Annotated in this window: 102 protein-coding genes, 2 pseudogenes and 1 riboswitch (1 of these 105 only partly in view); of the genes and pseudogenes, 49 read left to right on the plus strand and 55 right to left on the minus strand. The window is 58.8% G+C overall.

What is annotated here, in order from left to right; all coding sequences use genetic code 11:
* From DW823_RS06795 to DW823_RS06820, 6 genes are all read right to left on the minus strand, one after another.
* Window positions 1–1,226, minus strand: partial view of a DUF2130 domain-containing protein gene (locus tag DW823_RS06795; protein ID WP_118081301.1) — the 5' portion only. 532 nt of this gene lie to the left of the window's left edge; the window shows 1,226 of its 1,758 coding nt (coding positions 1–1,226); its start codon is at window positions 1,224–1,226; its stop codon lies beyond the left edge, outside the window.
* 150 nt (window positions 1,227–1,376) lie between these two features.
* Window positions 1,377–1,922, minus strand: a complete 546-nt coding sequence (locus DW823_RS06800; RefSeq protein WP_233543034.1) for a metallophosphoesterase — start codon at window positions 1,920–1,922, stop codon at window positions 1,377–1,379.
* A 66-nt stretch (window positions 1,923–1,988) separates the two neighbouring features.
* Entirely contained in the window at window positions 1,989–2,168 is a 180-nt protein-coding gene (locus tag DW823_RS06805) for a hypothetical protein (protein ID WP_117716490.1), read from the minus strand.
* Between the two features lie 18 nt (window positions 2,169–2,186).
* A complete protein-coding gene (locus DW823_RS06810) occupies window positions 2,187–2,513 on the minus strand; it encodes an HIRAN domain-containing protein (RefSeq protein WP_117716491.1) in 327 nt (108 codons plus the stop codon).
* 422 nt (window positions 2,514–2,935) lie between these two features.
* Window positions 2,936–4,315: an aldehyde dehydrogenase gene (locus DW823_RS06815; RefSeq protein WP_118081306.1), complete on the minus strand. Its 1,380-nt coding sequence runs from the start codon at window positions 4,313–4,315 to the stop codon at window positions 2,936–2,938.
* A gap of 8 nt (window positions 4,316–4,323) precedes the next feature.
* The gene (locus tag DW823_RS06820) at window positions 4,324–5,544 is read right to left on the minus strand and encodes an iron-containing alcohol dehydrogenase (protein ID WP_118081308.1); all 1,221 of its coding nucleotides are present in this window, start codon (window positions 5,542–5,544) and stop codon (window positions 4,324–4,326) included.
* A 253-nt stretch (window positions 5,545–5,797) separates the two neighbouring features.
* Here DW823_RS06820 and DW823_RS06825 point away from each other — a divergent pair, with 253 nt between their 5' ends.
* Window positions 5,798–6,361: a ferritin family protein gene (locus DW823_RS06825; RefSeq protein ID WP_199574398.1), complete on the plus strand. Its 564-nt coding sequence runs from the start codon at window positions 5,798–5,800 to the stop codon at window positions 6,359–6,361.
* Between the two features lie 241 nt (window positions 6,362–6,602).
* Here DW823_RS06825 and DW823_RS06830 read toward each other — a convergent pair whose 3' ends face one another.
* Together DW823_RS06830 and DW823_RS06835 are read right to left on the minus strand one after the other, a co-directional pair.
* Window positions 6,603–7,484 (minus strand): hypothetical protein, encoded by an 882-nt coding sequence (locus DW823_RS06830; RefSeq protein ID WP_118081312.1) that lies wholly within the window; start codon window positions 7,482–7,484, stop codon window positions 6,603–6,605.
* Window positions 7,485–8,025: 541 nt separating this feature from the next.
* On the minus strand, window positions 8,026–9,462 hold the full coding sequence (locus tag DW823_RS06835; RefSeq protein WP_118081314.1) for a PLP-dependent aminotransferase family protein: 1,437 nt from the start codon (window positions 9,460–9,462) through the stop codon (window positions 8,026–8,028).
* 145 nt (window positions 9,463–9,607) lie between these two features.
* On the opposite strand from DW823_RS06835, the gene pdxS reads away from it, so the two are divergent.
* The gene (pdxS, locus tag DW823_RS06840; RefSeq protein ID WP_118081316.1) at window positions 9,608–10,498 is read left to right on the plus strand and encodes a pyridoxal 5'-phosphate synthase lyase subunit PdxS; all 891 of its coding nucleotides are present in this window, start codon (window positions 9,608–9,610) and stop codon (window positions 10,496–10,498) included.
* Window positions 10,499–10,518: 20 nt separating this feature from the next.
* Window positions 10,519–11,106, plus strand: coding sequence for a pyridoxal 5'-phosphate synthase glutaminase subunit PdxT (gene pdxT, locus DW823_RS06845; protein ID WP_118081318.1), 588 nt, complete (start codon window positions 10,519–10,521; stop codon window positions 11,104–11,106).
* 329 nt (window positions 11,107–11,435) lie between these two features.
* Here the strand turns inward: pdxT and DW823_RS06850 are convergent, their stop codons facing one another.
* Window positions 11,436–12,347, minus strand: a complete 912-nt coding sequence (locus DW823_RS06850) for a hypothetical protein (RefSeq protein ID WP_118081320.1) — start codon at window positions 12,345–12,347, stop codon at window positions 11,436–11,438.
* Window positions 12,348–12,561: 214 nt separating this feature from the next.
* Between DW823_RS06850 and DW823_RS06855 the strand changes: the two genes are divergently transcribed.
* Complete coding sequence (locus DW823_RS06855) at window positions 12,562–12,972, plus strand: peptide deformylase (protein WP_118081322.1); 411 nt, start codon at window positions 12,562–12,564, stop codon at window positions 12,970–12,972.
* A gap of 74 nt (window positions 12,973–13,046) precedes the next feature.
* Here DW823_RS06855 and DW823_RS06860 read toward each other — a convergent pair whose 3' ends face one another.
* Both DW823_RS06860 and DW823_RS06865 read right to left on the minus strand, forming a co-directional pair.
* A complete protein-coding gene (locus DW823_RS06860; RefSeq protein WP_118081443.1) occupies window positions 13,047–14,528 on the minus strand; it encodes an aminotransferase class I/II-fold pyridoxal phosphate-dependent enzyme in 1,482 nt (493 codons plus the stop codon).
* A 201-nt stretch (window positions 14,529–14,729) separates the two neighbouring features.
* Window positions 14,730–15,587: a LysR family transcriptional regulator gene (locus DW823_RS06865; protein WP_233543035.1), complete on the minus strand. Its 858-nt coding sequence runs from the start codon at window positions 15,585–15,587 to the stop codon at window positions 14,730–14,732.
* 118 nt (window positions 15,588–15,705) lie between these two features.
* On the opposite strand from DW823_RS06865, the gene DW823_RS06870 reads away from it, so the two are divergent.
* Window positions 15,706–16,617: a DMT family transporter gene (locus tag DW823_RS06870; protein ID WP_118081326.1), complete on the plus strand. Its 912-nt coding sequence runs from the start codon at window positions 15,706–15,708 to the stop codon at window positions 16,615–16,617.
* Between the two features lie 210 nt (window positions 16,618–16,827).
* Window positions 16,828–19,074 carry a KUP/HAK/KT family potassium transporter gene (locus DW823_RS06875; RefSeq protein ID WP_118081328.1) on the plus strand — a complete coding sequence of 749 codons (2,247 nt, stop codon included), beginning with the start codon at window positions 16,828–16,830 and terminating at the stop codon, window positions 19,072–19,074.
* Window positions 19,075–19,153: 79 nt separating this feature from the next.
* On the opposite strand, the gene bsh is transcribed toward DW823_RS06875, so the two are convergent.
* Both bsh and DW823_RS06885 read right to left on the minus strand, forming a co-directional pair.
* Entirely contained in the window at window positions 19,154–20,119 is a 966-nt protein-coding gene (bsh, locus tag DW823_RS06880) for a choloylglycine hydrolase (RefSeq protein WP_118081330.1), read from the minus strand.
* A gap of 245 nt (window positions 20,120–20,364) precedes the next feature.
* A complete protein-coding gene (locus tag DW823_RS06885; protein WP_118081332.1) occupies window positions 20,365–20,784 on the minus strand; it encodes a peptide deformylase in 420 nt (139 codons plus the stop codon).
* 193 nt (window positions 20,785–20,977) lie between these two features.
* Here DW823_RS06885 and DW823_RS06890 point away from each other — a divergent pair, with 193 nt between their 5' ends.
* From DW823_RS06890 to DW823_RS06905, 4 genes are all read left to right on the plus strand, one after another.
* Window positions 20,978–22,291: an NCS2 family permease gene (locus tag DW823_RS06890; RefSeq protein WP_118081333.1), complete on the plus strand. Its 1,314-nt coding sequence runs from the start codon at window positions 20,978–20,980 to the stop codon at window positions 22,289–22,291.
* A 207-nt stretch (window positions 22,292–22,498) separates the two neighbouring features.
* Window positions 22,499–24,265, plus strand: a complete 1,767-nt coding sequence (locus DW823_RS06895; RefSeq protein WP_158567289.1) for a carbohydrate-binding domain-containing protein — start codon at window positions 22,499–22,501, stop codon at window positions 24,263–24,265.
* A 271-nt stretch (window positions 24,266–24,536) separates the two neighbouring features.
* Window positions 24,537–26,321, plus strand: coding sequence for a carbohydrate-binding domain-containing protein (locus tag DW823_RS06900; protein WP_158567290.1), 1,785 nt, complete (start codon window positions 24,537–24,539; stop codon window positions 26,319–26,321).
* 207 nt (window positions 26,322–26,528) lie between these two features.
* A complete protein-coding gene (locus DW823_RS06905) occupies window positions 26,529–27,194 on the plus strand; it encodes an alpha/beta hydrolase (protein ID WP_118081340.1) in 666 nt (221 codons plus the stop codon).
* Window positions 27,195–27,255: 61 nt separating this feature from the next.
* Here DW823_RS06905 and DW823_RS06910 read toward each other — a convergent pair whose 3' ends face one another.
* The 4 genes from DW823_RS06910 to DW823_RS06925 form a co-directional block, all read right to left on the minus strand.
* Window positions 27,256–28,590, minus strand: coding sequence for a uracil-xanthine permease family protein (locus DW823_RS06910; RefSeq protein ID WP_118081342.1), 1,335 nt, complete (start codon window positions 28,588–28,590; stop codon window positions 27,256–27,258).
* 122 nt (window positions 28,591–28,712) lie between these two features.
* Window positions 28,713–29,846, minus strand: a complete 1,134-nt coding sequence (locus DW823_RS06915) for a 5-methyltetrahydropteroyltriglutamate--homocysteine S-methyltransferase (RefSeq protein ID WP_118081344.1) — start codon at window positions 29,844–29,846, stop codon at window positions 28,713–28,715.
* A gap of 155 nt (window positions 29,847–30,001) precedes the next feature.
* Window positions 30,002–30,898 carry a LysR family transcriptional regulator gene (locus tag DW823_RS06920; RefSeq protein WP_118081346.1) on the minus strand — a complete coding sequence of 299 codons (897 nt, stop codon included), beginning with the start codon at window positions 30,896–30,898 and terminating at the stop codon, window positions 30,002–30,004.
* A 10-nt stretch (window positions 30,899–30,908) separates the two neighbouring features.
* Window positions 30,909–31,817 (minus strand): HAD-IIB family hydrolase, encoded by a 909-nt coding sequence (locus DW823_RS06925; protein ID WP_118081348.1) that lies wholly within the window; start codon window positions 31,815–31,817, stop codon window positions 30,909–30,911.
* Window positions 31,818–31,910: 93 nt separating this feature from the next.
* A riboswitch (TPP riboswitch) is annotated at window positions 31,911–32,021 on the plus strand.
* A 51-nt stretch (window positions 32,022–32,072) separates the two neighbouring features.
* Between DW823_RS06925 and thiM the strand changes: the two genes are divergently transcribed.
* The 3 genes from thiM to DW823_RS06940 are packed head-to-tail and all read left to right on the plus strand — an operon-like array spanning window position 32,073 to window position 33,955.
* On the plus strand, window positions 32,073–32,912 hold the full coding sequence (gene thiM, locus DW823_RS06930; protein ID WP_233543036.1) for a hydroxyethylthiazole kinase: 840 nt from the start codon (window positions 32,073–32,075) through the stop codon (window positions 32,910–32,912).
* A gap of 3 nt (window positions 32,913–32,915) precedes the next feature.
* The gene (locus DW823_RS06935) at window positions 32,916–33,257 is read left to right on the plus strand and encodes a thiamine-binding protein (RefSeq protein ID WP_233543037.1); all 342 of its coding nucleotides are present in this window, start codon (window positions 32,916–32,918) and stop codon (window positions 33,255–33,257) included.
* Window positions 33,254–33,955: a thiamine phosphate synthase gene (locus DW823_RS06940; RefSeq protein ID WP_118081350.1), complete on the plus strand. Its 702-nt coding sequence runs from the start codon at window positions 33,254–33,256 to the stop codon at window positions 33,953–33,955. The genes DW823_RS06935 and DW823_RS06940 overlap by 4 nt, the downstream gene beginning before the upstream one ends.
* Before the next feature lie 106 nt (window positions 33,956–34,061).
* Here DW823_RS06940 and DW823_RS06945 read toward each other — a convergent pair whose 3' ends face one another.
* Window positions 34,062–34,931 (minus strand): patatin family protein, encoded by an 870-nt coding sequence (locus tag DW823_RS06945; RefSeq protein ID WP_118081353.1) that lies wholly within the window; start codon window positions 34,929–34,931, stop codon window positions 34,062–34,064.
* Between the two features lie 337 nt (window positions 34,932–35,268).
* On the opposite strand from DW823_RS06945, the gene DW823_RS06950 reads away from it, so the two are divergent.
* The 6 genes from DW823_RS06950 to DW823_RS06975 all read left to right on the plus strand — a co-directional run bounded on the left by DW823_RS06950 (window position 35,269) and on the right by DW823_RS06975 (window position 42,606).
* Window positions 35,269–37,986 carry an EAL domain-containing protein gene (locus DW823_RS06950; RefSeq protein ID WP_118081355.1) on the plus strand — a complete coding sequence of 906 codons (2,718 nt, stop codon included), beginning with the start codon at window positions 35,269–35,271 and terminating at the stop codon, window positions 37,984–37,986.
* A gap of 127 nt (window positions 37,987–38,113) precedes the next feature.
* Window positions 38,114–39,643: a diguanylate cyclase domain-containing protein gene (locus DW823_RS06955; RefSeq protein WP_118081357.1), complete on the plus strand. Its 1,530-nt coding sequence runs from the start codon at window positions 38,114–38,116 to the stop codon at window positions 39,641–39,643.
* A gap of 74 nt (window positions 39,644–39,717) precedes the next feature.
* On the plus strand, window positions 39,718–40,341 hold the full coding sequence (locus DW823_RS06960) for a flavodoxin family protein (RefSeq protein WP_117820872.1): 624 nt from the start codon (window positions 39,718–39,720) through the stop codon (window positions 40,339–40,341).
* An 11-nt stretch (window positions 40,342–40,352) separates the two neighbouring features.
* On the plus strand, window positions 40,353–40,694 hold the full coding sequence (locus DW823_RS06965) for an arsenate reductase family protein (protein WP_117769844.1): 342 nt from the start codon (window positions 40,353–40,355) through the stop codon (window positions 40,692–40,694).
* An 86-nt stretch (window positions 40,695–40,780) separates the two neighbouring features.
* On the plus strand, window positions 40,781–41,911 hold the full coding sequence (locus tag DW823_RS06970) for a GTP-binding protein (RefSeq protein ID WP_118081359.1): 1,131 nt from the start codon (window positions 40,781–40,783) through the stop codon (window positions 41,909–41,911).
* Between the two features lie 95 nt (window positions 41,912–42,006).
* Window positions 42,007–42,606, plus strand: a complete 600-nt coding sequence (locus tag DW823_RS06975) for a tRNA (cytidine(34)-2'-O)-methyltransferase (protein ID WP_117820871.1) — start codon at window positions 42,007–42,009, stop codon at window positions 42,604–42,606.
* A gap of 103 nt (window positions 42,607–42,709) precedes the next feature.
* Here DW823_RS06975 and DW823_RS06980 read toward each other — a convergent pair whose 3' ends face one another.
* The 4 genes from DW823_RS06980 to DW823_RS06995 all read right to left on the minus strand — a co-directional run bounded on the left by DW823_RS06980 (window position 42,710) and on the right by DW823_RS06995 (window position 46,509).
* Window positions 42,710–44,098 carry an EcsC family protein gene (locus DW823_RS06980; protein WP_117848237.1) on the minus strand — a complete coding sequence of 463 codons (1,389 nt, stop codon included), beginning with the start codon at window positions 44,096–44,098 and terminating at the stop codon, window positions 42,710–42,712.
* Window positions 44,099–44,109: 11 nt separating this feature from the next.
* A complete protein-coding gene (locus DW823_RS06985) occupies window positions 44,110–44,826 on the minus strand; it encodes a DUF4230 domain-containing protein (RefSeq protein WP_117848235.1) in 717 nt (238 codons plus the stop codon).
* A 72-nt stretch (window positions 44,827–44,898) separates the two neighbouring features.
* Window positions 44,899–45,711, minus strand: coding sequence for an FxLYD domain-containing protein (locus tag DW823_RS06990; protein WP_117848233.1), 813 nt, complete (start codon window positions 45,709–45,711; stop codon window positions 44,899–44,901).
* 195 nt (window positions 45,712–45,906) lie between these two features.
* Window positions 45,907–46,509, minus strand: a complete 603-nt coding sequence (locus DW823_RS06995) for a recombinase family protein (protein ID WP_117848231.1) — start codon at window positions 46,507–46,509, stop codon at window positions 45,907–45,909.
* A 237-nt stretch (window positions 46,510–46,746) separates the two neighbouring features.
* On the opposite strand from DW823_RS06995, the gene DW823_RS07000 reads away from it, so the two are divergent.
* On the plus strand, window positions 46,747–47,847 hold the full coding sequence (locus DW823_RS07000) for an AAA family ATPase (protein ID WP_117848229.1): 1,101 nt from the start codon (window positions 46,747–46,749) through the stop codon (window positions 47,845–47,847).
* Window positions 47,848–47,887: 40 nt separating this feature from the next.
* On the opposite strand, the gene DW823_RS07005 is transcribed toward DW823_RS07000, so the two are convergent.
* The 5 genes from DW823_RS07005 to DW823_RS07025 form a co-directional block, all read right to left on the minus strand.
* Complete coding sequence (locus tag DW823_RS07005; RefSeq protein WP_117848227.1) at window positions 47,888–50,380, minus strand: excinuclease ABC subunit UvrA; 2,493 nt, start codon at window positions 50,378–50,380, stop codon at window positions 47,888–47,890.
* A 52-nt stretch (window positions 50,381–50,432) separates the two neighbouring features.
* On the minus strand, window positions 50,433–50,987 hold the full coding sequence (locus tag DW823_RS07010) for a GNAT family N-acetyltransferase (protein ID WP_117848225.1): 555 nt from the start codon (window positions 50,985–50,987) through the stop codon (window positions 50,433–50,435).
* A gap of 51 nt (window positions 50,988–51,038) precedes the next feature.
* Entirely contained in the window at window positions 51,039–52,157 is a 1,119-nt protein-coding gene (locus DW823_RS07015) for an AAA family ATPase (protein ID WP_117877078.1), read from the minus strand.
* A gap of 94 nt (window positions 52,158–52,251) precedes the next feature.
* The gene (locus tag DW823_RS07020; RefSeq protein ID WP_118081361.1) at window positions 52,252–54,255 is read right to left on the minus strand and encodes a translation factor GTPase family protein; all 2,004 of its coding nucleotides are present in this window, start codon (window positions 54,253–54,255) and stop codon (window positions 52,252–52,254) included.
* Between the two features lie 254 nt (window positions 54,256–54,509).
* Window positions 54,510–54,998, minus strand: coding sequence for an N-acetyltransferase (locus tag DW823_RS07025; RefSeq protein ID WP_118081363.1), 489 nt, complete (start codon window positions 54,996–54,998; stop codon window positions 54,510–54,512).
* Window positions 54,999–55,075: 77 nt separating this feature from the next.
* Here DW823_RS07025 and DW823_RS07030 point away from each other — a divergent pair, with 77 nt between their 5' ends.
* Entirely contained in the window at window positions 55,076–55,372 is a 297-nt protein-coding gene (locus tag DW823_RS07030; protein WP_118081365.1) for a hypothetical protein, read from the plus strand.
* Window positions 55,373–55,420: 48 nt separating this feature from the next.
* Here DW823_RS07030 and DW823_RS07035 read toward each other — a convergent pair whose 3' ends face one another.
* Window positions 55,421–56,125 carry a class I SAM-dependent methyltransferase gene (locus DW823_RS07035; protein ID WP_118081367.1) on the minus strand — a complete coding sequence of 235 codons (705 nt, stop codon included), beginning with the start codon at window positions 56,123–56,125 and terminating at the stop codon, window positions 55,421–55,423.
* Window positions 56,126–56,188: 63 nt separating this feature from the next.
* Window positions 56,189–56,332 carry a hypothetical protein gene (locus DW823_RS09810; protein ID WP_158567291.1) on the minus strand — a complete coding sequence of 48 codons (144 nt, stop codon included), beginning with the start codon at window positions 56,330–56,332 and terminating at the stop codon, window positions 56,189–56,191.
* Between the two features lie 233 nt (window positions 56,333–56,565).
* Here DW823_RS09810 and DW823_RS07040 point away from each other — a divergent pair, with 233 nt between their 5' ends.
* On the plus strand, window positions 56,566–56,967 hold the full coding sequence (locus tag DW823_RS07040) for a hypothetical protein (RefSeq protein WP_118081369.1): 402 nt from the start codon (window positions 56,566–56,568) through the stop codon (window positions 56,965–56,967).
* A gap of 128 nt (window positions 56,968–57,095) precedes the next feature.
* On the opposite strand, the gene DW823_RS07045 is transcribed toward DW823_RS07040, so the two are convergent.
* The gene (locus DW823_RS07045) at window positions 57,096–57,911 is read right to left on the minus strand and encodes a putative RNA methyltransferase (RefSeq protein WP_118081371.1); all 816 of its coding nucleotides are present in this window, start codon (window positions 57,909–57,911) and stop codon (window positions 57,096–57,098) included.
* Window positions 57,912–58,089: 178 nt separating this feature from the next.
* Here DW823_RS07045 and DW823_RS07050 point away from each other — a divergent pair, with 178 nt between their 5' ends.
* Window positions 58,090–59,472, plus strand: coding sequence for an MATE family efflux transporter (locus DW823_RS07050; RefSeq protein WP_118081373.1), 1,383 nt, complete (start codon window positions 58,090–58,092; stop codon window positions 59,470–59,472).
* Between the two features lie 27 nt (window positions 59,473–59,499).
* Here DW823_RS07050 and DW823_RS07055 read toward each other — a convergent pair whose 3' ends face one another.
* Entirely contained in the window at window positions 59,500–60,366 is an 867-nt protein-coding gene (locus tag DW823_RS07055; RefSeq protein ID WP_118081375.1) for a LysR family transcriptional regulator, read from the minus strand.
* 158 nt (window positions 60,367–60,524) lie between these two features.
* Between DW823_RS07055 and DW823_RS07060 the strand changes: the two genes are divergently transcribed.
* Together DW823_RS07060 and DW823_RS07065 are read left to right on the plus strand one after the other, a co-directional pair.
* Complete coding sequence (locus DW823_RS07060; RefSeq protein ID WP_118081377.1) at window positions 60,525–61,427, plus strand: DMT family transporter; 903 nt, start codon at window positions 60,525–60,527, stop codon at window positions 61,425–61,427.
* Between the two features lie 88 nt (window positions 61,428–61,515).
* Window positions 61,516–62,241 carry a uracil-DNA glycosylase gene (locus DW823_RS07065; protein ID WP_118081379.1) on the plus strand — a complete coding sequence of 242 codons (726 nt, stop codon included), beginning with the start codon at window positions 61,516–61,518 and terminating at the stop codon, window positions 62,239–62,241.
* Window positions 62,242–62,291: 50 nt separating this feature from the next.
* On the opposite strand, the gene DW823_RS07070 is transcribed toward DW823_RS07065, so the two are convergent.
* The 3 genes from DW823_RS07070 to DW823_RS07080 form a co-directional block, all read right to left on the minus strand.
* Complete coding sequence (locus DW823_RS07070; RefSeq protein ID WP_118081381.1) at window positions 62,292–62,972, minus strand: SDR family NAD(P)-dependent oxidoreductase; 681 nt, start codon at window positions 62,970–62,972, stop codon at window positions 62,292–62,294.
* Window positions 62,973–62,981: 9 nt separating this feature from the next.
* Complete coding sequence (locus DW823_RS07075; protein WP_022093974.1) at window positions 62,982–63,704, minus strand: VUT family protein; 723 nt, start codon at window positions 63,702–63,704, stop codon at window positions 62,982–62,984.
* Window positions 63,705–63,860: 156 nt separating this feature from the next.
* A complete protein-coding gene (locus DW823_RS07080; protein ID WP_118081383.1) occupies window positions 63,861–65,474 on the minus strand; it encodes a peptide chain release factor 3 in 1,614 nt (537 codons plus the stop codon).
* Window positions 65,475–66,040: 566 nt separating this feature from the next.
* Here DW823_RS07080 and DW823_RS07085 point away from each other — a divergent pair.
* From DW823_RS07085 to DW823_RS10065, 5 genes and pseudogenes are all read left to right on the plus strand, one after another.
* Window positions 66,041–66,421 (plus strand): GntR family transcriptional regulator, encoded by a 381-nt coding sequence (locus tag DW823_RS07085; RefSeq protein WP_118081385.1) that lies wholly within the window; start codon window positions 66,041–66,043, stop codon window positions 66,419–66,421.
* Window positions 66,422–66,444: 23 nt separating this feature from the next.
* Window positions 66,445–67,326 (plus strand): ABC transporter ATP-binding protein, encoded by an 882-nt coding sequence (locus tag DW823_RS07090; RefSeq protein WP_118081387.1) that lies wholly within the window; start codon window positions 66,445–66,447, stop codon window positions 67,324–67,326.
* Entirely contained in the window at window positions 67,323–68,021 is a 699-nt protein-coding gene (locus DW823_RS07095; RefSeq protein ID WP_118081389.1) for an ABC-2 transporter permease, read from the plus strand. The genes DW823_RS07090 and DW823_RS07095 overlap by 4 nt, the downstream gene beginning before the upstream one ends.
* Before the next feature lie 273 nt (window positions 68,022–68,294).
* Window positions 68,295–68,708, plus strand: a pseudogene (locus DW823_RS10060) (EamA family transporter); the annotation flags it as partial.
* Between the two features lie 57 nt (window positions 68,709–68,765).
* Window positions 68,766–69,170, plus strand: a pseudogene (locus tag DW823_RS10065) (EamA family transporter); the annotation flags it as partial.
* A 94-nt stretch (window positions 69,171–69,264) separates the two neighbouring features.
* On the opposite strand, the gene DW823_RS07105 reads toward DW823_RS10065, so the two are convergent.
* The 3 genes from DW823_RS07105 to DW823_RS09815 all read right to left on the minus strand — a co-directional run bounded on the left by DW823_RS07105 (window position 69,265) and on the right by DW823_RS09815 (window position 71,687).
* On the minus strand, window positions 69,265–70,569 hold the full coding sequence (locus DW823_RS07105; protein WP_117769864.1) for a chloride channel protein: 1,305 nt from the start codon (window positions 70,567–70,569) through the stop codon (window positions 69,265–69,267).
* A 125-nt stretch (window positions 70,570–70,694) separates the two neighbouring features.
* Window positions 70,695–71,228: a TIGR00730 family Rossman fold protein gene (locus tag DW823_RS07110; protein ID WP_118081393.1), complete on the minus strand. Its 534-nt coding sequence runs from the start codon at window positions 71,226–71,228 to the stop codon at window positions 70,695–70,697.
* 33 nt (window positions 71,229–71,261) lie between these two features.
* Window positions 71,262–71,687 carry a potassium channel family protein gene (locus DW823_RS09815; protein ID WP_158567292.1) on the minus strand — a complete coding sequence of 142 codons (426 nt, stop codon included), beginning with the start codon at window positions 71,685–71,687 and terminating at the stop codon, window positions 71,262–71,264.
* A 196-nt stretch (window positions 71,688–71,883) separates the two neighbouring features.
* Between DW823_RS09815 and DW823_RS07120 the strand changes: the two genes are divergently transcribed.
* Together DW823_RS07120 and DW823_RS07125 are read left to right on the plus strand one after the other, a co-directional pair.
* The gene (locus tag DW823_RS07120) at window positions 71,884–74,688 is read left to right on the plus strand and encodes a transporter substrate-binding domain-containing protein (protein WP_158567293.1); all 2,805 of its coding nucleotides are present in this window, start codon (window positions 71,884–71,886) and stop codon (window positions 74,686–74,688) included.
* 42 nt (window positions 74,689–74,730) lie between these two features.
* Window positions 74,731–75,210 carry a pyridoxamine 5'-phosphate oxidase family protein gene (locus DW823_RS07125; RefSeq protein WP_118081398.1) on the plus strand — a complete coding sequence of 160 codons (480 nt, stop codon included), beginning with the start codon at window positions 74,731–74,733 and terminating at the stop codon, window positions 75,208–75,210.
* Between the two features lie 94 nt (window positions 75,211–75,304).
* Here the strand turns inward: DW823_RS07125 and DW823_RS07130 are convergent, their stop codons facing one another.
* Together DW823_RS07130 and tsaA are read right to left on the minus strand one after the other, a co-directional pair.
* Window positions 75,305–76,519, minus strand: a complete 1,215-nt coding sequence (locus tag DW823_RS07130) for a MalY/PatB family protein (protein ID WP_118081400.1) — start codon at window positions 76,517–76,519, stop codon at window positions 75,305–75,307.
* A 112-nt stretch (window positions 76,520–76,631) separates the two neighbouring features.
* Window positions 76,632–77,369 carry a tRNA (N6-threonylcarbamoyladenosine(37)-N6)-methyltransferase TrmO gene (gene tsaA, locus DW823_RS07135; protein ID WP_233543038.1) on the minus strand — a complete coding sequence of 246 codons (738 nt, stop codon included), beginning with the start codon at window positions 77,367–77,369 and terminating at the stop codon, window positions 76,632–76,634.
* A gap of 141 nt (window positions 77,370–77,510) precedes the next feature.
* Here tsaA and DW823_RS09820 point away from each other — a divergent pair, with 141 nt between their 5' ends.
* Together DW823_RS09820 and DW823_RS07145 are read left to right on the plus strand one after the other, a co-directional pair.
* Window positions 77,511–78,338, plus strand: a complete 828-nt coding sequence (locus DW823_RS09820) for a TipAS antibiotic-recognition domain-containing protein (RefSeq protein ID WP_158567294.1) — start codon at window positions 77,511–77,513, stop codon at window positions 78,336–78,338.
* 51 nt (window positions 78,339–78,389) lie between these two features.
* Window positions 78,390–78,635: a glutaredoxin gene (locus DW823_RS07145; RefSeq protein ID WP_118081404.1), complete on the plus strand. Its 246-nt coding sequence runs from the start codon at window positions 78,390–78,392 to the stop codon at window positions 78,633–78,635.
* A 64-nt stretch (window positions 78,636–78,699) separates the two neighbouring features.
* Here the strand turns inward: DW823_RS07145 and DW823_RS07150 are convergent, their stop codons facing one another.
* Together DW823_RS07150 and DW823_RS07155 are read right to left on the minus strand one after the other, a co-directional pair.
* Window positions 78,700–79,653 carry a tRNA-dihydrouridine synthase gene (locus tag DW823_RS07150; RefSeq protein WP_118081449.1) on the minus strand — a complete coding sequence of 318 codons (954 nt, stop codon included), beginning with the start codon at window positions 79,651–79,653 and terminating at the stop codon, window positions 78,700–78,702.
* A 45-nt stretch (window positions 79,654–79,698) separates the two neighbouring features.
* On the minus strand, window positions 79,699–80,580 hold the full coding sequence (locus DW823_RS07155; protein ID WP_118081406.1) for a LysR family transcriptional regulator: 882 nt from the start codon (window positions 80,578–80,580) through the stop codon (window positions 79,699–79,701).
* A 150-nt stretch (window positions 80,581–80,730) separates the two neighbouring features.
* On the opposite strand from DW823_RS07155, the gene DW823_RS09860 reads away from it, so the two are divergent.
* From DW823_RS09860 to DW823_RS07180, 5 genes are all read left to right on the plus strand, one after another.
* Entirely contained in the window at window positions 80,731–82,605 is a 1,875-nt protein-coding gene (locus DW823_RS09860; RefSeq protein ID WP_199574388.1) for an aldo/keto reductase, read from the plus strand.
* Between the two features lie 4 nt (window positions 82,606–82,609).
* Complete coding sequence (locus tag DW823_RS09725) at window positions 82,610–82,849, plus strand: hypothetical protein (protein WP_147350670.1); 240 nt, start codon at window positions 82,610–82,612, stop codon at window positions 82,847–82,849.
* A gap of 82 nt (window positions 82,850–82,931) precedes the next feature.
* Window positions 82,932–83,405 carry a flavodoxin gene (locus tag DW823_RS07170; RefSeq protein WP_118081411.1) on the plus strand — a complete coding sequence of 158 codons (474 nt, stop codon included), beginning with the start codon at window positions 82,932–82,934 and terminating at the stop codon, window positions 83,403–83,405.
* Between the two features lie 321 nt (window positions 83,406–83,726).
* Window positions 83,727–84,254, plus strand: coding sequence for a DUF3592 domain-containing protein (locus DW823_RS07175; RefSeq protein ID WP_118081413.1), 528 nt, complete (start codon window positions 83,727–83,729; stop codon window positions 84,252–84,254).
* A 63-nt stretch (window positions 84,255–84,317) separates the two neighbouring features.
* Window positions 84,318–85,451, plus strand: coding sequence for a hypothetical protein (locus DW823_RS07180; protein ID WP_118081415.1), 1,134 nt, complete (start codon window positions 84,318–84,320; stop codon window positions 85,449–85,451).
* A 44-nt stretch (window positions 85,452–85,495) separates the two neighbouring features.
* Here DW823_RS07180 and DW823_RS07185 read toward each other — a convergent pair whose 3' ends face one another.
* From DW823_RS07185 to DW823_RS10070, 4 genes are all read right to left on the minus strand, one after another.
* Entirely contained in the window at window positions 85,496–88,750 is a 3,255-nt protein-coding gene (locus tag DW823_RS07185) for an ABC transporter ATP-binding protein/permease (protein ID WP_118081416.1), read from the minus strand.
* Window positions 88,751–89,003: 253 nt separating this feature from the next.
* Window positions 89,004–89,975 carry a TlpA disulfide reductase family protein gene (locus tag DW823_RS07190; protein ID WP_118081419.1) on the minus strand — a complete coding sequence of 324 codons (972 nt, stop codon included), beginning with the start codon at window positions 89,973–89,975 and terminating at the stop codon, window positions 89,004–89,006.
* A 29-nt stretch (window positions 89,976–90,004) separates the two neighbouring features.
* Window positions 90,005–90,907, minus strand: coding sequence for a 4Fe-4S binding protein (locus DW823_RS07195; protein WP_118081421.1), 903 nt, complete (start codon window positions 90,905–90,907; stop codon window positions 90,005–90,007).
* Window positions 90,900–91,046: a CD1871A family CXXC motif-containing protein gene (locus DW823_RS10070; protein ID WP_040219972.1), complete on the minus strand. Its 147-nt coding sequence runs from the start codon at window positions 91,044–91,046 to the stop codon at window positions 90,900–90,902. The genes DW823_RS07195 and DW823_RS10070 overlap by 8 nt, the downstream gene beginning before the upstream one ends.
* A 90-nt stretch (window positions 91,047–91,136) precedes the next feature.
* Between DW823_RS10070 and DW823_RS07205 the strand changes: the two genes are divergently transcribed.
* Genes DW823_RS07205 through DW823_RS07215 form a run of 3 tightly spaced genes read left to right on the plus strand, consistent with a single transcriptional unit; the run spans window position 91,137 to window position 93,445 of the window.
* The gene (locus DW823_RS07205) at window positions 91,137–91,811 is read left to right on the plus strand and encodes a response regulator transcription factor (protein ID WP_304999854.1); all 675 of its coding nucleotides are present in this window, start codon (window positions 91,137–91,139) and stop codon (window positions 91,809–91,811) included.
* A complete protein-coding gene (locus DW823_RS07210) occupies window positions 91,808–92,947 on the plus strand; it encodes a cell wall metabolism sensor histidine kinase WalK (protein WP_118081425.1) in 1,140 nt (379 codons plus the stop codon). The genes DW823_RS07205 and DW823_RS07210 overlap by 4 nt, the downstream gene beginning before the upstream one ends.
* 30 nt (window positions 92,948–92,977) lie before the next feature.
* Window positions 92,978–93,445 (plus strand): arginase family protein, encoded by a 468-nt coding sequence (locus DW823_RS07215; RefSeq protein WP_199574392.1) that lies wholly within the window; start codon window positions 92,978–92,980, stop codon window positions 93,443–93,445.
* Window positions 93,446–93,974: 529 nt separating this feature from the next.
* On the opposite strand, the gene DW823_RS07225 is transcribed toward DW823_RS07215, so the two are convergent.
* The 4 genes from DW823_RS07225 to DW823_RS07240 form a co-directional block, all read right to left on the minus strand.
* Complete coding sequence (locus DW823_RS07225) at window positions 93,975–94,658, minus strand: hypothetical protein (RefSeq protein WP_117848186.1); 684 nt, start codon at window positions 94,656–94,658, stop codon at window positions 93,975–93,977.
* A 413-nt stretch (window positions 94,659–95,071) separates the two neighbouring features.
* Window positions 95,072–95,326 carry a hypothetical protein gene (locus DW823_RS07230; RefSeq protein ID WP_118081429.1) on the minus strand — a complete coding sequence of 85 codons (255 nt, stop codon included), beginning with the start codon at window positions 95,324–95,326 and terminating at the stop codon, window positions 95,072–95,074.
* Between the two features lie 15 nt (window positions 95,327–95,341).
* Window positions 95,342–95,965: a DUF1700 domain-containing protein gene (locus tag DW823_RS07235; protein WP_118081432.1), complete on the minus strand. Its 624-nt coding sequence runs from the start codon at window positions 95,963–95,965 to the stop codon at window positions 95,342–95,344.
* Complete coding sequence (locus DW823_RS07240; protein ID WP_006234594.1) at window positions 95,952–96,272, minus strand: PadR family transcriptional regulator; 321 nt, start codon at window positions 96,270–96,272, stop codon at window positions 95,952–95,954. The genes DW823_RS07235 and DW823_RS07240 overlap by 14 nt, the downstream gene beginning before the upstream one ends.
* 657 nt (window positions 96,273–96,929) lie before the next feature.
* Between DW823_RS07240 and DW823_RS09865 the strand changes: the two genes are divergently transcribed.
* Complete coding sequence (locus tag DW823_RS09865; RefSeq protein WP_199574394.1) at window positions 96,930–97,934, plus strand: helix-turn-helix transcriptional regulator; 1,005 nt, start codon at window positions 96,930–96,932, stop codon at window positions 97,932–97,934.
* A gap of 157 nt (window positions 97,935–98,091) precedes the next feature.
* Window positions 98,092–102,459, plus strand: coding sequence for a hypothetical protein (locus tag DW823_RS07250; protein WP_118081434.1), 4,368 nt, complete (start codon window positions 98,092–98,094; stop codon window positions 102,457–102,459).
* A gap of 89 nt (window positions 102,460–102,548) precedes the next feature.
* On the opposite strand, the gene DW823_RS07255 is transcribed toward DW823_RS07250, so the two are convergent.
* Window positions 102,549–103,133, minus strand: a complete 585-nt coding sequence (locus tag DW823_RS07255; RefSeq protein WP_117746123.1) for a hypothetical protein — start codon at window positions 103,131–103,133, stop codon at window positions 102,549–102,551.
* 9 nt (window positions 103,134–103,142) lie between these two features.
* Window positions 103,143–103,373: a helix-turn-helix transcriptional regulator gene (locus DW823_RS07260; RefSeq protein WP_117746122.1), complete on the minus strand. Its 231-nt coding sequence runs from the start codon at window positions 103,371–103,373 to the stop codon at window positions 103,143–103,145.
* A gap of 319 nt (window positions 103,374–103,692) precedes the next feature.
* Between DW823_RS07260 and DW823_RS07265 the strand changes: the two genes are divergently transcribed.
* The 3 genes from DW823_RS07265 to DW823_RS07275 all read left to right on the plus strand — a co-directional run bounded on the left by DW823_RS07265 (window position 103,693) and on the right by DW823_RS07275 (window position 109,291).
* A complete protein-coding gene (locus tag DW823_RS07265; protein ID WP_117877032.1) occupies window positions 103,693–105,690 on the plus strand; it encodes a type IIA DNA topoisomerase subunit B in 1,998 nt (665 codons plus the stop codon).
* 45 nt (window positions 105,691–105,735) lie between these two features.
* On the plus strand, window positions 105,736–107,976 hold the full coding sequence (locus tag DW823_RS07270; RefSeq protein ID WP_117848176.1) for a DNA gyrase subunit A: 2,241 nt from the start codon (window positions 105,736–105,738) through the stop codon (window positions 107,974–107,976).
* A gap of 220 nt (window positions 107,977–108,196) precedes the next feature.
* Window positions 108,197–109,291 (plus strand): ATP-binding protein, encoded by a 1,095-nt coding sequence (locus DW823_RS07275; RefSeq protein ID WP_117848174.1) that lies wholly within the window; start codon window positions 108,197–108,199, stop codon window positions 109,289–109,291.
* 108 nt (window positions 109,292–109,399) lie between these two features.
* On the opposite strand, the gene DW823_RS07280 is transcribed toward DW823_RS07275, so the two are convergent.
* From DW823_RS07280 to DW823_RS07290, 3 genes are all read right to left on the minus strand, one after another.
* Window positions 109,400–109,930 carry a flavodoxin family protein gene (locus tag DW823_RS07280; protein ID WP_117848172.1) on the minus strand — a complete coding sequence of 177 codons (531 nt, stop codon included), beginning with the start codon at window positions 109,928–109,930 and terminating at the stop codon, window positions 109,400–109,402.
* 236 nt (window positions 109,931–110,166) lie between these two features.
* Window positions 110,167–110,502 (minus strand): ATP-binding protein, encoded by a 336-nt coding sequence (locus DW823_RS07285; protein ID WP_199412386.1) that lies wholly within the window; start codon window positions 110,500–110,502, stop codon window positions 110,167–110,169.
* Between the two features lie 308 nt (window positions 110,503–110,810).
* Window positions 110,811–111,053: a hypothetical protein gene (locus DW823_RS07290; RefSeq protein WP_117848171.1), complete on the minus strand. Its 243-nt coding sequence runs from the start codon at window positions 111,051–111,053 to the stop codon at window positions 110,811–110,813.
* Window positions 111,054–111,432: 379 nt separating this feature from the next.
* Here DW823_RS07290 and DW823_RS07295 point away from each other — a divergent pair, with 379 nt between their 5' ends.
* On the plus strand, window positions 111,433–111,894 hold the full coding sequence (locus DW823_RS07295) for a PH domain-containing protein (protein WP_117848169.1): 462 nt from the start codon (window positions 111,433–111,435) through the stop codon (window positions 111,892–111,894).
* Window positions 111,830–112,321, plus strand: a complete 492-nt coding sequence (locus DW823_RS07300; RefSeq protein ID WP_199412385.1) for a YjdF family protein — start codon at window positions 111,830–111,832, stop codon at window positions 112,319–112,321. The genes DW823_RS07295 and DW823_RS07300 overlap by 65 nt, the downstream gene beginning before the upstream one ends.
* 208 nt (window positions 112,322–112,529) lie before the next feature.
* On the opposite strand, the gene DW823_RS07305 is transcribed toward DW823_RS07300, so the two are convergent.
* Window positions 112,530–112,979: a hypothetical protein gene (locus DW823_RS07305; RefSeq protein WP_117848167.1), complete on the minus strand. Its 450-nt coding sequence runs from the start codon at window positions 112,977–112,979 to the stop codon at window positions 112,530–112,532.
* Window positions 112,980–113,381: the final 402 nt, after the last annotated feature.

The raw sequence follows: 113,381 nt of genomic DNA on the forward strand, positions 1-113,381 counted from the left end.
TTCTGGCGACGATCGTGATCGAGCTTCTTAAAGAAGTCCTCGTTTTTGTGCTTGGTCGCAGTCTCGTCGTTCTCGTTTTTCATCTCGAACATAATCGAAATGACCTCGTTGCCGCTCGCGTCGCACTCGCGGAAGATAAAGTCGCCCTTGGTACCCTCGGACGCATCGTTGTCTTTCTCGAAGTACGCGTTAGGAAACGCCGTCATGCGCAGACGGTTAAACTCGGTCTCGCAGTGCTGCTCGAGCGACTCGCCCACCATCTTGGTGGACAGGCGGACCTTCATGTCCTTAAGGCGCTCAATCTCTTCATCCTTGTAGCGAATCAGGTCATCGCTCGCGCGCTTGGCCTGCGCAAGCTCGAGCTCGTGTGCCGCCTTGGCCTGTTCCTCGCGAGAATCGCGCACCGCCAGCTCGCTCGTCAGCTTGGCACGTGCCTCATCGCGCTCTCGCTCCACCGCGGCGACCGCCTCCGACAGGTTCATTTTTGCCATCAGTTCCTGCTCGCGCAACTGGGCACGCAGACCCTCGGCCTCTTGCTCAGATTGTGCCTTTGCGGCGGAAAACTTCTCCTGTACCGTCGCGCGGTAGTCAGCAAGCGCGCGCTCAGCTTCACCGCGAGCAGCATCGAGCTCGCGCTGCGACTCTGCCGCGGCAGCGGCAAGCGCCATCTCCTGGGCCTTGTCCGCCGCGGCAAGCCTGGCCTGCAGCTCGGCAATCTGAGCATCACGTGCAGCCAAATCGTTTTGAGCAGCATTGCGCGCCACCGACTCGACGAGCTTGGCTTCGTCATCTTTGCGCTCCAGCTGCGCACGCAAATTGTCGATTTCTCGCTGAAGCTCGGTGTTTTCCTTTTGAGCATCGGCACGGGCCTCAACCGCCGCGCGCTGACTTGCGCTCTCGCGCTCTGTGGCAGCGCCCTCGAGCTTGGCGCGCAGCTCGGCAAGCTCAGCGTCGCGCTTGGCAACCTCTTGTGCCAGCTTCTGCTCCGCGGCGTTCTTCTGCTCGACAAGTTGAGCGTTGCGCTGAGAATCTGCCTTTTGCAAGGCAGCCGTCGAACGCGAGCGCTCAAGCTCCAGCGCCTGCTCGCCCTCGCGCTGGACTGCCTTCACACGCTCATCCAGGTCGCGCGAAAACTCGGCATTGCGCACTTGCTTGACGATGTCCGCATAGCCAGACGCATCGACCTTAAAAACTTCGCCACAATGCGGGCACTTGATCTCGTTCATAGCAGCTCCTCGATGGACGCAAATTTCAACCGCTTACACTCTACCGCGCCGCACGGACAAAAAAGACGCCGCCGCCATAATAGCAACAGCGCCAGAACCACCACAAAGGTGCCTGTCCCCTTTGTGGCGGTTTGTGTGACGGTTCGAGAATTACAGTCCAAAGAAGCTCAAGATCTGGTCTCGGCTTACGGGCTTGTACTCGTTGGCGTCGAGGCCCACATCGTAGCGATAAATGGGGCGCTCGCGATCGCAGTTGCGCGCGTTGGTGCGGTCTCCCCTGCTGTGGATATGCCCGTGCAGCATGATGGCGCCACGCGCCTTGCCATTCCAGCTGAGCATGGGGTAATGGCTCAACACCAGGCGATGGCCCTTGGCATAGCCGGGAGCAATCTCCAGGTAATCACGCACGTCTTCCCAGATTTGGGGCGCAGCTGGATCTTCCCAGTCACCGTCATGGTTGCCACGGATGAGCGTTACGTTCTGACATTCGATGCGCTCGCGCAGGCGCACAGCATCCGCCAGGGGCAAACGATAGGTAAAGTCTCCCAAGATATAGAGACGGTCGTCCGCCGCCACGCACTCATTCACGGCATCGATGACCTTGCGGTTCATCTCCTCGACCGAGCCAAATGGCCGGTCCATGTCGTGCAGGATATTCGTGTCGCCCAGGTGCAGGTCGGCGGTAAACCACATCATCGTCTCTGTCCTCATTTCGCAACGTGTTCAACTCGTGCTAAGTATACAGACGCAGCGATGCGGCGGTTATCCAAAGAGCCCGCCGAACAGTCCGCGGCGGCGCTTGTCTTGCTTTTTCGAAGCGTCACCCTGAGTTTTCTTGTCCTGCCGCTTCTTACGGTCCTGCTCCAGCTCATCATCGTCGAGCAGCATATCCCACTCAAACGGGTCATCCGTCAGATCGAACAGGCCATCGTCATCAAACATGGCAGCCTCCCTTACCGACTAGCGAGCATCCACCACGTAGAGGCCAACGCGCACCTGGTGCCACGGGCTACGCTCGGGGGCAACCTGCTGCACGCGCGCCTCAAATACACCCTCGTGTCCATAATGCATCATCACGGATAGCGGGCCGACCCCGTTTCCCGGAACATAGCCGAGCTTGGTGTTGCCGTAATAGATCGCAACCGCCTCAGGGTCATGGGGATTATCGCGCTCGGCACACAGCGTCAGCTTATCGCCGACCTTAAGATCGCCCAGGACCAAGGCACCGTCGGCATACTGAAATCCTGCGATATGAAACGACAAAAGAACACGTGAAGGCTCGTACATGGCAGCTCCTCTAACGGCCGGATAAACCGGCGCTTAACCTTACTGAGAAGTTTACGGGCCCGTGCGGACACGAATTCACCCGCTCGCGCCTTTCACCCAGTTGCCGCAACGCTTGCGAGACAGAGCGCTTGCAGATAAGATAGAGGCACGGATGGCACCCGTTGCAGCGGGTCTTGCCAACTCCGGTGCACGTTTACATCGTGAGAAGTGGCCGTCTTCGCTTACGCGGGGGCGGCTATTTCATTCGGCCGATAAACAGGCCGAGTTCGATAGCCGCGATTAACAACGCCAGTAACGAAATAACATCGCTTACGTTCATACCAATTCCCTTCTAAAGGGAGTTGGCCCATCCGTACCCCATGGCAGTAGTCTAACGTAAATGGCAGGTAATAGGAACACTTGTTCGTATTACCTGCCATTTCCTAATGCACAAACATGCGCACGAATTTGTGCTTCCAGCTTGCGTAGGGCGCATACCGAAACGGCACGTCCAGCCAGGTTGCCTTGTTCACGATGCTCTTCTTGTGGCTAAACGCATCGAAGCTCTCGCGGCCATGGTACTGCCCCATGCCGCTCGCGCCCATGCCGCCAAAGCCCATATGGCTCGTAGCCAGATGCATGATGGTGTCGTTAACACAGCCGCCGCCAAAGGGCACGTAGCGCACAAAGCGCTGCTGGACCTCGCGGTCCTGGCTAAAGATATACAGGGCCAGCGGCGTCGGACGATCCGTAATAAACGTTTCGGCCTCGTCTAAGTTCTCAAACGTCAGTACCGGCAAGATGGGGCCGAAGATCTCCTCCTGCATCACGGCGTCATCGGGGGCCACGCCATCCAAAATCGTCGGCTCGATCTTGAGCGAAGCCTCGCGCGTGACACCTCCAAGCACGACCTTATCGGGATCGATCAGCCCACGCACGCGCGCAAAATGTTTGGCGTTGACGATATGCCCGTAATCCTCGTTATCGAGCGGGTGCTCGCCAAACATGCGACGGACCTCTTCCTTGATGAGGCCCAGCAGCTCGTCGTGCACGCTCGTATCGACCAGCAGGTAGTCGGGCGCCACGCAGGTCTGCCCCACGTTGAGCCATTTACCAAAGGCGATACGCCGTGCCGCAACCTTCAAGTTTGCCGTCGCATCCACGATGCAGGGACTCTTTCCGCCCAGCTCAAGCGTCACGGGCGCAAGGTTTTTACTTGCGCGCTCCATGACGAGTTTGCCGACCGGAACGCTACCGGTAAAGAAAATCTTGTCCCAGCACTCATCGAGCAACGCTTCGTTCTCGGCGCGCCCGCCCTCGACAACCGTCACCAGACGCGGATCAAATGCCTCTTCACAGATTTGCTTGAGCACCGCGCTCGATGCCGGAGCATATGCACTCGGCTTGATGACGACGGTATTGCCTGCGGCAAGGGCGCCAGCGAGCGGCTCGAGCGTCAGCAAAAACGGGTAGTTCCAGGGCGCCATGATGAGCGTGACGCCATAGGGCACGGCTTGCGTTTTGCACACACTCACGGCGTTGGCAAGATCGCACGGACGCAGGCGCGGACGACTCCATCGAACCACGTGAGCAATCTGATGACGAATCTCGGAAAGCGACGTGCCGATCTCGCACATATATGCCTCGTCATGCGACTTTCCCAAATCGGTCTTGAGCGCATGGGCAATATCGGCCTCGTGCGCCCGGACCGCATCGCGTAAACTCACGAGCGCGCGACGTCGAGCATCGACATCAAACGTGGCGTGTGTCTTAAAGTAGGCGCGTTGATCGCCGACGATGCGCGCAATTTCCTCGGTGTTCATGGACCCTCCTATTTCTCGTCCTCAAACATACCACCTGCGATAATTTCGTACATATGCTCGAGCTCCAAGCGGTCCATTAGAAGCGGAACGGGGTACAGGGGATTGGCCTCGGCATCGGCATGCGCCGCCATCTGCGGAATGTCGGAGTGGCGAATGCCCGTCACGTATTTGGGAATTTCCAAGGCGGCGTTCATGCGGTCGACCCAATCGATAAAGGCCTCGGCCGCAAGACTGTCCTGCGCGGTAGCCGGCGCAATGCCCGCCATGCGAGCAAGATCGGCAAGCTTGGGGGCGGCGGCGTCACCATAAGCGCGAAGCATATGCGGCAGGATGATGGCGTTGGCCAAGCCGTGCGGAATTCCGTATCGGCCGCCCAGACTGTGCGCGATGGCATGAACGTATCCAACATAGGAGCGCGTAAAGGCAACGCCCGCCTTATACGCCGCCGAAAGCATATTGCGACGCGAATGCATGTTGTCGCCATGCTCATAGGCCTCGAGCAAATTGTCGCGGATGAGCTGGACCGCTTGACGCGCCATCTTGCGCGTGTAGGGCGTGGTGCTACGGCCGATAAAGGCCTCGACAGCATGCGTCAGGGCATCCATACCCGTCTGCCCCGTAATGGAGGCGGGCAGGCCGCGCGTAAACTCGGGGTCATGCACCGCAAAGCGCGGGATAAGCGCAAAGTCGTTAATGGGGTACTTGTAGTGCGTCTCGTCATCGGTAATTACCGCTGCAAGCGTGACCTCGCTTCCCGTGCCTGCCGTGGTGGGAACGGCGATGAGCAGCGGCAGGCGATGATGAATCCGCAGCAGCCCGCGCATCTTGTTGATGGGCTTGTTTGGCTGCGCAATGCGCGCCCCCACACCCTTGGCGCAGTCCATGGCCGAACCGCCACCAAAGCCGATAATGGCCTGGCAGGCGCTCTCTCGATACAGGGACGCCGCTTCCTCCACGTTTGAGACCGTGGGGTTCGCTGATGTTTTGGCATAGACCGCAACGCCAATTCCCTTGGACGCGAGCGCTGTCTCGAGCGGTGCCGTGAGCCCCAGACGGGCAATACCGGGATCCATCACGATAAGAACCCGCTGTATCGAACGCTTTTGAAGCACTGTGGGCACATCCTCAGCGTGTTCCAGAATGCGTGGCTCGGTATAGGGCAGCACCGGCAATGCGATGCGAAAAACAGTTTGATACGTTCGGCACCAGGCGCGGCGGGCTAGATGCATAAAGGAAGCTCCTTCATTTGTTGATTGGTCAACATTTGCTCGACCGATTGTACTCAGCGGCGGTCAAAGACGGCCTGCCAATCGTTAATCAATCAACATCTTCATATCTCAAAATTGTTTTATTAAAAATCATTCCTAATAGGCTTCACATTTGATTGCATTTATGGATAATAGAACTCGTCAAGACGCACGTCCGGAGAGGGCCCTTACGGGACCGGACAAGCGCCCCATCGCCATCGATCGAAGGGATCGAATCATGAAATTTGTTTGCCCCGTTTGCGGTTATGTTGAAGAGTACGACGGCGACCAGCTGCCCGAGGATTTTAAGTGCCCCCAGTGCGGCGTTCCCGGTTCTCGTTTCCTGAAGCAGGAAGAGGGTCAGCTCGAGTGGGCTGCCGAGCACGTCGTGGGGGTCGCCAAGATGGAGGGCGTCTCCGAGGACATCGTTGCCGACCTGCGCGCCAACTTTGAGGGCGAGTGCTCCGAGGTCGGTATGTACCTGGCCATGGCTCGCGTCGCCCATCGCGAGGGCTATCCCGAGATCGGCCTGTACTGGGAGAAGGCTGCCCACGAGGAGGCAGAGCATGCCGCCAAGTTCGCTGAGCTCCTGGGCGAGGTCGTGACCGACTCCACCAAGAAGAACCTCGAGATGCGCGTTGAGGCCGAGAACGGCGCCACCGCCGGCAAGACCGATCTTGCCAAGCGCGCCAAGGCCGCTGGTCTCGATGCCATTCACGACACCGTGCACGAGATGGCTCGCGACGAGGCTCGCCACGGCAAGGCTTTCGCCGGCCTGCTCAAGCGCTACTTTGGCTAAGCCAACCGCCTGAGAGACATTCTCTACTTTTATAAGGCCCGGACCGCATGGTTCGGGCCTTTTTCGTGCCTCACGAACTTGTTAACTCCCTGGAATAGGACTGCCTTCGGCATCGGTTTCTCGTCAAAACTAAGTGAGTAGACTTTTTGGAACTTGCCGAGCAGGCCATCTAAATTGCTTTGTAAAGTCGCAGGTAAATGACTTATTGCAAAAACGACCTGGTCGCCATCAAGCCAAAAGTCTACTCACTTAGTTCCGCAGCCGTCCACGATCGAGCTGTTTTGTGTCTAACGGGCATCTTTCCGTCGATTACTCCCAATTTTGTCCAGTCAACGAATAGTTCAGACCGGAGTAATGTCTCAGCCCTTTGCTCATCCGAGCTTTTATCACGATATTCAGCATCGAGCATCCTGCATACGGCCTTAACGATCGCGCGGAATCTATCCTCATCGGATATCTGTCTGTGTGTCAGGAGAAGTACATCGTAGCCCATGGCCTGAAGGGCCGTCATGCGGTCAGCGTCACGCAGGCCATCCCCTGCGCGTCCGTGCGAGGCCTTTCCTTGGCATTCAATGGCCACCTGTCGCCTGCCGTCCGGCGAAGACAGAAGTAGGTCGATATATACACGGGACTTTCCCACAATCGCTCGAGCACTTGTGCTTAGCGTCACTTCGACATTGAGCTCTATGCCGCAAAACCCTTCGCCTCCCAGGGCTCGCGGCAGTCCAAGCAACAAATACGCCTCGACCTCAAAAGGCGACGCGGCGCCCAATGGAACGAGATGCGATACCGCCATAAATCTATTGCCGTAACGCATCCCGCAAACATCTGAACAAAAACGGTCAAGGTCTCCGCCCAAAACCAAAGCGTCTCGACGCCATAAATTTGAGGCGGCGCCATCCTCGGACGGGCAGCGCACCCAACCGAACGTTGTCGAAATCGCGCCCGAATCAATTGCACGCGCAAGCTCCGTCTCAAGTGCCGCCGGCAGAGCGCACACCGCAAACAAACCGCACATCTCCGCCAACACAAAAAGAAGCTGAAGATCCGTCAGATGGCGCGACATGATGAATGCCGTCAGCAGAGGAGACGTAACCAAAAATCCATGCTCCGTTTCCAGCACAGATTCCCTGGGGAGCTCGCCAAGGAACAGCCGCTGCCTAATGCTGGCAGGGCAAGTCCGTTTGTTTCTCGTCCGAACCAATGTATACAACGGAAAACCGAGCACAACCGCAGCCGTCGGGTTGCGGGCGAGGCCATATCGCTGCCGGTCTTCTTCCGGTCGCGGAAGCGGCGAACACAAAGCACGCACTTGAGGGGGCAAACGCCAGTACCTAAAAGCCGATATGTCACAAAGCAGATCCTTCATAGGCACAGGAAAACACGAATTTCAACCCAGCCGGTCTCGCATTGGCGCGAACGCACCGAAAATGGCACCAAACGGACCGTTAAGTTTTCAACAGCCCTCCCCAACTGGCCAAAAGCTTGCCGAGAGCTGGACGAAGCCCTGTTGAAAACCCCATTTTTTCTCATGAGGAAACTTTGCGCGGCAAGTGAGTAGACTTTTTGGAACATCCCGATCAGACCGGTCATCCTGCTTCTCAAAACCATAGGTAGATAGCTTGTTTCAAAACGGCCTGGTCGCCAAAGTGCCAAAAGTCTACTCACTTAGATTGCAGAGCGCCCCCCATTAGCTGCAATTCCAAGGTATTAAGCACTTCCGGACTCAGGTCGTCATACTGGACAAGAATTTGAGTTGAGTTTTCAGGGACAGACGAGCTATCGGCGCACCAATAACAGTCACTGATATCGATAAACGGAATACCCGAGCGCGTGAGGGCCCGCACAAAAGAGCTTCCGCCCGTGTCACGCTCCACAGCCACGACGCAGTAAAGGCCCGCGTCTGCATGTTCAATCGAGACCTCCCCCGCCGGAAACACTTTCCGCACAAGCGCCGCCAGGCTATCCCGCGCCTCACGAGCACGAACGCGCACGCGGTTCACATGCCGCTCGTAATCACCCGATTCCAGCAAACGAGCCAGAGCGACCTGGTCAACAGAACTCACCGACGAGGCGTAAAAACCAAGGTTGCGCCTAAACCGTTCCATCAGCTCATCAGGCAGCACCATGTACGCTAGACGCAACGCCGACGACAGACTTTTTGAAAAGGTGTTGGTGTAGATGACCGATTGGGCGGCATCGATCGAAGCAAGCGCGGGAATCGGCTTGCCGGCAAGGCGAAACTCGCAATCAAAGTCATCTTCGATGAGATACCGATCCGGCTGCTCGGCGGCCCAGCTCAGCAGGGCATAGCGACGCGCAATGCTCGTCACAAGGCCGGTCGGATACTGATGGGACGGCATCAGGTGAAGGACATCGGTCCCGGCTTTCTGCAGAGCGCTCAAGTCCACGCCGTCATCATCCAACGGGATATGTCGAACTTTGCAACCCATAGCCTGATAGATGCGCGTCAGGCGCAAATAGCCCGGATCCTCAACGGCATACACCTTGTCCGCGCCAAGCAACTGAACCAACATGGTATCGAGCAGCTGGGCGCCCGCACCGATAACAATGTTGTCGGGATTAACATTCATGCCCCGTGTCCCGCGCAGATGGTGAGCGATTGCGCGTCGTAGCCGAGCGGTGCCCTGCGCTGGTGCGGGCGAAAAGATCTCGCGTTCGTCTTCGGACGTCAGCGTTGCTCGTAGCGCGCCTTGCCAAAGCCTAGCCGCCTCCAATGCGGATGGAGAAAGTGATCCGAATTGCTCGACCTGGCCATCGGCGTCAGGCGCGGCGAGGTCCACAGAGACAGTATCTCGGTCGATATCCCCCGTAGCCAAAGGCAAAACCGGTGCATCCGGAAGCTCGCAAGCGTAGTAGCCCCGACGCGGTATTGAGCAAATATAGCCCTCGGCAAGCAACTGGCTATATGCATTCTCGATGGTAATGACACTGATTCCCAGATGACTGGCAAAGGCGCGCTTGGACGGAAGATGCTCCCCCGCCGCAATACGTCCAGCAACAATATCATCTCGAATTTGCTGGTAAACATACTCATAGAGCGATGCTTCGCCGCGTTTTTCCAAATTGTAGTCAAGCATGAGCCTATCACCTGACCTTATTAAGCCATTCAATCTGATATTAGTCTGACCTTGTCATTATCTCGAAAACTGAGTATTTCGCCATACCCAGCTCCCCGATAGGATGTTCCGTCAAGCAATGCACATGCCAACCAAGGGAGCAACCATGGCAGAACAGACCAGTAAGGCCGATCGCGTCAAACTCAATCGCGAGCTCGCGCAGATGCTCAAGGGCGGCGTCATCATGGACGTCACCACGCCCGAGCAGGCACGCATCGCCGAAGAAGCCGGCGCCTGCGCCGTCATGGCACTCGAGAGCATTCCGGCCGACATCCGTGCCGCAGGCGGTGTCTCGCGCATGAGCGACCCCAAGATGATCAAGGGCATCCAGGAGGCCGTCTCCATCCCCGTTATGGCCAAGTGCCGCATCGGTCACATTGTCGAGGCGCAGGTCCTTCAGGCCATCGAGATCGACTACATCGATGAGTCCGAGGTTCTCTCCCCTGCCGACGATGTTTACCACATCGACAAGACCCAGTTTGACGTCCCGTTTGTCTGCGGTGCCCGCGACCTGGGCGAGGCGCTGCGCCGCGTCGCCGAGGGCGCCACGATGATCCGCACCAAGGGCGAGCCGGGCACGGGCGACGTGGTCCAGGCCGTGAGCCACATGCGCAAGATCCAAAAGCAGATTCGCGACGTTGTCGCCCTGCGCGATGATGAGCTCTTTGAGGCAGCCAAGCAACTGCAGGTTCCGGTCGAACTGGTGCGCGAGGTCCATGCCACGGGCAAGCTCCCCGTCGTGAACTTTGCTGCTGGCGGTGTAGCGACCCCCGCCGACGCCGCGCTGATGATGCAGCTGGGCGCCGAGGGCGTCTTTGTCGGCTCGGGCATCTTTAAGAGTGGCGACCCCGCCAAGCGCGCCGCCGCCATCGTTAAGGCCGTGGCAAACTTCACCGATGCCAAACTCATCGCTGAGCTTTCGGAGGACCTTGGCGAGGCTATGGTGGGCATCAACGCCGATGAGATCGAGATCATCATGGAGGAGCGCGGACGCTAGTCCAGCAGAAAGGATCGCACATGAGCGATTATGCAGACCAAACGGTCGCCGTGCTGGCGGTCCAAGGCGCTTTTGCCGAGCACGAGGCGAGGCTGTCCGAGCTGGGCGCACACTGTATTGAACTGAGACAGGCGGCCGATTTGCGGCAGAACTTTGACCGTCTAGTACTTCCCGGCGGCGAGTCTACCGTTCAAGGGAAGTTGCTTGATGAGCTGGGCATGCTCGAGGAGCTTCGTGCCCGTATCGCTGAAGGCATGCCCGTCCTGGGCACCTGCGCCGGCCTAATTCTGCTGGCTCACGACCTTGCCGCCCATGACGATAAGGGCACGCCGCGTTTGGCAACCATGGATGTACTTGTCGAGCGCAATGCCTACGGCAGGCAACTCGGCAGCTTTCAAGCCAAGGGGCAGGTAGCCGGCATCGACGGTGAAGTGCCCCTGACGTTTATCCGCGCGCCCCGCATCGTCGAGCTCCACGGCGACGCCAAGGCCCTAGCGAAAGTCGACGGGCGCATCGTCGCCGCCCGTCAGGGCAACCAACTCGGTGTCACCTTCCACCCCGAACTCGATGAAGACACCCGCCTCCACGAGCTCTTCCTCCAAATGTAGGCAGAGTAGAAACGAGCGTGGATTTTCGGACACATAACAAATGAGAGTGGATAATCTCCCACTTTGAGCTTGAATGCAGGCTCAAACCGGGAGATTATCCACTCTCATGCTATGTAGTCGTTTAAGAACGTCCCCAATGACTACCTTGGATCATGGCAGCGCCGATGTTTTGGTACCGACAGCGAGCGTCCACCAGAGCGAACAAATTGACATGAAAAGAGGACGGCATAGACCTTCTGGTCATGCCGTCCTCTTTGAATGACAAGTTGTCGCTCTGGTGGGCGCGCAGCGTCAACTAGTTACGCGGTTCGTAGAACCGCGTAACCCAATTAGAAGCGGTTGCCGCGGAAGCCGCCACCGTTGCGGCCGCCACGATCGCCACCGCGACCGCCACGGTCGTTACCACGGTTGCCGCCGAAGCCGCCACGGTTGCCACCGCGATCGCCATAGCCACCACGGTTGCCGCCAAAGCCGCCGCGGCTGCCACGGTCGCCGCCACGGTCACCAAAGCCGCCACGGCCACCGCGATCTCCACCGCGACCGCCGCGGTCACCGCCACGGCCACCGCGATCGCCAAAGCCGCCGCGGCCGCCACGGTCACCGCCACGACCACCGCGATCGTCACGGCCGCCGCGAGGACCGCGGTCCTCGTCCAGGCCCATGGCGACGAGCGGAGCGATAACCTTATCGAGAGCGGCCATCAGCTCGGTGGCCTCCTCGTAAGAAAGCTCGGGCAGGAGCTTCTCCTTCTTATTGGCAAGCTCGACCAGGCCCTCAGCGGCATCCTCGGCAGCGAAGACGACGATCTTGCGCATATCGCCCTCGGCGTCGTCGATGCGGCCGACCAGATCGGCAGCCTCGGCCTCGGCCATCAGGCCATCGAGCTCACGAAGGCGCATGCCCAGCAGGTCGGACATTTCCTTCTGCTCCATCTTGGGCTTGAGGTCAAGGAGCTTGATGGCGCGCTCGATGTTCGCCATGCGCTCGGCTTTGGCCTCCTCCTCCTTGGAAATAGCAAAGCGACGGCTACGCAGCAGGCGGGCGGCCTTCTGCATCTTGTCCATCAGCTCTTCGTCATCGTAATCAACGGCGGCCTCGACAACCTCGGCCTCCTCCTCAGCGGAAACCTCGTCAGCAGCCTCAACCTCAGCAGCTTCGGTCTCCACGGTCTCGACTGCCTCAACCTCGGCAGCCATGGTCTCGTTCTCGGTCTCGTTCATGATCTCTTCGTTCTCGGACATGAGACTCCTTCTTGGCCCTCTCGGGCATCATCGCCCCATTCGCGGGGCCCGTCGCGCACTCTTTGCGCTTTATACATTCATGCCTCTCGGCAAAACGTCCATTAGTTTATGGTGTCGCCCGCCAATCTAGCTGCAGAATCTATGTACACACATTAATGCGACATGTCGCGGTATCATGGCCTGAACCAAACCTATCCACCTTAAGGAGCCCGCCATGATTAAGCCCATCATGAAATCCGAGTTCTTTTTGCGTCTGCCTTCCGAAGAGGCGGGACCTGACGATGCCGCGACCGGGCAGGATCTCCTGGATACGCTCCACGAGCATGAGCACGAGTGCGTGGGCCTCGCCGCCAACATGATTGGCGTGCGCAAACGCATCATCTGCGTAAAGGACGGCAACAGGGCGCTCCTGATGTACAACCCTCAAATTCTTGAGCAGGTCAATGCCTATCAGACGAGCGAAGGATGCCTCTCGCTGGTTGGTGAGCGCCCCTGTACCCGTTATCGCCGCATTAAGGTGGAGTATTTGGACGAGAACTTCGTCCACCGCATCAAAAACTTCTCGGGCTACACCGCCGAGATCATCCAACACGAAATCGACCACTGCAACGGGATTATTATTTAGTCCCGCCGATTCAAGAAAGCTCCCTGCAGCAAAACAACTGCAGGGAGCTTTTCATTGTGCGGAGTTTCTATCCCCTACGATTGACGGTAATGGTCGAAGAAGTCGGCGAGGTCTTCGAGCGACTCTTTGAGCACTTCCATGCGCGGCAGGTACACGATGCGGAAGTGATCGGGCTCGGCCCAGTTAAAGCCGCCGCCGCGCGTGATCAGAATCTTCTTCTCGTGCAGCAGGTCGAGGGCAAACTGCTCGTCATCGGTGATGTTGAACTTTTTAACATCCATCTTGGGGAAGATATAGAACGCCGCGCGCGGCTTGACCACCGAGATGCCGTCGATCTTGTTGAGCTCCTCATACACAAAGTTGCGCTGCTCGTAGACACGACCGCCGGGACGGATGTAGTCGTTGACCGACTGATGGCCACCGAGCGCCGTCTGGACGATCGACTGGGCCGGCACGTTGGAGCACAGGCGCATGTTAGAGAGCATGTTGATACCCATAATGAAGTCGCTCATGCAGCGCTGGTTGCCCGAAAGCACCATCCAGCCAATACGATAGCCCGCGATCATGTGCGACTTGGAAAGGCCGCTAAAGGTAACGCAGGGCAGATCGGGAGCGAGCGAGGCAATCGAGACGTGCTCGTAGCCGTCCATGCACAGACGGTCGTAGATCTCGTCGGCAAAGATCATGAGCTGGTGCCTGCGCGCAACCTCGACGATGCCCTCGAGCACCTCGCGCGGGTAGACCGAGCCCGTGGGGTTGTTGGGGTTGATGATGACGAGGGCCTTGGTCGCGCTCGTGATCTTGGACTCCATATCCTCCAGATCGGGATACCAATCCGCCTGCTCATCGCACAGATAGTGCACGGGATGACCGCCGGCAAGGGTCGCGCACGCCGTCCAGAGCGGATAGTCGGGGCTGGGGATCAGAATCTCGTCGCCATTGTCGAGCAGCGCGTTCATCGAAAGCTGAATGAGCTCGGACACGCCGTTGCCCGTGTAGATGTGCTCCATCTGAACATTGGGCAGGCCCTTGATCTGCGAGTACTGCATAATCGCCTTGCGCGCAGAGAACAGGCCGCGCGAGTTGGAATAGCCTTCGCAGTCGGGCAGCTGCTGGCGCATGTCCTTGATAACCTCGTCGGGCGTGCGGAAACCGAAGGGCGCTGGGTTGCCGATATTGAGCTTGAGGATGCGCTCGCCCTCGTCCTCCATACGGGCGGCCTCGTCGACGACGGGACCGCGCACATCATACAAGACGTTATCAAGCTTGGTGGATTTAGAAAAAGTACGCATGGTGGTGCTCCTTGGAATTTGAGCTGAGGAACTAGGTTCGGATTTGGCAACTTTACGGGACGGAGGGGTCTCACCTTGGTCGGCGTCACCGGCGAGCAGCCAGGTAACATCGACCTCCAAAATGCGGGCGAGCAGCTCTGCCACATCGCGCCGCGGGATCGTCTTGCCGCTCACATATTGGCTCATCTGACTCTTGCCGAGTTTTTTGCCGAGCATCTCCGATGCGCGGATTACGTCCGACTGGCGAACGTCGCGATCGGACATAGTCTGTCGCAGGCGATCGCAAAACGTCTCTTGGGCCACTAGAACCTCCTTGCTGGCAAAGTTCAATTTATAGAACACGAATTGAACCTGAGTTCAATTTAGGCAGCAGTATAGCGCGGCACATTATCCGAAAGTTCAATTTCACAAGAAAATGTACCGAGCCTCGAGAATTGTCCCAAAGTAGACAACAGGTACGCGCTTTTAGAGATATTCAAGAAAACGAGCCGCCGCAAGCGAAACGTCAGCGGTGCGGTATATGGCGTTGATCTGCCGATGAGGATGTCCCTCGAGCGGGCGCACGGCAACATCGAACTGGCAGCGGCGCAAGATGAGCGCCGGAAGAATGCTCACGCCCAGACCGTCCTCGACCATGGCCATAATCGCATAATCATCCCAGGTCGACAGCTTAGAGCGCACCGCCAGGCCCGCGCGGCGAAACAGCGGCGTAATCTCATCATCTGTGCCGCGTTCCAGCAGAATAAACTGCTCGTTGGCCAAATCGGCAAGAGAGACGACCTCCGCCGCGGCAAACAAAGAGCCTGTTGGCACTACCGCCATTAACTCGTCTCGCACCAACGGCCGCGACGCCATGCCGGCGCCGCGTGGTTCGCGCGGAATAAAGCCCAGGTCGCAGCGACCTTCCGCCACCCATTGCTCAATCTCGGAGTAATCACCCATCAGCAGCTCGTAATCGATGTCCGGGTGATCGGCGCGAAAGCGCGCAATCACCGGCGGCAGCACGTGGGTCGCCACGCTCGAAAATGTACCGATGCAGATTTTGCCGCGCATGAGCCCACGCATCTCATCCACCCGTCGCTGCAAGCGAGTGAATTCCTCGCATAACGCCTCAACAGCCGGCATAACTTGCCGCCCGTCGGCAGAAAGCACTACGCCCTCGCGGCTTCTATCAAGCACTTTAAAGCCCCAGTCGGCCTCAAGATCGGCCACCATACGGCTCACGCCCGACTGCGAATAGCTCAGCCGCTCGGCGGCGCGCGTAAAACTGCCGGCGCGCACGGTCTCGAGTAGGACCTGCATCTTTTGAACATTCGTTTCCACGGCACCCCTCCACATATGCATGAGCTTTTGTCATGTTATCTATGAATTATATTCGCTTTTCTTCTATAGCCAGTTCACCCATAGTGAACATGCTCGGATATAGAGGGGATTTCAGCGCATGAACAACGGACTGTTTGCGTACTTAGCAGCATTGCTATTGTTTGGCTCCAACGGCATCATCGCCGCTGCCATTGCGCTGCCGAGCTCCGATATCGTGCTACTGCGCACGTTTTTAGGCGCACTCTCGCTTGTCACCATCCTCGCCGTCACCCAACGCCATAAGCCGCAGGCGCCATCCCGCCCCCGCGAAGCCGCAGCCCTCCTCCTCTCGGGAGCCGCGCTGGGCGCCAGCTGGATTTTTCTGTTCCGCGCCTACCAGACGATTGGCGTCGGCGTATCCTCGCTGCTGTACTACTGCGGCCCCATCATCGTCATGGCGCTCTCCCCGCTCATCTTTGGCGAAAAGCTGACCGGCAGCAAAATCGCCGGCTTTATCGCCGTCGCCTGCGGTGCTTTTCTCATTGCGGCACAAGGTCTAGGCGGCAATATGCCCATTGCGGGTATCGCTTGCGGCATCGCCTCGGCCTTCTGCTATGCATTGATGGTCATCGCCAGCAAGGGTGCGCCGCACATCGAGGGCCTCGAGAACTCCGCGCTCCAGGTGAGCGCCGCCTTTTTGACCGCGCTGGTCCTTACGCTCCTCACGCAGGGCGCCCCCTCATTCCTGTCCGCCGGCGTCGCCGCCAGTATTGATTGGCGCGCCGTCGTCATGCTCGGCGTCGTCAACACCGGCATCGGCTGCCTGCTCTACTTTAGCGCCGTCGCCAAACTGCCCGTCCAGACCGTCGCCGTCGTCGGCTACCTCGAGCCGCTTTCGGCGGTCGTGTTCTCGGCCGTCCTTTTGGGCGAAGCCATAACACCGGTCCGTCTGATGGGCGCCGTGCTTATCATCGGCGGCGCGATCTTTTGCGAACTCGCCGGCAAACGCGCAAACGCCAAGGCTGGCATCGCCCAGGCAGCACGCGCCTAACAGCCCCTCTTCAGTTTCAAAGCAGGGGCGCGTCCGCGGTTATCACGTTGCAGCAAGCCATTCAGCGGATATGCCCCTGTTTTGAAATGCTACCTATGTACATAAATAATCCCCAGCTGGGGATTATTGTCTAAAGTCAACCAATGTGCCAAACTGCTCTTGTATGTATAAAGACGGCATAAAGATTATCTGTCCTAGACAGATAACCGGATGTCCAAGGGAGTCCACGTGGCACACGACAAACTGGAGGCAAGCCCCCAAGACCAGCGTGGTCAAGGCGGGCATGGAGCCATTCCCCTCTCCGCTGGCATGCTGCTCGTTACGCTCGGCGTCGTATACGGCGACATCGGCACGAGCCCCATGTACACCATGAAATCAATTGTCACCAACAACGGCGGCATCGGCACCGTCAGCGAGGACATGATCCTGGGCGCGCTTTCGCTCGTCATCTGGACCATGACGCTCGTGACCACGGTCAAGTACGTGGTTATCGCCATGAAGGCCGATAACCACAACGAAGGCGGCATCTTCGCCCTGTTTAGCCTGGTGCGCAAGGTGGCACCGTGGCTGATTCTCCCCGCCATGATCGGCGGCGCGGCGCTGCTCGCCGACGGCATCCTCACCCCCGCGGTCACGGTCACCACAGCCATTGAGGGCCTGCGCACCATCGAATGGGGCCACGCGCTTTTGGGTGACGGCCAGACCAACGTCATCATCATCACCATCATCATTATCTGCGGCCTGTTTGCCATGCAGCGCGCCGGCACCTCGTCGATCGGCAAGCTGTTCGGCCCGCTCATGACGCTGTGGTTCCTGTTCTTGGCTGGCGCCGGCCTGTTCAACATGCTCGGCAACCTGTCCATCCTACGCGCGCTCAACCCCATCCGCGGCATCATGTTCCTGTTCTCGCCCATCAACCACTCGGGCATCATGGTGCTCGGCTTCGTCTTCCTGTCGACGACCGGCGCCGAGGCGCTCTATTCGGACATGGGTCACGTGGGCAAGGCTAACATCTATGCATCCTGGCCGTTTGTTAAGGCGGCCCTTATCCTCAACTATCTGGGTCAAGGAGCTTGGCTGCTCGCCAATAACTCCAACCCCCAGATGCTCGCGATGGATATCGTCAACCCGTTCTATATGATGCTCCCCGAGCCCCTGCGCCCCTTTGCCATCGTGCTTTCGGCCGTAGCGGCCATCATCGCCTCGCAGGCGCTCATTACCGGCTCGTTCTCGCTGGTATCCGAGGCAACCCGTCTCAATCTCATGCCGCATCTGCGCATCCACTACCCCAGCGACACCAAGGGCCAACTCTATATTCCGCTCGTCAACAACATCATGTGGGTCGGCTGTATCTTCATCGTGCTGCTGTTCCAAAACTCCGAGCGCATGGAGAGCGCCTACGGCCTCGCCATTACCGTGACCATGCTCATGACCACGACGCTTTTGACGAGCTACATCGCCGGCATCCTCAAACACAAGCTGGGCGCCTGCGTCTTCGCCCTGCTCTTTGGTGCCATTGAGCTGTGCTTCTTCGCTTCGTGCCTCACCATGTTCTTTGACGGCGGCTATGTGATGATCTTCTTGGCCTCGCTGCTGTTTGGCCTTATGTACGTGTGGCGCCGCGGCACCGCGATCGAGCGCACGCAGACGATCCTGCTGCCCGTCTCCAAGTACATTGACCAGCTCGGCCGCCTGCGCAACGACGAGACCTACCCCGTGCTCGCCGACAATCTGGTGTTCCTTACCAACAGTCCCGACCCGCTCACGCTCGACCGCGACGTGCTCTACTCCATCTTGGATAAGCATCCCAAGCGCGCCAAGGCATACTGGTTCATCAACGTACACGTTACCGATGAGCCCTATACGCACGAGTATTCCGTCGAGACCTTTGGCACGGACTTTTTGTTCCGCGTGCGCTTGGACCTGGGCTTTAAGGTCAACCAGCGCATCAACGCCTATCTGCGTCAGATCGTCGGCGACCTGATGGCCTCGGGTGAGCTGCCGCCGCAGCATCACACCTACTCCATCTACGAGACACGCGGCAACGTGGGCGATTTCCGTTTTTGCATGCTGCGCAAGATGCTTGCCCCCGAAACGGACATCAACCGCAATGACCACCGCGTCATGGCCATCAAGTACGCCGTCCGCCGCGCCTGCGGAAGCCCGGCACGCTGGTACGGTCTTGAGAACTCGGCCATCATCATCGAGTACGTGCCGCTGTTTGCCCGCATGCGCCCGGCCGTTAAGCTCGTGCGCACCCAGGTGCCGCTCGAGGTTCAGATCGAAGAGGCCGAGGAAATGGAAGTCGATATCTTCTCGGACGACCTGGTCAACGGCAACGAAGCCGGCAGAAACATGAACGTCGACCCCACCGAGTTGCTCGAGAGCGTCGCCGATACGCCCGAACAACAGCTCGACGGCCTCGAGAGCGACCAGCTCAACGACGCCAACTTCTAGCGACGTCACAAATCAACGACAGCGGCCCTGCATCTCACGGGAGATGCAGGGCCGCTTTGCATTGCAGTAAAGCTAACGGCTACGAACGACGCGGATCGGGAACCACGAGCCTATCGGGGCTCGCGCCCTCGGCATCCATCAAGCTCACGTAGCGAATCGACGGATCCCCATACATCGCGTAGTAATAATTGCCCGTGCGCGCGCTAAAGCATCCGGTATAGATAGTCTTCTCGAACTTGCCATCGCCCATCCTGGACGCCCCCTCAATCATCACCACGCCCTCGAGTGAACGGAACATGCGGACGACGTTTTCGGTCTCGCTCTCCTTTTGCGGGTAATTGGCATTGAGGTACGCCGCCTTTACAAAACGGCTCGGCGAATAGCAGTCACCCGGAATACCGCGCATGCCGGCACCCGCGCCATAGGGCTTGAGCTCGGCGCCACGCCATGTCGCCGTCTGCGGAAAATCGCTTGTGGCCGTGATATAGGTGCGCAGGTTTTCCATGTGCCACGGGAAGGTGGGCTGATTGGCAAGGGTGTCGACCGGATCGTCGTATACATGCAGGCCGTCAGCCATCATCTCGACCACGATGCTGCGCTGGCTGTCGCCGATAATCCAATGAAGCAGCGACACGCCCAGCCCCTCTCCGGCAGATTTGGCGACAATCACCGTGTCGCGCAGCGCGGCCTCGACCTCATCGACCGTCGAGAACGTCGCTGCCACCCACAGGGGAAACTCATAGGCTGCGATATTGGTCTTGCCGTCGACAGGGTCCTCGGCATACTCGGCATAACCCGGGAAATTGAGACCCGCCACGGCGAGGCCCGCATCGTTGCCGCAGTCGAAGAACATGGGATAGTTCTTGTAATCGATGCACATACCGATCACCGCGTGTGCCGCTGTCGCGTCGTCGATAAACGAATACGGAATGTGAAACCCGCGAGGCATCACGCGAACCTGTTGGCCATAGTCAAAGCTCCAGTCGAGGTTGCGGCCTAGATACATGTGGCCGGAATTATCGGTAAATCGAATGCTCGTACACATAGCGCCTCCCAGCTTTACGTTCTTGCTAAGGTTATTGTCACCAAACAAAGAGGCGTTAAACACAAAAGCCCGGACATGACAACAATGTCACGCCCGGACCAAAAACCACATATGAACGTAATAAAGTCACCCTAACAGGTCGGTCTAGGGTGCCACAGTGCCACAGATCGCCCCGAACGAGGAGCGCCGCGTACTAATGGTACGCAAGTGACGAGTGAGCGGCGAGGTGTGGTGCTGTGGTCACCCTAGACAAGCTTGCCTAGACAGTGGTCGATCATATGCTGGATCATTTGTGCCTCGAAGCCGACGAAGTCCTGCTTGCGCTCGCGCATCTTGCCGTCGACGATCACGTCATAAGCGACCTTGCACTTGATATAGCGCGTGGACTTGGTGATCTCGTCGTGCGTCAGGCAGCTCTCCTCCATCTTGCTGGCGCCCAGGCCAAACACCAGACGGGGGTTGTAGAGCACGTGGGGCTCGCCGGCGTCGTCCAGGTAGACGCAGACCTTCTTGGTAACGCCAATCTGGTTAGCGGCAAGGCAGCCGGCATCGTCGAGCGACTTGATGGTATCGATCAGGTCCTGAGCAACCGACTCGTCCTCGACGGTCGCGACCTCGCAACGCTGGGACAGGATAGCCTCGTCGTGGCAGAGCTCTTTAATCATACGTTCCTCCATAGGGGTCGTTGTAACCGCTTAAGTATACGGTACCCACACATTTTCATGCGAAAAATACCGTCCGTCTGTCACAAAGCGCCGAACATCAACATGCGAGGAACAACAGCGTCGTAAAGGGGCTATAGTGGGAGCGTTCGTGTCAATCGGCCTAAACTCGGGGCCGAACAAGGAAAGGGTATGCATGGACGAACTTTTTCACGTCAGTGAGCGCAAGTCCACAATCGGGACCGAACTTCGCGCTGGACTGACAACATTCCTGGCGATGGCCTACATCATCGCCGTCAACCCCGCGGTGCTCTCGGGCGCCGGCATCGATGCGGGAGCGCTCGCCTGTGCCACCTGCCTGGGCGCCGGCATCATGACCATCTGCATGGGCATCTTCGCCAACCGCCCGCTCGCCTGCGCTTCGGGCCTGGGCATCAACGCCATGATCGCGGGCATCGCCACCACCATGTGCGGCGGTGACTGGCACGTGGCCATGAGCGTTATCTTCCTCGAGGGTGTCGTCATCTTGCTGCTCGTCCTGTGCGGCCTGCGCGAGGCCATTATGGACGCCATCCCCGTGGTCCTGCGCCACGCCATCTCGGTTGGCTTGGGCCTGTTCATCGCCATGATCGGCCTGTGCGACGCCGGCATCATCACCGCTGGCGCCGGTACGCTCGTCGGCCTGGGCGACATCGCCTCCCCCACCTTTATCGTCGGCATCATCTCCATCGTCGTGACGGTTGCCCTGGCTTCCCGCAACGTGCCGGGCTCGCTGCTCATCGGCATCATCGTCGCCGTTATCGCCGGAATCCCGCTGGGCGTCACCCATGCGCCCGAGGGCCTCATCGCACCGCTCGACTTCTCGACCTTCGGCGCCCCGTTTGCCAGCACTGCCGACGGCAACCTTGCCATCGTGAAGGTCCTGACCGACCCGATGCTGCTCGTCGTTGCCTTCTCGCTGCTCATGAGCGACTTCTTCGACACCATGGGCACCGCGATGGCCGTCGCCAAGCAGGGCGAGTTCCTGACCGAGGACGGCAATGTCGAGGACATCCGTCCCATCCTGGTCGTCGACTCCGTGGCCGCTGCTGCCGGTGGCTTTATGGGCGTCTCCTCCATCACTACCTTCGTCGAGTCCACCTCTGGCGCTGCCGACGGTGGTCGCACGGGCCTCACCTCCGTCACCACCGGCGTGCTGTTCATTCTCGCCGCGTTCTTCTCCCCCATCGTCACCATCGTTTCCAGTGCCGCCACCTGCGGTGCTCTGGTCTACGTCGGCTACCTCATGATGAGCGAGGCCTCCGAGATCGACTGGTCCGACGTGTCGCAGGGTTTCCCGGCGTTCATGATTGTCGCCGGCGTGCCCTTCACCTACTCCATCTCTGCCGGCATTGGCCTGGGCTTTATCGCCTACGTGATCGTCGCGCTCTTTAAGGGCGAGGCCTCCGAGATCAAGCCGCTCATGTGGATCGCAGCCCTTGCCTTCCTCGTCTACTTCTTTGTAGCGTAACGGCAAAGCTGCCAAAGCAGAACACCAAAGCGCGGAGTCGCATCGAGCGGCTCCGCGCTTTTCTTTTAAAGCCAGGCAACGCACGGGCGCGCGATGTATTGCTTCCCAAGTTTTGGACATTTTGCCCTCCAAACGGCACTACCGCCGGCTACATCCTGCAGATATGCTGGGCGTAATCGCATAGGCCCTATGAGGATGGGAGTAACCATGGCCGCCTTGTTCACGACCCCCAAGCGCAATGACAAAACCTCTGGAGCCCATTTTGTCAAGCCCGACGTGCGCCGTCGCACGCTGCTCGCACACGGCAGCTGGCGCCGCGTGACACGCCGCATCGTTGTAGGCGCCGTATGCGCGCTTACGGTGAGCTCGCTGCTCATGCCGAGCGTCTCGTTCGCGGCCGAGTGGATCAACGTCGGCGGCACTCAGTACAACACTGCAGCAGGCGACGAGGCCGGCACCTGGGCCTGGGACGGCGCCGACGATATGAAGCTCAACGGCTATAACGGCGGCGCGATCGAGGCAGCGGGCAAGCTCAACGTGAGCTACGAGGGCGACAACATCGTCACTAACGGCGACGGCCGCGGCATCAAGGTTAAGGATGGCGCGAACGAGAACGCCGAGCTTAATATTCAGGGCGACGCGTCCAGCACGCTCAACGTGACATCTTCTCGTGACGCCATCACTTCCGTCGGCAGCATCAACATCGACGGCGCTGGCACTGTCAACGCCACGAGCACCGAGCACGATGCCATCGATGCCGGGGGCGATGTCACCATCAAGGGCTCGGGAAACGTTAACGCCACGGGCGATTCGGATGGAATCAGGGCCGACGGCAACATCACGATCGACAACAGCGGAACCGTCACCGCCAAGGCCACCGAGGATCAGGGTATCGATGCTAACGAGAACCTCATCATAAAGGGCGGCGGCAAGGTAGAGGCAAGCTCTATCAAAGACAATGCGATTTGGGCCGACGGCAACATCGAGATCTCGGGTGGCAGCCAGGTCAAGGCAAGCTCCGAGGAAGACGCCGCCATCGACGGTAAAAACAGCCTCACGGTCACGAACGCTTCCCTCAACGCAAGTGGCGTTGGGTATGGCATCTATGTCTACAAGGGCATCACGTTCGATGGCGCAACCGTAACGGTCCGTGCAAGTGCAGGGAACGATGAAGCCAGCGCCCTCTTCACCGACGAGGACGACATCGTCATCAAGAACGGCTCGATCGTGGATGCGTTCGCAGAAGGCCAGTTCTCGACCGCAATCTCCACCAGAAACTACTACCCCAACGAAGCGGGTGGTCACATCTACATTAGTGACTCCGTTGTCAAGGCTATAGCCCGCTATGTCGAGTCCGGTAGCGACGGCCCCGATCACTACAGCAACAACCAAAGCGGCGCGGTCATTCCCGAGCATAGGGGCGTGAACATCGGCATCTTTGCCCGGACCAAGGAGGGCATCACGCCCGCGACCATCTCGATTGTCCGCAGTAAGGTCACAGCTGAGGGAGACACGGCGGCAATCTTCGCCCTTGCCGTGAGCGCGGACGGCGAGACAATCGGCACCATCGAGATCGAAGGCGCTCCCATCCAGACGCCCACAGGCGGCAAGATCATTGGCTATCGCAACAAGGAAGAACTCGATGACGGCATCTTCTACGTGGTGGGTCAAACCATCGGCACGGGCGACGCTGTGATCGACTCCCCCTATAACGAAGCTGTCGCCAAGAGCACGGTCATCGCGCCTCCCGAGGAGATCAAACCCGAGGAGAAGCCAGGCGAGACCAAGCCCGAGGGTTCCAAGTCCGAGGGCACGAAGACGACCAAGACCGTTGCAGTTGCAGCCACGGGAGCCAAGATCGCCGGCAAACTCGCAGCAACCGGCGACGCCTCGAGCGCAGCCATCGTGGCAGCCGCCCTTGCGGGAACAGTTGCCATCGCCGCGGGCGCCGTGGTGAGCCGCAAGCGCTCGTAAACACTTTTTCGCACGGGACGGGTGGATCGCGGCCCTTGCCTTCCTCGTCTACTTCTTCGTAGCGTAAGGGCAAGGCTGCAAAAGCTGAACAATAAAGCGCGGAGTCGCCATGCGGCCCCGCGCTTTTCTTTTAGCGCTGGTCCCTGCGCCGGCGTGCGGCCTATTTCTCCCCAATTTTGGCCATTTTGCCCTCCAAACGGCACTACCGCCGGCAACATCCAGCAGATACGCTGAATCTAGTCGTATAGGCCCTATGAGAACGGGAGCAACCATGGCAGCCTTGTTCACGACCCCCAAACGCAATGACACTACCGCCGGAACCCATGTTGCCGAACCCGACGTTCGCCATCGCATAGGACTCGCGCACGGCAGCTGGCGCCGCGTGACGCGCCGCATCGTCGCGGGCGCCGTGTGCGCGCTCACGGTGAGCTCGCTGCTCATGCCGAGCGTCTCGCTCGCAGCGGAATGGGTCAAGGTCGGCGGCAACAAGTACAACACCGCGGCGAGCGACGAGGCCGGTACCTGGTCGTGGGACGGCGCCGACGACTTGAAGCTCAACAACTATAACGGCGGCGAGATCCAGGCCGCAGGCAAGCTCAACGTGAATTACTCGGGAACCAACATCGTCACTGCCGAATGGATCGAAAGCATCAACGTTTCTCATGGCACTAACGAGAATGCCGAGCTCAATATCCAAGGCGACGAGGGCGGCACGCTCAGCGTGACATCTACTGAGGATGCTATCCTCTCCACGGGTAATATCAACATCGACGGAGCCGGATCCGTCAACGCCACGAGCACTGGGTTTGATGCCATCAATGCCGGAGGTGATCTCGCTATCAAAGGTTCGGGCAACGTCAACGCCACGGGTGCATCGGATGGCATCAGGGCAAACGGCAATATCACGATTGACGACAGCGGAGCCGTCACCGCCAGGGCTACCAAGGACAAGGGTATTGGAGCCGACAAGAACCTCACCATCAAGGGTGGCGGGACGGTCGAGGCAAGCTCAGCCGATGGTGAGGCCCTTTGGAGCGGCGGCAATATCAACATCTCGGACGGCAGCCAGGTCAAGGCAAGCTCCGAGAAAGACGCTGCCGTCGAGGCCAAGGGCAGCCTCGCAGCCACAAACGCCTCCCTCAACGTAAACGGTGTTGAATATGGCGTCTATGCCCACAAGGGCATCACCCTCGATCATGCAAACGTGACGGTCCGTGCAAGTAAAGGCAGATACGGTGGCGCCAACGCCCTCTTCACCTACCAGGACGACATCGTCGTCAAGAACGGCTCCACCGTGGACGCGTTTGCGGAAGGCGAGGTTTCGGCTGCATTCTCCACCAGAAACGATCGACCCAACGAGAAGGGCGGCCACATCTACATCAGCGACTCCGTTGTCAAGGCCATAGCCCGCTATGTCGAGAACGGCGACGGCCCCATCCCCTACAGCGAAAACCAAGATGGCGAGACGGGGCGCGAACCCCGAGGCGAGAACATCGGCATCATCGCCCAGACCAGCGAGGGCGTCACACCCGCAGTCATCTCGATCATCCGCAGCAAGGTAACGGCCGAAGGAAATACAGCGGCAATCTTTGCCCGTGCCATGAGCGCTGACGGCAAGACAATCGGCACCATCAAGATTGAGAACGCCGCCATCCAGACGCCCGAAGGCGGCAAGGTCATTGACTATCGCAAGCTCCGTGACGGCATCTACGAGGCAGGCCAAGCCATCGGCACGGGCGACGCCACGGTCGACTCCCTCTATATCAAAGCAGTCGCCAAAAGTACGACCATCGCACCTCCCGAGGTAGCCAAGCCGGAAGACCCCAAGCCCGACGAGACCAAGCCCGCAGAAAGCAAGCCCGCGGAGTCCAAGCAGAACCCCAAGCCTGAGGGCTCAAAGCCGACCAAGGCCGTTGCGGCTTCAACCACGAAAGCCAAGACTACCGGCGTGCTCGCGGCAACCGGCGACACCTCGGGTGCGGCCATCGTGGCAACCGTCCTTGCGGGAACAGCCGCTATCGCCGCAGGCACCATGGCGAGCCGTAAGCGTTCTTAGACGCCTCTGCGCACATGGCAGCTCCCGCGAAGGCCCCGAGCCCGAGCACCGTTTAACAACGCCACCGCCGAGCTCCCCTCCGGCGGTGGCGTTTTCCATATGCGTCCGCAGGGGATGCACGAGATTGTCTTTGGTCTAGCCCAACCGGCATACGCTGGCGTGCGACAATTGGGGCTGCCGATATCACAACACTGAGAGAAGCCCGTCATGGAAGCGCATCAAAAGCAGATAACCGTTTATTCGAATCATACGGAAAGCGCGCCTGTCATCTACCTTCCTGTGGGCGTGGGCGACGGCAGCGAGGTTTATAAGTGTTGCCGAGAGCTCGACTGTCCGCCATTCGCCCTCGTCACCATTGGCGGGCTCGATTGGAATCGCGAGCTGAGCCCCTGGGCATGCGACGGGACCGTACGCGATGCCGAGCCTTTCGGCGGCCAAGCTGCCGATTTTCTTGATGAGCTGCTGAATCAGATAATCCCCCAGGTCGAGTCGTCGCTTCCTCAGCCGCCCACCCGGCGCGGCATTGCCGGTTACTCGCTCGCAGGCCTCTTCGCACTCTGGTCCCTCTGGCAAACCGACGCCTTTGACCGCGCCGCGAGCGCATCGGGGTCGCTATGGTTTCCCGACTTTGTCGACCGTGCCAGCACGGCCCCTTTTGCCGGCAGCCCGCAAGCCGTCTACCTGTCACTCGGCAAAAAGGAAACCAAGACGCCCAACCGCATGATGCGGCATGTACTCGACGACACACGCGCGATGGAAGCGTTGCTCGTCGAGCGCGGCATTCCAACAACGCTGGAGCTCAACCCCGGCAATCACTTTGCCCAAACCGACTTACGCATGGCCCGCGGCATCCACTGGATACTGACACATTAAAAATGGTGCCCACACGCATATACGCATGGGCACCATATCTTGTTTTAGCCGAACGCAGCTGCTACTCAGCAGCCTCCTCAAGCTCGGAGACATCAAACTCAAAGTCGTTACCCGGCAGGATGGCGTTGAGCACAATGCCCACCAGTGAGCCCACGGCAATGCCGGACAGCGAAATGGTCACGCCGCCCAGCTCCAACACGATGGCGCCGGCGGTGCTGTACGCGATGCCGAGCGAAAGCACGAGCACCAGCGCGGCAACCAGCACGTTGCGGTTGTTCTGGAAATCGACCTGGTTCTCGATGAGGTTGCGGACGCCCACAGCGCTGATCATGCCGTAGAGCACGAGCGACACACCGCCGATCACACACGCCGGCATGGCCGCAATGACAGCCGCGAACTTGGGGCAGAACGAAAGCACGATGGCGCAACACGCGGCAATTCGAATTACGCGCGGGTCGAACACGCGCGTCAGGGCGAGCACGCCGGTGTTCTCACCATACGTAGTGTTGGCCGGAGCGCCAAAGAGCGAAGCCAGAATCGTGGCAAGGCCGTCGCCGAGCAGCGTGCGATGCAGACCGGGATCGGCAATGTAGTTGCGCTCGCAAGTCGAACCGATAGCAGAGATATCGCCGATATGCTCGATCATGGTCGCGAAGGCCAGCGGCATGATGGTGATGATGGCCGTCGTGGCAAGACCGCTATCGAACTGCGGCCCAAAGAGTGCAAACACGGTGTTGTCCCACACGATGGGCAGACCGACCCACGGAGCGGCGGCAACGCCCGAGAAATCAACCTCGCCGAGCGCAGCCGCAACGGCATAGCTCACCACGACGCCCAGCAGGATCGGCACGATCTTGACCATGCCGCGGCCCCAGATGTTGCAGATCACGATAACGGCAACGGCAATAACAGCCACAAACCAGTTGGTCTGGCAGTTGGCAATAGTGGAGCTCGCCAGAATCAGGCCGATGGAAATAACGATGGGACCAGTCACCACCGGCGGAAAGAAGCGCATAACGCGCTTGGCGCCAAAGGCGCGGAAGAGCGCCGCAAGCACCGGATAAAGCAGACCGGCGCAGGCTACGCCCAGGCAGGCGTAGGGCAAAAGCTCGGTCTCGCCGTTGGGCGCGATTGCGGCATAACCGGCAATAAAGGCAAACGATGAGCCCAAAAATGCCGGCACCTTACCGCGCGACAAGAAGTGGAACAGTAGCGTGCCCAAGCCGGCAAACAAAAGCGTCGCCGAAACCGAGAGACCGGTGAGCACGGGCACCAGCACGGTGGCGCCAAACATGGCAAACAGGTGCTGTAGGCCGAGCAGAAACATGCGCGGGCGGCCGAGCGACGATGCGTCGTAGATGGCATCGCTGACGGCGGGCGTCGAGGACTGGGACATGGATGTCCTTTCGAATGGAAGGGCGATCAGGCATATCGGATAACCTGCCCGAACGATACGATCCGAACCATTGTACGCGATACACTATGCCTCGCACGCGCCGCCACCTGCAAACACTAGCGCTATTTCCAAACGCGCTCGGCAATGCGCTTGACCAGCGCGATCTTTGCCCATTGCTCATCCTCGGTCAGCTTGTTGCCAATCTCGCAGCTGGCAAAGCCGCACTGAGGCGACAGATACAGGTTCTCGAGCGGCACGTACTTTGCGGCTTCACGGATGCGCTCGACGATAACATCCTCGTTCTCGAGCTCTGCCGCCTTGGTGGTTACCAAGCCCAGCACGACCTTCTTGCCCGGGGCAACGTACTTGAGCGGCTCAAAACCGCCGGCGCGCGGCGTATCGAACTCCAGGTAAAATGCATCGACATCCTCGTTTGCGAACAGGTACGGCGCGATGGGGTCATAGCCGCCCTCGAAGGCATAGGTGGAGTGGTAGTTGCCGCGGCACACATGCGTGTTGATGACCAGATCGTCGGGCTTGTCCGCGATGGCGGCATTGTTGAGCGCCACGCCCAGCTCGCTTACCTTTTGCAGGTCGACCGGGCTCATGCCGGTTTTGGCGACAAAATCGGTGTCGCAGTAGATGCCCCAGGTGCAGTCATCAAACTGGATGTTGCGGCAGCCTGCTGCGTACAGGTCGGCGATCACCGTGCGATAAGCGGCTGCGATGGCGTCGGCAAGTTCCTCATCGGTCTTATAGACAGCGCGCAGGCTCTCCTGCTGGCCGTCGCAGCGGTCGAGCGTGACTTCGGAGAACGTCTGGATCGGCGCCGGAATGGTTTGCCGCGCGACCTGGCCCTCCCCCTCGAGCACCTTGACAAATTTAAAGTGCTCGACGAACGGATGGTTCTCGCCGCTAATGGGGCCGGTTACCACGGCGGTGTCGGCTGTGGTCTCCTCGTCGTGGAACATATAACCCGTACGCGAGGTACGGCGTTCAATGCCGTTAAGGCCCCACATAAAATCGAGGTGCCAGTAGCTGCGGCGAAACTCACCATCGGTGATGACCTGCAGGCCGGCGGCCTTCTGCTTTGCCACCAAATCGCGAATGGCATCGTCCTCGACGGCCTTAAGGCCGTCGTCATCAAGCGTGCCCGCGGCGTAGGCGGCACGGGCGTCCTTCACGGCCTGAGGACGAAGAAAACTGCCGACGATATCGGCGCGAAACGGCGCGTTCGGTTGAATCGAAGTGCTCATAGATATCTCCCTTTGAATTGGTTGCTTTACTGGGACAGAGTATGAGCGCTCCTATGGCCATCGTATAATATATGTTTATAACAGTTTGATATAGATGCTTCCTATATCAGTTTGGGCTGCCTTAAAGAGATTTGACCTGTGCAGAACGCAGCAGCCTAGATATGTTGGCGGATCGCGTCGATATAGGCCCGACCGTAGCGCGTGAGCGTCGTATTTTTGCGCGTGATGATGCCGATCTCCATGTACTCGTCCACATCGAGCGGAATGGAGATAATACCCGGCCCGTTGAGCTCGTGGCTGATCACGCCCGAACACACCGTGTAGCCGTTGAGGCCCATGGCCAGGTTGAACAGCGTCGCGCGATCGCGCACGCGGATGTTCTTGCGGCGCTCAAACGTCGAGGTCAGTTCCTCGGAATAGTAAAACGAGTTGTAGCTGCCCTGCTCGTAGGACAGGAAGGGATAGTCCTCCAGGTCCTCGAGCGTCACGCTGGAGCGGCCCGCCAGCGGATGGTCGGCGCACACAAAAACGTGCGGCGTGGCGCAGAAGAGCTCTTCGAACACGAGCTCGTTGGCCGCCAGCATGCGCTCGATGACCTCGCGATTGTGCTCGGACAAGTACAAGATGCCTAGTTCGCTTTTCATATGCGCGACGTCCTCGATAATCTCGTGAGTCTGCTCCTCGCGCAGGGTAAAGTCGTAGCGCGCGGCATCGAACTCACGGATCACATCGACAAACGCGTTGACGGCAAAGGAATAATGCTGGCAGCTCACACTAAAGTGCGGCACCTGCTCGGACTCGCCCTTGTACTTGCCTTCGAGCAGATCCGCCTGGTCGAGCACCTGGCGCGCGTAGCCCAAGAAGGTCTCGCCCTCCTCGGACACAATGACACCCTTGTTGGTGCGCTCAAAGATGTGCACACCCATCTCGTTTTCGAGATCGCGGATCGACGCGGTAATCGAAGGCTGCGACACAAAAAGCCGGCGCGAGGCCTCGGTGATGCTGCCGCATTCGGCAACTTTGACGACATACCTGAGCTGCTGAAGCTTCATAGCTTTCTCCCTAGACGTTCGTGACGTCGAAACCCGTCGCATCCATCTGACGCATAAACGGCGGCATCTCCCCCGTCGCGGCACAGGCGGCAATCTGATGCAGAGCCCCGGCAACCGCATCGTCTGCCGCAGCGCCGATATGCCAGCGCGCGGCAGCCGTGACAGCCTCGTTGGCATTGGCGACTGCAACGGAGTTGGGAACGGCATCGATCATGGGCAGATCGTTATCGGAATCACCGAACACGGCCACCTCGTCGGGCGTCAGGCCCAAAGCGCGCGCCAGCTCCAGCGCAGCGCAGCCCTTGTCCCAACCGGCCGGAAGGATGTCAAACAGGCGCACGCGGTTGTTGGGAAACACAAGCGAGAGCTCCGGCACCTCGGCGGCAACGCGCTCGCGTAGCTCCACGAGCTCCTCACGTGAACGGGCACTCCAAATATTCGCCTTAAACACCGGGGCATCATCGACAACAGGACGGCACGGGGCCTCTTCGCCCTTGAGCCACGCGTTGCCGCCCGACTCCATGGCGCGGCGTACGCGCTCGGGGTCGTTCGTCACGCAATAGGCATCGTTATCCCAAAAGTCATCACCCAGGCTGTAGACCTTCAGATACGTATCGTCGGTCTCTTGCTCGAGGTAATCGGCCAGACGCGTCAGGGCATCGTTGTCGGTCGCATGCGAGGCCACCGCCTCGCCGTCCACAAACATGACCTGGCCGTTGCAGAACGCGCCGGTCGAGAAGCACTCGACGCAATTGCGGAACATCCAGCCCATCGCGGACGGCTGGCGACCCGAAACCGGGCCAAAGTGCAGACCCGCCGCCTGCATGGCATGAATGCCCTCGATGGCGTAGTCGCTGGCGCCGTCATGCCCGGCTGGAATCAGCGTATCGTCCATATCGGTCAGCACAAGTTTAATCATAAGGCCCCCATTCGTATCGGTCCTACCTATTGTAACGACCTGCCAAAATAAACCTGTCCCTTTTTGGCAGGTGCGTTAGTATAGGGAACAACAGATTCGATGCGGGAGTGCCGGCGGTGCAAACCACAAGGCTGAGAGGGCATGGGGCCCAATCCTTTGAACCTGTCAGTTAATGCTGGCGTAGGGAGCATGCCGCCTTTACAGGGGCGCTGTCTATGCACAGCGCCCCTTTTCTATGCCAGGGAGGCATGTGCAGTGATTGATTCGGAACAGCTTAAGCAGCATATGGTCAAGGCCGTGGAGGAGATTCGCGCCACCAATCCGATGGCCGGCTCCATCACCAACACGGTGACGATCGACTTTGTCGCCAACGCACAGCTCGCCGTGGGCGGATCGGCCGCCATGGTCTATCTGCCCGACGAAGGCGAGGCACTCGTTGCCGGCGGCGGCGCCATCTATCTCAATATGGGCACGCTCTTCCCCATCTACGAGCAGACGATTCCCCGAGCGGCCAAGGCGGCACACGACGCCGGCAAGCCCTGGGTGCTCGATCCGGTGGGCCTGGGCATCGGTAGCCTGCGCACCCAGCTGGTAAACGAGCTCAAGCAGTACAAGCCCGCCATCGTGCGCGGCAATGCCTCCGAGATCATTGCGCTCGCCGGCCTGTGGGGTCTTGAGGGCGAGGCGGCCGATCTGAGCCGCGTACGCGGCGTCGATACCACCGACACGGTCGACGCCGCCCGCGATGCCGCCGTGGCGCTCGCCCGCTACACCGGCGGCGCCGTGGTCGTCTCGGGCGAAGTCGACCTGATTACCGACGGCACGACCGTGGCCAAGTCCCACGGCGGCAGCCCGCTCATGTCCAAGATCACCGGCTGCGGCTGCTCGCAGGGCGGCGTGCTGGCCGTGTACGCCTGCGCCGCCGACCCGTTTACGGCAGCCGTCTGCGGCACCGCCGTCTACAACGTTGCCGGCACGCGTGCCGCCGCCGTCGCCGATGCCCCGGCAAGCTTTAAGGTCGCCTTTATCGACGAGCTCTACCGCGCGACCGCCCAGGACATCGCCGATAACCGACTCGAGCTCGAGGAGGCATAAGCCATGTCCGAGCCCACAACCAATACCGGCATGAACACACTCGTCGCCGTGGCCATCGCCCCATGCGGCACCGGCGATGAGCTGTCCGCCGAGGTCGCCGAGGTCGTGCGCGTCATTCGCGAGAGCGGCCTTCCCAACCGCACCACCTCGATGTTCACCGAGATCGAGGGCAACTGGGACGAGGTCATGCAGGTCGTGCGCGACGCAACCTTTGTGTTGGCGAGCAAGGGTATCCGCACCGAAGTCGTGCTCAAAGCCGATATTCGGCCCGGATTTACCGACACCATGACCGGCAAGCTCGAGCGCATGGAAGCGCAGATCAAAAAGCAGGAGGAAGCACGATGAGCATCCGCGACAACCTTGATATCTCGGCCTATCTGGTACTCGGCCCCGAAAACACGCTCGGGCGCCCCGTGGGCGATGTGGTGGCCCAGGCGCTCGACGCCGGCTTTACCTGCATCCAGGTGCGCTCCAAGGTGGCAAGTGCCCGCGAGATCATCGCGCTGACCGGCGACGCCGCACAGGCAATCGCGCAGGCCGGCAAGACCGGTCAGGTCGCCCTGCTCATCGACGACCGCCTGGACTGCGTGCTTGCTGCACGCGAGCAGGGCATTGCCGTCGACGGCGTGCATGTGGGTCAGAGCGACATTCCCGTCGAGGTCTGCCGCAAGCTGCTGGGCCCCGACGCCATCGTGGGTCTTTCGGCCCGTTGCGAGGAAATGCTCGAGTACGTCAAGACCGCCGACATGAGCCTGGTCGATTACCTGGGCATCGGCCCACTCCACGAGACCGAGACCAAGCGCGACTGCGGACGCGCGGCCGACGGCTCTATCATCACCAAGAGCTTTGAGGACCTGGCCGCACTCCACGCGGCAAGCCCCGTGCCCATCGTGGTGGGCGGCGGCGTCAAGACGGCCGACTTGCCGCAGCTTAAGGCAACCGGCGTCGATGGCTTCTTTGTGGTGAGCGCCGTCTGCAGTGCCGACGACCCCCACGCCGCAGCCAAGGAGCTCGTCGACACCTGGCAGCAAGCAGAGGCATAAGCCGAGCAGCTGATCCGCAGCCTCACATCTTTAGCAATGGAAAGCGCATCCCAGTTTGGACCTCCATTCCGGGATGCGCTTTCCGCCGAGTCCGCGGCAGTTTGCTCTACCCCGCTAGGTAGGCCTCCAACGCCGGCAAAGTCGCCTCCGCATCTCGACGACCGATCTGATAGATGCGCTCGAGCTCATCGGGCTCGCGGCACAGCGACGGCACTTTCACCGATTCGCTCGGACGCACCACAAAGATTTCGCCGGCAGCCTCGCGACGTGCCAGGTCATCGAGCGTGGCATTGTAAACCTCATGCCGATGCTCAAGCGCTGAGACAAACTCCGGATAGTGACGGAACACGCGACGCAGCATGGGCATCACGCTGTTGGGCTGCTTCACAAAGCCCGCCGGCTGCGTGAGTACCACGATATTGCGGTCATACCCCTGCGCAAACAGCCATGCACTGGGAATAGAATCAGCCACGCCACCATCCAGATACTTATGCCCGTCAATAGCAACGGGACGCGTCGCCACGGGAATCGCCGACGATGCCCGGATCCACTCGATATCCCGCTCGTCGCCATAAGGCAGGTCATGGTAGACGGCCTTGCCCGTCTCGATATCGGTGCACACGCACGTAAACCGCATGGGACAGGCGCGATACGCCTCCAAGTCAATGGGATCGCGCTCGATAGGCACCTCGTGATAGGCAAAATCGGCATTGAACATATCGCCGGTCCGCAGCCAGCTTGCTACACCCGCATAGCGCTTATCGGCACAATAGGCCTTGTTATAGCGAATGGCACGGCCGATCTGGCGCGATTTAAAATTGTAGCCAAACGCCGCGCCCGCCGAGACGCCCACCATATGGTCGCAGGTCAAACCGTGCTCCATCCAAACGTCGAGCACGCCCGCCGTATACATACCGCGGTAGCCGCCTCCCTCGAGCGCGAGCCCCACCGTGCGCGTCATAGTTGGCTGTGCCATGCGACCATCTCCGTCCCCGCAAATTTAAACGGAACAAGTATACCCATCAACATATACCGCCCCAGTCGCATTTTTATCGAACATCGCATCATCGCGCTGCCGTTTGTCGAATAATAGCCACCCACAGCATGTGCACCCCTATATAATTTTGTACTGTTGTTTATTACTGTTGTTTATACTACTCAGCAGTTATCAACAGCGAACATTAGCCGGCAAAGTAACCCAACAACGCAGCAAGGCGGGGGCCTGGATACACGCAAAACGCTGAGCAACGACGCGTGTACACGACGAGCTCGCCCGACGCAATCCGCCCCGACTTCAGAAAGCCGCTTAGAACATGGATACTGTCAGCAATTACACCGAAACGCTCGAAAAGACCGTCCGTGACCTTCTCGAGCGTCAGGAGGATCTGATCAGGACCGCCTTTACCGACCAGCTTACCGGGCTTGGCAACCGTGGCGGCTTTGCCCGTTCCCTCGAGGAGCTCTGGGAGCAGGACACCCCCGTTACCATGGCGTTCATCGATATCGACAATCTCAAGCACTGCAACGACGTCTTTGGGCATGACGAGGGCAACCGCTATATCTTGCAGGTAAGCCTCTATCTCAAACTGTATATGAAAGTGGACGAGGCGGCGTTTCGCATAGGCGGCGACGAGTTTGCCATCCTATCTACGATTGCGACCGAGGACGACCTCGCCGAACGTCTGGAACACTGCCGAACGATCCTGCTCAAAAACAACGATTCCGAGATGCCCCACTCGTTTAGCTACGGAGTGGCACACGCCGACCCCGCCCTGGGCGAAGCCTCCAATCGCATGACACTCGATGCCGACCATCGCATGTACGACTACAAGCTACGTCATGCCATGCACCTCGATCGGCGCAATATTACGCAAGTCCACGCCGACGACTTCGAAATAAGCGATCGTATTTTCGACGCTTTTTCGATGCTCAACGAGGGCCGTTATTTCTTTATCGAGAACTTGGACAAGGACCGCACCCTTTGGTCGCAAGGTGCCTTGCGCGATCTCGGTCTTCCTTCGGAGCACATAGACAGCTGCCGCGATTTCTGGAAGACGCGCGTCCATCCCGATGACCTCGAGGCCTACGCCAACGACATCAACCAGATCTTTAACGGCTCCAAACACCGCCGCGTCATGCAGTACCGCATGCGCAATGCCGCGGGTGACTACGTTCTCTGCCGTGCTCGCGGGTTTCGCATCGACGGCGACGGAAATGTCCCCTCGCTCTATGTCGGCGAACTCGTCAACCACTCGCTTGCCGAAACCGTCGACGCCGCCACAGGCCTCGGAACGCAGCGCATGCTGGTCAACGCTATCGATGCCTGCCGTCGCGACCGCTGCGAGACGGGGCTTATAGCGGTGCGCATTCGTGGCACGGCGAATCTCAACGAGCTCTACGGGGCCGAGGCTGTCGACAACATGCTTGCCGAATACGCAGGCCGCATGCTGTCGATCACCCGCGGCAGAAGCCGGGTCTTCCGTTCACGAAGCGTCCAGTTCGTCGTGCTCAGCAACGATTTGGACCATGAGGCATTCGAGCAACTGACCCGCCACCTTAAAGAGGCTGTTTTCGCTCCCGTTCAAATCGCGGGCGACACCATTACTCCCGTCTGCCTTGTCGTCCCGGCCTTTTACGAGCAGTTAACCCATCAAGCGACCGCCGTTTTAGGCGAACTCGACCGTCGCCTTCGCACGGCCGGCGGGCTTGTTCCCAACGACAGCCTCCCCATACCCGAGGCGGAGCGCAAAAGCGCCATCGCCGAACGTATCGACTCGCTCACGGGCCTCTATCGACCCAGCGAGTTTATGCGGCGCGCCAACGCATTTCTCGAGGCAAGGCGCGACGGCACCTGGTGCATCGCCACGGTCGACATGGGCCACATGCGCCTGTTTAATGAATGGCACGGCCAGGCCGAGGGCGACCGCGTACTCGCCGATGTGGGCACGGTCCTCAAGGACATCGAGAATGCCGATATGGGCGTCGCAGGGTACTGGGGCCAAGATGACTTTTGCGCACTCATCCCCTTTAAGCACATCACCGTCCATCAAATCTACAACCGCGTTCGCGAGGCAGTAGCCAGGCATGATGACGGCGTAGGTTTTTGGCCGTCCATGGGCATTTACCCCATCGACTCCAATGAGGAGATCACCATCGATGCGCAGGCAAAGGCCATGTTTACCAATCGACGCGCCAAAAACGACTTCAAGGAGCGCATTGCCATTTTCCGCCCCGAAGAATATGAACACGAGATTGCGTTCCACCGCACGCTGACCGAGTTCCAGTACGCGCTCTCAAACGGCCGCATCACGTACTACCTGCAGCCCCAGGTCGATATGGAAACCGGCGAGATCATTGGCGCCGAGGCACTCACCCGCTGGATTGACAAGGACGGCTCTCTCATTTCACCCGCAACGTTTATCCCCGCACTCGAGGAAAGCGGCTTTGTGGTGACGCTCGACAAGTACATTTGGCAGGGTGTCGCCTCGTGGCTGCGCGTGCGTCTCGATCGCGGCCTTCGTGTGGTTCCGGTCTCGCTTAATGTGTCGCGCGTGGATATCCTTGCCTGCGACGTTGCCGAGCATATGGGGGCGCTTGCCGCCCAATACAACCTACCGCCCGAGCTCATGCGTATCGAGATCACCGAGACGGCTTATACGGGAGAGTCCGAAGCCGTGGACAAACTGACAGCCGACTTGCACACCCGCGGCTTCTCGACCTATATGGACGATTTTGGCACCGGTCAGTCCACGCTCGCGATGCTCAAGAACGTCAACGTCGACGTCATCAAGCTCGACCGCACCTTTGTGCCCACCGACCGCGATCAAGGCCGCAGCGCGCAGATCGTGTCATCGATGCTCGAGATGGCGCAGTCGCTCCATCTGCCCATTGTAATCGAAGGCGTCGAGACAGATGAGCAGGCGAACATGCTACGCCACATGGGTGCCCGCTACGCTCAGGGCTTCCTCTACTACCGCCCCATGCCGGCGAAGGATTTTGAGGCATTGCTCGATGGTGGCAATAACAACTGATACGCTCGCGCGCAAAACGCCACCGTCGAAGGGGGCATTTGTCTCCATTAGCTAACTTATTACCCCAATTCAAACCGAATTGGGGATATGATACAAACCGTTGTTCCGCCCAAGGAGGTTATCCATCATGAACGAGTCATATCGCCTGGGTGAGCAATCGATTATTGCCTATCTTCAGCGACTTGCGAATGGCATCTCGACCGCCGAACTCGATGTTGCCGCGCTGCCTGCTGAGCTGCGCGCCGTTGGCGAGCAACTGCAAAAGACGCATGCCATTCTGCAACAAGAGCGCCGGCTGCTTGAGAGCAACGCCTATATCGACCCGCTCACCAACTTGGGCAACCGCGGCGGACTCGACCGTCACGTCGAGCAACTCTGGCACAAAGGTGACCCCTTCACCTGCGCCTATATTGACATCGACCATCTCAAACATTGCAATGATAGGTTTGGCCACGCCGAAGGCAATCGCTATATTCTGAGCATCTGCAGCACGCTCTCCGAAACCATGGAGCACGATGAGATGCTGTTCCGCATCGGTGGAGACGAGTTTGTGCTCATCTCGCTCTCCGCAAACGAGACCGAACTCGAGCAGCGCTTGGAGCGGGTACGTGCCGGGCTGATCGAGGCGAGCTCAAGTGGCAAGGCGCCCATGATCGCCAGCTTTAGCTTTGGCTGCTCGCGCGTCGATCCACTTGCCGGCGACACGCGTCGCCAGATGACGATGGATGCCGATCGCAAGATGTATCGCTATAAGCTTATGCATCGTGTGCAGCAACCGAAAGACAATGACGCGCCGCAACGCCCAATCGTCGATCAGCTTCCCTGCAACGACCGGGTGTTCCAAGCGATCTCCATGAGCTCCGAGACGCGCTATCCGTTCATCCTTAACCTCGATACGGGAGAATCGCAATGGTCGGTTAACGCCGTGCGCGATTTTGACCTGCCCTCCCAGCACCCTTTTAACTCACTCGACATGTGGCTCGCCCGCGTTCATCCCGAGGACCGCGACAACGTACGCGCCGAGCTCGACATGGTGATAAACGGCACGTGGCACTTCCACTACATGCAGTATCGCGTAATGGATGCCACCGGAAAATACGTGCTTTGCGACTGCACAGGTTACCGCTTGGACGGCACCGATACCGAGCCCAGCATGTATGTGGGCACTATCATCAACCGAAGCTTGGCAGATACGACCGACTCGGTAACGGGCCTGGGCGATGTCCACGCGCTGGTCAACGCTATTGGAGAGATGCGCCGCGTGGCGCGCGAGGCAGGCTTTATTGCCATTAAGGTCGACGATATCGCCGAAGTCAATGCCCGCTTTGGATTCGATGCAGGCGACCGCGTGCTCGCCGAAAGTGCCGCCTGCCTCATGGATTGTTCGCGCGGCAAGGGTCGCCTGTTCCGCTCGACGGGACCAATGTTCGTGGCGCTTTTCGATGAGCTCGGCCCCGAGGCAATCGACGAGCTCGCAAACGAAATCGAACGATTCCTGGGTTCTCCCGTGCTCATCGGCTCGCTTGAATATCAGCCGCCCATTCGCGTGGCCACGCTCCATCTGAACAGCGTTGACCGACAGCCCGTTTCCATTTTGAACGAGCTCAAAGCGTTGCTCGGTAAAGCCGTGCAGGTTCCAGGTACCAAACTGGATTAGCACCGCGCCCGCACCGCCTCCCCCATCGTGCGATAATCCTCTGCAGAAGTCACCAACAGCAGAGGGAGTTTGTGATGAAGGTTCTTTTGGTCAATGGCAGTCCCAAGGCAAACGGCAACACCGCCCGCGCACTCGCCGAAGTCGCCGAGCAACTCAACGCCGAGGGTATCGATACCGAGGTGTTCCAGCTGGGCGCCAAGCCCATTCGCGACTGCATTGGCTGTGGCCAGTGCGGCAAGCTCGATTGCCGCTGCACCTTTGACGACGACGTGGTGAACGAGCTGATCGCTGCCGCCGAGCAGGCAGATGGCTTTGTCTTTGGCTCCCCCGTCTACTATGCGCATCCCAGCGGACGCATCCTCTCGGCTCTCGACCGCGCATTCTATGCTGGCAGCAAGGCCTTTGCGCACAAGCCGGGTGCCGCGGTCGCCGTCGCCCGCCGTGGCGGCACGTCGACCACCTTCGATGTACTCAACAAGTACTTCACTATCAACCAGATGCCCGTGGTGGCCTCCACGTACTGGAACAACGTCTTTGGTGCCATGCCGGGCGAGGCCACCCAGGACGCCGAGGGCCTGGCCACCATGCGAAACATCGGCAAAAACATGGCCTGGCTCCTGCGCTGTATCGAGGCAGGACAGGCCGCCGGTATCAACGCACCCGAGGCAGATCGAGCAACGACCAACTTCATTCGATAGAGCGGCGGAGCATGAATATCCAGATTTTTGGAACCAAAAAGTCTTTCGATACCAAGAAGGCCCAGCGCTATTTTAAGGAGCGCCGCATTAAGGTGCAGTTTATTGACCTTAGGGAAAAGGAGATGAGCAAGGGCGAGCTCACGAGCGTGATGCAGGCGGTCGGCGGCATCGACAAGCTGCTCAACCCCAAGGCCAAGGACGAGGAGACGCTCGCGCTCATCCAGCACCTTACCCCTAGCCAGCGCTTCGACAAACTGCTCGAAAACCAGCAGGTTCTAGCCGAACCCATCGTGCGCAACGGCAAAAAGGCCACCGTCGGTTATTGCCCCGATGTATGGGGAGCCTGGGAGTAGCCTGTGTTATTTGCCGGCGCGTGGGTATAAGAGCAGGCGTTTGGCATAAGATTCAACTGTAAGCCATGTCTAACAAAGGAGGGCACATGCCCAACAAACCCGTGAAGATCATCATGCTTACCGGATACCTCGGTGCCGGCAAGACCACGCTGCTCAACCACATCCTCGCTAACGACGGCGGCATCCGCGCCGCCGTGATCGTCAACGATATCGGCGAGATCAATGTCGACGCCAGTCTTATCGCCGACGGCGGCCTTTCCGAGACCGACGACCTCATCCCGCTCACCAACGGCTGCATCTGCTGCACGCTTTCGGACGACCTGGCCAACCAGCTGCAGGGCATTGCCGATTCGGGCAAGTTCGACTACATCATCATCGAGGCATCGGGTATTTGCGAGCCTATCCCCATCGCCTACACCATCTCGAGCTTCTGCAACGAGGCCAAGGTGGGCGGCGAGCCCAAGCTCGCGCTCGACAACATCGTGGCCGTGGTCGACTGCGCCCGCATGTACGACGAGTTCAACGGCGGTCGCGACCTGCTGGCTGAGGATATCGACGAGGACGACATCGAAAGCCTGCTCATCCAGCAAATCGAGTTCTGCTCCACGCTGATCCTTAACAAGACCGATACCGTGACGCCCGAGCAGATCGCCGAGCTCAAGGCCATCGTGCGCAGCCTGCAGAAGGACGCCGTGATCGTCGAGGCCCAAAACGGCGAGGTCCCCATGGAGGAGCTGCTCGATACCGACCGCTTCGACTTTATGCGCGCCTACAACTCCGCCGCCTGGATCGAGGCCATGGAGCATCCCGAGGAGCACGACGACCCCGAAGTGCTCGAGTACGACATCGAGACCTTTGTGTACTCGCGCCGCAAGCCGTTTGACCTGCAGAAGTTCACTGATTTTGTTGAGCAGGAGTGGCCCGACGAGGTCATCCGCGTCAAGGGTCCGCTGTGGCAGACCGGTGATCCGGACATGTGCTACATGTTTGAGCAGGCCGGCCACCAGATGCGCCTGATGGAGAACGGCCTGTTCGTTGACTCCGCGCCCGAGGGCGAGAAGCAGAAGATCATCGACGAGAACCCCGAGATCATGCAAATTTGGGACGACGAGACGGGCGACCGCATGACGAGCCTGTGCATCATCGGCCGTCACATGGACAAGGACGCGCTCATCGCCTCCCTCGATGCCTGCCTGACCGACTGGCACCGCGCCTAGGTTTATCCAAGCGGGCATTTTTCCGCCTATGTAACTGCCAAACCACCACGAAGGTGCCCTTCGTGGTGGTTTTTCGTTCTGAGCCAAGGAGATTCATGTTCAACATTGTGCTGTATGCGCCCGAGATTCCGGCCAATACGGGCAATATCGGCCGCACCTGCGTGGTTACCGGCACCCGCCTGCATCTGGTGGAGCCGCTGGGGTTTTCGCTCGACGACAAGACGGTACGTCGCGCCGGCCTGGGCTACTGGCAAAACTTGGACGTGACGACCTATGCCGGCTGGGAGGACTTCCTTGCGCGCAATGACCTCTCCCCTGCCGACGAACGCCTGCATCTGCTGACCAAAAAGGCACGCCGCACCTATGCGCAGAGTACCTACCGCGATGGCGACTACTTGGTCTTTGGCAGCGAGAGCTCGGGCATTCCTGAGGAGCTACTCGCTGCAGCGCCCACGTGCTGCGAGCGCATCCCGATGCTGCGCGATTGCGATTCGCTTGACAACGCCGAGGCCTGGGAAACCCACGAGGAATCGCTGGGGCATACCGAGGACAGCCACGAGGCCATCCTTCAACAGGACATCTGCGGCAACTTCGTCAATCCGAACGACTATCGTATCAGCGCACTCAACCTCTCCAACAGCGCCGCCATCGTCCTCTACGAGGCGCTGCGCCAAACAGGCTTTCCGGGAATGTGACAAAGGGGCTGTCCCTTTGTCACGCAATTAGGTCCGCACCCCTACCTATACCGATTTGCACCAAACGCCGCCAAAGTTCTCCATCATCGAAGAACACGGTCGGTTATCTTTCCGCATCGCAAGCCTCAACCTCACCGTTCACAGAGGCCGTCTCCATACCGACAAGTATTGCAATACGCTCCTGTTTTTCAATGATGAACCGCTTATGGTAGAAGATGTTGGCATATTGCAAAACACGATTCATCTGCGAGACATCAAACAAGGCGCCGACAACGCCGCCAAACACGGGAATGGCCTTGCCGAGGGATTTTTGAGTGATATTCCTGCCAATTTGTTCGAGTACGTTTTTGAAAACACTATTCTCGAGCGACTTCTTGCCGGCATTCTCGAGTGCCTTACGTGCAGCGGCATTAGCAAGGGCGCGAATCTGCGTGACAAGCATAGCCGCGCCGCCCCGTGCCGCCATTGCCGTCCAGCCTTTCTTGACCGTCTGCTTCACACCCTCCATCTCGGCTACAAGCATCACTTTACCGATTGTGACAGCCATGCCATCAGCAGGGCCTGCCGAAGGAGCCATCGCGTTTGAAAACACATCGCCCGCAATGACCATTTCAGCCGGATCCTCTTTAACGTTAAATCCGTACATCATGGCAACCGACTGCACCGCGCGATAATAGAGAAACATGCTGAATACGATATTGAAGGGCAAACCGGCAAACCCAGGAGCACCCGTCACCGCACCCTCGGTCGCCGCAAGCAGCAAGTGTCTACCGTTCTCGCCTGCCGCAATCCTCGCGACGTCAAAACTGCGAAGCATGAATAACTCGTCAATCGAACGGATAGTAACGCCTTCAAGCGTAGTATTTGCGGCCTCAACAATCTGCGCCTCAGTAACGCTGTACTTGGCAGCTTGCTCCTCGATAGCTTTGAAACCATCGACGACCTGCTTCATAACCTGTGCATATAGCTCTTGTTGCTGAATCTCACTTGTAAGCTCATCGACCGCATCTCCAACGGCAGTGCGAAGATTCTCCGGTATCTTTAGCCCAGCCATATCGGTCAACTGCTTGAGCTTTGAAGGCGCTACCATCTTTTCGTATTGCTCGGTCAATACCTCAAGCTCGGCAAGCTCTTGATTGGTCAGCAACGGATCGGGCAACACCCAATCACCGTTATCGTCAACGAGCGTCGATGGCAGGCCGAGTTGCTCTTGTCGCTTTGCGCTGTAGCGTTCATTCGCCGCGGCTGCAGTTGCAGAAGCAATCCCATTTGCAAAGTCAGTAATACCTTTAAGCGCATTATCCGCCAACGGACTAGCGGCGTCCGCCAATTCACTCGATTTCTTTTGGGTCTCCTTGACCACACCCATAATGGCGTTTTGCGCGCCATTTAATGCTCCAAACATTATGTTCTCCAGCGAAGAAGAACCGACACCGGGCTTCCGCTGCTTTTCGGGCTCCGCCTCACCAAACTGTTGTCGTTTATCGGACACACCATTCACCCTTACTTAAACGTAACGTTAATATCGACATCGTCGCCGCATAGGGCTTTGACCTGTTTTTCGATCAATCCGCTGGCTCTATCATCAGATTCTTTGAGCATATCGCTCTCTTCGACCTTCTTGGTCTGCTCTTTCTTCGCCTGTTTCAACAAACCGTTCAGATCGTCCGTACTTACTTGATTCCAGTTCAGAAAACCATTGTCCTCAACATATTTCTTCAGTGTATTGGGGTCTGTTGAGAAAGAGGTAATTTCCGAGTGAGGCAATGTAACCTTTACGCTCTTGACCTCTGAGTTCTCGTCGTTCATATCAACCCGCTTGATTTCAATCTTCATTTTATCGGCATCGATCCCGATATCAGCCTTGCCGTCAATCGTTGCGACATATCGCTTAGACGTAAAGGGGTTTTCCCACCCAAGCGGATTCCCCGCTTCATCGATTGAGAGCAGCTGCGTAAAGTTATATTCGTACGTCACAAGCTTTACGACCGGCGCGATCTCCTCGCGAATCGAATCATCGGTGACCGTTGTAGGATTACGCGTCAAATACAACCAGATACACCCGGCAGTCGCCACGGCCGTAACAGCCAGCAAACCGCCAAAGATTAGCTTTTGCGTTATTGTTGTAAACAAGTTTGTTTTTGTCATCCTGCTTCGCCTTTCTTTTATGGGCCCGACTTCTCCATCATCTTCCATCGTGTACATGGCGGCACGAATCATTCTGTCAACGGCTTAATGCAAAACGCGACCGTTCGGAGAAAACGGTCGCGCATTCTTTCCAATTCCCGCGAATTACTCCTTGACGCTGTAACTCGATACTGTCGGTACAACCCTCGAAGCGTCAACCTCACTCATTACCTCAAACTTCACTTTCTCGCCAGGCGCCCAGGCGGATGTATCTGCGTAGCATTCTTCCGCCCTTACACCATCGGCATCGTAAAGAGCGACATTTAGAAAAACGTTTTCGAACGATATGTCAGAGGTGTTTTCGACGATTGCGGTGTACGTATAGAGACCGTAGCCGTCGTCACTTTTCTCAAAGGTCGCCGATGAGAGCAGTCCGTTGATAGCCTCATCATTATGCGTCTTCTCCTCCACGGTCCTACCGTTCTTGATCAGCTCGTCAAACGCATCTCGATACTCATCATCGACCGTTAAGTCATACCGATCAACCAGTTTCTTAAGCTGTGCAGATCGTGCGTCATAGGCCTTTTCCCATTCGTCGTAATACTTGGGATCCGATTCCGCATACTTCTTGACAACATCAAGCTGATTATCAAGCAGATTGAGATAGGCAATGACGTCTTCTTGCATCTTAGTGTCTTTAAATGACGCCTTTTTGAGTTCTTTGTCGTTATCGATCTCGGTTTTAATTGCCTCTTTTCGCACTTTATTCGAGCCCAGATCAGCATCCTCTCCCAGTGAATCAAGGTAATCAGACCGCTTTTGATAGCCTTGAGCAATCACGGCCATTGCACGGTCATCGGCATAATCAGGCCCATCGTTTTTCTTCTCAACCTGTGAACAGCCGCTCAGCAGAAGTGCCCCACAAAGCACCGTCGCAAATAGCGAGATCGCCGCAGCCATCCCATAATGCCTTTTCATCTTGTCCTCCTTTAAATACAAAACACGATATCTAGCCCCCTCGTCAAAAAGCAGACGAATTGGCAACGCGGTGGCACTATTTGGTTCCAGGGCGTGAACTGGATAAACATCGAGGGAAGGAGTGGACTCCGTGCAATAAACTCCCCTCGTCAAAATGTCTAGTTAAAGAGGACGGACAGACGGCGAACGGTCATATCAGTTCGTATCCGCCCGTCTCCAACGATCGAACGTCGATGCGCTGACGTTCAGGAGCATTGCGGCCTCTCGCCTCGTAACTTCACCTCCTTCGAATGATTTGATGACATCGCGGTAGCTATCCGGACGTTCGAGCGTCGGTCTCCCAAATCTCACACCCCGCAGACGCGCCGACGCGATACCCTCCGCCTGGCGCTGCTTTATGTTTTCGCGCTCCACCTGAGCCACGTAGCTCAAAACCTGAAGCACTAGATCGGCAATAAAAGTCCCCGTAATTCCATTGGGTTGTTCGCGTGTATCAAGCAATGGCATATCGAGCACCACGATGGCAACGCGTTTGTCCGTCGTTAGGCGACGCCATTCATCGAGAACTTCACGGTAGTCGCGACCCAATCGATCGATACTCTTAATCACCAAAACGTCCCCTTCGCGCAGACGACGAAGAAGACGCCGGTACTGAGGACGCCTGAAGTCCTTTCCACTCGCTTTGTCAGCATAGATCAAATTCGTTTGGACCGGAAACCGCTCCAGCGCATCCAGTTGGCGATCCAGGTTCTGATCTGCTGACGAAACTCGAGCATACCCATAGATTCTGTTTTTCATGATTGCCCCTATCAGCCGCACGATGGCAGCTTCAGCTCATCTGAGAGCCCACTCACAATAGGGCGTGCAAATTTCGCGAATGGGTTGAACCCATTTTCGGGCTCCAACGTAAGCTATTCAAGCACCGCTTCGATAACGCACGACGCCAACCTTATGCTTTGAAATGAAATTAATCGTTTTTAATTGAGATTAACTAGAATAAAATGAAATTAACCCGAGACGCTAAAGGAGGGCATTGTGGAATACCTCGAAAACCCGTTTACCCCTAGCTTTGGCGAGGTTCCTGCCCATCTCGCTGGCAGACAACAGATTATTCGGGATTTGGACCGTGCCTTCTTGAGCCAGCGCAGGCGCCCAGAATTGACCTCGATCTTCTCAGGCGCGCGTGGAACCGGTAAAACCGCTCTCATGTCGTCGCTCGCGACAAGGGCGGAATCCCACGGCTGGATAGCCGTAAAGACGACCGCGCTCTCGGGAATGCTTGAGGAAATCGAGCTCGGGACGAAACGTGCCGCAGCCCATCTCATCGACTCGTCCACCCACTTCGAAGTCACCGGCCTCGGAATTGCACCGCTCGGCAGCATCGAGGTCAATCGCGTTCACGATGCCTCAACCTGGCGTTATCGCATGAGCGACATCATCGACCAGCTCAACGAGGCGGGCACCGGTCTGCTCGTCACGGTTGACGAGGTGGACCCGACACTCGACGAGATGATTCAGCTTGCAGCGACGTATCAGCACTTTGTGACCGATGGGAAACGCGTCGCCCTGCTCATGGCGGGACTTCCCAACAACGTCTCGACGTTGCTGAACCACAAGACGGTCTCGTTCCTTCGCCGCGCCCAACAATATCATCTGGGTCGCATTGCCGACTATGACGTACGCGAGGCCTTGATTCGCACAATCCAGGAAAACGATCGCCTGGCAGATGCTGGGGGAATCGATAGAGCCGTTCACTCGATCTCTGGTTTTCCCTTCCTATTGCAACTCGTAGGCTACCGTGCCTGGGATCTCACAAGCGATTCGAAGGAAATCTCGTCACGCGACTTTGACCTGGGAATCAAAATCGCGCGCGACGAGATGGACGACCGAATCCTCGCGGCAACCTATCGGGAACTCACGGCGGAGGACAAACGATTCCTCATCGCCATGCTCGATGACGAGGAAGAGTCCACCACCGCCGACCTTGTCGAGCGCCTTAAGCGTTCGCCGCAGCAGGTCTCCCGCTACCGACGCCGCATGATAGATGCCGGCATCATTGGAGAACGCGGGCGCGGAATCGTCGCTTTTGAATTGCCATTCTTCCGCGACTATCTCGCCGCTCAATGCGTGAAATAGAAGTCAATGTGACAAAGGGGCAGTCCCTTTGTCACATCGCCTATAGATAACGACCGGTAATGCTCCTGGAGCAAGTAGCGATATCCGCCGGCGTACCGGCGCAGACGATTTGCCCGCCGGCGTCGCCACCGCCCGGTCCCATGTCGATCACGTAATCGGCGTTACGGATAAGGTCAAGATCGTGCTCGATCACGATAACCGTGGCGCCCTTGGCAACAAGGCCGTCGAACACACTCAGCAACACCTGGACATCGAGCGGATGTAGTCCGATCGTGGGCTCGTCGAACACAAACACGGCATCATCCTGCACACGGCCCATCTCGCTCGCAAGCTTAAGACGCTGCGCCTCGCCGCCCGAAAGCGCCGGCGTGGGCTCACCGAGCGTGAGATAACCCAAGCCCAGGTCGTGCAAGGTCTGCAAGCGCGCCTGAACCTTCTTGAGTCCCACCGTGGCGTCGAGGGCCTCGTCCACGCTCATGTCCATGAGCTGCGGCAACGTAAGCAGACTCCCGTCCTTGCCCTCGCGATGGATATGCGAAGCAGCGTCTGCATAACGTGAGCCGCGACATGCCGGGCAGACGATCTCGACGTCGGGCAGAAACTGCACGTCGAGCGATATCGATCCCGTGCCATCGCACGTAGGGCAGCGCAGAGTGCCAGTATTGTAGCTAAAGGCACCCGCCTTGTAGCCGGCTGCTTTGGCCTCGGGCGTACGGGCGAAAGCGCGGCGCAGCTCATCATGGATGTCGGCATAGGTCGCTACCGTCGAGCGCACGTTGGCGCCGATGGGCGTGGCATCAATCAGGTTGGCGCGTGCGATACCCTCGGCGTCGACCCAGCGCACATGGCTTGGCAGGCGCTCGCCAGCTGCCTGCGCCTTAAGCGCCGGGATGAGCGTCTCGAGCACCAACGTCGTCTTACCCGAACCCGAAACGCCCGTCACCGCAACGAGACGGCCGCGCGGGATATCGACTTCGAGCGGCTTGACGGTATGGATGGTATCGGTCGCCATGCGGATGTGGCCCTGGTCGAACATTTCCTCGTCAGTCACCTGCGGGCTCAAGCGCTTGGGGTCTGCGCGCAAAAACGGGGCGATGCGGCTGCCCTGCGATTGTTCGACCTCGTCCACCGTACCTGCAGCGATCACGTTACCGCCGCCTGCTCCGGCAACGGGGCCCATCTCGACCAGATAGTCGGCTTCCGCCAGCACGCGTGTGTCGTGGTCGACAACGACCACGGTGTTGCCGTCGCCTACCAGGTCGCGCATCACGCCTACCAGGCCGTCGACATTGGCAGGATGCAAGCCAATCGAGGGCTCGTCCAGCACATAGAGCACGCCCGTCGATCGGTTACGCACCACGCGAGCAAGCTGCACGCGCTGGCGCTCGCCCGTGGAAAGCGTGGCGCCGGCGCGGTCGAGCGAAAGGTAATCGAGGCCCAGGTCGACCAAGCGACGGGCCGCACTCAAAAACGAATCGCAGATATCCGTCGCCATGGGCTGCATCTCGGCCGGCAAGGATGCGGGCACCCCGTGCACCCACTCAACCGCATCACTAAGCGTCATGGCCGCGGCCTGCGCTAGATTGATACCGCGCACCTGAGGCTGGCGCGCAGTCTCGGAGAGACGCGTGCCGCCACAGTCACGGCATGGCCCCTCGCGCAAAAAGCGTGCAACGCGTTTGAGGCCCTTGTCGTCTTTGACCTTTGCGAGTGCGTTCTCGACGGTATAGACAGCGTTGTAATAGGTGAAGTCGAGCGGCGTGGCCCCCTCGCCGTTTTTGGGAACGTAGAGAATGTGCTTCTTAACCGCCGGGCCGTGAAACACGATATCGCGCTCTTGAGGCGTGAGCTGGTTAAACGGTACGTCGGTGCGTACGCCCATCTCGCCTGCCACCTGCTTCATCAGATCCCACATGAGCGTACCCCAGGGAAGCACCGCACCCTCGTTGATGGTCTTTGACTCATCGGGCACCAGGCTCGCCTCGTCCACCTCGCGCATGACACCGGTACCGCCGCAGGTAGGGCACGCACCGCCACTATTGAAAGCCAGATCCTCGGCACTCGGCGCGTAGAACTCGCGGCCGCATGTCGGACACGTGAGCGACAGACCTGCGGCCACGTTAAGGCTCGGCTCCACACGCGCCCCGCAATGCGGGCACACGTGATGGGCACAGCGGCTAAAGAGCAGGCGCAGGCTATTGTTGAGCTCGGTCATGGTGCCAAAGGTGGAACGCACGCCCGGCACGCTGGGGCGTTGATGCAATGCGAGCGCCGCCGGCACGTGCAGCACCTCGTCCACCTGGGCGTGCTCGGCTTGCGTCAGGCGACGTCGAGTATAGGTGCTGAGCGCCTCCAGGTAACGGCGCGAACCCTCGGCGTAAAGAACGCCCAGTGCCAGCGAGCTCTTACCCGAACCCGACACGCCGGCAATACCCACGAGCTTTCCCAGCGGGATATCGATATCGATGTCCTTGAGGTTGTGGACACGTGCACCACGCACCTCGATAGCACTTGGTTGTTGCGACACCGCCATCGCTCCCCTTCCAGTTGATCGAATATGACAAGAGGGCTGTCCCTTTGTCACATTACTCGTACCGTGCCTGCCTGCGCCAGTCTTCGCAGGTCAAATACGTAAAGCACTCGGTGCGTACATCGCCCATAAGCTCGCAGGGCACGTCGCGCTCAACGTGATGTGGCGCGAACCCACATTTTTGCTGGACGCGTAACGACTTGTTATTGCCCTCATAGTATCCACACCAAAGCGCCTTGCAGCCAAGCGTTTCGAACGCATAGCGCTGCATGGCTCGTACTGCTTCGGGAGCAAAGCCTCGGCCCCAAAATGGCTTGGCGATCCAATAGCCCACCTCGAACTCGAGTCCGCCTCTTTGGCTGTTCGACTCACAGCGAGGCGGCATGAGCCCGATGCTGCCCACGGGCTCGTCTGTCTCAGGCAGGCAAATGGCAAAGGTATGGGGCGCCGTAAAGACCGTCCGAATGATCTCTCTGCTTTCCTCAATGCTTCGATGGGGCGGCCAGCCCGCAGCCGGCCCCACATCCGGGTCGCTCGCATATGTAAACAGGCTCGCCGCATCCGTCTCGCGCCACGGACGAAGCGTCAAACGCTCAGTATGAATCACCATAATTTAGTCTCTCAAATATCGATGTGATAAAGGGGCCGTCCCTTTGTCGCATCACTCATGCCATAAAACTCGATCGCGAATGTACTCGCCCAGCATGGGCACGGTAAACCGGACGAGACCGTATCCGGCAGCCTCGATGACGCGTTCGCGAATCAGGCTTGCGCGATATTTGCTCGCCCAACTCTGAGTACGGTCGCAGCGCTCAATGATATCCGCCATACGCGTCGGTTTACCCTCGTCAGCAGCCATGGCCTCGATAAAGAGGCGTTGCGGACTGCGCAATCCATAATACAGGGGCGCGTCGACCGCTTCGTAGAACTCGGAGGCGGCATCCGCATGGCCATCCTCGACATCGCGCCTTTCGATGACCTGCGAGCCACGCCGGACAGCAGACCGCCACATGTAATAGCCCACCAGCTGAACCATATAGGGATGCCCCATGCTTTTGCGCGCCGCAAGGTCCGCCGTCTCCGCGTCAACGTAAAGACCAGCGTCTTTGACCGTCTGGATATACGAATCGCGCACCTTGGGCAAAGATATCGCCCCCAGCGTACGCTGCTGGGCACGCCGCAAAAACGTCACGCTCGGCTCTTCGAGCAGATCGTCAACCATACTGGGTAAGCCGGCAAAAACAAGCGCAAGGCCGCGCTGGTCGCTATCGGACAAGCCCGTGGCATCCTGGTCTCCGAGCACCTGTTGATAGAGAACGGCAAGAGCCGCCAGCTCCTCGATAGACGCAGATTGAGCCTCGTCAATCGCAAACAGTATGCCCTTGCCTGGACCGAGCTTCTTGAGGCGCTCGTTGACCAGCCCTCGCAACGTCTCGCCCTTTGCTCGCGCCGCCTCGACTGACATCCGCCCAAATGACGGACCGAACTCCATTGACGTTACAACGGGTTTATTCGAGCGAAGCGCGTCGGCCAAGCGGTCGCATAAGCCAAGCGAAGCGGAATCGGAGACAACCGCCCATCCGCGCTCACTGGCCAGACGTTGCAGCTCCCGCAGGAGAACTGTCTTGCCGCAGCCGCGGTTTCCCGTAATGAGCATGAGCCTACCCGGCGCTCCGGCGCCGTTATCGAGCCCTTCCTCGAAATCTTCGATGACCGACTCGCGACCGATGAGTATCGGAGGCCGCTTGCCTGCCGTTGGCTTAAAGGGATTTGGATTCATGTCGGCCTCCTCGGATTGGCAAACCCTGGTAATAGTTATACCAACTTATACCGAGTTATACCAATAGCATGGAACAAAAGGAACTGCCCCTTTGTCACATGTGGCCGAAAAACTCCGCGTCTGCTGCACGCCAGGGGCGGAAGGTGGCGGGATCGACCTTTACGTGTGCCGCGGCGGGTACGTCGTACCATTTGACCGTGTAACCGGCGCCGTGAGAGCAAAAGACCGAGTCGGGCGTGTTGGGCAGATCGGCCTCGGGCTCATAGGCGGCAGTCTCGATGACGCGCTCGGCATCATGGCAAGCCGCATAGCCGGCGAACTCCAGGTACAGATGCCCGCGACCGCTCGTGTAGGCGGCCACCTCCAGCGCGTAATCCTGCACCTCGGATGCTGGCACGCGACCCACAAGCTTTGTCCGGTCTCCCGCCATCGTCGGCGGCTCGTACTCGGCACCCATGCGTGTGGCATCCGAGAGCGCCCGGCCCACGCACTCCCCCGGTACCTCGAGCTCAAAGCGATACCACGGCTCCAGCAGTACCGCCGCGCCGGCCTCACGCGCCTGCATGAGTCCCTGGCGAATCGCACGGTACGTGGCCTGGCGAAAATCACCGCCCTCGGTGTGCTTGGCATGCGCGCGGCCGCCCGTGAGCGTAATGCGCACATCGGTGATGGGCGAGCCAGTCAGCACACCCAGGTGGTCGCGCTCCATGGCGTTGGTGAGTGCCAAACGCTGCCAGTTAAGATCGAGCTCGTCGGTCGAGGTCACGGTGCCAAACTGCACGCCCGAACCCGCTGGCAACGGCTCCAGGCGCAAATGCACCTCGGCATAGTGGCGCAGCGGCTCAAAGTGGCCCACGCCCTCGACCGGCTGCGAAATAGCCTCCTTATAGAGAATGCCGCCAGACTCAAACGCAACCGAAAGGCCAAAACGATCGGCCAACACCCGCTGCACGACCTCGAGTTGCACAGCGCCCATCAACTGCAAATGAATCTGCTCTAGATGCGTATTCCAGCTTACGCCGAGCATAGGATCTTCATCCGCCAACTCAGTCAATGCTTTGAACACCGTGTGGACGTCGTGTTCGCCCGGAAGCACCGTATAGGTGAGAACTGGCGCAATGACGGGCGCATCGCACGCGGGTTCCGCGCCCAAGGCGTCCCCTGGGCGAACGTGCGCAAGACCCGTCACGGCACAAATACCGCCAGCGGCAACTTCTTGGGCAAGCTCATACTTCTCGCCGTTATAGATGCGGACCTGATCGACCTTCTGCTCCCATGCCTCGGCGCCGGAACGTCCGTCAATCATCTGTTTGGCATGCAGCGTGCCGCCGGTCACTTTAACCCAAGCCAAGCGCTCGCCACGATCCCCGCGGCTGACGCGATAGACGCGCGCGGCAAACTCCGGGAGCCACGCCTGTTCGCGCATCAGCGCGCATATGCCATCCAGCAGCTCGTCCACGCCTTGGTCCTTGAGAGCCGAGCCGGCAAAGCAGGGAAATAGCTTGCGCTCGGCAACCATGCACGACAGCGTTGCAACAGAAAGCTCGCCCGCCTCAAGAAACTCCTCGAGCGCCGCCTCGTCCAACGCAGCAGCGTCCTCCTGAACGGCGCCGCCCGCCAGCAGTTCGCTGGCATCCAGGCAGCCCTCGGAAAGACGTTGCCCAAGTTGTGCCAGCAAAACCTCGCGGCCGGGATTCTCCAAATCGATTTTGTTGATATAGATGAACGTCGGAATGTCATAGCGCGCAAGCAGGCGCCACAGGGTTTCGGTGTGCCCTTGTACGCCGTCGTTGGCGCCCACAACCAAAATCGCGTAGTCGAGTGCGCGCAATGTGCGCTCCGCCTCGGCAGAAAAATCGACATGCCCCGGCGCATCAACGAGCATGACGTGGGTATCGCCATAGTCGAGCACGGCCTGCGACGAGAAGATCGTAATGCCGCGCTCGCGCTCGATCGTGTTAGTGTCCAGATGCGAATCGCCATCGTCCACGCGGCCGCGCTTGCGAATGCGACCCGCGTTGAACAACATGGCCTCGGCCAGCGTGGTCTTGCCGGCATCGACATGCGCCAAGATTCCAACGACCGCTTGCTTCGACATGGCTCTCCTCTTATTGCAAGCCCATCGCACGCGGCAACGGGCGCTCTCGTTCCACACTGGATGATACAATTTACGGGCCGGCGGGCGAAGCGGGCCCTATCCCCCGACCGAGCTCATCGCCCCGCGTTGCCGCGCGGCGATTTTCGTAGGTTCGCGCCTTGCGAAAGCCGGCTTTCAAAACAGTGCATCGAACGAAAATGGCCCCACCCGGGGCCATTTTCGTTCGTGCGAATTGTTGATACACGCCCTCGCTCTTACGCCTCGCGCAGCCAGTCAAACGCAACACGCGGCGTGCCGTCCGACACGTACACGACGCCGGCACGCTCAAACCCCGCCTTGAGGCTCGCCCCCTGCATGGGCAGGTTGTCCTGATGCGTGTCGATACGCAGGTGATCGGCACGCTCTTTGGCAAAGGCAAACATCGCGGCCGTGATACCGTGCGCGGTGCCGTCGGACGCCACGCGGTGCAGCACGGCGTATGGAGTGTCGCTGCGCCATTGCCCGTCCTCAATTACGTCATAGCACTCATCCGGACCAGGCAAAAAGGCAAACGTCGCCACCACGCGACCGTCGACTTCGCACACATAGCTGCCACCAGCGGCAATATCGGCAGCCAGCTGCTCGGCAGAAGGCGTGCCCTCGGGCCACTGCGTGGCGTTGCCATGCGCGCGCATAAAGGCGCGGGCCGCGTCATAGATAGCCATGACAGCGGGAATGTCGGTATCGAGGGTTTTTCTGATCATCACGCGGCGACCTCACGTTTATTGGTATCACTTTGATTGAGCAATGATACCAACGTTTGGAGAAGGGCGCGAAGCAGATGGGAAGCAAAAAGCGAGCCGCCTGGTCAAAGGCCAAAAGCGAGTTTTTGAGCGCTGCTACCGGCGGCGATATGAGCGACCTGTTTGCACGCGAGGACGAGCGCCGCGACGCCCTGGACGCCGAGCGCGATGAAGCCTGGCGCTACAAATCGTGCGAGCGCAAAAACCGTTACGACACGCGCGCCGAGGCCGAGGCAGTTATGGCCGACTGCGAAAACCGCGGACGCCGCGGGCTGGCCTGCTACAAATGCGAATACTGCGGCGGCTGGCACTTGACGTCGCACCCTTGGAAATAGGCGCCGCATCGGCACGGCATTGACGGAGCGCCAGCCATCGCACGCAAGCTACGGGCGCGGCGGCACCAACACATCGTAGCGAACGGCCTTGCCCGCAAGTTGATAGCTCGGCTTAACGCCGGCAAGCAGCGGCCCCTTCACCGGCCGCTTGATAACGACCTTGCGCGGGCGCGCCGCAAGCGCAGCTTCGACCAGCGTCTCCTCATCGGCGCACGGCTGCTCCAGATGGTGCAAGAGTTGGAACTTCTTTTTCACCGCCGCGCTCTTGGTGCGTTCGGGAAACATGGGATCCAGATATACCACGTCGGGGGCGGCAAGCTCGCCCCGCCCGATCAGCTCAGCCGTATGGCGAAGGCCGGCAATGCTGTCCTCGCCCGCATGTAAGCGCATGCGCGACACGGCAGCCGCAAGCGCCGGATCATCTGCCGCGCGATCCAGAGCATCCTTGAGCAGCGCCGCGATCACGCAATCCTGCTCATACAGATCGACGGTAAAGCCCGCGGCCGCCAACAGCAGCGAATCCTCGCCAAAGCCTGCCGTGGCATCAATCGCCCATGGGCACTCGATGCCTTTTGCGCGCGCAGCCTTTACCAACAGCTCTTGCTGCAGACGGCCCTGCTTGAGCCGCGGAAGCATGCGGTCAAAATCGGCACGCAGCTCCATCGTGCCGTCGGTGAGCGTGAGGCCCTCGGACTTCCCGATCAGCTCAAGCCCCGCGGCCCGAGCAACAGAAAAGGGATCGACGACGCCCATGGGCACTCCTTAGCAAGCAAAACGAATACGCGAGTGCCGTTTATGCCAGCACCCAACCGTCCGCTATTGTCCCACATGCGACATGGCCCACAGCATCGCAATGCAAAGCACCGCCATCAATCCCGTGCACACGGCAGCGATCACAGAATCACCCATGTGCCTTCCCAACGACTGCGGCTCACGCACTTGCCCTGCTCCGTACATCATGACTCCTCCTTGAGACCAGCTCCTTGTTACGGCCTCATCATCGCAGCGCCGCACATGGGCTGCCATCGATTTGGCTTACGTCCAGCTTTCCTTTTTGAAAGGTTGGGGTGGGCTGCGCGGGGTCAAAGCGCTTTCAGGCGCATGCATCGCCGCGTTGAACTACAATGTGCTTCACCATATGTGCAGCACATGGGGTACGTCAGATTGACGTACTCGTATCGAAAGGACCAGCCATGAGTTCCGCTCGCAAGACTCTCAAAATCCTTGCCCTCGTCTACTTTGTTTTGGGCATCGCCAGCCTCGTCATCGCCGGCGTCGGCATCGCGACCGGCAACCTCGATTCCACGTACGGGTCGAACGCCATGCTCGCCGCGGTCGTGCTGGTCGCCAAGGGCCTCATCGATCTCGCCGCGGGCGTTGCGGGCATCAAGGGCGCCAACAAGCCTTCGCAGGTGGATGGTGCGTTTAAGCTCGGCATCGTTGCCGCAATCGCCACGATTGCGCAGGCCGCGCTCACGCTTCCCGCGCTCGGCGGCAGCTCCGTCAATATCGTCGCCTTTGTCATCGTGGTCTACGACCTGTTCTTTGTTCAGCAGGCACACGCCGTTAAGGCCGAGAACAAGGACCGCCTGTAAGCGCTCGCTTCTCATAACCTCTGCAGCCAAGCAACTAAAAAGGGCCGATCGCGCATCTCCGCGGTCGGCCCTTTACGTTTGCCCAGACAAAACCTACCAAAACAAACCTGTCCCTTTTTGGCAGGTTGTTAGCTGTGGCGGTACTCGGCGATGATGAAGTCGATGTCGGTTTGAAGGGTATCCAGGTTTGCCAAGCGCTCTTTGTCGGCAGGGCGCGTGCGGTAGTAGTACGGCGTCATCTGGAACACCGCCTCGATGTCGGCCTGGGTCTGGAGCGTAATGTTCGCAGACACCCGCTGCGTTCCGATTAACTCAAGCTCGGTAGTCTGCGGCAGCTTCTCGTCGTTAAGGTACGGCGTATCGTAGAGCACTTCCTTAAGCCCAAACAGATGACGGGCACCCGGCACCACGGTGTAGAGCGAGCCCTCCGGCGCCAGCACGCGGGCAAACTCGCGCTCGTTAAAGGGAGCGAAGAGCTCGGTCACCATATCGAAGGCGCCATCGGCCACAGGGATGTCCTTCATGTTGGCTACGAAATAGGTCGCATCGTCGCGCTTGGCGGCCAGGCGCACCATCTCTTTGCCCAGGTCAAAGCCGTAAGCATCCACGCCCGGCACCGCACCCATGGCGCTGGTGTAATAGCCCTCGCCACAGCAAATATCGAGCAACGTCATGGGGCAGTTCGTAGACGCGGCACGTCCAGACACCCGCTCGCGCACCAGCTCGACCATCGCATCGCGCAACGGCGCATAGTAACCGCGGTTCAGAAAGTCGCGACGGCTGCGTGCCTGCGACTTGGGATCGCCCATGGAGTCGCCGCTCTTGGACGAGCGCAGGAGATAGTGATAGCCCTCGCGCGCACGGTCAAACCGGTGCCCACCCGCGCATGCAGCACCGCGTTCGTCATCCACCAGCGGCTCATGGCAAACGGGACACAACAACATGGCAACTCCTTAGCGCGAACAACACAACGCCCACCATTGTCGCACGCCTTCCCCGCCTAGTCATTGGGGACGTTCTTGAATGAGTAATCGTTTTAGAACGTCCCCAATGACTAGTCGATTAGGAGTATCATCGTCTGCGCAAATAAGCACGATATAGCATGTTAGAGATTGAGAGCGTATGGCTGATACCGCATCTAAGCACATCGATATGACCACCGGCTCGCTGTGGCGCAATATTCCCCTGTTCGCCTTCCCCGTGGCCGCCACGAGCATCTTGGAGCAGCTGTCGAACCTCATCGCCACGGTCATCATCGGCAACTTCTCGGGCGACCAGGGAACCCTCGCCATGGCGGCGGTCGGCTCCAATGTTCCGCTTACCAGTCTTATGCTCAACCTGTTTATTGGCATGTCGCTTGGCTCCAACGTGGTCATCGCCAACGCTATCGGCCGCAACGATCAGAATATGGTCAACCGCGCCGTCCATACCTCGATTTTAATGGCGCTCGTGGGTTTTATCGTCATCGCGCTGGGCGAGATCTTTGCCGAGCCCATGCTCGCCGCCCTCAACGTTCCCGCCGAAACCATGCCGCTCGCTTCGCTCTACCTGCGCGTCTTTTTGCTGAGCATGCCCTCGATCTTGCTCTACAACTTTGAGGCTGCGATCTTCCGCTCCGTCGGCATCACCCGCATGCCGCTGCAGGCGCTTGCCGTGTCCACCGTCCTCAACATTGGCCTGGACCTCATCTTTGTCCCCGTACTCCACTGGGGTGTCGCGGGCGTCGCCATCGCCACCGCCATCGCCTACACCGTCAGCGCCGCTACGCTCTTTATCCGCCTGCTCAAGACCGACTCCGTCGTCCGCGTCACCCCGCGCGACTTAGGCTTAGACCCCGTCGCCCTCAAGCGCATCGTCAAGATCGGCCTGCCCGCCGGCATCCAAAGCGCCGTCTTTGCCGTCGCCAACATCATCATCCAGTCTGCCATCAACAGCCTGGGCACCGAGGTCATGGCGGCATCGAGCGCCGCCATGAGCTTGGAGTACGTGTGCTACAACTTGCTCAACAGCTTTAGCCAGGCTTGCACCACCTTTGTGGGACAAAACCACGGCGCCCGCCAGATCGACCGCTGCACCAAGACGCTCAAGGTTTGCCTGGTCGAAGGCGGTATCGTTGCACTCACCACAATTATCGTTATTGTCGGCCTGGGGCGCGAAATCTTGTCGCTCTTTAACAGCGATCCCAACATCGTCTCGATCGGCTATATCCGCGTGTGTTCGATCTTCCCGGCGTACGCCTTTAGCATGTTCTACGAAAACATGTCCGGCTACCTACGCGGCTTTGGTATCTCGCTCACGCCCGCCCTCATCACCATGATCTGCGTCTGCGGCATCCGCTTCTATTGGGTGTTCTGCGTGTTCCCGCACTTCCGCACCTTTGCGAACATCATGATGGTCTACCCCATCAGCCTGGGCACCACGGCGTTCTTTATGGTCGTGGCGGTACTACTCTGCCACCCGGCACGCACCTATCGCGCCACCCAAGCCAAAGCGACAGCCCGCTAAACACCGCACTCAACGCCACGCTAGTCATTAATTGACAATATGCGAGCTCATATAGTCGATAAAGCGCCTCGTGGCGATAGGCATGGTGTCCCAGCTGCGCCAGGCTGCCACTACGTCGCGCGAGGGTGCGTGCACGATGGGCCGCACACAAATATCGGCTCGCATGCCCTCCACAGTACGACGGTAGAGCATGCTCACGCCTAGGCCCTCCTCCACCATCGCCATGATGGTGTAGTCGTCAGTCACCTCACTCGTCACGTGCGGTGACAGCCCATGCATTGCGAATGCATCGAGCACCAGGCTCTGTTCGCCCTCATCCAGCAGTACAAACGGCTCGGACGCCAGGTCGGCGAGCGTCACCCTTTCCTTTGCCGTCAGCGGATGCGCGGCCGGCAACAGCGCCACCAACTCATCGTGATAGACCACGCGCTTCTGAAGCCCCGTGGTAAATCCGCGTGCCGTAAAGCAAAAGTCAACCACGCCATCGTGCACCCACTGGGCGTTGCGCGTGTAATCACCCTGCTTGAGGGTAAAGCGTACGCCCGGGTGCAGCGCACCAAAGTCGCGGATCACACGCGGCAGCACGGTACGACTCACGTTGGTGAACGTCGCAATACGAATATCAGTCGAAGAGAGCCCCAGCAGCTCCTGGCGCTTGCCCTCAAGCTCGGCCTCGGCGGTCACAATCTGGCGCAGGAACGGCAGGTACTGTTTGCCGTCGCGCGTAAGCGACACACCCTGCTTGCCGCGCTCGATAAGCGTGGTACCCAGCTCGCGCTCGAGCGCCTTGACGGCCTGGCTCACCGCGCTTTGTGTGTAGCCCAGCTCGTCCGCTGCACGTTTCAGACTGCCGCAATCGACCACCATACAAACAATCTGATACCGCGATGCCATCGTGCCTCCACATCAATGCAGCCGTAAAACGTTTTGCCAGCGCTTTTCGCACCTACTTTAGCATTTCTTAATCATACTGAAGATACATTCGCTTTACTACATCCACATCTGAGAGCAGAATCCTTTGTGCGAAACCGTTCTGTAACAAAAGGAGTCCCATGGATCGCAAAAAAGCAATCGCGCTCTCATTTTCCGTTCCCGTCGCATGGGGCTTTTCGTATCCCCTCATGAAGATCGGCATGGACAGCATGAACGCCACGAGCATCGTTGCGCTGCGCTGCATCATCGCCTTTGCGGCCTGTCTGCTGCTCTTCCACAAGCACGCGTTGCGCATCAACCGCGACCTTATGGTTCGCGCCGCCATCATCGGTGCCATCATGGCATCCGAGCTCACGTGCATGTGCCTGGGCTCCAGCCTCACCTCCGCCTCCACCGCCGGCTTTTTGCAGAGCCTGACAGTCGTAATCGTGCCGTTTGCCAACGCAGCCCTGCTGCGTCGCGCCCCCGAGCGCAAGGTGCTCGTCGGCACCGCCATCGTCACCTGCGGCATGCTGCTGCTCTCGGGCGCCGACTTTACCAGCCTGAATCCCGGCGCAATCATCATGCTGCTCTCGGCTTTTATCTATGCCAGCCACATTATCGTGGCCAAGCGCTTTGTCGAGGAAGTCGATCCGCTTGCTCTGGGCGTTTGGCAGCTGGGCTTCGGCGGCTTATTCTCGGGTATCGCCGCATTCACCTTTGGCGGTTTCACGCTTCCCGGCACGCCTAGCGAGATTGTCGTTGTCGTCGCGCTCGCACTCATCTGCTCTGCCTATGGCTTTATCACCCAAACGCTCGTGCAGCCCCACGTGCCTGCCGAGACCACCGGCTTCGCCTTCTCGCTCGAGCCGGTCTGCTCCGCCGTCTTCTCGTTCTTCCTGGTCGGCGAGGTTCTGAGCCCCATCGCCTTCTTTGGCGCCGCCCTCATCCTAACCGGCGTCATGGTGGCAACCGTCGAGCTTCCGCGCCTTCGCGCACATGGACACACCCGTATGGCAGGAGCGCCCGAGCACGTCTCGTAGGCCCCGTTCTTCATACAGCCGTGTCATAAAGGCAACCGGTGCGCCTTTACAATAGATGCCAACAGAGCATCTACCATAAAGGAGCCCCATGGACACCGCAACCCGCGACCACAACATAGCAACTTGGTTGGGCGATGCGCCGCAGCCGGTACGTGACACTACGAACCAGCTGCTCGAGCGTATCGCCCTTTTGCGTGCCGAGCAGACCATCTACCCGGCACAAGACGACATCCTCAATGCCCTCGCCTACACGCCGGCCGACCAGGTCAAGGTTGTCATCTTGGGTCAAGATCCCTATCACGGACCCAACCAGGCAATGGGGCTGTCGTTTTCGGTCCCCACGACGCAAACCAAGTTGCCGCCGAGCCTGCGCAACATCTATAAGGAACTCAAAGCCGATCTGGGTTGCCCCATTCCCGCCACGGGAGACCTAACACCATGGGCACAACAGGGCGTCCTGCTCCTCAACACCACGCTCACCGTGCGCGAGCATGCCGCGAACTCGCACGCCAAACTGGGCTGGAGCACGCTCACCGACTACGTTATCGAACGCTGCTGCCAGCTGCCCCAGCCGGTAGTCTTTTTGGCATGGGGTCGCTTTGCCCAGCAGATGGTCGAAGGCAAGCTCGTCGCAGTCGGCGCGGGCAAGGCAACCGACAAGTTCTGTCTGGCCTCCACGCACCCCTCGCCGCTTTCGGCCAACCGTGCCACGGCAGAACTCCCCGCCTTTATGGGGTCGCGTCCCTTCTCGGCAGCCAATCGGCTACTCGAACAGCACAGCTCGACCCCCGTCAACTGGACTTGCCTCGGCTAAAAATCGATATATCAAAAACGCGCCCGACGGCTTTCCATCGGGCGCGTTTCCTATTCGGGCCAAATAAATTGCGTGCGGCCGGCCTCGCCGCCATCGATCAACAGACTCTGTCCGGTCATAAACCGATTGGTCACGCCCACAAAGTAGATCCACTCGGCGATCTCTTGGGCGGTGGCCCAGCGCTTAAGCGGCGTGAGCTCCATAATCTGGTTCCACAGGTGTTCGTCTTCCATCACGCAACGGTTGAGCGGCGTGATAACGCCGCCCGGGTCCACACTGTTGGCGATGGCCTGCGGTGCCAGGCGGTTTGCAAGGTTCTTGGTGTAGGCGATAACGCCGCCCTTGCTGGCGGCATAGACGGGAAACTCCGAACCCGTATGGCCGCTCGCCGAGCCCACATTGACCACGGATTTGATAGCCGGCGCCGGCTTGGCGACAAGCCCCTCCCCCACAAAAGCGTAGCGCTCGGTCACGTTGATGGTGCCACACAGGTTGGCGGCGATATCGTCGGCCGAATCCTGCGTACCGGCGACGTTCACGATCACTTGGGGTTCAAGGTCGCCCGGAAACGAGCCCGGCTTGCAGACATCAACAATCAGATGGCGGTAGCGCTCGTGTTCGATCGCCGCCGGCAGCAGATCAAAGCCCACGACCTCGTGGCCCTCATCCAAAAAGCGCTGCACGCATGTGGCTCCGATACCGCCCGAAGCGCCCGTGATCAAAACCCGCATACTTGCTCCTTAGGCGGTTGCGTGGCGCTCGAGGTACTCGGAACCCACATTCTCGCGCTCCCAGCCGCGCACGACCTTGTAGCCCACGGGGCTTAGGAAGACCTCACACAGCAGCTCGGCAACAGCGCCGGTCAGCGAGCACATAAGGACCTGCACCCAGGTCCAGCCAAAGAACGTGTGGCTTACCACAATGGCAAAGACCAGGTTGTCGATAAACTGGCCAACACCCGTAGACACATAGGAGCGGAAGGCAAAGCTCGCAAAGTTATTCTTTTTGAGCATACGACCGAGCGACTGGTTGAGCGTGGAGTTAACCACGGCAGAAACGAGCATTGCCAGCGAAGAGCCCAGCACCACGTACCAGGTGCCGCCGATGGTGGCGTTAAGGGCAGTGTTGACCTCGATCATGCCCGTGTCGTAGTAGGCGCCCCACATGCCGGGCGTGAGCGAGCATGCCCAAAAGCACAGACTCACGGCCAGATTGACCAGCAGCGCGAGGATAGAGATTTTGATGGATGCCTTGGCGCCAAAGCGCTTGCAGATCATGTCCTGGCACAAAAACGAAACCCAGCTCACCACAAAGCCACAGTCGAGCGCCAGATACGGCAGGCTGATGAGCTCTTTGTTGGCCAGCAGGTTCATCATGATGACGCTCACGAAAAACAGCGAAACCGTTGCCGCGGGAATGCTCCGCAACAGGACCTTGTAGTCCTCCATGACCTTCTTGATCATTATGTACTCCTTTGGTTTTAGGTTTAACGAGCAGGATATCGGACCCGAACTGCTCGGACGCCCCGGTCTTGAGACGACGGTGGGTATGATAGCCGCTCACACGGCATCAGGCAAGCAAACGGCGCGGCAGCCCCGCAGGACCACCGCGCCGATGCGTTAAAAGGCTACGTTGCCAAACTCCGACAGGATAAGGTCGGGGTTGTGGTCGGTTGCCCAATCCACGTTCCACGGGCTCGTGAACAGCAGCAGCTTGCCGCCGCGCATGTCCTCGACGCGCAGCGTGTCGCGCGTGAGCGAAAGGCCCGGGATATCGATGGTGTCGGGGTCGTTCTGGATCCAGCGGATGTCCGTATAGGGCAGCGGCTGGCGACGAACCTCAACACGGTACTCGGCCTTGAGACGGCGCTCGAGTACCTCAAACTGCAGCACGCCGACCACGCCCACGATGACGCTCTCCATGCCGGCACCCAGCTCGCGGAAGATCTGGATGGCGCCCTCCTGGGCAAGCTCCTCCATGCCCTTGACGAACTGCTTGCGCTTGAGCGTGTCGACCTGCGTAATGCGAGCGAACATCTCGGGGGCAAACGTCGGGATCTGCGGATACTGCACGTGGCGCTTGCCGGAGCACACGGTGTCGCCGATGCTAAAGATACCCGGATCGAACAGGCCCACGATATCGCCCGCGTACGCCTCGTCCACGATGGCACGGTCATCGGCCATCATCGACGTGCCCGTGGCAAGCTTAAGCTTGCGGTTGCCCTGCACGTGGAAGGCATCCATGCCGCGCTCGAACTTGCCCGAGCAAATGCGCACAAAGGCGATGCGGTCACGGTGGTTCTTGTCCATGTTGGCCTGGATCTTAAACACAAAGCCGCTAAAGTCGTCGCGGCAGGGATCGACCGGCTCGCTGGTGAGCGTATCGGTATAGGCGCGCGGCGTCGGGGCCAGACGCAGAAACTCCTTGAGGAAGGGCTCCACGCCAAAGTTGGTGAGCGCCGAGCCAAAGAACGCCGGGCTCAGCTTGCCGCAGGCCACGGCATCCAAGTCGAGCTCGTCGCCGGCGCCATCGAGCAGCTCGATATCGTCCATCAGGTTCTTATGGTTTTCCTCGCCAATGAGCTCGTCCATGGAAGGATCGCCCAGCTCGGCCTCGACCTCGGCGACCTTCTTGGTGGCGTTAGCGTGGCCGTCGCCCTCAAAGGCAATGACGTGACGAGTCTGGCGATCGAACACGCCGCGGAAGTTGCGGCCGCTGCCGATCGGCCAGTTCATGGGATACGTATTAATGCCCAGGACGTTCTCGATCTCTTCCATGAGCTCAAACGGATCGCGAGCCTCGTGGTCGAGCTTGTTCACAAAGGTAAAGATGGGAATGTGGCGCAGCGTGCAGACCTTAAAGAGCTTTTTGGTCTGGGCCTCGACGCCCTTGGCGCCGTCGATGACCATGACCGCGGCGTCGGCGGCCATAAGGGTACGGTAGGTATCCTCCGAGAAGTCCTGGTGGCCGGGGGTATCGAGGATGTTGACGCAGGCGCCGTTGTAGGTGAACTGCAGCACCGAGGAGGTAACGGAAATGCCGCGCTCCTTCTCGATGTCCATCCAGTCCGAAACGGCATGCTTGGCCGAGCTCTTGCCCTTGACCGAGCCGGCGGTCTGGATGCTGCCGGTATAGAGCAGCAGCTTCTCGGTAAGCGTGGTCTTACCGGCGTCCGGGTGGCTGATGATCGCGAATGTGCGGCGCGACGAGATTTCATCCGACAGGCTTGCCATGCGGATCCTTTCTTGCATTGAGTGCATTACGTCGTTGTAACCGCACTATTGTAGCCGCGAAATCCCGCTCTAGGGCGCCTATCAGGACAAATTCATCAGTCAGAACGTGAACGGCTAGTTATCGAAAGTATTCTGCAGCAGACTGTCTCAATCTGTAACAGCAGAGCTTATTTGCCCCCCCTATCTGTTACAGATTGAGACAAACGAACTTGTCCGCCGGCACAATCTCAATCTGTAACACCTGGCCGCCCAAATTGGGTCTAGCTGTTACAAATCGAGATAAACGGAAAGGCAGGCAGCCAATGTCTCGTTCTGTAACATCTAGCCGCGCAAATCGACTCTTACTGTTACAGATTGAGACAAATAGGCAGGCGGGAAAATAACATCTCAATCTGTAACAGCTGGCGACCAAAAACGGACCCAGATGTTACAGATTGAGATTGTTTTGGAGCAAGCGCGGCGCCGATGGTCTATTCCACATTTAGCTCTTGCATAACTGTGCATAGTGTATATATACTGTGCTTACCGGTTATATACACGTGTAGCCCAACAGCTAAGGAGCCGCTGTGGGCATCATCCTATCCAATTCGAGCGATAAGCCCATCTACGAGCAGATAACCTCGCAGGTCAAAGCTCAGATCTTATCGGGCACGCTCGCTGCGGGAGCCAAACTCCCCAGCATCCGTGCACTCGCGAGCGACCTGGGCGTGAGCGTAATCACCACCAAGCGCGCCTACGCCGACCTAGAGCAACTCGGGTTTATCTGCACCGTGCAGGGCAAGGGCTGCTTTGTCGCCGAGGGCAACCAGGAACTCTTGCGCGAAAACCAGCTCTGCCATATCGAAGAGCTACTTGCGAAAGCGGCGAGCCAAGCCGAAACCCTGGGCGTCACGCGCGACAAACTGCACGAGATGCTCGACCTGGTAGCCCCCGAAACCATGCAGTAGCCATCTGCAAGAAAGGCTATACCATGCAAAACCTTTTAGAACTCAAAGGCATCTCACGCCGTGTGAGCGACCGCTTTTCACTACGCGACGTCACGCTCGCTGTGGAGCCCGGCCAGATCGTTGGCTTTGTAGGCGCAAACGGCGCCGGCAAGACAACGACCATTCGCGCCGCGCTCGGGCTTATAAAGCTCGATGCCGGCGAGGTGCACCTGTTTGGGCAGCGCTGTGGCGCCGACGCGCCCGATGAATCGCAACGCCATCTACGCTCCCGCGTCGGTCTTGTCCTGGACACGTGCCCCTTCCCCTCCACGCTCAGGGTGGGCCAGATCGAGTCGCTCGTAGGCCCGGCGTACCCCACATGGGACCGCGAAACGTTCGCCGGATTCATCAACCGATTTGGCCTCGATCCCAAGACAAAGGTCAAGGACCTCTCCCGCGGCATGGGCATGAAACTGCAGCTTGCCTGTGCACTCAGCCACAATGCCAAGCTGCTCGTTTTGGACGAAGCCACCGCGGGCCTCGATCCCATGGCACGCGAGGAACTGCTTGATGAGCTGCTTGCCTTTGTCGCCGACGGCCAGCACAGCGTGTTACTCTCGAGCCACATTACGTCCGACCTCGATCGCACCGCTGATCGCGTCATCTGCATCGAAAATGGCTCGATTATTTTTGACCTGCCGCGCGAGGACATTACCGACCGCGCCGGCATCGCCCACTGCACCCAAGCACAGGCCGCCGAGCTTATGGCTTGCGTCGAAGGCGCCCGTGCCGCCCACCACGCCTATAGCGTGGACGTGCTCGTGCCCAACCGTCACGAAGCGCTCGAGGCCTTTCCCGAGATTCCCTGCGATCGGGCAACCATTGATGACTATCTTCGCCTCACGCTGAAAGGGGCTTCGAAATGAAACGCGCCCTTATGTCCGAGCTCGCCATCGTTCGCTCGCTTGCCCCAAGCATTGCGGGTGTCGGCTTGTTCATATTCGTCGTGCTGACCCTTGCCAACGCATCGGACGGCGATTCCGGCATGAGCGCTGGCGCCTGCGCGGTCAGTGCCATGTCACCCATCATGGTCATGAGCTCGCTGGCCGGCTTCGACAATCAAAACGGTTGGGAGCGCTACCGGGCAACGCTGCCCTTCTCGCGCAAAGACATCATCCGCGCACGCTACCTGAGCGTTATTGTCTTCTCCGCCGTCATGGCGTGCGCCGCCGCGCTTCTGAGCATCGTCTCCTTCCCGCTCTTCAACAGCGCGGGTATCCCGTTGACGGGACAGATCGTCTTTGAGATTGCAATAGCCTCAGCAGCATCAATGCTCATCTCCCTCATGATGGTGTTTTTGGCGCAGCCGCTGTTCTTTCGATTTGGTCACATGGAGGCGCTGCGCCTATCCGTTGGCCTGTTTGCCCTGCTTGGTTGCGGCACCATGGCCACGCTGAGCTCCTCCAACCCCATCAGCAACTGGCTCATGTCGATTGCCGGAGCGAATCCCGATCCTGCCGTTCTGAGCTGTCTGTGTGCAGGCATCGCCGCACTTGCCCTCGCGCTATGTGCAATCAGCTGCGCCGTCAGCACCAAGGTCTATCGGGCACGCGACCTGTAATCGACAGCCAAAGGGCTTGGGCTGCACGCCACCTCATTTACTAGATAAGACGAAGCAGCGACAACGTCGCTACCGCCCTTCACGGCATGCCGTTTAAATCTTGGCAACCAAAGAGAAGCCGACAGCATATCGACAATTCGAGCCTCAACCAAATAGTTCCCCGGAACATGGCCCCGTCTCGCCGCGGCCATATCAAACCTTCATGGTGGGGCGGTATCCTCATGTCCATAAAACTCGCAGGATAAACCCATTATCCAAGGAGGCACCGCACCCGTGTCGTGGGTTGTCGCAGCATTTGCGTCAGCATTCTTTGCCGGCATCACATCCATCTTGGCCAAATGCGGCATCAAGCAGACCGACTCCGATGTCGCGACGGCCATTCGCACCTGCGTAGTGCTCGTTTTCGCCTGGGCAATGGCGGGCATTTCTGGATCCATTGGAACCATTGGCAGCATCGAACCCAGATCCTGGCTCTTTCTCGTCCTCTCGGGACTCGCTACCGGTGCTTCGTGGATCTGTTACTTTAAGGCGTTGAGCATCGGAAATGTCAATAAGGTCGTACCGGTCGACAAGATGAGCACCGTGCTCGCCGCGCTGGTCGCCATCGCGCTTTTTGACGAGACGAGCAACCTTGCGGTTAAGCTCGTGGGAACCGCTGTCATCACCCTCGGCACGTTTTTAATGATCGAGAAGAAGCAGTCCGCCGAACCCGAGCAGCAGCAAGACCGAACCTGGCTCGCTTACGCCCTCGGCGCCGCCGTGTTCGCGGCACTCACCTCCGTCCTCGCCAAGATCGGCATCGAAGGCGTCGAGTCAAACCTGGCCACGGCAATCCGCACCTGCGTGGTACTGGTTATGGCATGGGCAATCGTGGCAGCCAAGGGAAAACTGGAGCAGGTCGCGCACGTTGACCGGCGCGAACTCACATTTCTCGCAACATCGGGCATCGCGACTGGAGCATCGTGGCTGCTCTATTACTATGCCATCGCTGCAGGCCAGGTGAGTGTCGTGGTGCAGATCGACAAACTATCGATTGTCGTATCGGTGCTATTTGCGCGCCTGGCATTCAACGAAAAACTCTCCCGCCGCAGCGCCATCGGTCTCGTCCTCATCGTACTGGGCACCGCCGCGCTTGCAATTTGGAAGTAGCGCCGATACCGAACGAAATCCAGTCCACCCGCAAATCCGTGACACAGCGCCCGCACCGGACTTGAGATGTTTGTACTGACCGCGCGCTGCCGCGCTACTTGCGCAGCGGCTTGGGCAGTGGAATGCCAGCGGCAATGGCTGCGGCGATGATCATGCAGACGATACCCTTGAGTGGGAAACACATAAGCAGCAGGCCCACAACCATGACAGGCTGGCGCATGACGGCGCCCATCGTCGATGCCGTGCAGACGGCGACGCAAAAGACCGGATCTGCGCCGGTGAGGATGGCAAGGCCATAGCCCAGGCTTACGCCCGAGAAGATAACGGGGAAGAAGTGGCCGCCGCGCCAACCAAGGTTGATGAGGGCGGGCGTCAGCATGGCCTTAACAAGACCGGTCGCGATAAGCACGCCGGCGGGAATGGTGAGGTAGGTCTCCATAAGTACATCGGCCTGGGTCTCGCCGGCAAACATGGTGTAGGGCAAGACCGTGCCGCAGATGGCGAGCGCCAGACCGGCCAGCATGGCCTTGACGACAGGACGCTCCCCTATTGCATGGGACAGCGCCTCGCTCGCGTGCTCCGAGACAAAGTACAGCCAGCCGCAAACGGTGCCAACCAACGCCAGCGGGATGAGCCAGGCAAGCTCCAGGTTGCCCACCTCGGCGGCCTCGAACCTGGGCATGCCCATGCCGCCGCCCATAACCTGGCCGAGCAGCAGATAGGTGCCCAGGCCGCCGGCAATCGCAATACCGTAGACCACAGTCTTCTGTGCCTTGGGCAGTTTGATGGTGATCTCGCCGGACGCGGACCCATCGCCGGCGTCTTCGCCCTGGCCGTCGGCGCTACCGGCGAGCGGCGCCACAAAGCCAAAGACGGGCGCGGTAAAGAGCGCCGTCAGCGCGGCCTGGGTGCCCAACAGCGTGAGCTCCCTGAACTCGGCGCCAAAGCGGCGCATGCGGTCGCCGACCCAGCTGCACAGACCCGCGATAACGCCGGTCAGGCCGGCCTCCGGTCCAATACTTCCGCCAAACAGCAGCGGCAGCAATGCCGCGAGCGAAAGCTTGCCCAGGTTGTCGTACGGGTAGCGCCCGTCTTGCTTAACCTTAGCCATCACCTGGTTGAGGTCGTCGGTCTTGGTGCCCGTAAGCTTTTCGTACAGGCCGATCAGCAGGCCGCCCAGCAGGCAGACGAAAAACGGATACGGCAGAAAACCGAACGGGCCGCTGGCGAGTTCGGGCGACGCCGCGCCCAGCATGTGGGGGATCTCGGTCCACAGATAGTCGATACCGTGCTCCATCGCAAAAAAGAACAGCCAGACCGCGGCACCTGCGAACGCACCGGTCACGGCAACGCTAACTAAAAACAGCACGCGGTTTGTGGGTTTGGCAAGGTTGTCCATCGGGTCCTCCCGCGGTCAAAGTCGACATAGTTATGTTTTATTGTAGAGCGAGCGTTGCCCGAACGAGCCAACCATCCACGCCGCGAACGGCACCATTGGGAGCCATAGTGGGGCAGGCTCAAAGCTTATCCGTTGATAATCGAGGCAATCTCGCGCAAATCGTCGGCAAAGTAGATGCCGTGCTGACGCCTTGGGCTCGAAAGCCCTTTATCAATCATGTGCCCGAGCAGCGCCTTGAGGTCGTTGTAGTAACCGTCCAGGTTATACAGGATGCACGGAGCACTCAGGTGCCCCAACGACACCGCGGACATGACCTCGGCAATCTCCTCGAGCGTGCCCGTCCCACCGGGAAAGGCAATGAACGCATCGCCGAGCTCAATCATCTTGGCCTTGCGCTCCGCCATATCGCTCGTCACGATAAGGTCGTCGATACCGTCATGTTGAAACTCGGCCTCGATAAAAAAGCTCGGCTCAACACCCGTCACGTGTCCACCCGCCTCGAGTACGCCATCGGCGAGCGCACCCATCAGGCCCGATTTGGACCCGCCGTATACCAGCGCGTGCCCGTTGGCGCCAATCCAGTTGCCCAGCTCCTGCACCGCGGGCAGAAACGCCGGGTCATTGCCAGTGTTGGCACCCAGGTACACGGTGATGTTCATATTTGCCCCCTGCTGTGGCGCGCGACGTTCGTCTTAGCGCTGGCGTCGACGATACTCGCGCACGCGACGCGAAAGATCGGCAAGCTCGTCGCGATCGAGCTCTTCCAAATGCTCCAGATCGTCCATAAAGCGCGCCATGGTGTCCTTTTGGCGCAGCTTGATGAGCGTATTGCAGTAGTTCACCGCCACACCCGTGAGCATGGCAATGTAGAAGATGCTGATGACGCTCAGGACGACGGTAATAGCACGGGCGACCGGCGTTTCGGCCGGGATATCGCCAAAGCCGATGGTCGAGACGGTCTCAAAGCTAAACCAGAGGCCATCGCCAAACGTAAGGGTCGTGGGCTCGGACAGCCAGACAGCCGTCGAGCACAGCAGATAGAAGATGAGGAACAGGCCCGTGATACGCACGAAACCGGCCTGGCGCAAAACATCAGCAAGCGTCCTGAGCTTTTTCATCGCGACCCCTTTTCTCAGACGTCCAATCACATTCGCTCGGTATTGTCCCACGCCTCTCCCGCAAACGAAACTAGTCATTGGGGACGTTCTTAAATGACTAGTCAAACAAGAACGTCCCCAATGACTACCAGCTGCCGCCTGGGCAGGCTGGGCTGGTATCCTTATGCGGTAATGTCTCGATTCGTTAGGATTGCATGTGAGAGCTGCCACTGTCCTTCGTTCAGTTATATGTCGCGCCCTGGCCATTGTGCTCGCCGCGCTTGCCGTGCTGAGTTCTATCGCGCCTGTCCAGGCTTTTGCCGCTGACTCTAGCCAGCCAGTCAAGACGGTCCGCGTTGGTTGGCTCGTCAACAACGAGGGCTTCCAGGACGGCACCCCCGGCGAGCGTCTATCGGGATGGGGTTACGAGTACCTCCAGACCCTGTCGTACTACACGCCCGGCTGGCGGTACGAATACGTCTCCGGCACCTTCACCGAGCTTATGGACATGCTCGAGGCAGGCGAAATCGACCTCATGCCCAACATCTCCTACTCCGAGGAACGCACCCAAAAGCTGCTCTTTTCCTCGAACCCCGAGGGCACCGAGCGCTACTACATCTACGCCAAGCCCGATCGCGACGACCTGGCCAAGGGTGACCCCCAAGCGCTCCAGGGCCTTACCATCGGTTGCAACTCCGGTGTTATGCAAACCTTCGTTGGCCAGCAGTGGCTCGCCAACGAAGGAATCACCTGCACATACAGGGAGTATGACGGAGGCTCCATGCTCTTTGACGCACTCGCAAACGACGAAGTCGACGCCGTCATCATGAACGACACCATCTCGTCGCCCGATGCGTCGCCCATGTTCTACGTTGGCTCGAGTGACTACTATTTTGCCGTCCCCAAAAGCCGCCCCGACCTGATGAACGATATCAATGCCGCCATGACGGCAATCGCCCGCGTCAACCCACGTTATAACGACGAGGTCAAGGCGAATTACTCGGCCCAAAACAGCGGCTCATCATCGCTCACCGGCCCCGAGCGCTCCTGGCTCAAAGCAAACGACAACACCATCACGATCGGCTATCTTAAAAACAAACTCCCCTACTGCACGCAAAATGACGACGGCGAAATGGAAGGGTCGCTCGCCTCGCTTGCAACGACGTTGCACGACAAGTTTGGCATTACGGTTGCAACAGTAGCGTTCTCGAACAACGAGCAAATGACCAAAGCCCTTTCCACAGGGACCATCGATGTCGCCCTACCGTTGTTTCGCGACTACTGGCTTGCCGAGCAGGCAGGGGTCATCCTGTCAAACCCGATGGGAACGGTTTCCCTAGCCGCCATTCACAGCAGCAGCAACCTGAACAGTGACCTTAAGAACATCGCTTGCACAGCAGACGCGATCGTCAACCGTTTTGAGCTCGAAAACCTATTCCCCGACGCAAAGGTAACCGAGTATCCGAATGACAACGAGGCACGCGAAGCCCTCAATAAGGGGGAGGCAAGTTGCATCATTGTCCCCAGCACGCGCTTGAAAACCATCCGCGACACCTACGATATCGAGGATTTCCAAACACAGGAGCTCACCGACACGGCACAGCTATCGTGTTTGATTTCGCGCGGCAAGCCCGTGCTGTTGGGAATCATTAATAAGGGCATCGTCAATGCTGGCGAATCGCTCTCTGCAAGCAGTTATTCCCCCACATCGTACTCGGCGCAAGAATCGGATGCGTTTCGACTTCTCTACCGCAACCGCATCGTCATTGCGGCAGTCATCATCTGCATTTTGCTCACCGGCATCGTCATCCTTGTCTGGTCGCTTCACCGCGCGCAGAAAGAACAGCAGAAAGCCGATGCCGCCAACGCCGCTAAGACGGCATTCCTCACGCGCATGAGCCACGACATCCGTACGCCACTCAACGGCATCCTGGGTCTTATCGAAATTGAGGAATTGAAAGACGGCGACATGCAGGCCGCCCGCGAAAGCCGCGCCAAGGCGCGTGTTGCCGCCAATCACCTACTCTCGCTGATCAACGACATCCTCGAGATGGGCAAAATCGAAGACCGCAAGCTAACTCTGGAACATGCGCCTTTTAACCTCAAAGAGCTCTGTGACGATACGCTGGTGCTGTGCAAGCTCCGCGCATCCGATAACGGCATCACAATGCAGGACAATAGTCTGCCGTACGCCACGGGGCCATACATGATCGGCAGTCCCACCCATATCCGACAGATCATAATCAACCTGTTAGACAACAGCATTAAGTACAACAAGCGCGGCGGCTCCGTCACCTTTAGTTCAAAGACCAAGCCACTCGATGATGGGCGCGCGCTCTTTTGCTTTAGCGTTTCGGATACCGGCATTGGCATGGCTCCCGAGTTTTTAAAGCATATCTATGAACCGTTTGCCCAAGAAGGTGACGATGCGCGCAGCAAGTTCCAAGGAACCGGCATGGGCATGCCAATCGTCAAGTCGCTTATTGAACTGATGGGCGGTACGATTGAGATTTCGAGTGAGGTTGGCGTGGGGAGTACGTTCAACGTCCAGATTCCGCTCGATATCGACAAGAACCCTCAGGCGCGGGCAGATACGGTCGAGGGGGTGCTCGACTGCTCGCTCGCCGACATGAACGTGTTGCTCGCCGAAGACAACGAATTGAATGCCGAGATTGCCCAGACGCTGCTCGAAAGCGAAGGCATTGTCGTAACTCGCGCCGCCGATGGCAACGAAGCGGTCGACCTATACGTTGGCCGTCCCGCCGGCAGCTTCGATGCGATTCTGATGGACATCATGATGCCGGGCATGGACGGCTATGAGGCAACCCGCGCGATTCGTCTGAGCGAGAAGGTCGATGCAGCCGATATCCCCATCATCGCGCTCACCGCCAACGCCTTTGCCGAGGACGCCAAGGCGGCACACGATGCCGGCATGAACGCCCATCTGTCCAAACCGCTCGACTTTAACAAGCTCAAAAACATACTCGCCCGCATCAAGAAAAACGGATCCGTTTCGCTATAGTTTGTGCTCAACCACCACGCACGACCAGAAAGGAAACCAACGATGTTTAGGCCCTTACGTCGAAAGAAACGCGCCATCACTGACGAGGAAGCGCGCGAACTGCTCGCTACCTGCAAGCGCGGCGTCTTTGCCGTCAACGGCGACGATGGCTACCCGTACGCCATTCCCGTCAACTACTTCTTTGACGACGAGCACGACAAGATTTATTTCCATGGCGCCAAGGCTGGCCACAAGGTCGACGCACTCAAGCGCGATGACAAGGTCTGCTTTACCGTTTACGGCAACGAGTGGTACCAGGACGGTGACTGGGCTCCCTACGTTATGAGTACCGTGGTCTTTGGCCGTTGTCGCCTGGCGAATGACACCCCCGCGTTTATCGAGGACAAAGTCCGCCAGCTCGCGCTTAAGTACTACCCTTCTGCCGAGGAAGTCGAAGAGGAAATCGCCAAAGACATCAAGGGCGTCCAGCTCTACGAGATTACGATTGAGCATCTTTGCGGCAAGCAGATTCAAGAAAAGTAAGCCTCTCAGCAGGTCTGCGCCCAATTGCTACAGATGCTTTACCATGTGGGGCCTTCTAGCCAACTTGGCAGAAGGCCCCACATGCAGCGCACGCTTACCGTGCATTAAAAACGTAGCGGTCCAGGCGGTCGCACGCTTCCCTCACGCGCGAAAGCGGCAGCGCCAGATTCACGCGAATGTGGCAGGGCCCGTGGAACGGGCGGCCGTCCTGATACCCCACGCCCACGCGCGCCCCCTCGTCGAGCAACCACTGAATATCGCGGCCATGCTCGCGGCACCACTCGGTGCAGTCCAGAAACACCATGTACGTGCCCTGCGGACGCGAAAACGCGACGCCCTTCCAGTGCTTTTCTGCATACGTGCAGAAGTACTCGATATTGCCGGCAAGCACCTGGTTGAGCTCATCAACCCACTCATAGCCCTGCGGCTGGTAGGCACCGATAAGCGCATGCATGGAGAGGACGTTCATCTCGTTGTAGTGGGTCTTGTTGGACACGGCGCACACGCGGTCGCGCAGCGTCTCGTTGTAGATGATGTGGTAGCTGCCGACCAGGCCCGCCAGGTTGAACGTCTTGCTGGGCGCGTAGAGGGCAACCGTGCGCATGCGGGCATCCTCGCTCACCGACTGCGTCGGGATGTGCTTGTGTCCCGGCAGGATGATATCGGACCAAATCTCGTCCGAGATCACCACGCAATCGTGCTGGCGATAGATGTCCATGGCGCGCTCGATCTCGTCGCGCTCCCATACGCGGCCGCAGGGATTGTGCGGCGAGCAGAACACCGCGGCATGGATGTAGTTTTGGGCGAGCTTGCGCTCCATGTCCTCAAAGTCCATGCGCCACACGCCCTGGTCGTCGAGCTTAAGCGGGCTGTGGACAATACGATAGCCCGCGGCCTCGATGGACTTGGTAAAGCCGATGTAGGTAGGGCTGTGGACTAGCACCGCATCACCTGGCTGGACATACGCGCGTAGCGTCGACACGACACCGCCCAGCACGCCGTTTTCGTAGCCGATATGCTCCGGCGCCAAGTCCTCAACGCCGTTGCGACGGCTCTGCCATTCGATGATGCGGTCGAAGTACTCGGGACGCGGATTGAAGTAGCCAAACATGGGGTGCTGAGCGCGCTTGATGATGTACTCCTGAACCGTGGGCACCGTGGCGAAGTTCATGTCGGCCACCCACATGGGAATGCGGTCGAAGCCCTCGTCGGGTGCGTTCGGAGCCATACCGGGGATCTCGCCCCAAGAGTCAACGGCGATGGCATCCATGCCGTGGCGGTCGATAAGCGAGCTAAAGTCGTATTTCATGCTGAACTCCCATGCAAAGCGGACTATTTTGGTAGGCGTTATTGTCCACCAGCATGGGCGATTTTGACATGGGGTTTGGCGCTTAATTTGACGGGTTCAGACGAATGGCTGGTTAGTCTTGCGCGTCGTTGACGGCGACTACGGTTAGCTGGGTTTTATCGACCGTAAAAGATATGTCGAGCCCAGCATAAGCTAAGTGGTAAACGCGGTTTGGCTCGTGCTTGCTGCCCGCGCGGCGCGGATCTTGGCAAAGGACCTCGACCAAGCCGGGGAGCTTTGCGGGCGGGACCATATCCTGCAGCGCTTGTGGAAACTCAACATCGAGCTCTTGCCACGGAGCACCCTCAATCCAGCCGCCGGTCGCATCCGGGTGGCAGTCCGCAAACGGGATGTAGGGCTTGATATCGTAGATGGGCGTGCCGTCGCGCAGATCGGCCCCCAGCACATGGATGATGGGGCCGTCGTCGGTAAGCTCCACGCGGTCGAGCTTAACGCAGGTGAGCCCGATGGGATTAGGGCGAAACGGACTGCGCGTGGCAAAGACACCCACGCGCTCGGCTCCGCCCAGACGCGGCGGGCGCACGGTCTTCGACCACTTGACGTTGGTGCCAGACCTGTCCTGCGACTTGGCATCGGCAGCTATGTCGTTTGCCGTGCCGCCGGGCGTTCCGTTTTCGAAGCGCCACAACAGCCATAGGTGAGAGAAGGAGTCCAGGCCCTCAACCGCTGCATTGGAGGCAAATTCCGGCTCAAAGACGATGTGTCCCTGCAGATGAGGCGCCAAAAAGCTGTTGCGCGGAATGCCGAACTTCTGCGGCAGGTCGGTATGTATGTGTGCGATAGGTTCCATGCCGGTCATTGTACGGCATGGAGGTGTGGGGCGTTGCGTGCAATTCTTCGCCGCGGTCCCCCGTCGTGCAACCAACGGTTGCTTGGAAGGGCGCCTGCTGCCGCGTATGCTTAAGCCATCAACCAGCAGAAAGGAGCCGTTATGGCCTTTGCAGAAAAGCTCATCGCCGTCCGTCGCGCCCATCACCTTACCCAAGAGCAGCTCGCCGCCAAGCTCTTCGTCACACGCCAAGCCGTCAGCCGTTGGGAGCGTGGCGAGGTCACACCGGGCATCGACATGATGAAGCTCATCGCCGCTGTGACCGGCGAGCCCCTGTCTCATCTGCTCGAAATGCCCGAGCGCTATTGCCAGAGCTGCGGCATGATACTCACGCCCGACGACTGCGGCACCGATGCCACGGGCGCCGCGACCGACCATTACTGCAAGTGGTGCTACGACCACGGCCAGTACACCTACGACACCACGATGGAGGCAATGATCGAGGACTGTGCCCCGCGCCTGGCGCAAAACACCGGCCTGTCACTCGACGAAGCCGTCTCGCTCATGGGCGCCGTCCTGCCGCAACTGGAGCGCTGGCGCACCGTGCAGGAAAACGAGGAACGCTACGGCGCCGAGGCTCGGGCGCGCTATGGCGATGAGGCTATCGATGCAGCAAACGAAGCGCTGCTGGACATGGACCCCGAGACATGGAACGACATGAAGGAACTTGAACGCGCTATTTTGGGTCAGCTCTCGATTGCCATGGGCGACGGCGATGCGGATGGAAGCGAGGCTCGCAAGCTCGTCGCGATGCATCGTCGTTGGATTGGTCTCAACTGGGGACGCGAACCCCAGAACGAAGCGTACCTGGGCCTCGCCCACGACTATCTTGCCGACCAGCGCTTTATTGACTACTACGACAAGCCCTGCGGCGCCGGAGCCACGGCGTTTCTGGTACAGGCCATCGAGTCGTCGCTGGCCCGCGCATAGATTGCGGCGGCTTTGGGTATTTCAATCGAAACCGCAACCGATTGGAGACCTATGGCTACTAATCATGAGCTCGTGCTCTACGTTATGACCGGCTGCCCGTATTGCATAAAGGTCAAGCGCTTTTTGGCCGATAACGGCGTGACCATTCCCGAGCGCGATATCTCGACCGACCCCGTTGCCGAGCAGACGCTCATCGCCGTCGGCGGAAAACGCCAGGTTCCCTGCCTGTTCATCGACGGCAAGCCACTCTACGAGTCGAGCGACATCATCGCGTGGGTACAGGAGAACCTGCTCTAGTGCAACACGGCCATTGGGGACGTTCTTAAATGACTAGTCGTTAAAGAACGTCCCCAACGACCAACTAGCTGTGGAAGCGGGCTATGGGTGCAAGTGGCTGCTCGCGAAAGACGCGCTCGACGGCGGCGCGGTATTCGTCGACCTTTTTGGTCTTGCGCACGATCTTGTGAACGTTAGCGGGATTGGCGAAGGCGCATTTGGCGTAGAACCACCACTCCTTCATGCGAAAGACCGCATTGCCGCCAATCTCTTCCGCATATGCCGCAAACAGCGTGTCGTGGAAGCGCTGCAGCTCAGCAGCCGTGGCAGTAGGGCCGCCCTTAACCATGCGAGCCAGCGCGGGGTTCGCAAGCAAGCCGCGCCCCAACATTACGTGACGCGTTCCGGGATAGGCCTCCACCAGCGCATCCATCTCCTCAAGATCAAAGATGTCGCCGTTGTAGGCCACCGGGAACGGCGCCCGCTCCAGCGTCTCGCCGTAAAACTCTTTGCGCGGCGAACCCGCATAGCGGTCCTTTTGCACGCGCGGATGCACGATCAGCTCTGCCAGCGGCATGCGGCAATAGAGGTCAAGCACACGCTCGTATTCGTCGTCGCTTTCCAACCCCAGCCTGGTCTTGACCGACACCGGCAACGGCGAGCGTTCGCACACGTCGCTCAAGAACACCTCGAGCTCGTCGAGATTGCGCAAGAAACCCGAACCCTTGCCCTTGGCGACAACCGTTCCCGAAGGACAACCCAAGTTGAGATTGACCTCGCGATAACCCATGTCGGCGAGCACCTGTGCCGCCCACACAAACTCGTCCGCGTTCTTGGACATCAGCTGAGGCACTACGTTGAGCCCCTGGTTATTGACAGGGTCGACCTCCTTAAACGCCTTGCCACCAAAGCGGTTTCCCACCCGTGGCGGCGGCAAGAACGGCGTGTAATAGCAATCGAGCGCACCGAAGCACTCCGCGTGCACGCGACGGAACACATGCCCGGTAATCCCCTCCATAGGGGCCAGCGATAGAATCATCAACATCTACTCTCAGATCAATGCGGCAAAGGGACTGCCCCCTTGTCACATCCTATTCAAACGGTTCAGAAACTCTTCGCAGGCGCGGGAACGCAGGCGATATTTTTTCCATACCAGATACGACGCAATGGTAAGCGGCGGCTCAAATGGGACAAAACGCAGATCGCTGTCTTCATCTATCTGCAGCAAGCTTCCAATGCTAACCGCACACGCAGCGCCCGAACGCACCAGATGCGACGCGTTGCCGATCAGGTCGAAATGCCCCACGATGTTGAGTTCATCGACGCTAAGGACGCCACTCGACCACGCTTCTAGGTCCAGCGCTCGATTCGAGGTGCGCGAACTCACCAGCAGCGGCATATTCGCCACGTCCGCAGGCGCCAGCACGTCCCGGCCGCCCCATGGACCGCTCGCGGCAACAACAGCACCGACTCGATCCGCCTCGGGCATACGAATCCATTCGTATTTCTCGACGTTAACGGGCTCCAGCAACAACGCAAAGTCGAGCAGGCCACGCTCCAAACGCTCCTCCACCGCATCGGCATTACCGGTGTAGAGCTCAATCGTCACTCCGGGATAATTCCGATGCAGCTCTGCAAAGGCATCAAGCACCAGCCGCATCGATTTGGTTTCGCCGGCGCCAATGCGGATAACGCCCGCAATGCCGAGCTCCCGATCCGCCAACTCTAGCTCGGTCTGTTCCACCAGCAAGACAATCTCCTCGGCACGCTGGCGCAAGCGCATGCCATCGCTCGTGAGTACACACGATCGATTGGTGCGCTCGAACAGCTCCACGCCCAGCTCGCGTTCCAAATCGGCTATCTGGCGCGAGAGCGTGGGCTGCGTCACATGTAGCACGTTAGCAGCTTCGGTCATGTTTTCCTCGCGGGCCACAGCAAGAAAATAACGCAGCGTTCGCAGCTCCATGCTTGCTCCTTCGTGCACAACGGAGAACCTCATTCGGTCCAATTCGTTTCACATACATAATCCGTATATCTAGCTAGTTGCTATAGGCAATATACATTATCAAATCTCGAAACTATCGTTACAGAAGAGAACCATCGAGAAAGGAAGCGCATGGAATACATCACACTCAATAACGGCATCAAAATCCCCCAGCTAGGACTTGGCACGTATCTGCTTAAACCCGACGATGCCCAATCGTCGGTTACCTCCGCACTCGGCATGGGGTATGAGCTCATCGACACTGCCAATGCATACGTGAATGAGCGAGCAGTGGGTCGTGGCGTGCGCGAATCAGACTCGCCGCGCGAAAACGTGTTTCTCGAAACCAAGCTCTGGCCCTATTTTTACAACAGCGACACCGCCGTCAGCGAAACGCTCGAGCGTCTGAACACACCTTACATCGACCTCATGATTCTGCACCAACCCGCAGGCGACTACTTGGCGGGCTATGAGAAGCTTGAGATCGCGTACAAGGAAGGCAAGCTCCGCTCCATCGGAATCTCCAATTTCGACGAGAACGAAATCGAGAAGCTTCTCGCAAATTGCGAGATCGTTCCATACCTTATTCAGGTCGAGTGCCATCCGTATTTCCCGCAAACCGAACTGAAGAAACTGCTCGCCCAGCACGACATTGCGTTGCAGGCGTGGTACCCGCTCGGCGGGCGCGGTAACAGCAGCATCATGAACGAGCCCGTCGTGCGCGACCTCGCTGTCAAGTATGGCAAAACGCCTGCTCAAATCATTATGCGTTGGCATATCCAAGAGGGAAATATCGTCATTCCAGGCTCCAAGAATCCGACGCACATCGCCGACAACATCGATGTCTTCGACTTCGAGCTCACGGACAGCGACATGACCGCCATGGCTACCCTCGATCGCGGGAACCCTTCTATGAGCGCACGCCCGAGAAGCTTGCGCAATATGCCGCCTGGCACCCCGACGTTGAGAACCAGAAATAGGAGCATCATGCAGTACACAACCCTTGGCCATTCCGGCATTAAAGTCTCTAAACTCTGCCTGGGAGGCATGAGCTTTGGCGAGCCCAGCCCCGACTTTCATCAGTGGACCATCGGACCCGACGACACACGCGCCGTCATCAAACGCGCACTCGACACCGGAATCAACTTTATCGATACCGCGAACTGCTACAGCTTTGGCACGAGCGAAGAGTACATTGGCGCCGCCCTGCGCAATCTGGGCATTGCTCGTGAGAGCGTCGTGCTGGCTAGCAAGGTTCACTTCAACGAGGGCGGCCTTTCCGCCGACGCCATCAAACGCGAGATCGAAGGCTCGCTCAAGCGCTTGGGCACCGATTACCTTGACCTCTACATCATTCACCGCTTCGATTACGACGTTCCCATGGAAGAGACCATGGGAGCACTCAATGACCTGGTACGCGAGGGCAAAGTTCGCGCACTCGGCGCCAGCGCCATGTATGCTTACCAGCTGCACAACCTGCAGATCGTCGCGCGCGACCACGGATGGACGCCCTTTACGAGCATGCAGTGCCACTACAACCTGCTGTACCGAGAGGACGAACGGGAGATGATCCCGGTGTGCCGCCAGTTTGACATGGCCCTTACGCCATACAGCCCCATGGCGTCGGGGCACCTCTGCCGTCCCACGTGGGAAAGCTCGAGTACACGCGGCACCACCGACACGACCATGGCCAACAAGTATGACCATGACCGCGTCATCGACATGCCCGTCATTGAGCGAGTGGCCAAGATTGCCGCCGATCACGACGTGCCGATGTCGCAGATTGCGCTGGCATGGCACTGGGCACGTGGCGTAGCGGCCCCCATCGTGGGCTGCTCCAAGCCTGAGCGCGTCGACGACGCCGTGGCTGCGCTCGACATAACGCTCTCCCCCGCCGAGATCGACTTCCTCGAAGAGCTCTATCAACCGCACGCGCTCGTTGGCCCCAAGGCCCGTCCCGGCGAAAAACCACTTGCCGGCACCACCAAAGTCAAAATCGCAAAGTGATGCCATGGACGACAACATCATCGACGGCCTACGCGACGCCGGTTGCAGCGAAGAGTTTATCGAGCTATACGGCACTGCTGCCAGCGACTGTGCGCGCATTTGCCTACTAAAACGGCATCGCCGCGAATTGCTCAACGATATACACGCGGGGCAACAGAAGCTCGAATGCCTTGACTATCTCATCTATCGGCTACGCAACGCCTCAACCGGATGCTGTTCAAGCCGCTCGGTATCGCGGCCATGAGGCGGCACTTAATAGCACCTCACCATGGCACCAAATACTGCCTCACCATAAAGCCTAAACCGCAGCAACGAAAGGAACTCCAATGACTAAGGCACTTGTGGCATATTTCAGCGCATCGGGAACCACGATGGACGTTGCAAACCACTTGGCTCGCGTGACGGACAGCGACCTGTTCGCCATTGTGCCCGCCAATCCATACACAAGCGCCGACCTTAACTGGCGCGACAAACAGAGCCGCAGCACGCGCGAGGCCGCCGACCCCTCCTGCCGCCCTGCCATAACCTCCAGAGTCGAGCACATCGAAGACTACGACACCATCTTTTTGGGCTTCCCCATCTGGTGGTACGTGGCGCCGGCGATTATCAACACATTCCTTGAGTCTTACGACCTGACGGGCAAAACGGTCGTCCTGTTTGCCACCTCGGGCGGAAGCGGAATGGGCAAAACGGCGTCGGTCCTTAGGGCAAGCGCTCCAGGCGCAAAGATCGTTGACGGCGGCATTCTCAACAACGCAAGCAACGCCGACATCGAGAAGTTCGCGGCAAGGTACCTCTAACGCGGCAAAGGCCGACAAATCGGCGGCGCGGCGAGCACGATGAAAGCGGCATCATCGAGTGGATATAGGAGCGCCTGCCCTATTCCAAAGTCGCCACCCTAACCTTTCATCCACTCCAAAACATGTACGTCAACATCCAAAGTCAACATTTTTTGACATCTTTGAATGCTGACGTACAGCTTTTTGTATGGACCGGAGAAGGCGCAAATGGCGAACCCATCGAGCCGTCAAGACACTTTAGCCGCATGACCATGCACTCATCGATGGCAGGATTCCCTATACTGAGTCACATATGACGGTATCGCGCCAAAGGAGAACGCCGTGGCCACGTCGCAGATATCCCTGCTCGCGCTCATCTCGGTTGGAGGCATCGGCATCCTGCTTATCGGAATGAGCACGCTCATGAAAGCCGCCGCCCGCAGGAAAGCCAAGGCCTGCACCGCTATGATCATGGGAACGGTCATTGACCACCGCTTTATGGGCGAAGGCAGGATGTATCCCGTTTTGGAGTACACCGTCGACGGCACGCAGTACCACGTGAGAAAACAATTCCGCGGCGTAAAGACCAAAAGCTTGTCGGGACTCCCCGTCCGCACGCAAAGCGCGGCGTACGAAGACGCCAAGGGCTGGTTGCACGTACAGACAGGACCCATCGCACGCCTAGATACTCTCGCAGAGCAGCTTTGGCCCCTCGGCAGCCAAATGACTGTGCACTACAACCCCAGCAGCCCAGACAAGAGCTATGTCGAGCGCCCTATCGTGGGCGACTTTGCCACGCTGATGTTTAACATCGCGGGTATCTTGCTCATCGCGCTGAGTATTTTGCTCTATGTTCTTATCCAGCGCTAGCTCAGACTGATACATCCCGCGCGCCGCGCGCCGTAACGACCGCCACGACTCCAAGGACCAGCTATGGCAACACTCTCCGAACAAGAACGTAAACGCATCCAGCGATACTGCATTTGCCCAAAGGTTGCCGGCGCGGCGCTTGCCATGGCATTCGTGCTGCCCTTATCGATCATTCCTTTCGAGATGATCGACGACATCGTCTTCCACCATGAAGGATTCCAAGACACGGGCATGATGGCCGCCCTGGCACTCGCCGTCGTCGAGCTCGTCATATTTTGCTACTGCACTCTCGCGCCGCGCTTTGGCATGCGCGGCAAGCAGTGGAGGGAAATGCAGCACCGGCTCGCCGTCGAGCAGAGCGAAAAAGACCGCTCGGCACAGATTGCAGGCGTTGTTGGCACGCAGGCCGCCGCGCGTCTGCTCAAGAACAGCGACAACGAAACCGCACGCAACCTGGGCGGCGCGGCAGAAGTCGCCGCTGCCGCAGGAGCCGTCGCCACCGCGGCAGACGTGCTTGCCGAGAGCTTTGCCAACGCAAAGGCCATGGCAGAGGCCTGTGGCGTGCCTATCCCCCGTGCAAAAAAGTGGATCGTCGCGCTTGTGGCACTGCCCCTCGCAATCGTGTGCGGCGCCTATATCCCGCAGCTGGCGCAGGGAAACATCGAGATGCAACAGAACGCCGCGGCCGCGGCCGAGCAGATCGCCATCGCCCGCAAGGCATTAGAGCCCGCATGCGAGTACGTGTCCGCCGATGACCCATACGAGCGATATCAAGATTACGGCTATCATGTCCGCGGCTATCTGCACGAAGGCGACTCCGACGCCCAGAAGACCTATACGTATCTGGACTTTGACAACAAGGGGACGCTCAAGGAAGTGAGCTACGCGGCAGAGGTCGACCCCAGCGCGAGCCTCGAGGATAACCTTGCCCGCATCGAACGCGAGCTTGACGAGCTTTCCTCTGCCGTTCAAACCGTTGACGTCAAGACGGTGAGCCCCGAGCTCTTGGCACCGCAGAAACTCCCCGAAGAGTTTAGGCAGGCATTTTTGAACGGCTCACTCTACGAGAGAATCTCTATCAGGACGAGTGACGACCTCATCAAAACGTATTACTCGTTTGATACGGATCCTAAGGACGAGTTTGACGAGTACACCCATCCAACCATCCGCATCACGCTGATGAGCAAAACAAACTAGGTGCAGGGAGATGAATGTGACAAAGGGGCTGTCCCTTTGTCACATTATTCGGAACGTAGGGCCTCCACGGGGTCTTTCTTGGATGCGCTGCGGGCCGGCAGCAGGCCAGCGACAACCGTCAGCAGCACCGAAATCGCGATGAGCACCAACGCATCCTGCACGGGCAGGCTCATCAGATTGGGCACTTGTTTGGCAGCAAGCGCCCAGGCATTAACCGGAAAGCTCACGGCCACCACGACGACAATGGCAAAGACGCCGGCGATGAGGCCTTCGATAAAGGTCTCGGCGTTGAACACGTTGGCCACGTTGCGCTTGGACGCGCCGATCGCGCGCAGGATGCCAATCTCCTTTTTACGTTCCAGTACGCTGATGTAGGTGATGATGCCGATCATGATTGAGCTGACGACCAAGCTGATGCTCACAAAAGCGATGAGCACCAAGCTGATGGTGTTCACGATGTCGGTCACCGAGCCCATGATGATGCCCATGTAGTCGGTATACGAGATTGCCTGCTCATCGTGACCAGCGGCTTTGGCCTGTTTGTTGTACGCATCGATGCGATCAAGAACGCGCTCCTTGGCCTCAAAGTCACGCGGGAAAATCTTGACCGAGATGGGGTCCGCCTCGTCCGCATAGCCCAACGTGGTCAGATTGTTGTCGTAGGTGAGCTTCGATGCCTTGGCATAGCTCATCATGAGCGAACTCAGGTCCTCGGCGTCCATGTTGAAGTGGATGGCACGAGCAAAGGCGCCCGCATCCACACGCATAGCGCTCGCCAGGTTGGCAAAACTCGAAGACATCTGCGTCGCCATCTGGCCCATGAGCCCCGCCGCGCCCGCCTTGAGCTGAGCCGACACCGTTGTCGCAATCTGCTCACTAATTGTCTGCATCACCTGATCCATAGCCTGCTGCAGATACGGAGCCAGCTGCTTTTGCACATAGTCGGTCATCGCCCGTTGCAGGCGCTCGGCCAGGGCATCGCCGCCGAGCGCTTTGAGCTGGGCCAGGATTTGCTGGGCTGCCGTATCACTCTCAAGATACGTCGAGAACGCGGCGGCAAGCTTTGATGCGTCCTTAAGATCATCGGGCGACAGCGCCTTAAACTGATCAGACCGCAAAAAGCCCTCAAACAGCTGGTTGGCAAGCGTTCCCACCTGCTGCATTTGCTCGGGCGTGAGCTCCAGACCGTCAAAGATGCCCGAGAAATCGGGGGTCGGCGCTTTGGCCATGATGTCGGTGAAGTCGATATCCTTCCCAACGCCCGAAAGGTCAATGTCCAGCCCGGACAAGTCGATGCCAGAAAGGTCCATGCCGCCAGCCGCGCCCGAGAGCGCAGACGAATCGAGTGAGAACGCGCTCTTCAGAGCCGCCTCGTCCACACTGAACATACTGCCCAGATCAACGCCTTGCTTGGCCTCGCCTTGCAACTCGTCAAAGGTTTTGCCCGTAAAGACATCCGTCTCGGGGTGGGCAAGCTGCTCCTGCACAATCTGCGAATCGGCAGCACGCTCCATAAGCTGGCGAGTCAGCGCATGCGTATAGGCAATGCCCGGGGATAATGCGCTCGCGTTGGCCGTCTCATTGGGTCGCACCACGCCCACAATGCGCACGTCGATGCCGTCGGCAACCTTGGCCGCCATAAAGTCGGCATCGCCAGACATGTCAGTCCACATGCCGGTCTCTTCATTTTTGCGATAGGCATCTGCCGGCGACAGCACCTTAAACGTCGTGGACAGCGCATCGTCGTAGGTAAAGTCGGTGCCGGCCTTGGGCGTCTCGACCTTGCCGTCGGCCGTCATGGCACTGTTGACCAGGTCGTTGAGCTCATCGATATCCAGCGCACCGATGCTGTAGAGCGTGTAGTCGCCCACCGTGCCGCGGCTCGAAAGCACCATCACGGCCTCGTTGGCGGACGTAGGCCAATGGCCGGCAACGACATCGTACTGGCTATCGAGCAGGCTCTGGTCGTCAATCATCTCATTAAAGACCGACGTCCCCATGGAGTCCATGCTCACCGTTGCCGCCGAGCTTGCGCCTCCGCTCATGGCCTCGGTCATGGCGTTGGGCACCAGCCGGACAGGCTTCTCATCGCCCTTCCCGGCACGATAGACATCCGGCGTCACGCCATAGCCGTACTGGATGGCATTGACCTCTTTATTGATACCGTCGCCACCGGCATCGAGCCATGCCTTAAAGCTCGTCATATCGTTAGATTTAACGCTCGCAAACATGTCCTTTACGGCCGTGACCACGGGAATCGTATCGGTTCCCTTAGCCTTGCCGCCGACGCTGTCGTCGGACGAGTCCACGTTTTCAGGCGAGCCATCATCCGTGGCCCCCTGTCCGCCCATCATGGACGACAGGTCGTAATCCTGCTTGGAAATGGTGAGCGGATAGCTCGACAGCGTATCCTCCTCGACCTTTTTGATGTAGCCGTTTACGCCGTTGGACAGCGCTAGGATCGCCGCAATGCCGATAATGCCAATCGAACCTGCAAAGGCCGTCATGGCCGTGCGACCCTTCTTGGTCATGAGGTTTCGGGCAGAAAGCCCCAACGCCGTCACAAAGCTCATCGAGGTTTTGCGCGTAGGCTTAGCCTCGCGACGCACGGCCTTTGCTGCATCAAAGGGGTCGGAATCGTCGGTGATCTTGCCGTCCGCCAGGTTAACGATGCGCGTGGCGTACTGGTACGCCAGCTCGGGATTGTGCGTGACCATAATAACCAGACGGTCGCGCGCCACGTCCTTGAGCAGATCCATGACCTGTACGGATGTCGTTGAATCCAAAGCGCCGGTCGGCTCGTCTGCCAGCACAATCTCGGGATCATTAATCAGGGCGCGGGCGATGGCCACACGCTGCATCTGCCCGCCCGAAAGCTGGCTCGGGCGCTTGTTAACGTGCTCGCCCAGGCCGACTTTCTCCAACGCCTCGCGCGCACGCTGGCGACGCTCGGCATGCCCCACGCCCGTGAGCGTAAGCGCCAGCTCCACGTTTTCCAAGATGGTCTGATGTGGGATAAGGTTATAGCTCTGGAACACAAAGCCGATGCGGTTGTTGCGATAGGCATCCCAATCGCGATCGTGAAAGTCCTTGGTCGATATGCCGTCGATCAGCAAGTCACCAGAATCGAAATGATCGAGCCCACCGATAACGTTGAGCATCGTAGTTTTGCCCGAGCCCGAGGGACCCAGAATGGCCACGAACTCGTTATCGCGAAAAGACAGGCTTACGCTATCGAGCGCCACCTGCGTAAACGACTGCGTAACGTACCTTTTGCAAATACTCTTGAGCTCCAACATGGACGGCAACCTCTCCCACGCAGGCGCACTTGCCCGCTCTCCCCCGCCGTTCGTATTCGACGCGTTTGTCCTACTCTATCCCCATTTTTTGCCGGCGCCAGTGAGGAATGTAACGAAGCACGCCAAAAAACGAACGGGACGGCGCCTAAAAAAGAGGTCCCGAGCGGGACCTCTTTATGGTGGAGATTATCTTGAAAGGGAGCGGGCTACTTCGTACAGCGGCGCACGATCCTCGCTGTGCTTTACGCGTTTTCTACTGCTCGCTATCCGCAATCGCCTGGTCGATAAGCTTGTCGAGCGCTGCGCGCTGCTCGGCGGAGCTGATGGCTCCCACGATTGGATCCCCTACGATGTTGCCATTCTGATCGATGACATACGTTGTCGGGAACGAGAACAAATTTGACGTAAACTTACCGGCCTCGCTATCCGACTTGAACCAGATGTTCTTATACGTCACGCCCTTCTTGCTCAGCACGTCCTTGGCATCTGCAATCTCGCCCTTGTTGCCATCGAGCGTAAAGGAATTGACGCCCACGACCTGACCGCCCTTCTTGGCAAGCTCCTGATTCAGCTTCTCAAGATCGCCCAGCTCGCCCACGCACGGCTTGCAAGTGGTGAACCAGAAGTTCATGACGGTGACCTTGTTCTTAGAGAACAGCTCGTCGCTACTCACGTCGTTGCCATCCAGGTCCTTGCCCATAAAGCTGGGGAACTTCGTCGCCTCGCTCGAAGCATTGGCACCAGCCGTCATGCCAGCGGCCGAAGCGTCGACGCTCTCGCCTTCGCTCGGCGTGCTTCCACAGCCGGGGAACTCCTTCTCCAAGCTCTCGAGCTTGTCCTCGATCTCCTTGATCTGCTGTGCACCGGCCTTGAGCGTCTTGAGCTCATCCGCCGTGAACTCATCCTTGGCACCGTCGATGGTCTTGAGCAGGAAATCGCCGTAATTGCTACCGTCCTCAATCATTGCCGATTCTTTATTTGCCGCATTGAATACCTTTTCCCACAGCGCGTTATCACTCGAAAGGATATCGTTCTCCTTTTTCATGAGCTTCGCATACAGCTCAGCGGCCTCGTCGGCATTGGTCGGCTTCTGCGCAGTGAGTTCTGCGATCTTAGGATCGGAGCTCGCAGATTCGCTCACATTGCCACCGGGCGCCGAACATGCCACAAGACACAAGGCCAATACCGGCACCATAAACAGGGCCGCAATCTTAGAAAGCTTCATAGTCATTCCTCCGTTTTGTCGAAGCTTGTTTACTTTTTATCGGCGGTCAAGGGAAGCTTTTCCGCCGACACATCCAGGCCATAGCGATAGCTGATGGCATCGACAGGACAGGCCCCGATGCACTTTCCGCACCGGATACATTCGGCATGATTGGGCGCGCGGACCACATCAACGTCCATCTGACAAACCCTTGAACACTTGCCGCACGAGACGCATTTGCATGCATCGACCCGAATCCCTAGCAGGGATACCTTATTCATGAGCGCATAGAATGCGCCGAGCGGGCAAATCCATTTGCAGAAGGGGCGGTAGAACAAAACGCTCAGCACTACCACGGCAATGAGAACGGCAAGTTTCCAAGTAAAGAGATGTCCCAACGCAGATCGAATGCCGGTATTGGCAATGGCCAGCGGAATGGCGCCCTCGAGCACGCCCTGCGGACAGATGTATTTGCAAAAGAACGGATCTCCCATCCCCAGGTCGTTGACCACCAGCACAGGCAGCAATACCACAGCAAACAGCAGCACGAAGTATTTGATATACGTAAGCGCCTTGAGCTTTTTTGTCGAAAGCTTTTTGCCGGGAATCTTATGAAGCAGCTCCTGCAGCCAGCCAAACGGGCACAGAAAGCCGCATACAAAGCGTCCCAGCAGCACGCCGAGCAAAATGAGCGTACCGGTAACGTAGTAGGAGAAGTTAAACTTAGATGAACCTACCACCGACTGGAACGACCCGATGGGGCACGCACCCGATGCCGCGGGGCACGAATAGCAGTTAAGCCCGGGTACGCAGACTGTTTTTCCCGCGCCCTGATAGATGCCGCCTTTAGCAAAGTTTGGCAGGTGAATGTTGGTGATGAGCGTTGCCGCCGCCTGAATGAATCCGCGAGATCGGGCCAAAACATGCGACACGGTGTTTTTTCTTTTATCCAATTCCGATACACTCCAAGCACAGCCTAATCGCTTTGGCCAGCACGGCATCCGCCTCGCCACGCATAACGCCAAAGCACACCATGGCAATTCCGACGATCAACAAAGCGACCTGTACCACGGGTTTTACTGCTTTGAACAACCCAACCACTCCTTTCGTTACGCGACCATTGGACCATATCGACTATAAAATCCGTGTTAAGCGCGATTTGGAATGTGCAAGGAGACTGTTATGCGTATTTTGATCGTCGAAGACGAGCGAGCACTGTGCGATGCAATCGCACGCAGCTTGCGAAACCTGGCGTACAGCGTCGACTGCTGCCACGATGGACGGGAGGCACTCGACCTGCTGGGCGTCGAAGTCTTTGACCTCGTGGTACTCGACCTCAATCTCCCCCGCATCGACGGCATGACCGTGCTCAGGGAACTTAGGAAAACCGACTGCGAGACCAAGGTACTGATTCTGTCCGCACGTGGCGAAGTATCCGATAAAGTCGCCGGACTCGATGCCGGCGCCAACGATTACCTCACCAAGCCGTTTCATCTGGACGAACTTGCGGCAAGGATCCGCAGCCTCACCCTCAGGCGCTTCACACAAAGCGACATAGTTTTAACCTGCGGAAAGCTCAGCTTTGACACCAAGGTGCGCATCGCTTCCGTGGACAGTGAGGCTCTATCTCTTACACGCAAGGAAACGGGAATCTTGGAATACCTGATGCTTAATCAGGGGCGTCCGGTAAGTCAAGAGGAGCTTATCGAGCACGTTTGGGATAGCAGCGTGAACAGCTTTAGCAACGCAACCCGCGTTCACATCTCGTCACTCCGCAAAAAGCTACGCAGCGCTTTGGGATACGACCCGATTCGCAATCGGATTGGAGAGGGCTACGTTATGGAGGATAGCGAATGAAAAGGCTTTCGCTGCAATGGCGCATAACGATTATGACAGCACTGCTCACGTGTGCGGCATGCGTGCTGACGAACTGCCTGGTCGGCTATACGGGCATGCGCTACATGGATGCCATCGGCAGTAACATCTCGGCCTTTAACGCAACCGGCGAAGATTCGCCCCAGGCGTTCGACCCAACGAAAGCGACCCCCGATGACGAGGTCACGATCATCGTAAACGACGCACAGGAGTCTTTTGGCACGACAGCCTGGTACATCACGGCTGGAGTCACACTCCTTGGCGGCGTGCTGGCATACTTTGTGAGCGGCCGTGCACTCAAACCGCTGCGGGCTTTTGCAGCCCAGGTTGAGCGCGTGCAGCCTGACAACCTAAGCGAAATCAGACTCAGTGAAGATGTGCCCACCGAGCTACAACGATGCAGCGCCTCTTTCAACGACATGATCGCCCGTCTTGGCGAAGGGTTCTCTGCACAGCGTCAGTTTACCGGCAACGCCGCACACGAGCTGCGCACCCCGCTCGCTCTTATGCAAGCACAAATTGAACTCTTCATCTCCGAGCACTCCGGTTTGCAAGCCGAAACAGCCGAGCTGCTCGGCCTGCTACAAGAACAAACTGAGCGCATGTCTCGAATGACCAAGGTATTGCTCGAGATGAGTGAGCTCCGCAGCGTTCCTTGCGAGGACGATGTTGAACTTGGCCCCTTGTCCGAAGAGGTCCTCACCGACCTTGCGCCACTTGCCGAGAATAGGGGCATAGCCCTCAATTGTGCTGGAGACGCTTTAGTAATCGGGAGCGACACGCTCCTCTATCGGCTGGTGTTTAACCTGGTCGAAAATGCCATCCGTTACAGCCACCCCGGCTCGACTGTCAGCGTCTCCATCAGCGACAACGACAGCCGCGTGTTCCTGCGAGTCAAAGATGAGGGCCCGGGAATACCCAAGCAGCACCGAGAGAGCATCTTCCAGCCGTTCTTTCGTCTAGACAAATCCCGCAGCAGGGCATACGGCGGCGCAGGGCTCGGGCTAGCGCTTGTTTGGGAGATTGCAGCGCTTCACGGTGGCACGGTAGAGGTCGAAGCAAGTTCCGAGAACGGGACCGTGATGCTCGTGACCCTCTCAAAGGGGGCCACCACGTGATCCGACTGTCCAGGAGTCCCACTCGACATTGTGAAACGCGTCCCAAAACTTGGACATGAGAAATGGGAGACAGTTCGCATCTATGCCGAGGACGAAGTCCTGGCGGGGATTCAGGATGCGCAGAGGAAGCTTGCGGCAGAAAACCCCGACAGAGTCGTGACCGTCGGCGGCAACTGTATGGTGTCGCCTGCCCTCTTCGATTACCTGCACGGGAAATACGAGAACGTTGGAATCGTCTGGATCTATGCGCATCCGGATGTATCCACGCTGAATGATGGCTACCCCAACGCTCACGCCATGGTACTTGGCAGCCTTTTGGAACAGGGTGCACCGCAACTCGTTTCGCGGATGCGGCATCCGGTGTTTAAGCCGAGCGATGTCCTGCATGTCGGGCTACAGCAGCTCCACGACTATCAGGAAGTTTGCTTAAACAAGCATAGGTGTTGCGGTTTTAGCCGATGTCCTCATGGAGGAAAACGACATGCTGGGTCTGTCTGATTAAAGTCCAACAGTTTCCATGAGGCATCTAGCACGGTAAAAGCTAAAGACCCGGGAGACCCCAAACTGTCAACCATCTTTACGGGTGCAAGGGAAACGGGCAAGACAGCCCCCTCTCACTCCTATCCGAAACGGCGCTTGAACACGGCTGGATTGCAGCGAATGTCTCCGCCATGCCCGGCATGCTCGAAGATATCATCGAGCACACAAAGGAGGCCGCAGGCCGTTACCTCTCGCAGCCCCATACACGCGTGAGCGGAGTTCAAGTTGGGCAGCGGGGCGGTTTAGCGCGCCAATATAATCAAATCGTGTACTTCCATAGCCTCTCGTCTACGTGGTGTACCGTCGTCTCCCCTTTTATCAGAGTTGGGCGATTTTCAGGCACCCGAGCTGAACTCAAATTGAACTCAACGATGCCTTATCGGTCGAGGGCGTCCTAGCGAGAATATACAGAGGCGCACATTTCGCAGGGAACCTCCCATTCGTTATCATATCGGGATGCTGTCAAGGCAGCGTCAATGCGTTCGACCTACACCTTCTCGCTTTTCGAGGCCTCGTCTGCAGGACCATCGGAATCGATACGGAATCGATCGGCATACCATTCATCCGAAGCAATCACCTTATGGAGCATCTGGAGATGCAGGTCGACATAGTGGCAGAACGCCTTGCCGCATTCCACGAGAGGCGCATTGTTTCTCTCGTTGGGCTCGGCTCCAAAATTAAACTCGACCTCATAGCCCTCCCCAGGCACACCCATGCTCGGCAGAATATCAATGGAGAAGTGGACGAATCCAGACGTCACCTTGTATACATCTTTTACCTTTGGATCGAACTTCTCGAGTAAGTCTTGAAGTCTTCCATCGGACATCTTCTCACCCGAGAAATCTTTCAGCTTGTTCACAGGCACACCTTGAAACACCTGCTTGAGAAAGTCATCCTGGTCTTCGGCGGCGAATAATGCGAATGTCCGCAGGCAGACTCCAACCTGTGCGCGGAGAAGCTGGGCGACGCAAACAAGATTCCTCGACTCGAGCATGGAGATGAATCCGTCTATCAGTCTCATCGCATACTCAGAGGAGGATGCCAGATATAGATCCCATTGGGTAAAGTCACCGTTCATGAAGGGAATCACTGCATTGCGCTCGGCGACTCTCAAGGCACTCAGGCTTTGTTCTATTTTCTCAGCTTCTTGTTTGAACTGTTCGCTATCCAAAATGCCCCCAAATGCCGGCTTCTCAACAAATCAAAAAAGCAAGAGAGACAGAGATTAGGTTCCTGCTCCACTGAACCCGCGCTTCCAGTCGAGACACTCCTCCTCGAAGATCTCCCCAGAGTCCCGTCTCTCGCGCCCCTCACGGAACTGTCCATATCAGTGTAGCCAATCCAAGCACAGCCCCACCGCACGGCCCAGTCGCTTCCGGTCCTGCGTGGCCCCGTGAAGGCGGAAGGGCGTGGTTGTCGTCATCGCGTTCCTTTCTCCTCGTACCTTTTTGGGCATGCGTCACGGGCCCCCGCGCGGCGCTGAGAGCGAATCGGCGCAGGCTTGGGGCCAGTTGCGTAGAGGTTGAGGTTCGGGTTTCGCCGGCTTACGCAGCTTGGCGGGCAGAGCGCCCGGGCTCGCTGCGCCTAGGGCGCGGCGGGATCCGCGACGCCGGAGGTGTCGATCTCGCCCAGATTGGCGAGCTGCTCGATGAGGGGGAGGCCCATCGGGTCGTCCACCTCGACGCCGCCGAGCACGATGGTGCTGTCGCGCGTGTCGATTTGGGTTGTGAACACGGCCGGGTCGAAGCCCGAAGCGATAAAGCCAATGCCCGCGAGGACAACACCCGCGGCAACGAGCCCGCCCGCCACGGCGAGGTAGATCTTCTTCGCGCTGGTCATGGTACTCACTCCTTTCTACGCCGCGAGATGCGCGGCAGCGCCGCCCTTCTCGCCCTTACCCTTCCAGAAGGGCGAGGCGGCCTTCCTCGCCCAGAGCGCCGAGAGGCGCGCAATTTGTTTTGAGGCGGCCCAAGCGCCAGCACCAACGAAGAGCGCCACGCCGACGAGGCCGAGCCCCACGCCCGCCGAGGCGAGGGCGTACGGGAAGTGGCCGATGGTGACGCCGCTTACGACAAGCAGGAGCTCAACTACGCCCACGCTCCCGAGTGCCACCGCGACGATCCACACGCAGAGCGCCAGCAGCCAGATGCAGATATAGACCGTGACGGCCACGGCGGCGAAGGCGGCGAGCAGCGGCACCCACACCGGGGAGCCCACGATGGTCAGCACCCACAGCAGCGTGGTGCTGCGCCGGCGCGTCCTCGCGATCGCGCGCGGCACGGCGGGCAGGTCGTCGAGCGTGGCCTCCGCCACCTCGCCGGGCGTGCCCATGGCGGCCACGGCCTCCTCCTCGCTCATACCGTCCTCCATGCGGTCGGCGATGGCCTCCGCATAGAACGCCTTGGTCTCCTCCACCTGCTCGGCCGGCAGGCAGGCGAGCAGCTCGCCCAACCGGCCCAGAAACTCATCGCGCGTCATGGTGCGCCCCCTCAACATATGCGTAAATCTCCCGTACGGACGGCCACTCGGCCAGGAACTCCTCGATGCGTGCTCGCCCGTCGTCCGTGATGCGGTAGTACCGGCGCAGCCGCCCGTTGTGCTCGGCGGAGCGCGCCGTGATGCACCCGGCCTTCTCCAGGCGCTTGAGCAGCGGGTAGAGCGTCGACTCCGTGAGCCCCATGCTCGCCGGTACGTCCTTCACGATCTGGTAGCCGTAGGACTCCTCGCCGGAGACGGCCGCGAGCACGCAGGCCTCCAGGAAGCCGCGCTTCATCTGTGCCTCCATCCGCACACCTCCTCTCGTCATATACTATGCTATACACACTATACGATGCAAGGTATTAGACGTCAACTCTCATCGCGAAGATTCTCCGGCCCCTGCGCGCTGTGAACGTGATGTCGCGGGGCGGTTGGCATTATGCATGAAACGTCAAGTAACGCTCTTTTGATCCACTTCCACTCGGCCCCATTCGCCTTGCACAACGCCCCCTTTCAACCTTGGGTTCAAGAGAGCCGCTAGGCTGGACGTGCCGGACGGTAAAGTCCTGGACGCCATGGTGGACTTCTCCGATGTCAGGGGGGGTCATAGGTCTACGCCGATGGAGGCCCACGTACGCGGCAGGGCTCGCCCGTCACCGCTGGTCGCCGGACGGCCGCCACGCCTCGCTCGCCAACGCACAGGCAACAGCAGCAGTCCAGCGCTGGCTGGAGACGCCGGAATGCCCAGAAGATGCGTTTCCCATCGCTGCGACAGAGCTTTTTGCAGGGGTGGCAATTTTTCCGAATGCCAAGGTCAGCTAGGCTTCGACAGCCACCTTGGGAGCATCGCCAATAGACTCTTCCTTTATACGTTCGGCATAATCGTAGGCGATACCCACAAATTCCAGTCCCGAGCAACAGGAGTACAATTGCTGCATTGTTGCCACCTGATGGGAGATGGAAGATGGACTGCGATGGCTACCCGCGCATTCCCATGCCGTTGATGTGCACTGCCTTTGTGCCGGGGCAGATTGACGCTGCGGTTGCAGGCATTTCCGACCCCGATTCACGCACCATCGCCACGGCAGAAGCGCTGTACTTTCGCGGACAGGCCACACCCGCCGCCGAGACAGCACGCCCCTATCTTGACGCCACCGACCCCGCACTGCGTTATTCCGCATGCCTTATCTGCGGATATGCCAGTCTGTCGCTCAACCGTATCGCCGATGCCCGCCGTTGCCTTGCGGGCATCCTCGATGCGCCAACTGACGAGGAATCGCCCGCCGTCCACGCCACGCATATCCTGTTCGCCTCCGCTGCGAGCGTCCTGCTGCACTTGCCTTCCCCGCATTCCGCCGAAGAGTTTTATCCACTTGCGGCGCATCTGCCCGAAGGCCTGCGCCTGTTCGCCAGCTACGTGATGGCGCATGCCCTGTACCTGCGCGGCGAATATGGCCGCAGTCTGGGCATGGCGGAAAACGCCCTGATCATGAAACAGGGAAGTTATCCCATCTCGGAGCTGTTCCTGCACTTGTCGGCTTCCATGGCCTGCATGAGCCTCAAGGACATCGACACCGCAAAGGCACACTTCGGAGCCGCTTGGGACGTTGCGCGTCCCGACGGCCTTATCGAACTCATCGGCGAGCACCACGGCCTTTTGCAGGGGCTTATCGAGGCGTGTCTAAAAACGCAATACCCTGACGACTTCGCACGCATCATCGAGATTACGTATCGATTCAGCTACGGCTGGCGGCGCATCCACAACCCCGATTCGGGCGAGGACGTGGCCGACGATCTAACGACCACGGAATTCACCATGGCCATGCTCGCCTGTCGCGGGTGGACCAACGCCGAAATCGCACGCCATATGGGAGTATCGCCGGGTACCGTCAAAAACCGCCTATCAGGAGTGTATGCCAAGCTTGGTATCGGAACTCGCGCCGAGCTGGTCGCGCATATGTTGCGTTAGCGGCCAGACTACCTGGCATATCGAAAGCGTCCCGGGGGCCCGACGCTTTCGCGCGCTCAAATTGGACATTTTGGCCATCGAACGGCACTACCGCCACGTGGCGCCTTCTCGCAAAATTGGATTATTTCCACCGATACCTGCGGGATGGGAGCCAAAGATGCTTGATCGCCGTTCGTTACTTGTTGCCGGAGCGTCCTCGCTGGCGAGCGTTATGTTGCCGCGCGTGCCGGGAAGCGCAAACGCCTTCATATTGCCGTTCGCGCCCACCGAAGCCCATGCCGACGAAAAAGACCCCTTCAGGGTGCTCGTTCTCTCGCGCACCATGTTTGGTGTGGTCGTGGTCGACGTTGCCAACAAGAATACGCCCATCACGGGTGCCCAGGTCACGCTCACATCGCGCTATGCCGCAGGCAAGCAACTCGCCGCCACGACCGATGACGAAGGCACGGCCATCTTTGAGGTCGCGCCGCTTTCGGAAGGCTACGTGGACGAGGCAACGCTTCTCGACGCGTACGACTTTAACGGCGGCATCTCCATTAGCATGGCAGGCTACCGCGATGTCGAGATTCCCCTCGCGCGTATCCAGGGCGGCACCGCCATAACCGCTCCAACGCGTCCGCTTTCCGACGGCGAGCCGTACTTTCGCCAGCTCACATTCGACGATTGGGACATCCAGTACGCCGACGCTACATTCATGGCACTGCCGAAGGACGACACGGCAAACGAGCAGCCCGACACGCACGCCTTTACCGTGCAGGCACATCTGCCACAGGGTGGACAGGCAACGCTGCACATCAACAAGGTAATGCCCGCCACGAGTAGCTCACCCGAAACCGTCACGCAGATTGGCCAAGTCAAGGCCAGCGCATCGGGCACGAATAATCTGGCGACGTTCACGCTCGAAGACAAGTTCCTCGATGCAGCGTCAAACCTTCTGGAAGAAGGGTGCAAGCTGCGCTTTGTCCTCGACTACCAGGGCAAAACCTACACGCTCTCATCCCCTATGGCCGTTGTTACCGCGCCGGCGGCAAAGGCGGAATCCGGATCGACCACTATCGTCCCCACTACCATGGACCAAGAGATCACTCCGTTTGATTTCCCGGCGGCGTTTCCCGGCATCGGCGGCAATAAGTTCACGTGCTGGATGCCCTCGTTCCCCATTTTGTTCGATTTCTCGTTTGCCGGATACGTGCTGTTTGGCGGAGGATACAAGCCGGTCGGCTACATGAACGATTCGGGCAATCCGGATCCGGAGTACTGGAAGAAGTCACCGCGCGAGTCGGGCACCAAGCAAGCAAACCGCTACCTCGACGAGATGGAGGGGAAGTGGAATCAGTACAAAAGCATGAGTGCCGGTTCGGGCACCGATCCAAGAAACACCAAGCTCCTTCGCCACCATTGCACGCTGCTGTTCACGATGGATATCGCCACACAGCTGTACGGCTCGCTCGCCTACGATTGGGTGGGCAAAACCTGGGGTAACAACAACGACCCCGCATACGGCAATATTAAGGCCCTCTTCCAGGTAAGAACCGACCTCAATTGGACCGAGCAGTTTACCCTAGGACCGGTGCCGTTTTTCTTAAACGTCAACCCCTGGGTGCTGGCAAAACTGGCGCTCGCCGTGGGCGCCCACACGCACGGCAGCGGCGCGGCGTTTTTCAAGAACATTTCGCTCGACTATTCCAATACGTCGGGATCGTTCACCATCCAGATCGGGCTTGCCGTCACCTTTGGCGCCGGCGTTGCAGGCGTCGCCTCGTCTGCCGTGCGCGGCGCCGCATCCCTCACGCTGTTCATTGGGTACGAGAAGGCAGATGGGCACCAGCTTCCGCGACTGCGCGTAGGTGCAGACGTCGATGTCGATGTGATACTCCAGTTTGTAATGTTCAAGTGGACCACCAAGGCTTGGTCGGGGTCGTGGCCCACACTCCTCGATTCGTGGAATATGTCGGTGAACAATGGCAACCAGTATGTGCTCCAGCGCTCTGAGCTCGCATTGGGTGGAGATACGCCTTACACGCTGGATGCCCGCTTCGGCACGCCCGGCAACATCGAGGCGGGCGGCGTGCCGCAATTTATCGCATCGGCCACCATCGTCACCAACGCCGAGCTGCTCGCACGCGCCGAGGTTAAGGCCACTGCCGTAAACGCCGCGCCTGTCGTGCGCGATTGGGATCAAGCGGTCACGTGCATTGAGCTCGAGGCGGATGCAGAAAGCGACGACGCGGGACAGATCGAGCATTTCGTCCATGCACTGATAGGGAACGACGAAAACGCCGCGCCGATGTACGAGTACACCTATATCGAGCAGGCGACGAACGCTGTTGCGGACCCCAACGCCAATTCTGCTGGTGTATCGGAGGACGAGCGTGGCGGCATCAAGCCCTCGAGCGACAACGTGCTGTTTTCCGGCGTGCTCAGCGAAGCTCACATGAAGCTGGCAATGATCGCCGGCGTAGAATGCCTGTTCCGTATCGCCTCGGTGCGCTACGGCGACAATGGCCGCTCGCGCCTGGTGGTGCACACAAAGGCAAACGGCACGTGGTCTGCCCCCATGCCCGTGGACTTCCCCCTTGGCTTTGGCGAGGGCGACGTGGAGCGCGACGGCATATTCGATTACGACTTCGACGTAGTGGAATATACGGACGGAAGAGAAAACCAGGACGCTTACGTGCTGCTGGTCTCGGGCGAGCGCCCCGACGGCGACAACACCCTTTTCGATACGGCAAGCACAGCCGGCATACTGTCCGTTGTGCGCCTGCGCATAAGCAACGACGGAGTTCGCGTGATGTCGCACACGTCGTGGCGCAGCATCTCGCGCGGCCGCCTTCAGGAGGATGGCCACCATTGTCTGCAGTGTCCACGCATCACGGTGGGCAAGACGCTGGTCGACGGGCGCCTGTCGGGCGCTTACCTCCACCGCCGCGGAACCACCGCAGAAAAGGCACTGGGCAATGAGGCAGAGGTTGCGCTGGAGTGCTTCACCCTGTGGTCGGATGATTTGGGCGACAGCCTCACGTTCCGTCAGGTCCTCCGCTTTCCGCAAGCGCCATCGAGCATCGAGCTGGGCGTACCCGAGAATATCAACGGCAAAATGGTGGTGCCCGTTGCATACGAAACTGCAAACGGTTGTGGCTGCGCATCGTATGCCGTGATCGGCCAGTCCATCGCGGGTTGGGGCGTTATGCCACCAGATGCCACAGTACCCCACGCGGTGCCGTGGCCACAACATTCGGGCTTTTTGGCAACCGTCAACGAGCAACTGCAGCATATTACTTGGACGCGAGGAGCATCGGCATTTGCAACGCAGCCCGTGGGTGCCGCAGGCTGTGGCCCGGCATCGTTTAGCGTAAGCGACAACGGCAGGTGCGCGCTCTATGTAGAGAACACCGATGGCAAGGTGGGACAAACCTACGACGAAGAAGGCAACCCGGTGGCAGTGATGGGCAAGCACTTCCGCATCTTCGCCAGCACCTTGGCAGGCGATCTGTTCACGGAGCCGTTCGTGATGTGCGAGCTGAACCATCCCGTCGATCAGATAACGACATTTTTGACGTCGGGGGGCATGCTCTCCGCGCTCGCCACGCACATTGTGAGCGCGGAGAAGAGCGAGGCAGAGCTGCACGGCATCGAAGTGCCCTTGGTGGCGTGTGCCACTCCGACGGGCGCGGTCGCTACCTCGGGCGCGGTGGTGCCCGGAGCAGCAGGCGAATCCTTCATGGTCACGGTGCGAAACGACGGCAACACCTTGCTGACCGCCGGCACGATCGATCTGTACCGAGAGGGCTCCAGCCAGCCGTTCTCCAGCGCATCCATCGGGTTCGGCGCGAACGCACGCATGGCTTCGATCTTTGATCCAGAGCTTGCCGAGGACGCTTCGGACAACGATATGGCACGCGTGAAATACGCGCTCGAGACGCTGGGCGCGCGTTTTGCAACGCACCCGCTGGTAGCCGACAACGGCAACGCCGTGCTGGCACCGGGTTGCACGGCACAGTTCCGCATGAGCTTCGCCATCCCCGAGAGTTGGGGCGACGAAGTGGGCAAACGCGTCACGCTGTATGCGAAGGCGCGTGACCTGGTAGCGCTCGATCCCGTAACGCTTGAGGAAATTCGACCGGGCGCAAACTCGGCGCTGGGTGCCGTACTGCATGAGCTTCATGTGCCTGACGCGGCATGCGAGCGCTCAGAAGTTCAGGTCGGCATATGCGACAGCGCGGATACGACAGGACTTCACGACGCCCCGATGACGGCGGACGGCGATGGTGGCTCGAGTGGCGGCGGTACTGACAAGGGCGGCGGCTCCGGCGGAAGCAGCTCCGGCAGTGGCAAGGACCACGGCAATAGCAAGCGCTCCGGAAAAGCGGGCGCGCTTGCGGGCACGGGCGATGTCAACGCTCCCCTTACGGCAGCCGCTGCAGCACTCGCCGCGGCAGGCGCCGGCCTCGTCGCCTACAGCGCCCGCCGCACGGCGCTCGAAAAAGACACCGCCAAGGAGGTCAATTCGGATAGGCCTCGCTAGCTCCTAGTTACTTTTGTGAGAGACGCCGACTCGGCTCATCGAACATCAAATGGGCTGGTTCTGGATACCCAGAGCCAGCCCATTTCGCATTAGATATCGTCAGTGGAGTCGAATTCTGCCTCGAGCTTGGCACGGCGTCTTTTCGCCGTGAAAAACGTTGCGCACAGGCCAGCAAACGTGGCCGCGAAAATCGTCGCACCGCAGAACACGCCCGTGGCCAGGTTCGCCAACCAAAAGACGCTTTCGAGTGGTACGATCTGCGCCTCAGCAATACAGCGCATTGCGGCAATAACAAGCGCGAACGCGGCGCCGCTAAGACCGCTGAGAAGCAGGAAATATCCAACAGGAAGATGCTCGGTTTGCCCAAAACGATTGGTGTCGACATAGCCCTTCCGCGTTTGCAGTCCTGCGCAAATCAACATCACGAGAACGAGCCACAAATACATGGCTACCTCGAACGGCGTTGCAAAGCCATGCGGCATTTCACTGGCGTCGCTGTGAACCCACGCGACCTGTCGAGCTATAAACTGGTAGAAAAAGATCATCAACATGCCAAACGAAAGCAGTACGAAACCAATCTTGTAGATCTTTGCGCTTTCCGCCTCCAGGCGCTCATCCTTTGGGCCGGCATATTCACGCCACTTTTGCACGATTTTCAGATCTTCATATTTCATAGCGAACTCCTAAAGAGTATTAGGGTCGGCGTCGGTTTCGTCTTCCCAAAACAAGTCGTTCAACGTAACGCGCAGCACCTTACAGATTGCCACGCACAAATTGAGCGTGGGGTTGTAGCCGCCCGCCTCGATAAGACCGATAGTCTGGCGCGTAACGCCCACGGCCTCGGCCAAGTCGGCTTGCGAAAGGCCAGCCGCCGCGCGCGCCGCCTTCATGCGAAGGTTTTTTTTACCCGGCATGGAGCCCCTTTCGTAAATGTGGACAGATATCCGTTGCAACATGACAGAAATATATTGCATCCATCAGAAGATGTCAACTATATCTGTCATTATGAAAATCATGTTCGTCATCGCCATGCGGACACAACAACTTCGATTCACTATTCAAACTTACTCGGACAAAACCGACTCGGTTTTGTCCGAGTAAACGAATCTCCATCGAATTCCGAACGATTGTTCGATGGATTTCGTGTTGGGTGGAATCGTCTGTGGGCTGGGCTATGCTACCTTGACTATCTATATGACTAAAACGCAGCAAAGGAGCATCGAGAGAGCGAGTATGGCAAAAAACACCGCAAACTATGGTAACGACAGTATCCGCCAGCTCAAAGACGAGGAGCGTGTACGTCTGCGCCCCGCCGTTATCTTTGGCTCGGACGGGCTCGACGGCTGTGCACACGCTGCCTTTGAGATTCTGTCCAACGCCGTTGACGAGGCGCGCCAGGGCTACGGCAAGCTCATCACCCTTACCGCCTTTCGCGATGGTTCCATTCAGGTAGAGGACAACGGCCGCGGCTGCCCGCTCGACTGGAACCCCTCCGAGAAGCGCTTTAATTGGGAACTCGTTTTTTGCGAGCTCTACGCCGGTGGCAAATACAATAACAACCAGGGCGGCGACTACGACTTCTCGCTCGGTACCAACGGCCTGGGCTCGTGCGCGACCCAGTACGCATCCGAGTACATGGACGTCACGGTTTGGCGCGACGGCAACAAGTACTCCCTGCACTTTAAGAAGGGCAAGGTCGTCGGTGCCAAAAAGAAGGCACTCGAGATTGAGCCCAGCGACGAGGACCGTACCGGCACCACCATCAAATGGCGCCCCGATCTTGAGGTCTTTACCTCCATCAGCATCCCCCACGAGTGGTATCGCGAGACCATGCGCCGCCAGGCCGTGGTCAACGCCAACGTGACCTTCCGTCTGCGTATCGAGGGCGACGACGGCGAGTTCTCCGAAGAGGACTTCTGCTATCCCAAGGGCATCGAGGACTATGTGCTCGAGAAGGTCGGTACCGACTACCTCACCGAGCCTTTCTTTATCGAGGCCGACCGTCGTGGTCGCGACCGTGAAGACCTGCCCGATTACAACGTAAAAATCACTGCTTGCATGTGCTTCTCGCGCACCTTCACGATGCAAGAGTACTACCACAACTCATCGTGGCTCGAGAACGGCGGCTCACCCGAGAAGGCCGCCCGCAGTGCTCTGACCAGCGCCATCGATGCCTACATCAAGCAACAGGGCAAGTACAACAAAAACGAGAGCGGCATTAAGTGGCAAGATGTCCAGGACTGCCTGGTACTGGTGACCAACTGCTTCTCCACCCAGACGTCCTACGAAAACCAGACCAAGAAGGCCATCAATAACCGCTTTATCCAGCAGGCCATGACGGCATTCTTTAAGGAGCGCCTCTCGACCTACTTGATCGAGAACAAAGATGCCGCCAACAAGATCATGGAGCAGGTGCTCATCAACAAGCGCTCGCGCGAGAACGCCGAGAAGACGCGCCAGAGCATCAAGACCAACCTGCAGCAGAAGACCGACATGGCCAACCGTGTGCAAAAGTTCATCGATTGCCGCTCCAAGGACAAGAGCCGCCGCGAGATCTACATCGTAGAGGGTGACTCGGCAGCAGGCGCCATTCGCACGTCGCGCGATGCCGAGTTCCAGGGTGTTATGCCCGTCCGCGGCAAGATCCTCAACTGCCTGAAGGAGGACTACCCGCGCATCTTTAAGTCCGACATCATCATGGACCTCATGCGCGTGCTGGGCTGCGGCGTGGAAATCAAAGACAAGCGCATCAAGAATCTCGGCGCCTTCGACCTGGACAACCTCAACTGGAACAAGGTCATCATCTGTACGGACGCCGACGTCGACGGTTACCACATCCGCACGCTCGTGCTCACCATGCTCTACCGCCTGGTGCCCACGCTTATCGACGAGGGCTACGTGTATATCGCCGAGTCGCCGCTCTACGAGATCAACTGCAAGGAAAAGACCTACTTTGCCTACACTGAGCTCGAGAAGAACGGCATCCTCAAAGAAATCGGCGACCAAAAGTGCTCCATCAACCGCTCCAAGGGTCTTGGTGAGAACGACCCGGACATGATGTGGCTCACCACCATGAACCCCGAGACGCGTCGCCTGATTAAGGTGGAGCCCGAGGACGTCACCAAGATGGAAACCATGTTCAACCTGTTGTTGGGCAACGACGAGGCGGGCCGCAAGCGCCATATCTCCGAGCACGGCAAGGAATATCTGGACCAGCTGGACCTGCAATAGCAGCAAATCGATAACGACGGCCCATAAGAAGTTCAAGAGGAAATCGTGGCAAAGAAGAAGACGAAAACCCAGCCAAAGAAAAAGCAGGTCAACGCCGAGAACGTCATCGGCCTGCACTCCGAGGTCACCGATCAGCCGATAACGCAGACGCTCGAGGTCAACTACATGCCCTACGCCATGAGCGTCAACGTCTCGCGTGCATTCCCCGAGATCGACGGCTTTAAGCCCTCGCACCGCAAGCTGCTCTACACCATGTATAAGATGGGTCTGCTCAAGGGCGAGCGCCAGAAGAGCGCCAACATCGTGGGCCAAACCATGAAGCTCAACCCGCACGGCGATGCCGCGATCTACGAGACGATGGTGCGTCTGGCGACGGGCAACGAAGCACTGCTTGCCCCCTTCGTGGAGTCGAAGGGCAACTTTGGCAAGTACTATTCGGGCGACCTGAGCTACGCCGCCTCGCGTTACACCGAAGCCAAGCTCTCCCCTATCAGCGCCGAGATCTTCAAGGACATCGACAAGGACCCGGTCGACTTCGTCGACAGCTACGACGGCGCCATGAAGGAGCCGCGCCTGCTGCCCACCACGTTCCCCAATATCCTCGTCTCGGCCAACAAGGGCATCGGCGTCGCCATGGCGTCCGACATCTGCGGCTTCAACCTCAACGAGGTCTGTACCGCAACGATGCACTACCTCAAGGATCCCGATTGCGACCTGCTCGAGTACATGCCCATGCCCGACTTCTCGACCGGCGGCGAGATCATCTACCGCCGCGAGGAGATGGAAAAGATTATCGAGACCGGCCTTGGCAGCTTCCAAATCCGCTCCCGCTGGCGCTGGATTCCCGAAGAGCGCATCATCGAGGTCTACGAGATTCCCTACACCACCAAGACCGATGTCATCATCGAGCGCATCGTCAAGCTCTCCAAGGAGGGCAAGGTCAAGGAGATCGCCGACATCCGCGATGAAACCGACCTCTCGGGCCTGCGCATCGCCATCGACCTTAAGCGCGGTGTCGACCCCGACAAGCTCATGGCCAAGCTCTATCGCTCGACCACGCTGCAGGATTCGTTCTCGTGTAACTTTAACGTGCTGGTCGACGGCTATCCCCGCGTTATGGGCGTGCGCCAGATTCTGCACGAGTGGGTCAAGTGGCGTATTGGGTCCACGCGCCGCCGCATTAACTTTGACCTGGGCAAAAAGTCCGAGCGCCTGCACCTGTTGCACGGCCTTGAGGCAATTCTGCTCGATATCGACAAGGCCATCGCCATCATCCGCGGCACTAAGCTCGAGGCTGAGGTCGTGCCCAACCTTATGAAAGGTTTCGACATCGACGAGACCCAGGCCGAGTTTGTTGCCGAGCTCAAGCTCCGCAATATCAACGAGGAGTACATCCTCAACCGCACCAAGGACATTGCCAAGCTTGAGGGCGAGATTGCCGAGCTTGAGGAGATCCTCTCCAGCGAGGAGAACATCAAGAAGGTCATCAGCGACGAGCTGGCCGCGGTCAACAAGAAGTATGTGATGCCACGCCGCACGGGCAGAATTGAGCCCCATGAGGTCATCGAGGTGAGCCTGGAGCCCGAGGTCGAGGAGTACCCGGTCACCATCATGCTCTCGCGCGATGGCTACCTTAAGAAGATGACGGACCGCGTGCTCAAGAAGGCGACCACGCTCAAGTACAAGGACGGCGATAAACCCTTTATCGAGTTCCCGTCCTCCAACACCCACGAGCTGCTCGTGTTTACCAACAAGAGCCAGGTGTACAAGTGCAAGGTTGCGGCGTTTGAGGACACCAAGTCGGCCCAGCTGGGCTCATACCTGCCGACCGATCTTGAGATGGAACCCGACGAGAGCGTGATCTGGGTCATCGACCCCGAGGACTACAAGGCCGACGTGCTGTTCGTCTTTGAGAACGGCCGCGTGGTGCGCGTCGCGCTTTCTGGATACGTCACCAAGACCAACCGCAAGCGCCTCAAGAACGCCATCTACGGTGGCAGCAAGCTGCTGTATGCACAGGTGCTCAAGGAAGATCGCGACATCGCGCTGGTCTCGAGCGACTATCGTTTGATGAACTTCAACACGTCGCTGCTCAAGACCAAGACGACCACCAACACGCAGGGCGTCCAGGCCTTTACCGCCAAGAAGGGTCGCTCGGTCACCACCGTCGGCACGACCGAGGAGATCCTCGGCGCCGGCGTCTCTGCCGAGAAGTTCACCACGCAGAGCCTCCCCTCCGCCGGTGCCCTTATGAAGGAAAACGACATGCCGAGTCTGTTTGACTAAAACAACGGTGGCCAAACCGTCATGGTTTTGCAAAGCAGCGGGGCCCGGAGCGCAGAAACATCGCGCTCCGGGCCCCGCTCGCTGCAACGTAGTCGGAATAATAGAACTCCCCGTTTTTCACTCCTGCAATCCCACGGCACAAGGCATGTTAAGCCATTAGCAAAACTTGCAAAATTTAGCAAAAGTTGCAAAAATTAGCAAAACTTGCAAAGGAGTTACCATGGAGTACAGCAAGAACCCCTTTACCCCAACATTTGGAAGCATCCCTCCCTTTCTAGCGGGTCGCGAGCATATCCTGCGCGACATAAACCGTGGCTTTATCAATGGCCCGGGAGATCCCAACCTGTCGACCATTTTTACTGGCGCAAGGGGAACGGGCAAGACGGCGCTTCTCTCGCTCCTTTCAGAAACGGCGCTTGAACACGACTGGATCGCAGCAAATGTCTCCGCCATGCCAGGCATGCTCGAAGATATTATCGAGCGAACCAAAGAAGCCGCAGATAGCTATCTCTCACAGCCTCACGCGCGAATAAACGGCGTTCAAATTGGTCCAGTGGGCATCGATTGGACGTATGCTCAAGAGGCCCAGGGCAACTGGCGCACACGTATGAATGGCATCTTTAAGCAACTCGAAAAACATGACATCGGACTTCTCATCACCATCGATGAAGTCACAGTCGATCTCGAAGAAATGCTTCAATTTGCCTCTGTTTACCAGCACTTTGTACGCGAAGGTAAAAAAGTTGCCCTACTCATGGCAGGACTGCCCTACAAAGTATCGGCGTTGCTGCGTAACGATTCCGTCTCGTTCCTCAGGCGCTCCCAGTACCATCAGCTGGGACGAATCACTGACGTTGAAATTGCAAACGCATTCCGCAAAACCATTGAAGCAGGAGGCCGCTCAATCACGCCAGAAGCACTCGAGGATGCCGTGAAGGCCGTCGACGGATTCCCCTACATGATGCAGCTCGTCGGATATCGCACATGGGATGTTTCGGAGAACTCGCCCAAAATCAGCGCACCTGATGTCCAGCAAGGTTCCCTGCTCGCACGCATGGAGCTGCGCGATCGAATTCTCGAAACAACATATCGAGAGCTTTCCGATAAAGACATTGAGTTTTTGCTCGCGATGCTGCCCGATTCTGGCCCCAGCAGAGTCTCGGAGATAGCCAAACGCATGGGCGTCGCCAGCAACTACGCAAGCCAATACAAACGCCGCCTCCTGAAGGACGGCGTCATCGGAGAGCGCGGGCGTGGTCTCGTTGGCTTTGACATCCCCGCGTTCAGGGAATTCTTGAACGAGAAGGCGTTTTAGCATACCGGAATTGTCCGCAAGGGCATCGACGCATGGCGATCAGCAATCCTTATGGTAAGGGCAGCACGCATTTCCGCTAGCGCTGATTGCCATGCGCTCTTCTTGTCCTTAGGCCAGCTTGCGAGCGAGCTCTCGCACCTCTTTCAACTTGGGCGACGATGCCATGCTGTCGCGCTCGGTCATACCGCTGATGGTGACAATGCCCTGGTCCTCCCACTTGCAGTACGCGCAGGCTGACTTGTACATAGCGATCGCCGCATCATAGACGCCCTCGCTGTGGCTATCGAGCAAAAGGGCCGTCTTGGTGAACGGGAAGCCCGTAGCACCGAAGGCGTACAGGCGGTCGATGGCGGCCTTCTCCTGCGCAGTGATATCAAACCAGTAGATAGGCGAAGCGAAGACAACCATGTCGGCGCCTTTCAGCGGCTCGATCACGTCGGCCATGTCATCCTTCTGCACGCAAGTGCCCTCATGGGCGAAGCAATACTGGCACCCCAAGCAACCAGCGATCTTTTTGCCGGCAACGCGGATGACCTCGACCGTATGGCCGGCCTCGCGCGCGGTCTCGGCAAACGCCTCAACCATGGTGTCGGTATTGGCGCCCTTACGCGGACTGCCGCTCAATACAACGATATTCATAGAAATCTCCCTCCCTCATGCCGCAGGCGCGCGGCATATTTTTTGTTTTAACCAAAACGTACGGAGTTATTCAATCGCCTCGTTTCAGCTACTCCCACTCGACAATAGGAGCCACTGGCCAAAAGCCTGTCAACATCAAAACAAGTTTTCAATCTATCGATTCTACGTGAGGCAATGGTCCTCATTTGATACCCGCGCTGTTTGCGCACTAGGGAGCAAAGGAATCTGGCCGCCGCTCAAATAAGATCACCGCCATCTTGCATAAACGACGCCATGTTAAGGTGCCTGATGCCATCCCTCTCCTGCAATAGAGGATCAAGCGTGAACAAGTAGCGCGGATAACCATCCCTGATGTGGCCGAACGGCCTGTACTCGCGCTCCTCGACGCCTCTGTCGGCAATCGACATAGAGACCTGGATGTAGGCGTAAGCATTGCGCCTACGAGCGATGAAGTCACACTCGAGCTTCCCAATACGGCCCACAGAAAGCTCATACCCGCGCGATGCAAGATAGAGGTAGATCTTCACGTCGGTATATACGCAAGATGCGCCCCCTTTTTTCTCAGCGTCCATTTCATCAGTTATGGGGGTGCTTTTTTACATTTTATAAAAAAGCGTACCGATAACTTATTCCCACTCAGTTTCGAAAATCGAATGGTTTTGAAGTTTCGAAAGCGGCAGGGCACCATGCATAAGGGCATGTTGGGATCCGCACCAGTAAAACAGGAATTGACTCACGCGAGAAGGCGCCGCCCCGTCGCCTCGATGCGTGCGACAGGCAGATTAGGTTTGGGGAGTAGAACGGCCCTTGCGCGAGGCGTGAATTGTAATCGATAAAGCCGAGCTTTGAGAACATGCGGTTTATCTCGTCGAACGTTGAGTCAACAGGGGCTTGCGCCCCGTCGGCCGACTTGGCGACGCCCATGTCCATGATGCCGGGCACAAGTGTGAATGCGCCACGTGGAGGCGAAGGGGTCACCCGAAAGGTTGATGGTAAGCGAGCACCAGAGGTCAAGGTGGTCCTCGCCTTCCGGGTTTGTGAGGTCGAGGGCGAGTGCCCCTCCCTCGGTCGCGTACAGCGGCGGCAGGCACTCGGCCAGCTCCTCAGTCATAAGCGCTTGCATGTCCGTCTCCCCTCCAGGCCACGTCGGACCCCTAGAATCTTCGCCCCGCGGGCAAAGCCTCGGCGCGCACCATGGCATCTCGGCTTTGCCCCCTGCAATGTCGCGCAGCGGAGACACCACCTGAGACGGATGTCGATGCATCGAACCCGAGACCGGGCGCGGCGGCGGGGAGCCTCTCGCGCGAACAATCTGCTCGATCCTGCCGCACCCATCTTAAAAAAGTTCGAAAAACGTTCAATCGTACGACATCCGTCGAACAGTCGGGGGTACACACCACTACAGAAGGCCCACGGAACGGGGGGCGAGATGGTCGGCGACGGGTTCAAGGCACTCTCCGGCCCCACGCTCCGCTAGGGAGGGCGTCGGGAGGGAGGCCGTAATGGGTGAGAAGGACGAGCGGCCGGAGCGGGTGTTCCCCGGCAGGACAGACCCGTGGTTCATAGCGGCCATGGTGATTGTGGCGGGCGGTTTATCCGCGGCGTGTATCGCGTGTTTCCTGAGCTCGAGTCCCGCGCTCCTATGGGGCTGGTTCGCGCTGCTGCCCGTCCCGGCCCTCGTGGCCCTGGCCGCCCTTCCCGTCCGCAGCAACCGTCTCGAGCTCTACGGCGACCGCCTCGTCGTCGTGTACGCTAGGATGCGTTCGGTGATACCCTACGCCCACGTGCGGGGCGTCCGGCGCACCAGGACGCTCTGGGCGGGGACGGCCAACTCGCTCGACCGCGTCTATATCGAGGCGCCCTACGACGGCGACGCCATCGTCTCGGTGACCGACAACGATGCCCTCGTGGCAGAGCTCGAGCGTAGGTGCGGCCTGCGGCCCGGCTGCGAACAAGGCAACTAGCTTCGCAGGGCGGCTATCAGCGACTTGCTGCTCATCGTCATATCACGACGGTCAATTCTGGGTCGGGCTGGCGGAGCACGTCGAGGGCGGAAGGTATGGCGTCGCCCGCATCGTCTTCGGCGCGGAGCCGTCCGATGAGGAGATTCTGCGATTCGTTACAAGCGAATGGGAAAAGTTCTCGTTCTTCGGCGACAAGGCCACTGAAACAAGCAAGCCCGCGAAGAACCCCAAGCGGCGCGCTCGTGAGGCAGCGAAAGCCCTTAAACGGCCCGCGGTGAGCACCAAGGCACAACAGGCGCTCGCGGCACAGCGGGAAGCGATGAAGCGGGAGTCGGCTCAAGCAAGAAGTCAGCGTCGTGCGGATGAGGCGGAGACGCGCTTCGAGCAGCGAAAGTTGAAGCGCAAGCAGAAACATCGCGGGCATTGATCGCTATTTGCAGCAAGGCAAACCATATACAGCAGCGGCGCCAGTTCCACTTGAAGCCGACGCCGCGTAGACGCTGATGGTGACGGCTATGCACGGGCACGGGCGCGCCACCGCACTTCACAGCTTGTTTCTCAAGTATTTGGGACGCACACACGGCGTTCAAAAATGCGGAGCGACTCCACATGGCTCGAGACTGAGCCGAGATGCCCTACTTCTCGCCCTCCAGCAGCCCCACGATGCGGTCGATGTCGACGGCAAAGCGAGGCCTTCCCTCGCGCTCGTAGCGGTCGAGGTATGCCTGGCACTCGGAGACAATGCGCTTAGTGTTGCCATCGATGATGCGCTGGAGCGTCTCGTAGTAGGCCGAGCCCTCGGTCCTGAAGCGGCGCTGGTAGGCCTTGGTTATGGGGAACATCTTGATGTAGTGGATGCCGTGGCGGCAGCCGGGGCGCGTCGTGGGGCGGGGCGGCAACGCAAAGTACTGGTCTTTGGGCACGTTAGGGGCGATGTTGGAACGCAGCGGCACGGCGAAGTCCCTGCGCTTCCCGCGGAAACGCAGCCTCACCACCACGATGCAAGGACGATTGTGCTTAAGCATGAGCTCGCGGTCGCCCTCGACGAGGTCGAAGAAGTCCTGGGAGATGGATACGATCTTCATCGGTTACGCCCCCCTTCATACGAAGCGGGGCCCGCATCGCTGCAGGCCCCTACAGGTGGGCGATATTCTACGCCTTGCGGCACCCCGTCGCCCACGGAGGTTAAACGTACACGTAAGCCGTACTCTGAAAGCCGCGGCTTCCGGCAAGTAGTTTATACCACGAAAGGTCGCTTTCGATGCGCCTAGCTCGCAAAATAACACTCGATGGGCCGTCACCCCTGATCTTCTCGACCGTCTCCTCCGGGTACTTATTGCGTGCCATGGGCACCTCCGTCCTTGTTATCGCGATAAACATACCATGAGTGGCGTACGGGTCGAGAAGGGCTGGCGCCAAAAGAGCCCAACGGCCGTTACAGCTTCGTTAGAAACGCGCCCCACCATGGATGGTGAACCCGAAAGGCA

The organism is Collinsella sp. AM34-10 (genome assembly GCF_003469185.1).
Classification (GTDB): domain Bacteria; phylum Actinomycetota; class Coriobacteriia; order Coriobacteriales; family Coriobacteriaceae; genus Collinsella.

Coding starts and splice junctions, on each gene's coding strand:
- DW823_RS06800 (WP_233543034.1), bottom strand. CDS start 1,922: ATGATGTGGTTTACCGCCGACCTGCACCTGGGCGACACGAATATCCTG.
- DW823_RS06805 (WP_117716490.1), bottom strand. CDS start 2,168: ATGTTTGATGACGATGGCCTGTTCGATCTGACGGATGACCCGTTTGAG.
- DW823_RS06810 (WP_117716491.1), bottom strand. CDS start 2,513: ATGTACGAGCCTTCACGTGTTCTTTTGTCGTTTCATATCGCAGGATTT.
- DW823_RS06815 (WP_118081306.1), bottom strand. CDS start 4,315: ATGAACACCGAGGAAATTGCGCGCATCGTCGGCGATCAACGCGCCTAC.
- DW823_RS06820 (WP_118081308.1), bottom strand. CDS start 5,544: ATGCATCTAGCCCGCCGCGCCTGGTGCCGAACGTATCAAACTGTTTTT.
- DW823_RS06835 (WP_118081314.1), bottom strand. CDS start 9,462: ATGCTTGACTACAATTTGGAAAAACGCGGCGAAGCATCGCTCTATGAG.
- pdxS (WP_118081316.1), top strand. CDS start 9,608: ATGGCAGAACAGACCAGTAAGGCCGATCGCGTCAAACTCAATCGCGAG.
- pdxT (WP_118081318.1), top strand. CDS start 10,519: ATGAGCGATTATGCAGACCAAACGGTCGCCGTGCTGGCGGTCCAAGGC.
- DW823_RS06850 (WP_118081320.1), bottom strand. CDS start 12,347: ATGTCCGAGAACGAAGAGATCATGAACGAGACCGAGAACGAGACCATG.
- DW823_RS06855 (WP_118081322.1), top strand. CDS start 12,562: ATGATTAAGCCCATCATGAAATCCGAGTTCTTTTTGCGTCTGCCTTCC.
- DW823_RS06860 (WP_118081443.1), bottom strand. CDS start 14,528: ATGTCCGATCGCGACGTTCGCCAGTCGGACGTAATCCGCGCATCGGAG.
- DW823_RS06870 (WP_118081326.1), top strand. CDS start 15,706: ATGAACAACGGACTGTTTGCGTACTTAGCAGCATTGCTATTGTTTGGC.
- DW823_RS06875 (WP_118081328.1), top strand. CDS start 16,828: ATGTCCAAGGGAGTCCACGTGGCACACGACAAACTGGAGGCAAGCCCC.
- bsh (WP_118081330.1), bottom strand. CDS start 20,119: ATGTGTACGAGCATTCGATTTACCGATAATTCCGGCCACATGTATCTA.
- DW823_RS06885 (WP_118081332.1), bottom strand. CDS start 20,784: ATGATTAAAGAGCTCTGCCACGACGAGGCTATCCTGTCCCAGCGTTGC.
- DW823_RS06890 (WP_118081333.1), top strand. CDS start 20,978: ATGGACGAACTTTTTCACGTCAGTGAGCGCAAGTCCACAATCGGGACC.
- DW823_RS06895 (WP_158567289.1), top strand. CDS start 22,499: ATGGCCGCCTTGTTCACGACCCCCAAGCGCAATGACAAAACCTCTGGA.
- DW823_RS06900 (WP_158567290.1), top strand. CDS start 24,537: ATGGCAGCCTTGTTCACGACCCCCAAACGCAATGACACTACCGCCGGA.
- DW823_RS06905 (WP_118081340.1), top strand. CDS start 26,529: ATGGAAGCGCATCAAAAGCAGATAACCGTTTATTCGAATCATACGGAA.
- DW823_RS06910 (WP_118081342.1), bottom strand. CDS start 28,590: ATGTCCCAGTCCTCGACGCCCGCCGTCAGCGATGCCATCTACGACGCA.
- DW823_RS06915 (WP_118081344.1), bottom strand. CDS start 29,846: ATGAGCACTTCGATTCAACCGAACGCGCCGTTTCGCGCCGATATCGTC.
- DW823_RS06920 (WP_118081346.1), bottom strand. CDS start 30,898: ATGAAGCTTCAGCAGCTCAGGTATGTCGTCAAAGTTGCCGAATGCGGC.
- DW823_RS06925 (WP_118081348.1), bottom strand. CDS start 31,817: ATGATTAAACTTGTGCTGACCGATATGGACGATACGCTGATTCCAGCC.
- DW823_RS06935 (WP_233543037.1), top strand. CDS start 32,916: ATGTCCGAGCCCACAACCAATACCGGCATGAACACACTCGTCGCCGTG.
- DW823_RS06940 (WP_118081350.1), top strand. CDS start 33,254: ATGAGCATCCGCGACAACCTTGATATCTCGGCCTATCTGGTACTCGGC.
- DW823_RS06945 (WP_118081353.1), bottom strand. CDS start 34,931: ATGGCACAGCCAACTATGACGCGCACGGTGGGGCTCGCGCTCGAGGGA.
- DW823_RS06950 (WP_118081355.1), top strand. CDS start 35,269: ATGGATACTGTCAGCAATTACACCGAAACGCTCGAAAAGACCGTCCGT.
- DW823_RS06955 (WP_118081357.1), top strand. CDS start 38,114: ATGAACGAGTCATATCGCCTGGGTGAGCAATCGATTATTGCCTATCTT.
- DW823_RS06960 (WP_117820872.1), top strand. CDS start 39,718: ATGAAGGTTCTTTTGGTCAATGGCAGTCCCAAGGCAAACGGCAACACC.
- DW823_RS06965 (WP_117769844.1), top strand. CDS start 40,353: ATGAATATCCAGATTTTTGGAACCAAAAAGTCTTTCGATACCAAGAAG.
- DW823_RS06970 (WP_118081359.1), top strand. CDS start 40,781: ATGCCCAACAAACCCGTGAAGATCATCATGCTTACCGGATACCTCGGT.
- DW823_RS06975 (WP_117820871.1), top strand. CDS start 42,007: ATGTTCAACATTGTGCTGTATGCGCCCGAGATTCCGGCCAATACGGGC.
- DW823_RS06985 (WP_117848235.1), bottom strand. CDS start 44,826: ATGATTCGTGCCGCCATGTACACGATGGAAGATGATGGAGAAGTCGGG.
- DW823_RS06990 (WP_117848233.1), bottom strand. CDS start 45,711: ATGAAAAGGCATTATGGGATGGCTGCGGCGATCTCGCTATTTGCGACG.
- DW823_RS06995 (WP_117848231.1), bottom strand. CDS start 46,509: ATGAAAAACAGAATCTATGGGTATGCTCGAGTTTCGTCAGCAGATCAG.
- DW823_RS07005 (WP_117848227.1), bottom strand. CDS start 50,380: ATGGCGGTGTCGCAACAACCAAGTGCTATCGAGGTGCGTGGTGCACGT.
- DW823_RS07010 (WP_117848225.1), bottom strand. CDS start 50,987: ATGGTGATTCATACTGAGCGTTTGACGCTTCGTCCGTGGCGCGAGACG.
- DW823_RS07015 (WP_117877078.1), bottom strand. CDS start 52,157: ATGAATCCAAATCCCTTTAAGCCAACGGCAGGCAAGCGGCCTCCGATA.
- DW823_RS07020 (WP_118081361.1), bottom strand. CDS start 54,255: ATGTCGAAGCAAGCGGTCGTTGGAATCTTGGCGCATGTCGATGCCGGC.
- DW823_RS07025 (WP_118081363.1), bottom strand. CDS start 54,998: ATGATCAGAAAAACCCTCGATACCGACATTCCCGCTGTCATGGCTATC.
- DW823_RS07030 (WP_118081365.1), top strand. CDS start 55,076: ATGGGAAGCAAAAAGCGAGCCGCCTGGTCAAAGGCCAAAAGCGAGTTT.
- DW823_RS07035 (WP_118081367.1), bottom strand. CDS start 56,125: ATGGGCGTCGTCGATCCCTTTTCTGTTGCTCGGGCCGCGGGGCTTGAG.
- DW823_RS09810 (WP_158567291.1), bottom strand. CDS start 56,332: ATGATGTACGGAGCAGGGCAAGTGCGTGAGCCGCAGTCGTTGGGAAGG.
- DW823_RS07040 (WP_118081369.1), top strand. CDS start 56,566: ATGAGTTCCGCTCGCAAGACTCTCAAAATCCTTGCCCTCGTCTACTTT.
- DW823_RS07045 (WP_118081371.1), bottom strand. CDS start 57,911: ATGTTGTTGTGTCCCGTTTGCCATGAGCCGCTGGTGGATGACGAACGC.
- DW823_RS07050 (WP_118081373.1), top strand. CDS start 58,090: ATGGCTGATACCGCATCTAAGCACATCGATATGACCACCGGCTCGCTG.
- DW823_RS07055 (WP_118081375.1), bottom strand. CDS start 60,366: ATGGCATCGCGGTATCAGATTGTTTGTATGGTGGTCGATTGCGGCAGT.
- DW823_RS07060 (WP_118081377.1), top strand. CDS start 60,525: ATGGATCGCAAAAAAGCAATCGCGCTCTCATTTTCCGTTCCCGTCGCA.
- DW823_RS07065 (WP_118081379.1), top strand. CDS start 61,516: ATGGACACCGCAACCCGCGACCACAACATAGCAACTTGGTTGGGCGAT.
- DW823_RS07070 (WP_118081381.1), bottom strand. CDS start 62,972: ATGCGGGTTTTGATCACGGGCGCTTCGGGCGGTATCGGAGCCACATGC.
- DW823_RS07075 (WP_022093974.1), bottom strand. CDS start 63,704: ATGATCAAGAAGGTCATGGAGGACTACAAGGTCCTGTTGCGGAGCATT.
- DW823_RS07080 (WP_118081383.1), bottom strand. CDS start 65,474: ATGGCAAGCCTGTCGGATGAAATCTCGTCGCGCCGCACATTCGCGATC.
- DW823_RS07090 (WP_118081387.1), top strand. CDS start 66,445: ATGCAAAACCTTTTAGAACTCAAAGGCATCTCACGCCGTGTGAGCGAC.
- DW823_RS07095 (WP_118081389.1), top strand. CDS start 67,323: ATGAAACGCGCCCTTATGTCCGAGCTCGCCATCGTTCGCTCGCTTGCC.
- DW823_RS07105 (WP_117769864.1), bottom strand. CDS start 70,569: ATGGACAACCTTGCCAAACCCACAAACCGCGTGCTGTTTTTAGTTAGC.
- DW823_RS07110 (WP_118081393.1), bottom strand. CDS start 71,228: ATGAACATCACCGTGTACCTGGGTGCCAACACTGGCAATGACCCGGCG.
- DW823_RS09815 (WP_158567292.1), bottom strand. CDS start 71,687: ATGAAAAAGCTCAGGACGCTTGCTGATGTTTTGCGCCAGGCCGGTTTC.
- DW823_RS07125 (WP_118081398.1), top strand. CDS start 74,731: ATGTTTAGGCCCTTACGTCGAAAGAAACGCGCCATCACTGACGAGGAA.
- DW823_RS07130 (WP_118081400.1), bottom strand. CDS start 76,519: ATGAAATACGACTTTAGCTCGCTTATCGACCGCCACGGCATGGATGCC.
- tsaA (WP_233543038.1), bottom strand. CDS start 77,369: ATGGAACCTATCGCACACATACATACCGACCTGCCGCAGAAGTTCGGC.
- DW823_RS09820 (WP_158567294.1), top strand. CDS start 77,511: ATGGCCTTTGCAGAAAAGCTCATCGCCGTCCGTCGCGCCCATCACCTT.
- DW823_RS07145 (WP_118081404.1), top strand. CDS start 78,390: ATGGCTACTAATCATGAGCTCGTGCTCTACGTTATGACCGGCTGCCCG.
- DW823_RS07150 (WP_118081449.1), bottom strand. CDS start 79,653: ATGATTCTATCGCTGGCCCCTATGGAGGGGATTACCGGGCATGTGTTC.
- DW823_RS07155 (WP_118081406.1), bottom strand. CDS start 80,580: ATGGAGCTGCGAACGCTGCGTTATTTTCTTGCTGTGGCCCGCGAGGAA.
- DW823_RS09860 (WP_199574388.1), top strand. CDS start 80,731: ATGGAATACATCACACTCAATAACGGCATCAAAATCCCCCAGCTAGGA.
- DW823_RS09725 (WP_147350670.1), top strand. CDS start 82,610: ATGGACGACAACATCATCGACGGCCTACGCGACGCCGGTTGCAGCGAA.
- DW823_RS07170 (WP_118081411.1), top strand. CDS start 82,932: ATGACTAAGGCACTTGTGGCATATTTCAGCGCATCGGGAACCACGATG.
- DW823_RS07180 (WP_118081415.1), top strand. CDS start 84,318: ATGGCAACACTCTCCGAACAAGAACGTAAACGCATCCAGCGATACTGC.
- DW823_RS07185 (WP_118081416.1), bottom strand. CDS start 88,750: ATGTTGGAGCTCAAGAGTATTTGCAAAAGGTACGTTACGCAGTCGTTT.
- DW823_RS07190 (WP_118081419.1), bottom strand. CDS start 89,975: ATGAAGCTTTCTAAGATTGCGGCCCTGTTTATGGTGCCGGTATTGGCC.
- DW823_RS07205 (WP_304999854.1), top strand. CDS start 91,137: ATGCGTATTTTGATCGTCGAAGACGAGCGAGCACTGTGCGATGCAATC.
- DW823_RS07210 (WP_118081425.1), top strand. CDS start 91,808: ATGAAAAGGCTTTCGCTGCAATGGCGCATAACGATTATGACAGCACTG.
- DW823_RS07230 (WP_118081429.1), bottom strand. CDS start 95,326: ATGACCAGCGCGAAGAAGATCTACCTCGCCGTGGCGGGCGGGCTCGTT.
- DW823_RS07235 (WP_118081432.1), bottom strand. CDS start 95,965: ATGACGCGCGATGAGTTTCTGGGCCGGTTGGGCGAGCTGCTCGCCTGC.
- DW823_RS07240 (WP_006234594.1), bottom strand. CDS start 96,272: ATGGAGGCACAGATGAAGCGCGGCTTCCTGGAGGCCTGCGTGCTCGCG.
- DW823_RS09865 (WP_199574394.1), top strand. CDS start 96,930: ATGGACTGCGATGGCTACCCGCGCATTCCCATGCCGTTGATGTGCACT.
- DW823_RS07250 (WP_118081434.1), top strand. CDS start 98,092: ATGCTTGATCGCCGTTCGTTACTTGTTGCCGGAGCGTCCTCGCTGGCG.
- DW823_RS07255 (WP_117746123.1), bottom strand. CDS start 103,133: ATGAAATATGAAGATCTGAAAATCGTGCAAAAGTGGCGTGAATATGCC.
- DW823_RS07260 (WP_117746122.1), bottom strand. CDS start 103,373: ATGCCGGGTAAAAAAAACCTTCGCATGAAGGCGGCGCGCGCGGCGGCT.
- DW823_RS07265 (WP_117877032.1), top strand. CDS start 103,693: ATGGCAAAAAACACCGCAAACTATGGTAACGACAGTATCCGCCAGCTC.
- DW823_RS07275 (WP_117848174.1), top strand. CDS start 108,197: ATGGAGTACAGCAAGAACCCCTTTACCCCAACATTTGGAAGCATCCCT.
- DW823_RS07280 (WP_117848172.1), bottom strand. CDS start 109,930: ATGAATATCGTTGTATTGAGCGGCAGTCCGCGTAAGGGCGCCAATACC.
- DW823_RS07285 (WP_199412386.1), bottom strand. CDS start 110,502: ATGGACGCTGAGAAAAAAGGGGGCGCATCTTGCGTATATACCGACGTG.
- DW823_RS07290 (WP_117848171.1), bottom strand. CDS start 111,053: ATGCAAGCGCTTATGACTGAGGAGCTGGCCGAGTGCCTGCCGCCGCTG.
- DW823_RS07295 (WP_117848169.1), top strand. CDS start 111,433: ATGGGTGAGAAGGACGAGCGGCCGGAGCGGGTGTTCCCCGGCAGGACA.
- DW823_RS07300 (WP_199412385.1), top strand. CDS start 111,830: ATGCCCTCGTGGCAGAGCTCGAGCGTAGGTGCGGCCTGCGGCCCGGCT.
- DW823_RS07305 (WP_117848167.1), bottom strand. CDS start 112,979: ATGAAGATCGTATCCATCTCCCAGGACTTCTTCGACCTCGTCGAGGGC.